Annotated in this window: 90 protein-coding genes and 1 pseudogene (2 of these 91 only partly in view); 33 read left to right on the forward strand and 58 right to left on the reverse strand. The window is 66.5% G+C overall.

Translation table 11 applies throughout. The features are described from left to right. Window positions 1-1,006: the 3' portion of a M23 family metallopeptidase gene (locus tag JL100_RS21755; RefSeq protein WP_228420829.1), read on the forward strand. Its footprint begins 500 nt before the window's first position; the window shows 1,006 of its 1,506 coding nt (coding positions 501-1,506); its start codon lies beyond the left edge, outside the window; it ends in the stop codon at window positions 1,004-1,006. 128 nt (window positions 1,007-1,134) lie between these two features. On the opposite strand, the gene clpB is transcribed toward JL100_RS21755, so the two are convergent. After that, entirely contained in the window at window positions 1,135-3,798 is a 2,664-nt protein-coding gene (gene clpB, locus JL100_RS21760; RefSeq protein ID WP_202682432.1) for an ATP-dependent chaperone ClpB, read from the reverse strand. A gap of 210 nt (window positions 3,799-4,008) precedes the next feature. On the opposite strand from clpB, the gene JL100_RS21765 reads away from it, so the two are divergent. Together JL100_RS21765 and JL100_RS21770 are read left to right on the forward strand one after the other, a co-directional pair. Further along, entirely contained in the window at window positions 4,009-4,488 is a 480-nt protein-coding gene (locus JL100_RS21765) for an NUDIX domain-containing protein (protein ID WP_228420830.1), read from the forward strand. Window positions 4,489-4,746: 258 nt separating this feature from the next. Continuing rightward, window positions 4,747-5,508, forward strand: coding sequence for an MOSC domain-containing protein (locus tag JL100_RS21770; RefSeq protein WP_202682431.1), 762 nt, complete (start codon window positions 4,747-4,749; stop codon window positions 5,506-5,508). Between the two features lie 55 nt (window positions 5,509-5,563). Here JL100_RS21770 and JL100_RS21775 read toward each other — a convergent pair whose 3' ends face one another. From JL100_RS21775 to JL100_RS21815, 9 genes are all read right to left on the reverse strand, one after another. Further along, window positions 5,564-5,908, reverse strand: a complete 345-nt coding sequence (locus JL100_RS21775) for a DUF4167 domain-containing protein (protein ID WP_407696886.1) — start codon at window positions 5,906-5,908, stop codon at window positions 5,564-5,566. Window positions 5,909-6,204: 296 nt separating this feature from the next. Then, window positions 6,205-7,089, reverse strand: a complete 885-nt coding sequence (gene prmC / locus JL100_RS21780) for a peptide chain release factor N(5)-glutamine methyltransferase (RefSeq protein WP_228420831.1) — start codon at window positions 7,087-7,089, stop codon at window positions 6,205-6,207. Continuing rightward, entirely contained in the window at window positions 7,086-8,147 is a 1,062-nt protein-coding gene (gene prfA, locus JL100_RS21785; RefSeq protein WP_202682429.1) for a peptide chain release factor 1, read from the reverse strand. The genes prmC and prfA overlap by 4 nt, the downstream gene beginning before the upstream one ends. Further along, a complete protein-coding gene (hemA, locus tag JL100_RS21790; RefSeq protein ID WP_202682428.1) occupies window positions 8,144-9,496 on the reverse strand; it encodes a glutamyl-tRNA reductase in 1,353 nt (450 codons plus the stop codon). Before hemA ends, prfA begins: the two co-directional genes overlap by 4 nt. Before the next feature lie 42 nt (window positions 9,497-9,538). Next, entirely contained in the window at window positions 9,539-10,684 is a 1,146-nt protein-coding gene (gene ispG / locus JL100_RS21795; protein ID WP_202682427.1) for a flavodoxin-dependent (E)-4-hydroxy-3-methylbut-2-enyl-diphosphate synthase, read from the reverse strand. 143 nt (window positions 10,685-10,827) lie between these two features. Further along, window positions 10,828-12,129 (reverse strand): helix-turn-helix domain-containing protein, encoded by a 1,302-nt coding sequence (locus tag JL100_RS21800; RefSeq protein WP_202682426.1) that lies wholly within the window; start codon window positions 12,127-12,129, stop codon window positions 10,828-10,830. A gap of 115 nt (window positions 12,130-12,244) precedes the next feature. Beyond that, window positions 12,245-14,497, reverse strand: coding sequence for a phosphoenolpyruvate--protein phosphotransferase (gene ptsP / locus JL100_RS21805; protein WP_228421397.1), 2,253 nt, complete (start codon window positions 14,495-14,497; stop codon window positions 12,245-12,247). Between the two features lie 126 nt (window positions 14,498-14,623). Further along, a complete protein-coding gene (locus JL100_RS21810; RefSeq protein WP_228420832.1) occupies window positions 14,624-15,730 on the reverse strand; it encodes an NAD(P)H-dependent flavin oxidoreductase in 1,107 nt (368 codons plus the stop codon). A gap of 99 nt (window positions 15,731-15,829) precedes the next feature. Further along, window positions 15,830-17,065, reverse strand: a complete 1,236-nt coding sequence (locus JL100_RS21815; RefSeq protein ID WP_202682425.1) for an aspartate kinase — start codon at window positions 17,063-17,065, stop codon at window positions 15,830-15,832. Window positions 17,066-17,324: 259 nt separating this feature from the next. On the opposite strand from JL100_RS21815, the gene ubiG reads away from it, so the two are divergent. Beyond that, entirely contained in the window at window positions 17,325-18,134 is an 810-nt protein-coding gene (gene ubiG / locus JL100_RS21820; RefSeq protein ID WP_202682424.1) for a bifunctional 2-polyprenyl-6-hydroxyphenol methylase/3-demethylubiquinol 3-O-methyltransferase UbiG, read from the forward strand. A 317-nt stretch (window positions 18,135-18,451) separates the two neighbouring features. Here the strand turns inward: ubiG and JL100_RS21825 are convergent, their stop codons facing one another. Further along, window positions 18,452-19,573: a sensor histidine kinase gene (locus JL100_RS21825; protein WP_202682422.1), complete on the reverse strand. Its 1,122-nt coding sequence runs from the start codon at window positions 19,571-19,573 to the stop codon at window positions 18,452-18,454. Between the two features lie 147 nt (window positions 19,574-19,720). Beyond that, a complete protein-coding gene (locus JL100_RS21830) occupies window positions 19,721-20,725 on the reverse strand; it encodes a chemotaxis protein CheB (RefSeq protein WP_202682421.1) in 1,005 nt (334 codons plus the stop codon). A 149-nt stretch (window positions 20,726-20,874) separates the two neighbouring features. On the opposite strand from JL100_RS21830, the gene JL100_RS21835 reads away from it, so the two are divergent. Next, window positions 20,875-21,906, forward strand: a complete 1,032-nt coding sequence (locus JL100_RS21835; RefSeq protein WP_202682420.1) for a chemotaxis protein CheB — start codon at window positions 20,875-20,877, stop codon at window positions 21,904-21,906. Window position 21,907: 1 nt separating this feature from the next. Here JL100_RS21835 and JL100_RS21840 read toward each other — a convergent pair whose 3' ends face one another. After that, window positions 21,908-24,175: a CheR family methyltransferase gene (locus JL100_RS21840; RefSeq protein WP_202682419.1), complete on the reverse strand. Its 2,268-nt coding sequence runs from the start codon at window positions 24,173-24,175 to the stop codon at window positions 21,908-21,910. A gap of 187 nt (window positions 24,176-24,362) precedes the next feature. Between JL100_RS21840 and glpK the strand changes: the two genes are divergently transcribed. The 5 genes from glpK (at window position 24,363) to JL100_RS21865 (ending at window position 30,199) form a co-directional block, all read left to right on the forward strand. Beyond that, window positions 24,363-25,862, forward strand: a complete 1,500-nt coding sequence (glpK, locus tag JL100_RS21845; protein ID WP_202682418.1) for a glycerol kinase GlpK — start codon at window positions 24,363-24,365, stop codon at window positions 25,860-25,862. Between the two features lie 125 nt (window positions 25,863-25,987). Continuing rightward, window positions 25,988-27,313 carry a sn-glycerol-3-phosphate ABC transporter substrate-binding protein UgpB gene (ugpB, locus tag JL100_RS21850; RefSeq protein WP_228420833.1) on the forward strand — a complete coding sequence of 442 codons (1,326 nt, stop codon included), beginning with the start codon at window positions 25,988-25,990 and terminating at the stop codon, window positions 27,311-27,313. Between the two features lie 73 nt (window positions 27,314-27,386). Continuing rightward, complete coding sequence (gene ugpA, locus JL100_RS21855; protein ID WP_202682417.1) at window positions 27,387-28,271, forward strand: sn-glycerol-3-phosphate ABC transporter permease UgpA; 885 nt, start codon at window positions 27,387-27,389, stop codon at window positions 28,269-28,271. Next, window positions 28,268-29,113: a sn-glycerol-3-phosphate ABC transporter permease UgpE gene (ugpE, locus tag JL100_RS21860; RefSeq protein WP_202682416.1), complete on the forward strand. Its 846-nt coding sequence runs from the start codon at window positions 28,268-28,270 to the stop codon at window positions 29,111-29,113. The genes ugpA and ugpE overlap by 4 nt, the downstream gene beginning before the upstream one ends. A gap of 6 nt (window positions 29,114-29,119) precedes the next feature. Next, complete coding sequence (locus tag JL100_RS21865) at window positions 29,120-30,199, forward strand: sn-glycerol-3-phosphate import ATP-binding protein UgpC (protein WP_202682415.1); 1,080 nt, start codon at window positions 29,120-29,122, stop codon at window positions 30,197-30,199. Between the two features lie 57 nt (window positions 30,200-30,256). On the opposite strand, the gene JL100_RS21870 is transcribed toward JL100_RS21865, so the two are convergent. The 8 genes from JL100_RS21870 to JL100_RS21905 all read right to left on the reverse strand — a co-directional run bounded on the left by JL100_RS21870 (window position 30,257) and on the right by JL100_RS21905 (window position 35,847). Further along, window positions 30,257-31,522 (reverse strand): polyhydroxyalkanoate depolymerase, encoded by a 1,266-nt coding sequence (locus JL100_RS21870; RefSeq protein WP_202682439.1) that lies wholly within the window; start codon window positions 31,520-31,522, stop codon window positions 30,257-30,259. Between the two features lie 359 nt (window positions 31,523-31,881). Beyond that, entirely contained in the window at window positions 31,882-32,661 is a 780-nt protein-coding gene (locus JL100_RS21875) for a sulfite exporter TauE/SafE family protein (RefSeq protein ID WP_202682414.1), read from the reverse strand. Window positions 32,662-32,735: 74 nt separating this feature from the next. Beyond that, entirely contained in the window at window positions 32,736-33,386 is a 651-nt protein-coding gene (locus JL100_RS21880; protein WP_202682413.1) for a rhomboid family intramembrane serine protease, read from the reverse strand. Further along, on the reverse strand, window positions 33,383-33,637 hold the full coding sequence (locus tag JL100_RS21885; protein ID WP_202682412.1) for a hypothetical protein: 255 nt from the start codon (window positions 33,635-33,637) through the stop codon (window positions 33,383-33,385). Before JL100_RS21885 ends, JL100_RS21880 begins: the two co-directional genes overlap by 4 nt. A 15-nt stretch (window positions 33,638-33,652) precedes the next feature. Further along, on the reverse strand, window positions 33,653-34,336 hold the full coding sequence (locus JL100_RS21890) for a peroxiredoxin (protein ID WP_228420834.1): 684 nt from the start codon (window positions 34,334-34,336) through the stop codon (window positions 33,653-33,655). 102 nt (window positions 34,337-34,438) lie between these two features. Then, window positions 34,439-35,071, reverse strand: coding sequence for a hypothetical protein (locus tag JL100_RS21895; protein WP_202682411.1), 633 nt, complete (start codon window positions 35,069-35,071; stop codon window positions 34,439-34,441). Between the two features lie 83 nt (window positions 35,072-35,154). Beyond that, a complete protein-coding gene (locus tag JL100_RS21900; RefSeq protein ID WP_202682410.1) occupies window positions 35,155-35,316 on the reverse strand; it encodes a hypothetical protein in 162 nt (53 codons plus the stop codon). Window positions 35,317-35,370: 54 nt separating this feature from the next. Then, on the reverse strand, window positions 35,371-35,847 hold the full coding sequence (locus tag JL100_RS21905; RefSeq protein ID WP_202682409.1) for an MgtC/SapB family protein: 477 nt from the start codon (window positions 35,845-35,847) through the stop codon (window positions 35,371-35,373). Window positions 35,848-35,930: 83 nt separating this feature from the next. Between JL100_RS21905 and JL100_RS21910 the strand changes: the two genes are divergently transcribed. Further along, window positions 35,931-37,562: a sulfatase-like hydrolase/transferase gene (locus tag JL100_RS21910; protein WP_202682408.1), complete on the forward strand. Its 1,632-nt coding sequence runs from the start codon at window positions 35,931-35,933 to the stop codon at window positions 37,560-37,562. Window positions 37,563-37,617: 55 nt separating this feature from the next. Next, on the forward strand, window positions 37,618-38,799 hold the full coding sequence (locus tag JL100_RS21915) for a GNAT family N-acetyltransferase (protein ID WP_202682407.1): 1,182 nt from the start codon (window positions 37,618-37,620) through the stop codon (window positions 38,797-38,799). 81 nt (window positions 38,800-38,880) lie between these two features. On the opposite strand, the gene JL100_RS21920 is transcribed toward JL100_RS21915, so the two are convergent. The 4 genes from JL100_RS21920 to JL100_RS21935 form a co-directional block, all read right to left on the reverse strand. Then, window positions 38,881-39,960: a patatin-like phospholipase family protein gene (locus tag JL100_RS21920; RefSeq protein ID WP_202682406.1), complete on the reverse strand. Its 1,080-nt coding sequence runs from the start codon at window positions 39,958-39,960 to the stop codon at window positions 38,881-38,883. 28 nt (window positions 39,961-39,988) lie between these two features. Then, window positions 39,989-40,795, reverse strand: a complete 807-nt coding sequence (locus JL100_RS21925) for an SIR2 family protein (RefSeq protein ID WP_202682405.1) — start codon at window positions 40,793-40,795, stop codon at window positions 39,989-39,991. Window positions 40,796-40,945: 150 nt separating this feature from the next. Next, window positions 40,946-43,165, reverse strand: coding sequence for a PAS domain S-box protein (locus JL100_RS21930; RefSeq protein ID WP_202682404.1), 2,220 nt, complete (start codon window positions 43,163-43,165; stop codon window positions 40,946-40,948). A gap of 151 nt (window positions 43,166-43,316) precedes the next feature. Then, the gene (locus tag JL100_RS21935; protein WP_202682403.1) at window positions 43,317-44,432 is read right to left on the reverse strand and encodes an ArsO family NAD(P)H-dependent flavin-containing monooxygenase; all 1,116 of its coding nucleotides are present in this window, start codon (window positions 44,430-44,432) and stop codon (window positions 43,317-43,319) included. Window positions 44,433-44,796: 364 nt separating this feature from the next. Here JL100_RS21935 and JL100_RS21940 point away from each other — a divergent pair, with 364 nt between their 5' ends. The 3 genes from JL100_RS21940 (at window position 44,797) to JL100_RS21950 (ending at window position 47,977) form a co-directional block, all read left to right on the forward strand. Beyond that, complete coding sequence (locus JL100_RS21940; RefSeq protein ID WP_202682402.1) at window positions 44,797-46,158, forward strand: ferritin-like domain-containing protein; 1,362 nt, start codon at window positions 44,797-44,799, stop codon at window positions 46,156-46,158. A gap of 53 nt (window positions 46,159-46,211) precedes the next feature. Further along, window positions 46,212-47,333, forward strand: a complete 1,122-nt coding sequence (locus JL100_RS21945; protein WP_202682401.1) for a patatin-like phospholipase family protein — start codon at window positions 46,212-46,214, stop codon at window positions 47,331-47,333. A 68-nt stretch (window positions 47,334-47,401) separates the two neighbouring features. Further along, window positions 47,402-47,977, forward strand: a complete 576-nt coding sequence (locus tag JL100_RS21950; protein ID WP_202682400.1) for a TspO/MBR family protein — start codon at window positions 47,402-47,404, stop codon at window positions 47,975-47,977. A gap of 240 nt (window positions 47,978-48,217) precedes the next feature. Here JL100_RS21950 and JL100_RS21955 read toward each other — a convergent pair whose 3' ends face one another. Both JL100_RS21955 and JL100_RS21960 read right to left on the reverse strand, forming a co-directional pair. Further along, window positions 48,218-51,307: an ATP-binding protein gene (locus JL100_RS21955; protein WP_202682399.1), complete on the reverse strand. Its 3,090-nt coding sequence runs from the start codon at window positions 51,305-51,307 to the stop codon at window positions 48,218-48,220. A gap of 299 nt (window positions 51,308-51,606) precedes the next feature. After that, the gene (locus JL100_RS21960) at window positions 51,607-51,816 is read right to left on the reverse strand and encodes a hypothetical protein (RefSeq protein ID WP_202682398.1); all 210 of its coding nucleotides are present in this window, start codon (window positions 51,814-51,816) and stop codon (window positions 51,607-51,609) included. On the opposite strand from JL100_RS21960, the gene JL100_RS21965 reads away from it, so the two are divergent. The 5 genes from JL100_RS21965 to JL100_RS21985 all read left to right on the forward strand — a co-directional run bounded on the left by JL100_RS21965 (window position 51,815) and on the right by JL100_RS21985 (window position 59,291). Further along, window positions 51,815-52,837 (forward strand): gluconate 2-dehydrogenase subunit 3 family protein, encoded by a 1,023-nt coding sequence (locus JL100_RS21965; RefSeq protein ID WP_202682397.1) that lies wholly within the window; start codon window positions 51,815-51,817, stop codon window positions 52,835-52,837. The genes JL100_RS21960 and JL100_RS21965 overlap by 2 nt on opposite strands. Before the next feature lie 12 nt (window positions 52,838-52,849). Continuing rightward, window positions 52,850-54,718 carry a GMC oxidoreductase gene (locus tag JL100_RS21970; RefSeq protein ID WP_202682396.1) on the forward strand — a complete coding sequence of 623 codons (1,869 nt, stop codon included), beginning with the start codon at window positions 52,850-52,852 and terminating at the stop codon, window positions 54,716-54,718. A gap of 23 nt (window positions 54,719-54,741) precedes the next feature. Further along, window positions 54,742-55,920, forward strand: coding sequence for a cupin domain-containing protein (locus JL100_RS21975; RefSeq protein ID WP_202682395.1), 1,179 nt, complete (start codon window positions 54,742-54,744; stop codon window positions 55,918-55,920). A gap of 61 nt (window positions 55,921-55,981) precedes the next feature. Then, complete coding sequence (locus tag JL100_RS21980; protein WP_202682394.1) at window positions 55,982-57,352, forward strand: cupin domain-containing protein; 1,371 nt, start codon at window positions 55,982-55,984, stop codon at window positions 57,350-57,352. A gap of 4 nt (window positions 57,353-57,356) precedes the next feature. Beyond that, entirely contained in the window at window positions 57,357-59,291 is a 1,935-nt protein-coding gene (locus tag JL100_RS21985; RefSeq protein WP_202682393.1) for an alpha-amylase family glycosyl hydrolase, read from the forward strand. 239 nt (window positions 59,292-59,530) lie between these two features. Here JL100_RS21985 and JL100_RS21990 read toward each other — a convergent pair whose 3' ends face one another. Together JL100_RS21990 and JL100_RS21995 are read right to left on the reverse strand one after the other, a co-directional pair. Then, on the reverse strand, window positions 59,531-60,520 hold the full coding sequence (locus JL100_RS21990; protein WP_202682392.1) for an Rpn family recombination-promoting nuclease/putative transposase: 990 nt from the start codon (window positions 60,518-60,520) through the stop codon (window positions 59,531-59,533). 1,136 nt (window positions 60,521-61,656) lie between these two features. Next, entirely contained in the window at window positions 61,657-61,893 is a 237-nt protein-coding gene (locus JL100_RS21995) for a hypothetical protein (protein ID WP_202682391.1), read from the reverse strand. Window positions 61,894-63,343: 1,450 nt separating this feature from the next. Here JL100_RS21995 and JL100_RS22000 point away from each other — a divergent pair. Both JL100_RS22000 and JL100_RS22005 read left to right on the forward strand, forming a co-directional pair. Then, window positions 63,344-63,991 (forward strand): terminase small subunit, encoded by a 648-nt coding sequence (locus JL100_RS22000; RefSeq protein ID WP_202682390.1) that lies wholly within the window; start codon window positions 63,344-63,346, stop codon window positions 63,989-63,991. A gap of 131 nt (window positions 63,992-64,122) precedes the next feature. Continuing rightward, complete coding sequence (locus JL100_RS22005) at window positions 64,123-64,566, forward strand: hypothetical protein (RefSeq protein WP_202682389.1); 444 nt, start codon at window positions 64,123-64,125, stop codon at window positions 64,564-64,566. A gap of 40 nt (window positions 64,567-64,606) precedes the next feature. Here the strand turns inward: JL100_RS22005 and JL100_RS22010 are convergent, their stop codons facing one another. Then, the gene (locus tag JL100_RS22010) at window positions 64,607-64,792 is read right to left on the reverse strand and encodes a hypothetical protein (protein WP_202682388.1); all 186 of its coding nucleotides are present in this window, start codon (window positions 64,790-64,792) and stop codon (window positions 64,607-64,609) included. Between the two features lie 130 nt (window positions 64,793-64,922). Between JL100_RS22010 and JL100_RS22015 the strand changes: the two genes are divergently transcribed. After that, window positions 64,923-66,368, forward strand: coding sequence for an FAD-binding oxidoreductase (locus JL100_RS22015; protein WP_202682387.1), 1,446 nt, complete (start codon window positions 64,923-64,925; stop codon window positions 66,366-66,368). Here the strand turns inward: JL100_RS22015 and JL100_RS22020 are convergent. The 6 genes from JL100_RS22020 to JL100_RS22045 form a co-directional block, all read right to left on the reverse strand. After that, window positions 66,363-67,991: an MFS transporter gene (locus JL100_RS22020; RefSeq protein WP_202682386.1), complete on the reverse strand. Its 1,629-nt coding sequence runs from the start codon at window positions 67,989-67,991 to the stop codon at window positions 66,363-66,365. The genes JL100_RS22015 and JL100_RS22020 overlap by 6 nt on opposite strands. Before the next feature lie 13 nt (window positions 67,992-68,004). After that, window positions 68,005-69,990 (reverse strand): amidohydrolase, encoded by a 1,986-nt coding sequence (locus tag JL100_RS22025; protein WP_228420836.1) that lies wholly within the window; start codon window positions 69,988-69,990, stop codon window positions 68,005-68,007. 49 nt (window positions 69,991-70,039) lie between these two features. Continuing rightward, complete coding sequence (locus JL100_RS22030) at window positions 70,040-70,726, reverse strand: hydrolase (protein ID WP_202682384.1); 687 nt, start codon at window positions 70,724-70,726, stop codon at window positions 70,040-70,042. A 52-nt stretch (window positions 70,727-70,778) separates the two neighbouring features. Further along, a complete protein-coding gene (locus JL100_RS22035; RefSeq protein WP_202682383.1) occupies window positions 70,779-71,165 on the reverse strand; it encodes a response regulator transcription factor in 387 nt (128 codons plus the stop codon). A gap of 103 nt (window positions 71,166-71,268) precedes the next feature. Further along, window positions 71,269-71,895: a response regulator transcription factor gene (locus tag JL100_RS22040; RefSeq protein ID WP_202682382.1), complete on the reverse strand. Its 627-nt coding sequence runs from the start codon at window positions 71,893-71,895 to the stop codon at window positions 71,269-71,271. Then, entirely contained in the window at window positions 71,892-73,511 is a 1,620-nt protein-coding gene (locus tag JL100_RS22045) for an MASE4 domain-containing protein (protein ID WP_202682381.1), read from the reverse strand. Before JL100_RS22045 ends, JL100_RS22040 begins: the two co-directional genes overlap by 4 nt. 226 nt (window positions 73,512-73,737) lie before the next feature. On the opposite strand from JL100_RS22045, the gene JL100_RS22050 reads away from it, so the two are divergent. Both JL100_RS22050 and JL100_RS22055 read left to right on the forward strand, forming a co-directional pair. Beyond that, on the forward strand, window positions 73,738-74,526 hold the full coding sequence (locus JL100_RS22050) for an SDR family NAD(P)-dependent oxidoreductase (protein WP_202682380.1): 789 nt from the start codon (window positions 73,738-73,740) through the stop codon (window positions 74,524-74,526). Window positions 74,527-74,666: 140 nt separating this feature from the next. Continuing rightward, window positions 74,667-76,115: a sensor histidine kinase gene (locus JL100_RS22055; RefSeq protein WP_202682379.1), complete on the forward strand. Its 1,449-nt coding sequence runs from the start codon at window positions 74,667-74,669 to the stop codon at window positions 76,113-76,115. Between the two features lie 100 nt (window positions 76,116-76,215). On the opposite strand, the gene JL100_RS22060 is transcribed toward JL100_RS22055, so the two are convergent. The 10 genes from JL100_RS22060 to JL100_RS22105 all read right to left on the reverse strand — a co-directional run bounded on the left by JL100_RS22060 (window position 76,216) and on the right by JL100_RS22105 (window position 86,295). Further along, the gene (locus tag JL100_RS22060; RefSeq protein WP_202682378.1) at window positions 76,216-77,226 is read right to left on the reverse strand and encodes an ABC transporter permease; all 1,011 of its coding nucleotides are present in this window, start codon (window positions 77,224-77,226) and stop codon (window positions 76,216-76,218) included. Further along, a complete protein-coding gene (locus JL100_RS22065; protein ID WP_202682377.1) occupies window positions 77,219-78,745 on the reverse strand; it encodes a sugar ABC transporter ATP-binding protein in 1,527 nt (508 codons plus the stop codon). The genes JL100_RS22060 and JL100_RS22065 overlap by 8 nt, the downstream gene beginning before the upstream one ends. A gap of 101 nt (window positions 78,746-78,846) precedes the next feature. Further along, window positions 78,847-79,809 (reverse strand): sugar-binding protein, encoded by a 963-nt coding sequence (locus tag JL100_RS22070; protein ID WP_202682376.1) that lies wholly within the window; start codon window positions 79,807-79,809, stop codon window positions 78,847-78,849. Between the two features lie 479 nt (window positions 79,810-80,288). Further along, a complete protein-coding gene (locus tag JL100_RS22075; RefSeq protein WP_228420837.1) occupies window positions 80,289-81,038 on the reverse strand; it encodes a hypothetical protein in 750 nt (249 codons plus the stop codon). Between the two features lie 143 nt (window positions 81,039-81,181). After that, window positions 81,182-83,098, reverse strand: coding sequence for an esterase/lipase family protein (locus tag JL100_RS22080; protein ID WP_202682374.1), 1,917 nt, complete (start codon window positions 83,096-83,098; stop codon window positions 81,182-81,184). A gap of 42 nt (window positions 83,099-83,140) precedes the next feature. Then, complete coding sequence (locus JL100_RS22085; protein ID WP_202682373.1) at window positions 83,141-83,926, reverse strand: hypothetical protein; 786 nt, start codon at window positions 83,924-83,926, stop codon at window positions 83,141-83,143. After that, window positions 83,923-84,837, reverse strand: coding sequence for a DUF2092 domain-containing protein (locus tag JL100_RS22090; RefSeq protein ID WP_202682372.1), 915 nt, complete (start codon window positions 84,835-84,837; stop codon window positions 83,923-83,925). Before JL100_RS22090 ends, JL100_RS22085 begins: the two co-directional genes overlap by 4 nt. Beyond that, window positions 84,834-85,124, reverse strand: coding sequence for a glycine zipper family protein (locus JL100_RS22095; RefSeq protein ID WP_202682371.1), 291 nt, complete (start codon window positions 85,122-85,124; stop codon window positions 84,834-84,836). The genes JL100_RS22090 and JL100_RS22095 overlap by 4 nt, the downstream gene beginning before the upstream one ends. A gap of 29 nt (window positions 85,125-85,153) precedes the next feature. After that, window positions 85,154-85,558, reverse strand: coding sequence for a Rap1a/Tai family immunity protein (locus JL100_RS22100; RefSeq protein ID WP_202682370.1), 405 nt, complete (start codon window positions 85,556-85,558; stop codon window positions 85,154-85,156). A 44-nt stretch (window positions 85,559-85,602) separates the two neighbouring features. Then, window positions 85,603-86,295, reverse strand: a complete 693-nt coding sequence (locus JL100_RS22105) for a DUF3313 domain-containing protein (RefSeq protein ID WP_202682369.1) — start codon at window positions 86,293-86,295, stop codon at window positions 85,603-85,605. Window positions 86,296-86,510: 215 nt separating this feature from the next. On the opposite strand from JL100_RS22105, the gene JL100_RS22110 reads away from it, so the two are divergent. After that, window positions 86,511-87,437 carry a transporter gene (locus JL100_RS22110; RefSeq protein ID WP_202682368.1) on the forward strand — a complete coding sequence of 309 codons (927 nt, stop codon included), beginning with the start codon at window positions 86,511-86,513 and terminating at the stop codon, window positions 87,435-87,437. 23 nt (window positions 87,438-87,460) lie between these two features. Here the strand turns inward: JL100_RS22110 and JL100_RS22115 are convergent, their stop codons facing one another. Continuing rightward, window positions 87,461-89,338 (reverse strand): tetratricopeptide repeat protein, encoded by a 1,878-nt coding sequence (locus JL100_RS22115; RefSeq protein WP_202682367.1) that lies wholly within the window; start codon window positions 89,336-89,338, stop codon window positions 87,461-87,463. A gap of 638 nt (window positions 89,339-89,976) precedes the next feature. On the opposite strand from JL100_RS22115, the gene JL100_RS22120 reads away from it, so the two are divergent. Next, window positions 89,977-90,240 (forward strand): hypothetical protein, encoded by a 264-nt coding sequence (locus tag JL100_RS22120; RefSeq protein ID WP_202682366.1) that lies wholly within the window; start codon window positions 89,977-89,979, stop codon window positions 90,238-90,240. 95 nt (window positions 90,241-90,335) lie between these two features. After that, the gene (locus JL100_RS22125; RefSeq protein WP_202682365.1) at window positions 90,336-90,923 is read left to right on the forward strand and encodes a hypothetical protein; all 588 of its coding nucleotides are present in this window, start codon (window positions 90,336-90,338) and stop codon (window positions 90,921-90,923) included. Window positions 90,924-90,934: 11 nt separating this feature from the next. Here the strand turns inward: JL100_RS22125 and JL100_RS22130 are convergent, their stop codons facing one another. After that, window positions 90,935-92,080 (reverse strand): AI-2E family transporter, encoded by a 1,146-nt coding sequence (locus tag JL100_RS22130; RefSeq protein ID WP_202682364.1) that lies wholly within the window; start codon window positions 92,078-92,080, stop codon window positions 90,935-90,937. A 362-nt stretch (window positions 92,081-92,442) separates the two neighbouring features. On the opposite strand from JL100_RS22130, the gene fabI reads away from it, so the two are divergent. The 4 genes from fabI to JL100_RS22150 all read left to right on the forward strand — a co-directional run bounded on the left by fabI (window position 92,443) and on the right by JL100_RS22150 (window position 97,341). Beyond that, the gene (gene fabI, locus JL100_RS22135) at window positions 92,443-93,213 is read left to right on the forward strand and encodes an enoyl-ACP reductase FabI (protein ID WP_202682363.1); all 771 of its coding nucleotides are present in this window, start codon (window positions 92,443-92,445) and stop codon (window positions 93,211-93,213) included. 76 nt (window positions 93,214-93,289) lie between these two features. Continuing rightward, window positions 93,290-95,368, forward strand: coding sequence for a mechanosensitive ion channel family protein (locus tag JL100_RS22140; protein WP_202682362.1), 2,079 nt, complete (start codon window positions 93,290-93,292; stop codon window positions 95,366-95,368). A gap of 78 nt (window positions 95,369-95,446) precedes the next feature. After that, a complete protein-coding gene (gene ppk2, locus JL100_RS22145) occupies window positions 95,447-96,283 on the forward strand; it encodes a polyphosphate kinase 2 (protein WP_202682361.1) in 837 nt (278 codons plus the stop codon). Between the two features lie 131 nt (window positions 96,284-96,414). Next, window positions 96,415-97,341, forward strand: a complete 927-nt coding sequence (locus JL100_RS22150) for a 1-phosphofructokinase family hexose kinase (protein WP_202682360.1) — start codon at window positions 96,415-96,417, stop codon at window positions 97,339-97,341. 192 nt (window positions 97,342-97,533) lie between these two features. Here the strand turns inward: JL100_RS22150 and glgX are convergent, their stop codons facing one another. The 9 genes and pseudogenes from glgX to JL100_RS22195 form a co-directional block, all read right to left on the reverse strand. Next, window positions 97,534-99,648, reverse strand: coding sequence for a glycogen debranching protein GlgX (glgX, locus tag JL100_RS22155; RefSeq protein ID WP_202682359.1), 2,115 nt, complete (start codon window positions 99,646-99,648; stop codon window positions 97,534-97,536). Window positions 99,649-99,684: 36 nt separating this feature from the next. After that, entirely contained in the window at window positions 99,685-102,210 is a 2,526-nt protein-coding gene (locus tag JL100_RS22160) for a glycogen/starch/alpha-glucan phosphorylase (RefSeq protein ID WP_202682358.1), read from the reverse strand. A gap of 39 nt (window positions 102,211-102,249) precedes the next feature. After that, entirely contained in the window at window positions 102,250-105,372 is a 3,123-nt protein-coding gene (locus JL100_RS22165) for an efflux RND transporter permease subunit (RefSeq protein ID WP_202682357.1), read from the reverse strand. Next, window positions 105,369-106,499 carry an efflux RND transporter periplasmic adaptor subunit gene (locus tag JL100_RS22170; protein WP_202682356.1) on the reverse strand — a complete coding sequence of 377 codons (1,131 nt, stop codon included), beginning with the start codon at window positions 106,497-106,499 and terminating at the stop codon, window positions 105,369-105,371. The genes JL100_RS22165 and JL100_RS22170 overlap by 4 nt, the downstream gene beginning before the upstream one ends. After that, entirely contained in the window at window positions 106,496-107,596 is a 1,101-nt protein-coding gene (locus JL100_RS22175) for an efflux RND transporter periplasmic adaptor subunit (protein ID WP_202682355.1), read from the reverse strand. Before JL100_RS22175 ends, JL100_RS22170 begins: the two co-directional genes overlap by 4 nt. Before the next feature lie 35 nt (window positions 107,597-107,631). Then, window positions 107,632-108,831 (reverse strand): acetate/propionate family kinase, encoded by a 1,200-nt coding sequence (locus JL100_RS22180; RefSeq protein ID WP_202682354.1) that lies wholly within the window; start codon window positions 108,829-108,831, stop codon window positions 107,632-107,634. Window positions 108,832-108,835: 4 nt separating this feature from the next. Next, window positions 108,836-109,765, reverse strand: a pseudogene (locus JL100_RS22185) (bifunctional enoyl-CoA hydratase/phosphate acetyltransferase); the annotation flags it as partial. Window positions 109,766-109,903: 138 nt separating this feature from the next. Continuing rightward, window positions 109,904-110,371, reverse strand: a complete 468-nt coding sequence (locus tag JL100_RS22190) for a hypothetical protein (protein WP_202682352.1) — start codon at window positions 110,369-110,371, stop codon at window positions 109,904-109,906. A gap of 24 nt (window positions 110,372-110,395) precedes the next feature. Next, entirely contained in the window at window positions 110,396-112,558 is a 2,163-nt protein-coding gene (locus tag JL100_RS22195) for a DUF3141 domain-containing protein (RefSeq protein WP_228420838.1), read from the reverse strand. Between the two features lie 1,078 nt (window positions 112,559-113,636). Here JL100_RS22195 and JL100_RS22200 point away from each other — a divergent pair. Next, window positions 113,637-114,263, forward strand: a complete 627-nt coding sequence (locus JL100_RS22200; protein WP_202682350.1) for a GIY-YIG nuclease family protein — start codon at window positions 113,637-113,639, stop codon at window positions 114,261-114,263. 631 nt (window positions 114,264-114,894) lie between these two features. Here the strand turns inward: JL100_RS22200 and JL100_RS22205 are convergent. Continuing rightward, window positions 114,895-115,343, reverse strand: partial view of an endonuclease/exonuclease/phosphatase family protein gene (locus JL100_RS22205; protein ID WP_202682349.1) — the final stretch only. 481 nt of this gene lie beyond the right edge of the window; only the last 449 of its 930 coding nucleotides appear in the window; the start codon falls outside the window, past its right edge; the stop codon is at window positions 114,895-114,897.

The following is a 115,343-nucleotide window of genomic DNA, read 5'->3' on the forward strand; positions in this document are numbered from 1 at the left end:
GGAGGCGGGTTCGGACCGCCGGTTCGTCGGGCTGGAACTGGAGCCTGACGTGGAGCGCGCCGTTTCCGTCGCGCGTCTCGACGGCGACGCCTACGAGGCGGTCTCCGTCGACAAGGAGCTTCAGCGACGCAAGGCCGCCGCCGCGGCGGTGATCGACTCCAGCCTGTTCGAAGCGGGCGCCAGCGTCGGCGTGCCGATCCCGGTGATGGCGGCGATGATCCGGGCCTATTCCTACGACGTCGACTTCCAGCGCGACATCCAGCCCGGCGACGAGTTCCAGGTGATGTACGAGCGCTACTACACCGACAGCGGGGCCGCCGCCCGCGACGGCGATATCCTGTACGCCGCCCTGACGCTCGGCGGCAGGCGGATGGAGCTCTACCGCTACAAGACGCGCGCCGGTGTCGTCGACTACTTCAACCGGCAGGGCGAAAGCATCCGCAAGGCGCTGCTGCGCACGCCGATCGACGGCGCCCGCGTCTCCTCCAAGTTCGGCATGCGCAAGCATCCGGTCCTGGGCTTCAGCAAGATGCACGCGGGCATGGACTTCGCGGCTCCGAACGGAACCCCGATCTACGCGGCCGGCGACGGCGTCGTGGAGGAGATCGGCGGCAAGGGTTCCTACGGCAACTACATCCGCATCAAGCACAACCAGCAGATGGCGACCGCCTACGCGCATCTCTCGAAGTTCGGACCGGGCATGCGCCGGGGAGGACGGGTGAAGCAGGGCGACATCATCGGTTATGTCGGCAACACCGGCCGCTCCACCGGCCCCCATCTCCATTACGAAGTCCTGCGCGGCGGCAGGCAGGTGAACCCCATGAGCGTCGATCTGCCGACCGGCATCGCGTTGCAGGGCACCGAGTTGGCCGCCTTCAAGCGGCATGTGGAAGAGTCGGACCGGCAGTTCGTCGCAAACCTGCAGAGCGCGGCGCAAGTCGCCCAGACGGCCGGGATGATCGGCGACGACCATCCGCAGTCCTGCCGAGGCGAGCGCAGCTGCTGACGGGATTGCGATGACGGAAGCCATGACCTGTTTCGGCCACGGCTTCCGTCATCGCTGGTGATCCCGCCTCTGCGATCATGAAAAAGCCCCCTCCCGACGACACGGGAGGGGGCTTGCCGGAAGTCAGGTCAGTGGACCGTCGGCCGGTTGCTCCAGCCGGAGCGGCCGGTTGCCGCACCCGGGGAAACGGCGCCGGCCGTCGCCTGGGTGTCGGCCGGAACGCCGTCGATCGTCAAGCCGTGCTCGCCGGCGCTGACCTCGACCGTCTGCCCGTCGGCGATGCGGCCTTCCAGCAGCATCGTGGCGAGCGGGTTCTGGAGCGCCCGCTGGATCACCCGCTTCAGCGGCCGGGCACCGTAAACCGGGTCGTAGCCCGCATCGGCCAGCCAGGCGAGCGCCTTGTCGTCGATCGCCAGCTCGATGTCGCGGTCGGCCAGCATCCGCCGCAGACGGCCGAGCTGGATCGTGACGACGCCGCCCATGTGGCTGCGGCTCAGCCGATGGAACAGCAGGATCTCATCGAGCCGGTTCAGGAACTCCGGCCGGAACGACGCCCGGACGATCTCCATCACTTCGTCGCGCACGGCCGAGCTGTCCTGCCCCTCTGGCTGGTTCGCCAGGATCTCCGAACCGAGGTTCGACGTCATGACGATCAGCGTGTTGCGGAAGTCCACCGTACGCCCCTGCCCGTCGGTCAGGCGCCCGTCGTCCAGAACCTGGAGCAGCACGTTGAAGACGTCGGGGTGCGCCTTCTCGACCTCGTCGAACAGGATGACCTGATAGGGCCGGCGCCGGACCGCCTCCGTCAGGGCCCCGCCCTCCTCATAACCGACATAGCCCGGAGGCGCGCCGATCATGCGGGCGACCGCGTGCTTCTCCATGTATTCCGACATGTCGAGCCGGATCATGGCGGTCTCGTCGTCGAACAGGAACTCGGCCAGCGCCTTGGTCAGCTCGGTCTTGCCGACGCCGGTCGGACCGAGGAACAGGAAGGAGCCGATCGGCCGGTTCGGGTCCTGAAGACCGGCGCGGGCACGCCGGACCGCATTGGAGACCGCGACGATCGCCTCGTCCTGGCCGATCACGCGGGTTCCCAGGCGGCCTTCCATCGCCAGCAGCTTCTCGCGCTCGCCCGTCAGCATCTTGTCCACCGGGATGCCGGTCCAGCGGCTGACGATGCCGGCGATGTCGCTCTCGCGCACCTCCTCGTTCAGCATGCGGTTCCCGGCGACTTCCTCGGCGGCCTTCAGCTTCCGTTCCAGTTCCGGAATGGCGCCGTAGGCGAGCTGGCCGGCCTTGGCCCAGTCCGCATTGCGCTGGGCCTGCTCCAGCTCGACGCGGGCGTGGTCCAGTTGCTCCTTCAGCTTCTGGGCTCCGGTCAGCTGCTCCTTCTCGGCCATCCAGCGCGAGGTCATGTCGGCCGATTTCCGTTCCAGCTCGTCCAGTTCGGCGCCCAGCTTCTCCAGCCGGTCGCGCGACGCCTGGTCGCTCTCCCGCTTCAGGGCCTCGCGCTCGATCTTGAGCTGGATGATCCGGCGATCAAGCTCGTCGATCTCTTCCGGCTTCGAATCGACCTCCATGCGCAGCCGCGACGCGGCCTCGTCGATCAGGTCGATCGCCTTGTCCGGCAGGAACCGGTCGGTGATGTAGCGGTGCGACAGGGTGGCCGCCGAGACGATCGCGCTGTCGGTGATCCGCACGCCGTGATGCAGCTCGTACTTCTCCTTCAGGCCGCGCAGGATCGAGATGGTGTCCTCGACCGTCGGCTCGGAGACGAAGACCGGCTGGAACCGCCGCGCCAGCGCCGGGTCCTTCTCCACATGCTTGCGGTACTCGTCCAGCGTCGTGGCGCCCACGCAATGCAACTCGCCGCGCGCCAGCGCGGGCTTCAGCATGTTGGAGGCGTCCATCGCGCCATCGGCCTTGCCGGCCCCGACCAGGGTATGCATCTCGTCGATGAACACGATGATCTCGCCGGCCGCCGCGGTGATCTCCTGCAGGACCGCCTTCAGCCGCTCCTCGAACTCGCCGCGGTACTTGGCGCCCGCCACCATGGCGCCCAGGTCGAGCGCCATCAGGCGCTTGTCGCGCAGGCCTTCGGGCACGTCACCCTTGACGATGCGCTGGGCCAGCCCTTCGACGATGGCGGTCTTGCCGACGCCGGGCTCGCCGATCAGGACCGGGTTGTTCTTGGTGCGCCGGGCCAGGACCTGGATGGTGCGACGGATCTCCTCGTCACGGCCGATGACCGGGTCGAGTTTCCCCTCGCGCGCCGCCTCCGTCAGGTCGCGGGCGTATTTCTTGAGCGCGTCGTAGCCCTGTTCGGCCGACGCGCTGTCGGCGGTGCGGCCCTTGCGGATCGAGTTGATCGCCTGGTTGAGCGACTGGGCGGTGACGCCGGCATCCTTCAGGATGCGGGACGAAGGGCTGCCCTCGGCCATGGTCAATGCCAGCAGCAGGCGCTCGGCGGTGACGAAGCTGTCGCCGGCCTTGGTCGCCAGCTCCTCCGCGGTCTGGAAGAGGCGCGCCAGCTCGGGCGCCAGATAGATCTGCCCGGCGCCGGCGCCCTCGACCTTGGGCTGCTTGTTCAGCTCGGCCTCGACCGCGGAAAGCGCCCGCACCGGATCGCCGCCGGCCGAGCGGATCAGGTTGGCCGCCAGGCCTTCCTTGTCTTCCAGCAAGGTGCAAAGCAGGTGTTCGGCCGTGAGCCGCTGGTGGCCGCGCCGCAGCGCCAGCCCCTGGGCTGCCTGCACGAAGCCGCGGGACCGTTCGGTGTATTTCTCGAAGTCCATGAATACGCTCCTTGTCTACCGGTCGCCCGCGAGGCAGCACGACCGCATTCCGACCCACTGATGTGCGATCCAGGAGGATGCTGAACCCTATATGGCGAGGGGTTATTCGGCGCACAAGCCGGCGGGAGTGGGCATTTCGCGATCCGATGCCTATGTTGCCGGAACGTCACCCAGCATTGCATCACCCCGCTTTTCCAGGAGATCCGCCGCGTGAAGAAGCTGTTGGCCAAGTCCGGTCTGCTCCGCACCGCCCATCTGGCGCGCGTGGGCTGGCTGACCGTGGCGAGGCCGCTGACCATGGGTGTACGCGCGATCATCAGGGACGCGGACGGCGCGGTCCTGATGATCCGCCACAGCTATGTCGATGGCTGGCACCTCCCCGGCGGCGGCGTCGATCGGAACGAGACCGTCCATCAGGCGATGGCCCGGGAAGTGCGGGAAGAGGTCGGCGTCGAGGTAATCGGCACCGCGCGCATGCTGGGCCTCTATGCCCGGTTCCGCCACCGCTCCAGCGACCATGTCAGCGTCTTCGTGGTCGATGAGTGGCGGGGAGGCCCGGAAGTCGACGGGCTGGAGATCGTGGAGTGCCGCTTCTTCGGGCTGGACGCCCTGCCCCACGACACCACGCCGGCGACGCGCCGGCGGCTTGCGGAACTGACGGGAGACGCCGCCCCGTCCGATCTCTGGTGACCGGCCAGAAAAATGCCCCCGCCGAATTCAGGGCGGGGGCGGCCGGACCAGTCTGCGAGGTTTCGGATCACGGAACAGGAGAGAGTGTGTGACCGGCTGGCCTCGGTTATAACCGATTCCGACCGCGCTGCAAATGCAAATCGTTCTCATTCTCATAGAAAGCTGGAGATTCCCGCATCCGGCCTCATCCGCCTCCCATGAGGCGGACATCCCATCGTGGGATTGACGCACCCCTGCCCCGCCTGCATAACATCAGGCATGAATACCGCAGTTGCGAAGATATATCGTTATCCGGTCAAGGGACTGAGCGCCCAGCGTCTCGACGAGGTCACCCTCACGCCCGGGGAAGGCCTTCCGGACGACCGCCGGTTCGCCATCAGCCACGGCGCGTCGACCTTCGACCCGACGGCTCCGGAGTGGCGTCCCAAGAAGGACTTCCTGATGCTGGCCAAGAACGAGCGGCTGGCGGCGCTGGAGACCGACTACGTCTCCGCAACGGGGATCCTGACGGTCCGACGCAACGGCAGGCAGGTGGCTCGCGGGCAGATCACCAGCACCATGGGACGGCTGTTGATCAACCAGTTCTTCGCGGCCTACATGAAGGGGGAGGCGCCGGGAACGCCGAGCCTGGTCGAGGCGCCCGGCGTGATGTTCAGCGATACGCCGGAGAAGTACGTCTCGATCCTGAACCTGGGCAGCGTCCAGGACATCGAACGGGTCGTCCAGGCCCCCGTCGATCCCATCCGGTTTCGGGCGAACCTGCTGCTCGACGGGCTGGAGCCCTGGGCCGAGGCCAAATGGGTTGGTCGTTCCGTCGCGATCGGCGACGTGGTGCTCGAAGTGACCGAGCAGACCGGCCGCTGCGCCGCGACGGAGGTCAATCCCGCCACGGCGATGCGGGACATCAACATCCCTCTCCAGCTTCAGCGGGGCTATAGCCACCGCAACTGCGGCGTCTACGCGCGGGTCACCCAGGGCGGGCGGATCGCGCCCGGCGATCCGGTCCGCCTGATCGACTGAAAACGCTGGCAGCCCCGGCCCCCGGGAAAGCCGGCCGGAGGAGGACAGGCCGGTGTCAGGCGTTCATTTGAGCGCGTTCGTCTTCCGCATCGGCGTCTTCATCGTCGTCCTGATCATCGCCGAACTGGTCCTGGCCGTTGCCATTGGCGTCGCCGTGCCCGTTCGGTGCGCCGTTGCCATTACGGCCGTCACGACCGCGCTGGTTTTCGCCACTCTGTTCGTTGATCAGGCCGATGATACGGAAATAATGCTCGGCGTGCTGAAAGTAACTCTCTGCCGCGATACGGTCTCCGGCAGTTTGGGCATCACGCGCTAGCGCCAGATACTTTTCATATACCTGGAAAGCATTGCCTCGGATGCGGACATCGGGACCGTTGCTGTCGAAAGTCTGATGGCGCAAAGGAACATTGTTCTGACGACGGCCACCATTGTTGCTGCCCCGGCCGCGAGAACGCCTGGTGTTTGGTCCTTGTCTCATTCGGCTATTACGAGCCCCACTTTGAGATTTGCGCGCCCCGACCCAGCTTGGCGGCGATCATACGGGCTACCAAGCACCCGCGGAGCAATGCTGCGCGGTGGAATATCGGGGGTTCTTATCACGCAGGCCGCGCCGAACATGCTGCGGTCCTTCGTAGTAAATGACCCTAGCCGGGAAACGACTGCAATCCAACCCCTTTCTTGTGTGCAAGCGCGGAATCACGCGCCCAAATGGCCAAAAACCACGCGCTCCACGCCTCCGAGATCCTTGCGCGCGCCGACTCGCCCGAATCCGGCAGTCCCCAGCAGTGCCGACACGTCGGTCGATTGGCCGAATCCAACCTCGAGGATGACCCGGCCGCCGGGTTTCAGCACCCCGGGCAACTGCGCGACGATGGCGCGGTAAGCGTCGAGCCCGTCGGGGCCGCCGGCCAGCGCCGCCGCCGGGTCGAACCGGGTGACTTCCGGCGCCAGCGCGTCGATATCGCCGTCGGGAATATAGGGCGGGTTGGAGATCACGAGGTCGAAACGTTCCTCGATTCCCAACGCCCAGTCCCCCGCGGCGAATCGCGCGCGCCGGCCCAGCCCGAGCCGCCGGGCATTGGCCGCGGCCGTCTCCACCGCCTCCTCCGAGCGGTCGATGCCGAGCCCCGCCGCCTGGGGCAGCTCGCTGAGGATGGCCAGCAGCAGGCATCCGGTACCGGTCCCCAGGTCCAGCACCGACAGGGGAGCCTGCCGGTCCGCGACGCCGGCCAGGGCCTCCTCGACCACCGTCTCGGAATCGGGCCTCGGATCGAGGGTGGCGGGAGAGAGCGTGAAATCCAGGCTCCAGAATTCGCGCCGGCCCAGGATGCGGGAGACCGGCTCGCGCGCCACCCGCCGGGCGACGAAGCCGAGGACGCGCCCGACCTGCGGCTGGTTCAGCCGCGCGGTGGCGTGGATCAGCATATGCTCTCGCGTCATGCCCAGCGCGGCGCCCGTCAACAGGCGGGCGTCCAGATCCGGCGTGTCGATGCCGGCCTCGCGGAGCAGGCCCTCCGCGTGGCGCATCACCTCGCGGAGCATCGGCGTCCCGGACAGCCCCGGCGCGGCCGGACCGGTCATTGCAGTTCGGCGAGGCGCTCCGCCTCGTCCGCCGCGATCAGGGGGTCGATCACCTCGTCCAGGGCCTCGCCGTTCATCACCTTGTCGATCTTGTAGAGCGTCAGGTTGATCCGGTGGTCGGTCACGCGGCCCTGGGGGAAGTTATAGGTCCGGATGCGTTCCGACCGGTCGCCGCTGCCGACTTGGCTCTTGCGGTTGGCGGCGCGCTCGGCGTCCAGGGCGCTGCGCTGGGCGTCGTAGAGGCGGGAGCGGAGCACCCGCATGGCCTTGGCCTTGTTCTTGTGCTGCGACTTCTCGTCCTGCTGGGAAACGACGATGCCGGTCGGCAGGTGGGTGATGCGCACGGCGCTGTCGGTGGTGTTGACCGACTGGCCGCCCGGCCCGCTGGAGCGGAACACGTCGATGCGCAGGTCCTTCTCGTCGATCTGGATATCCACCTCCTCCGCCTCCGGCAGGACCGCCACGGTGGCGGCGGAGGTGTGGATGCGGCCGCCGGCCTCGGTCGCCGGGACCCGCTGGACCCGGTGGACGCCGCTCTCGTATTTCAGCCGGGCGAACACGCTGCGCCCGGTGATCGAGGCGGTCGCCTCCTTGTAGCCGCCGATGCCGGTCTCCGACACGTCCATGGTCTCGAACCGCCAGCCGCGCAGCGCCGCGTAGCGCTGGTACATCTGGAACAGCTCGGCGGCGAACAGGGCCGCCTCCTCCCCGCCGGTCCCGGCGCGGACTTCCAGGATGGCGTTCTTGGCGTCGGCCTCGTCCTTGGGCAGCAGCAGCACCTGGATGCCGCGCTCCAGCTCCGGCAGCCGGCGGTCGAGCGCCTGGATCTCAGCCTCGGCGAGGTCCTTCATCTCGGGGTCGGCCAGCATGCCGGCCAGATCCTGGCGCTCGGCCCTGGCCTTGCGCAGGTCGGCGATCGCTTCGGCGATCGGGGTCAGCTCAGCGTATTCCTTCGACATCCGGGCGAAGGCCTGGGCATCCACCTGACCGCCGGCCAGGGCGTCGCGCAGCTCGTCGTGGCGCGCGGCGACGCGGTTGAACATATCCTCGAAACTCACCGTACCTCACCCTCACTGGACCCCGGAACGGGGCCCGCAGTCGAAAATTCCGTCATGGCCGAGCCGCTCTCCGCCCCATCTTCCGACCGGTCCAGGCGGAACAGCCGGCGCAGCAGCCGTTCGGCCTCCACCTGCTCCATGTCGTGCGACGCCGCCATGGCCCGCAGCACCTGCGACGGGTCGTGAAGCAGCCGGTTGACCAGCAGGCGGGTCGCCTCGGCCGGATCGGCGCCGGCATGATCCGCCAGCAAGCGGCTCCTTACGGCCTCGAAATGACCGCGCAGGGCCGCCACCGCAGGAACCGCCGCCCGCTCCGCCCGCCCCCGGGCGAAAGCCGCGACCGCTTGGTCGACGATCGCCCAGGCGGCCGCGGCCGCGGCCTCCCGGGTGGCGCGGCCCTCCAGGGCTACCCGCTCCAGGTCGGCCAGGTCATAGACGAAAACGCCCTCCAGGCCGCCGACGGCCGGATCGACGTCCCCGGGGATCGCCGTGTCGATCACGAAGACCGGGCGGCGGCGGCGTTTCTTCAGCACCGCCTCCATCCGGTCGGCAGACAGGATATAGCGCCCGAGCCCTGCCGCCGTCACCACGATATCGGCGGATACCAGCGCCGTGTCGAGATCGTCGATCGGCGCATGGTGGCAGCCCAGCCGCCGGGCCGCCGCCTCCGCCCGGCGATCGACCCGCGCCGCGACGGTCAGGCGGGGCAGGCCCGCCTCGCGGAGCGCATCCACCATCAGCTCGCCCATGTCGCCCAGCCCGATCAGCAGGGCGGCGGAACGGTCCAGGTCGCCGTGGATGTCGCGCGCGGTCTGCACCGCGGCGGCGGCGATCGACACGGGACGTTCCGCGATGGCGGTCTCGGTGCGGACCCGCTTGGCCGCGGCGTAGGCCGCCTGGAGCACCGCCTCCAGTTCCGGCCCGGTCGCATGGGCCGCGACCGAGGCCCGGTGGGCCGCCTTGACCTGCCCCAGCACGTGCGGCTCCCCGACGACCTGACTGTCGAGCGAGCAGGCGACGGCGAACAGGTGGCGGACGGCGTCGCCGCCGGTCAGGGTGTAAAGCTCGGGCGCCAGCGCCTGGGCGGTCATGCCCGCGCGTTCTGCCAGCGCCGACGCAGCGACGGAGGCGACGCCGGCCGGATCGCAGGATGCGGTCAGCACCTCTACCCGGTCGCAGGTGGACAGCCACAGCATCTCGGTCAGGCCGGCCGCCCGGAGGCGGGCGAGCACGCCGGGAACCTCGGTCTCCTCGGTGCAGATCAGGTCGCGCACCGCCCCGGAGCTGGAGCGGTGGTTGGCGCCGACCAGCACCAGTTCGGATGACGCATGGCCCCCGGATGCGGGCATGGCGGGGGCGTCAGGGGAGATCTGGGCGGCGCCGGCCCGCCGTCACTCGGCCGCCTCCGCCGCGGCGGCTTCGGCCCGGGCGGCCTCGGCCTTCTCGGCCTCGATCTGCGCCGCCTTCTTCTCGACCAGGCCGACCAGATGACCGACGATGTCCTCGTCCTTCAGGCGGTGGTCGGGCTGGCCGGCGATATAGACCTGGTGGGTATTGCTGCCGCCGCCGGTGAACCCGATGTCGGTTTCGCGCGCCTCGCCCGGCCCGTTGACCACGCAGCCGATCACCGAGACGGTCATCGGCGTGGTGATGTGGGCCAGCCGCTGCTCCAGCACCTCGACGGTCTTGATCACGTTGAACTGCTGGCGGGCGCAGCTGGGGCAGGAGATCACGGTGACGCCGCGCCGCCGCAGGTTCAGCGACTTCAGCATCTCGTAGGCGACCTGCACCTCCTCGACCGGGTCGGCCGACAGGGAGACGCGGATGGTGTCGCCGATGCCGGACCACAGCAGCATGCCCAGGCCGATCGACGACTTGACCGTGCCAGCCCGCAATCCGCCGGCCTCGGTGATGCCGATATGCAAGGGATAGTCGCAGGCTTCCGCCAACCCCTGGTAGGCCGCGACCGCCAGGAACACGTCGGACGCCTTGACGCTGATCTTGAAGTCGAAGAAGTCGTGGTCTTCCAGGATGCGGGCATGGTCCATGGCGCTCTCGACCATCGCCTCCGGGCAAGGCTCGCCGTACTTCTCCAGCAGGTCCTTCTCCAGCGAACCGGCGTTGACGCCGATGCGGATCGAGCAGCCATGGTCCTTGGCCGCCTTGATCACGTCGCGCACCCGGTCGGCCGAGCCGATATTGCCGGGATTGATGCGCAGGCAGGCGGCACCGTTCTCCGCCGCCTCGATCGCGCGCTTGTAGTGGAAATGGATGTCGGCGACGACCGGGATCGTGATCTCGCGCGTGATCTGCTTCAGGGCCAGGGCCGATTCCTGGTCGGGGCACGAGACGCGGACGATGTCGGCGCCGGCCTGCTCGATCCGCTGGATCTGCTCGACCGTGGCCTTGACGTCGGTGGTCAGCGTGTTGGTCATCGTCTGCACCGAGATCGGCGCATCCCCGCCCACGGGAACCTTGCCGACATGGATCAGGCGGCTCTTGCGGCGCTCGATGTGGCGGTAGGGTCGGACGGTCATGGACTGGCTTTCGACAATGTGTATGGGCGACGCATAGGGGCGATCATCGGCGCGGACGCTCGGGTGGGCGCAGCAACGCCTGACGCTAAAGTGCGGGCGCGCATGCCCCCGGTCAAGGGCACGTCCGGGGCAAGCCCCTCCGGTCAGCGCGCTCCGGCGGCCAACCGTTGCGGATCGAGCTGGACGTCGCGCATCACCTGACCCTGCCCGCCCAGGGCGCTGCCCTGCCCGCCGTCAACCGAAACCATCAGGCCGCCCGCGTTGCCGGTGACCATCCGCAGGCCCGGCTGGTCGGGCACGCGATAGACGTCGCCGGGGCGGAGGACACGGGTCATCAGCAGGTCGCCGGTCCCGTCCCGCACCTGGATCCAGCTGTCCTGGGTGGCCCGGATCTGGATCCGCGACTGCCCGTTGATGGCGCCGTAGATCCTGGCATCCCCCTGACCCGCTTCCGGAGCGGCCGGAGGCGCCGGCGGCATCGGCAGCGCGGCCACCTGGCCGGGCGCCGTCGGGGGAGCGGGGATGGCGGGCGGAGGCGCGGCGGGCGCGGCACCCTGCTGCGACGCCTGGGCGGCGCGCGGGTCGCTGTTCGGCGCCGTGATGGGCGTCGACTCGACGATCGGGCTCTCCTCCTCCTCGGCCTCCTCGGCGGCGGTCGCCGCGGTGGAGGGGGGCGCCGACGAGGGGGCGGGAGCCGGCATCGCCGCCGCGGCAGGCGGCGGTGCCTGTGGCAGTGGGACCTCTGGCAGCGGGGCTTGCGGCGTCGCGGCGGAGGGCGACGGCTGGGCCGCCGGGACAGCGGCGGGAGGCGGAACCGCGACGGCCGCGGGCGGCGCTTCGGCCGTCCGGGCCTCGGGTGCCGCCGGACCGGGTTCCGACGGGGTGACCGGAACGACCAGCCCGGGAGGGGGCGCGGCCGGCGTCACGTTGAGCGCGCTGGCGATGCGGTCGGGCAGTTCGGGCACCAGATCGACCAGGTCGCGTCCGGTGGAATTGACATAGTACCAGCCGCCATAGGCGGCGCCGGCCAGCAGGACCGCGACCAGCAGCAGCGCTCCGCCGGGGATGCGGCCTTCCGGGACCGGCTTGGGCAGGTAAAGCTCCGGCTTGGCGGTCAGGGCGCCGGAGGATTCCTCCTTGAAGCGGCGCAGCACCATCTGCGGGTCGAGCCCGAGATGCTCCGCATAGGTCCGCAGGAAACCGGACACATAGGTGGCGCCGGGAAGGTCGCTGAACCGCCCCTCCTCGATCGCCTCCAGATAGGCGAACCGGATGCGCAGGGCCACCGCGACCTCCTGGAGGTCGTAGCCAAGCGCCAGCCGGCGGCTGCGCAGAACGTCGCCCACTCCGGGTTCGTTGGAACCCGGGACCATGCGGGGTGCGGGTCCCTGCCCGCTCCGGCCTTCCTCGACGATGTGGAGTTTCCTGAGTCTGGTGTCGCCCATACCGTCAGCCGTCTTCCCGCACTGAGTCTATGAACAGGCGGCGGGCGAAGTCACGCAAGCCGCCCCGCCACTGTCGCCGAAGTTGTAACAAACTTTCCAAGCGAAATGCAATGAATTAGATCATGACCCCATGATCTATCGCAAATGAACGCAGCTTTTCCCGCAGGCTGTGATCGCGAACCGGATACAGGGTTTCTATATACTGGCGTAATTGCGACACGTTCAGGCTGCGCAGCATGGTCTTGACCGGGCCGACCGCCGGGGGCGACATGGACAGGCTGCGGAAGCCGACGCCGAGCAGGGCCATGGCGTCGAGCGGCCGGCCGGCCATTTCGCCGCACACGCTGATCGGAACGCCGGCGCCTTCGCACAGGCCGACGAGATGGCGGAGCATGGTGAGCATCGGCGGCGACAGCGGGTCGTACCGGGTATTGATCCGCGGATTGCCGCGGTCGGCCGCGAACATGTACTGCATCAGGTCGTTCGACCCGACGGAGATGAAGTCCAGCCTCGGCAGCAGCGCCGGCAGATGCCAGATCAGGGCCGGCACCTCCAGCATCGCCCCGACCAGCACGCGGGCCGGCGGAACGCCGCCGCGCCTGGCCAGCCTGTCCAACTCCAGGTCCAGCACGGCGCGGGCGTCCTCGAACTCGGCGCATTCGCTGATCATCGGGAACATGACCCGCACGTCCCGCCCGCCCGAGGCGCGCAGCAGCGCCCGAAGCTGCTGGCGCAGCATGGCGGGACGGTCCAGCCCGATGCGGATCGCGCGCCAGCCCAGCGCCGGGTTCTCCTGCTCCTGGTCGGCGAAGTAGGGAAGGCTCTTGTCGCCGCCGACGTCGAGCGTGCGGAACACGATCGGCCGGTCGCCGGTCAGCTCCAGGACCCGCCCGTACAGTTCGGTCTGGGCTTCCACGCCGGGATATTCCGACCGGATCATGAAGGGGATCTCGGTCCGGTAGAGCCCGACCCCGTCGGCGCCGGTATCGTCGAGATGCTGCAGGTCGATCAGCAGCCCGCAATTCAGGTTGATCGAGACCTCGACGCCGTCCAGCGATACCGCCGGCTGGTGGATCGTCTCGGCATAGAGGCGCTTGCGCTGGGCGCGCACCGTCATGCTGTTGTGGAAGGCGTCCTGGATGTCCTCGGCCGGACGAACCAGCACCTGGGCGTTGTCGCCGTCGACGATCAGCTGGTCGAGCGGTTCGATCCGGGTCAGCACGTCGATGCATTGCCCGACCACCGGGATGTCGAGCGCCCGGGCGACGATCGCCACGTGGCTCGACGCCGACCCTTCCTCCAGCACCAGGGCCCTGAGCCGGCGCCGGTCGTAATCGAGAAGTTCGGCCGGCCCCATGGAGCGGGCGACCAGGATGACATCGTCCGGCAGGTTGGCCGAGGCCTGCGATTCCTTGCCCGCCAGGTGCTGGAGCAGCCGGTTGGTCAGGTCGTCCAGGTCGAGCAGCCGCTCCCGGAAATAGGGATCGTGCATCTGGCTCATGCGCGCGCGGGTATCGTTCTGCACGCGCTGGACCGCCGCCTCCGCGGTCAGGCCGTTCCGGATCGCCTCGCGGATGCGCGACAGCCAGCCGCGGTCCTCGGCGAACATCCGGTAGGTCTCCAGGATGTCGTGGTGCTCGCCGCCCTCGACGCTGGAGACGCGCAGCAGGTCGTCCAGCGCGGTATGCATCCCCTCCAGCGCCTTGCGGAACCGCTCGATCTCCACGTCCGGGTCCTCGGCGACCATCTGGCGGATGGTCAGCTGCGGCCGGTGCAGCACCGCCAGCCCCATGGCGAGCCCGCGGTTGAGGCTGACGCCGTCGAGCCGGGTCGGCAGCAGGGCGGCATCGGCGACCGCGGAGATCTCCTGCTGGCTGACCAGTTCGCCACCGGCGGTCAGCTCGGCCACCACCATGGCGATGGTCTGGAGGGTCTCGACCTCCTCCTCGAAATAGACGCGCTTGTCCTTGTGCTGGATCACCAGCACGCCGCGTACCCGCCCGCCGCGCAGGATCGGCACGCCCATCAGCGACAGGAACGCCTCCTCTCCCGTCTCGGGGCGGTAGGCGAAGTTGGGATGGGACGGCGCGTTGGCCAGCGCCACCGGCCGGGCATGGGCCGCGATGTCGCCGACCAGCCCCTCCCCGACCCGCAGCCGGGTCTTGTGGACGGCCGACTGGTTCAGGCCGACGGTGGCGAACAGCTCCAGGATGTCGCCGGCGCGCATGACGTAGCAGGAGCAGACGTCAGCCCCCATCTCCGCCCCGATCAGCGTGACGATCTTGTCCAGCCTGTGCTGCGCCGAGCCGGAGCCGGCCATCACGTCGCGCAGCCGCGCCAGCAGGCGCCGAGACGTTATGCCGGGCATGGTCGCTCCCTGTTCCGTCCCGTAGGTTCCGTTGCCCTGGGTTTCCCCGTCCATGGTACCGCCCATGGCATGGCCTGGTCCCGGTGCATCCCGCGCCGGGGTTCCCTGCCCCGGGGCGTCAGTCATCTATTCCGCCGCCCCGGGAATGATCGCGTCGCGCCTCTCCGGTTTCCCGAAGGCACCGGCGCGCGCCTCCAGCGCGCGGACGGCCTGCTCGACCAGTTCCCCCAGGATCTCGGCGGCCGGCTGCTCGCGGGTGACCATGCCGACGCTCTGGCCTGCCATCAGGGAGCCGTTCTCCACGTCGCCCTCGATCACGGCGCGCCGCAGGGCGCCGGCCCAGAAATGCTCGATCTCGAGCTGGGCTTCCTTCTGGCTCACCTCGCCCCGGTTGAACCGCCCGATCACCTCCGCCTGGAAGGTCTGGAAGCGGCGGGTCCCCTCGTTGGTCAGGGCCCGGACGGGGATCACCGGGAAACGCGGGTCGATCTGTACGGATGGCACGGCGTCGCGCGCCGCGGCGTTGATGAAGGCATGCTTGTAGCGCGGATGGGCGATCGATTCCGTGGCGCAGACGAACCGCGTGCCGAGCTGGACCCCGGCCGCTCCCATCTCCAGGTAGGACAGGATTGCCTCCCCCCGGCCGATGCCGCCCGCGACGAACACCGGCACGTCGCTGACCACGGGCAGGATCTCCTGCGCCAGCACCGAGGTGGATACCGGCCCGATATGGCCGCCCGCCTCCATCCCCTCGATCATGATCGCGTCGGCGCCGCTCTTGACCAGCTTGCGGGCGATCGAGGCGGCGGGCGCGAAGCACACCACCTTGGCGCCCCGCTCCTTGATCCGCCGGATCGAGGCCGAGGGCGGCAGCCCGCCGGCCAGCACCACATGCCCGACCCGATGGTCGGCGCAGACGTCGATCAACTCGTCCAGGCGCGGGTGCAGGGTGATCAGGTTGACGCCGAACGGCCGGTCGGTCAGCGCCCTGGTGCCCAGGATCTCGGCCGCCAGCTGCTCCGGCGCCATGGAGCCCGACGCGATCACGCCGAAGGCGCCGCCGTTGGAGATGGCGGCCACCAGCTGCCGTTCCGAGACCCACGTCATGGCGCCGCCCATCACCGCGAGATCGGTGCCCAGGAAGGCCCGCCCCCGGCTCCACAGGCGGTCGAGCCGGGCGCGGGCGGCGCGCGTCGTGTCTTCGGCCGGCATCGGGGCGGGAGCTTGGGTCATGGCAGGGCCTTCATCGGGCTCACCCTCTCACGGTCGGCGGCACAGGTTGGCAGCTCGGGTCGGCGGGACCAGGTCGGGGGCCAAGGCCGGACGCGCGGGTCAGGTGGCGTCCAGCCCGTAGGCGGTGTGAAGGGCGCGGAGCGCCAGTTCGGTGTACTCCTCCGCGATCAGCACGCTGACCTTGATCTCCGAGGTCGAGATGACCTGGATGTTGATCCCCTTCTCCGCCAGCGACTTGAACATCCGCTGGGCGACGCCGGCGTGGCTGCGCATGCCGACGCCGATCACCGACACCTTGACGACGTTGCTGTCGGCCAGCAGGCGGCGGTACTGAAGCTCGTCCCTGGCGGCCTCCAGCACGTTGCGCGCCCGCTCCAGGTCGGCTTTCGACACCGTGAAGGTGATGTCGGTGCTGGCGCCGTCCTCCGACACGTTCTGCACGATCATGTCGACGTTGACCGACGAGTCGGCCAACGGACCGAACAGGCCGGCGGCGACGCCGGGCCGGTCGGCCACGCCGATCAGGGTGATCTTCGCTTCGTCGCGGCTGTAGGCGATGCCGCTGACCAGTTCCTGTTCCACGATTTCGTCCTCGTCCACAACCAGAGTACCGGGTAGCTCGCTGCCGGCTGCCTTTTCGAAGCTGGAAAGCACCTGCACCCGCACGCCGTGCTTCATGGCCATCTCGACCGAGCGGGTCTGGAGCACCTTGGCGCCGAGCGACGCCATCTCCAGCATTTCCTCGTAGGTGATCTTGGACAGCTTGCGGGCCTTCGACACGATGCGGGGGTCCGTCGTGTAGACGCCGTCCACGTCGGTGTAGATGTCGCAGCGATCGGCCTTCAGCGCGGCGGCCAGCGCCACCGCCGAGGTGTCGGATCCGCCGCGGCCGAGCGTCGCGATCCGGCCGTTCGGCGAGACGCCCTGGAAGCCGGCGACCACGGCGACCTCGCCCGAGGACAGCCTGCGCTCCAGCTCTTCCGTCTCGATCGAGCAGATGCGCGCCTTGGCATGCACGTCGTCGGTCCGGATCGGGATCTGCCAGCCCTGCCACGAGCGCGCGGGTATGCCCAGTTCCTGGAGAGCCAGGGCGGTCAGCCCGCTGGTCACCTGCTCGCCCGAGGCGACGACGGCGTCGTATTCCCGCGCGTCGTGCAGCGGGCTGATGCCGGCGCAGTATTCCACCAGCTTGTTGGTGACGCCCGACATGGCCGAGACGACGACGGCGACCTGATGGCCGGCGTCGACTTCCGCCTTAACCTTGCGCGCCACATTCTTGATGCGGTCGATGTCGCCGACCGATGTGCCGCCGAATTTCAAAACGATCCGCGCCATTGCCTTGAAGCCCCACCACCTGACCAGTCTGCCCGCTGCCCGGCGGCCCTGCCCCAGTTCAAAACGGATCTGATGATCACGCATCCGGACCGATCAGCCCGGACCGATCAGGGACCGGCTAGATCGGGCACCGGCGAACAGGCGGTTCCATTGCCGCAGCAAGGCGGGGTATCCATACTATCTCGGGGGAAGCGAAGCAAGCTTGCCCCGACTGACTTCCAGTCGCATCCGGCAGCAACCGGCACCCAGGAACATACCCATGTCTGCCACAAGCACCGCCTCAGCAACTTCCCGCGCTTCAGCAGCCGCCGCGTCGCCATCGGGCGGCACGGTCGATGCCGGGGAGATCGCCCGTTTCAGCGCCATCGCGGCGCAGTGGTGGGACCCGCGCGGCAAGTTCAAGCCGCTGCACAAGTACAATCCCGTCCGAATCGGCTATATCCGCGACGCGGTGTGCGCCCGGTTCGGCCGCGACCCCACCGCCCCGCAGCCCCTCGCGGGACTGCGTTTCGTCGATATCGGCTGCGGCGGCGGCCTTCTGGCCGAACCGCTGGCCCGGCTGGGAGCCGAGGTCGTCGGCATCGACGCGGCCGAGCGGAACGTGAAGGTCGCGGCGCAGCACGCGGAGGAATCAGGCGTGACCGTCGATTACCGCCACACCACGGCGGAAGATCTGGCCGAGGCCGGAGAACGGTTCGACGTGGTGCTGGCGCTGGAGGTGGTCGAGCACGTGGCCGACGTGCCGCTGTTCCTGCGCTCCCTCTGCACCCTGATGAAGCCGGACGGGGATCCGGGGAGCATGCTGTTCCTTGCGACCATCAATCGCACGCCGAAGTCGTTCGCGCTGGCGATCGTGGGAGCCGAATACGTGCTCCGCTGGCTGCCCCGCGGCACCCACGACTGGCGCAAGTTCCTGAAGCCCTCGGAACTGGCGGCCGGGCTGCGTCCCCATGGCGTGACGGTGCGCGACATCACCGGCGTGGTCTACAACCCGCTGCGCGACGAGTTTTCGCTCAGCCGGCGCGACCTGGACACCAACTACATGCTGTGGGCCGGCGCCGCGGCCTGAAGCCCCGAACCCCATAATGCGACCCCGGTAAAGCAGCCCCGACAAAGCAAAGGCCTCGGAAAATCCGAGGCCTTGCTACATGCCGGTGCTTCGCCAGGAACTATCCAAGGGCAACCCTCCGCTCAAGTTTACGACTCTGAAGCGACTGCATACCCTTCAGTTCCTCGAGACGTTCGAGGAGCTTGGTGTTCGCCGGGCGTTCGCCGGCAGGATTCGGGTGATTCTGAAACAGCGCCGTAATTCGCTGCCCACTTGCCACCATCTCTTCACGAGTCAGCATCCCACCTCTCTCGAAACTGGGTACGGCGCAACGATGATCAGACCCTATGCGCCGCTGCAAGAGCTTCTGACGTGTCGTTCGCGCCCACCCCATCCCAATTGTCCGGCATCTCCAGGATAAAGCGGGTGCCGTCCCGCCGGGCGATGTCGAGCCGGGCGCCGATCTGCTCGGCCATCGCCTTGACCACCTGCAATCCCAGGCCATCGCCTTGGGACCAGTCGAATTCCGGGGGCAGCCCGCGGCCGTCGTCGGCGACCATGAGTTCCAGACGGTTTCCCGCGGCGCGGCGGAAGCATACCCGGACTCTGCCGGGCCCATCGCCGAAGGCGTGGCGGAAGGCGTTGGTGACCAGTTCGGCGGTAACCAGGGCCAGCGGGATCGCCAGGTCGGTCGAGACTTCTACGGCATCGGCATCGACCGTCAGCTTCCACCGGCGACCGTCCACGCCCAGCGTCTCGCCGAGGAAAGCGCAGATCTCCCTCAGATACTCATGGAAGGCGACGCCCTCTCCGGCATTTCGGGCATAAAGCATGCTGTGGACCTGGGCGATCGCCTGGATACGCGTCACGGCGGCCTGGATGGCGTGCCGGGTAGCGGCATCGGTGGCCTTCCGCGCCTGGATCCGAAGCAAGCCCATGACCATCTGCAGGCTGTTCTTGACCCGGTGGTCCACTTCGCGGATCAGCAAGTCCTTCCGGGCAAGCAAGGCATCGCGCTCGGTAACGGCAAGGTTCAGGTTGGCGGTTCGGTCCGCCACTTGGCTTTCGAGCGTCTGGTTGGCTTCCCGAAGGGCGGCATTGGCGGTTTCAAGCTCCTCCGCGGTGACCTGAAGCTCCTCCAGGGAAACCTGCAATTCCTCATGCAGGATCGATATGTCGCCTTCCAGGCCCGTCCGCGCGCGAGGAGCGTTCCGCCCGGCCGATACCCGGGCCTCCAGGAAGCGGGCGTGGCTCCGGGCCAGCAGATGGCGTAAATGGGCGTTCTCGGCGGCCACCGCCGTCCGCTCCGCCTGCAGGCCCGAATTCTCCTGGGCAAGCGCGTCGATACGCCTTGCCATATCTTCGAGCGCGGTCTGGAGTTGCTCGTTCTCCTGATCGGCGGTCGCTTGGCGAAGGCGGAGTTCCATAATCTCTTCAGGGTGCTGCTGAAGTGTCTTCATGATCTACCCCAAATACGATCCGGCTTCACAGTTAAGACTTATCCTCATTCATTGCAACAGGAATAGATTACAAGTACAGCGGCAAAGCAATTTTCGAGTAAATATGATGACTTTTCCTATAAGTTTTGCTTGTGCCCTCCCTATTCTTCACCAAGCGTCTTCCGCACTCGGTTGGCTGATCCAATCATGTTCAAGAAAGCGCTTCAGCACATTTGCCTTTTCCTCGGCTTCCGCCCGCGCATCATCCCAGCGTTGGGAGGAAAGGGTATGCCCATTGCTCAGTGCCATTTCAGCCATGCGCCGGCACAACCCGGCACGCTCGTTCAAGGTGCGCAAGGCGATCTCGAACGACTCCTCAAGCTTCTCGACCTGGCCGGCATCCATGTCGGCGATCGCGAAACGATGACCGATATGACAGGTATAATAGGGCGACTGCCCGACCATGGTTTCCTTCAACGAACCGCCGCAACTGGGACATGTCAATGCAACCGGCTGGTTCATTTCATATTTTCCTGTCACCTCATCATCCTTTTCTGGTTCCCGGAGCCTTTCGGAATGTTCCTTGGCACCTTTCGAGGTTTCCGCCGGACAACCGCCCGACAACCGGACGACGAGGTCGGGGATTGCCGCGACCGGAAGGCAATGGTCGGCGCCGACATAGCGCAGCGCGTTCCGTGGCATGCCGGGATACTCGGCCTCGTCCGGGTCCTGCACCACGGTAACGCCGCCGCACCGCCTGATCGCGCTGAAGCCGGCGGTGCCATCGCTCAAGGTTCCGGACATGATGATGCCGACGACCCTTGATCCGTACGCCTCCGCCGCCGTTCGGAACAACGGATCGACCGCCGGGCGGGTTCGGTTCTCCCGTGGCCCGCGCGTCAGCCGCATGCAGCCCGGTTCGAGCAGCAGATGGTAGTCGGGCGGCGCCACATGTATATGCCCGTTGCGGATCTCCCCGCCATCGACCGCCTTGGCAACCGGCAGCGGGCCGGATGAATTCAGGATCGCCGACGCGGCGCTGCGCCGCGCACCGATATGCAATACGACGAAAACGGCCGCGGCGAGATCGTGCGGCAGTCCCCCGATGAAAGTCTGGAGCGCTCCGAGGCCGCCGGCGGAGGCTCCCACGACGATGATGTCACGACGCTTCATGGTACGAGACAACAGGCGACGCCGCCATTCATGGCGACGCGGCGCGAAGAATATGGGATTATGCAAGTGGCCTGACAGCCCCAGCCCGCAGGAAACGGCCTGTTCAGCCCGCGGCGTGCCGCGAAGCACCCGCACTAAGGTGAAATCATATGCGAAAGACCCACTGTCGGGACGTGGTCGTGATCGCCGCATCGGCCGGCGGCGTGAGCGCCCTGCAGACCCTGTGCGCCGGCCTGCCGGACGATCTCGGGGCCGCCATCTTCATCGTCCAGCATGTCAGTCCCAGCGCCAGGAGCATGCTGCCGGCGATCCTGGGTCGCACCGCGTCCCTGCCGGTGCTTCATCCGGCGGATGGAGAGGCGATCCGCCCCGGCCACATCTATGTCGCCCCGCCCGACCGGCATCTCCTGGTCAAGCGCGGCCACATGCTCGTCCGGAAGGGGCCGAAGGAGAACCGGACGCGACCGGCGGCCGATCCGCTGTTCCGCTCGGCGGCGGTGGCCTATGGTTCGCGGGTCGTGGGATTGGTGCTGACCGGCACGCTGGACGACGGCACGGCTGGGCTGCTCGCCGTCAAGCGTTGCGGGGGCATCGCCGCCGTCCAGGACCCGGACGATGCAGCCTGGCCGGACATGCCGCGCCACGCCATGCAGAAGGTCGCGGTCGACCACTGCCTTCCCCTGGACCGGCTTGCGGATCTCGTCACCCGGCTGACCCTGGAACCCGCGGGACCGCAGCCGCCCATACCGGCCGACATAGAACTGGAAGCTCGCATCGCCGAGCAGGAAATGATCTCCATGACCGAGGAAACCAGTGACAATTCCATATCGGGCCGTCCCGCCCTGATCACCTGCCCCGACTGCGGCGGGGCGATGATGGAAGTGAGGGACGGCCCCCTGCTGCGGTTCCGCTGCCATATCGGCCACGCGTACAGTCCGGCGACGCTGGCCGAGGCGCAGGGCGAAGCCTTCGAACAGGCCCTCGGAATGGCGCTCCGCACCCATCACGAACGGGTCAAACTCTTCGAGCGCATGGCGGAGAACGCCATGGCGCATGGCCAGCACCATGCGGCCGCGAAGTGGACGGCAGCCGCCGGGGAAGCCCAAAGCCATGCAGATCTGCTGCGGGCCGTCCTGTCCAACCAGTCGCCCGCCGCCGCGATCGCGCCCGAAGCGGACTAGGTCACGCCATTCCGCCCTGCTCCCGGCCACCGTCGGCCAGTTCGAGCTGCTGGCGCTCCGTCGTGTCATGGACGATGGCTATCAGGACGGGCGGCTCCTCCCCGTGCAGGTACTGCATGCAGATCTCGACCGGATAGGGACCGCGGTCCCGCGCCTCGAGAACGGTTTCGAACACGATCTCCTCCCGCTCCTTCGAGACCAAGGGAGCCAGCAACTCGCGCAGTTTCCGGGCGGATACCTCGGGCATCAGCTCCGGCAGGGCCATCTGCTTGAGCTGGTCCAGCGGATAGCCCAGTTTCTGCCCGGCACCCTTGTTGACCAGTTGGAAGTGGAGGGTATCGGGTGACAGGATATAGACCTCGTTCAGCGACTCGCCGACGAGACGGCCGAGATAGGCGTTGAAGTCCTGCACGCGGCGCAGTTCGGTGATGTCGTCGATCAGCAGGACGATTCCACGGAGATCGTTGGAATCGTACATCAAAGGCAGCACACGGACCCGGCACTCCAGCGTGCGGCCGCGCCGGTCGATCGCCTTGAACTCGATCGGTTCCGCCGACGCTTCCTGGCTCATGACCCGCTGCATCTCGGCATTCACCTTGAACAGGGGCACCCCGATGTCCAGGCTGCTCAGGCGCTGGCCGATGACCTCCTCGTTCCGCAGGCCCCAGGTATTCTCGTTCCAGCGGTTCCACGACTTCACCCTCAGGTCCTGGTCGAGAACGATGATCCCGTTGTCCATGCTGCGCAGGATCGCATCGGCATAGAGCCGATACTCGGAGGTCTCCTCGGATTGGCGGCGCATCTCCTCGTTGGTGGTCTCCAACTCCTCGTTGGTCGAGCGCAGCTCCTCGTTGGTGGTCTCCAGCTCCTCGTTGGTCGACTGAAGTTCCTCGTTGGTGGTCTCCAGCTCCTCGTTGGTCGACTGAAGTTCCTCGTTGGTGGTCTCCAGCTCCTCGTTTGCCGACTGAAGCTCCTCGACGGTGGTCTCCAGCGTTTCCTGGGTCACCTGCAACTCGCGCTGGAGCAAATGGGACCGCGTGGTGTCGTTGAACCCGAGCAGGGTGGCCATGAGCTGGCCGTCATCGCCATGGATCGGCAGGATGTCGATGGTCAGCCAGATCGGGTCGTCCGGCGGGCGGTGATAATTCTGATTGTCCAGGCGCAGGGGCCGGCTCGTGGTCTGCACCTCGTCGATGCGGCTGCGCAGTTCGGTCGGACGGTACGACACGGCCAAGTCCTGGAAAGGCTTGCCGATGTCGCCGGGCCCGATCTCCAGCAGGCGCCGGGCCATGGTGTTGGCGAGCATGACATGGCCCTGCGGGCTGATCGCCACATAAGCCGTGGCGCTGCCCTCCACGATCGCCTCCAGCAGACGGTTCTGGTTGACCTTGCGGACCGGGTTGTTCTCCGTCGCGATGCTCAGGCTGCCCCCCAGGCTGCGCTGCCACTCCTGGCCGACCTTCTTGAAGATACGGCTCTTCAGGTTGACCGATTCGAACAGCTTGGATCGGGCGAGCTGGGTTTCCGCCTTGCCGAGGAACAGGAACCCGCCGGTATTCAGCGCGTAATGCAGCCGCGGCAGGACCGCGGCCTGGGTGCTGGTATCCAGATAGATCAGCAGGTTGCGGCAGATCAGCAGGTCGATACGGGAGATCGGGGCGTCCTGCACGATGTTGTGACGCCCGAAAATCACGCATTTCCGCAGTTCGCGATGGAAAACATAGTGGTTGGCGGTCCGCTCGAAATACTTCTCCAGCAGGTGCTGCGGCACGCCCTCGATTTCGCGCGGGTCATACGTGGCGAGCCGCGCCACCCTCAGCGCATCCTCGTCGAGATCGTTGGCATAGATCTTCACGGACCGGCAGAAATTCTCGATGCCCAGGGCCTCGGCGAACAGCATGGCGGCGGAATAGGGCTCCGGCCCGGAGGCGCAGCCCACGCTCCAGATCCGGATCGGACCCTTGTCCTTCTTGCGCTCGATGATCTGCGGGATCACCTCCTCGCGCAGCACCTTCCAGGCGTCCGCGTCGCGGAAGAAGGACGTCACGTTGATCAGCACCGTGTTGAGGAGGTTCGCGACCTCCTTGGGATCGCTGTCGATCAGCGCACGGTAGGTCACGAAATCCGGACATTCGACCTCCTCCATCCGCTGCCGGATGCGACGCTGAAGGCTGGTCCGCTTGTATCCGCGGAAATCGACCTGTCGCATCTCCTGCAGGTGACGGATCAGGTCTTCCAGTTCAGGATTCGAAAGCTTCTCGTCAACCATCAGGGCCTCGGCAGTGGGGACGTAGATACTAGCGCACGGAGGTCCCATCACCTAATCCGCAGGCGGCTGCGGGACCCGCTCGGTGCATCGCGCGCCATTGACACTCCGAAGCGCGCTCATCCACAGTCGGCTTCAGGGAGGCTGAAGAACCGGCCACCGATAACGACAATCCAGGGGGAAGACCAGGATGGCGCAAAAGGCGGTGCATGTGCTTGCCATCGACCAGGGAACGACTTCGACCAGGGCGATCGTGTTCGACAGTTCGGGCCTGCCGGTCGCCACGGCGCAGCGCGAGCTTCGCCAGTTCTATCCCCACGACGGCTGGGTCGAGCACGACCTGGAGGATATCTGGCGCGACACCACGGTGGTCTGCCGCGCGGCGCTGGAGGAGGCGGGCCTGACCGCGGCCGGCATCTCGGCGATCGGGATCACCAACCAGCGCGAGACGACCGCCCTGTGGGACCGGGCGACCGGGGAGGGCCTGCACAACGCGATCGTCTGGCAGGACCGCCGCACGGCGGAGACCTGCCGCAGGCTCCACGCCGATGGCGCCGAGGCGCTGGTGGCGGAGCGCACCGGCCTGCTGATCGATCCCTATTTCTCCGCGACCAAGCTGGGCTGGCTGCTCGACCACGTGCCCGGCGCCCGCGCGCGGGCCGAGCGGGGCGAGCTGTGCTTCGGCACCATCGACAGTTTCCTGCTGTTCCGCCTGACCGGCGGCGCCGTCCACGCGACGGACGCCAGCAACGCCTCGCGCACCCTGCTGTTCGACATCCGCACCCAGGACTGGGACGACGAGTTGCTGCGCCTGTTCGGCATTCCGCGGGCGCTGCTGCCGCGCGTGTTCGACAACAGCGCCGATTTCGGCACGGCCGAGGCCGACTTCATCGGCGGTCCCGTGCCGATCACCGGGATGGCCGGCGACCAGCAGGCGGCCACCGTCGGGCAGGCCTGCTTCGAGCCGGGCATGATCAAGAGCACCTACGGCACCGGCTGCTTCGCGCTGCTGAACGTGGGCGACAAGCCGGTGAGATCGACCAACCGGCTTCTGACCACCACCGCCTACCGGCTGGAAGGCAGACCGACCTACGCGGTGGAGGGCTCCATCTTCGTGGCCGGCGCCGCGGTGCAGTGGCTGCGCGACGGGATCAGGGTGATCGCCGACGCCGCGGCGTCCGAACGGCACGCCAACGACCTGCCCGACACCCAGGGCGTCTACATGGTGCCGGCCTTCACCGGGCTGGGAGCGCCCTACTGGGATCCCGACGCGCGCGGCGCCCTGATCGGGCTGACGCGGGACACCGGCATCAGCCACATCGTGCGGGCGGCGCTGGAGGCGGTCTGCTACCAGACCCGCGACCTGATGGAATGCATGGCGGCCGACGGCGGCACCCAGCCCAGCGCGCTGCGCGTGGACGGCGGCATGGTACGGAACGACTGGCTGATGCAGTTCCTGGCCGACATCCTGGAACTGCCGGTCGAGCGGCCGATCGTGACCGAGACGACGGCTCTGGGGGCGGCCTACCTCGCGGGCCTGCGTACGGGGGTGTACGCCTCCCTCGACAGTGTCGCCGCCGCCTGGCAGCGGGAAAGGCTGTTCGAGCCCGCCATGTCGTCCGCCGACCGCACGCGCCTGTACGACGGATGGCGCCGCGCGGTGCGGCGCGTGCGCAGCGATCTGGCATAACACCAAAAAGAAGAATAGAATGTGCATCAACCGGCGGATGGTCATCGAAGCTTAACCGAACCGTCACTCCGGAGACATGGCGGCGGCCTAAGCATTGGCCACCGTACAATAGGGAGACGAGACAAATGCAGCGCATCCACGCGACGATCGCCGTTTCGGCGTTCGCCCTTTTTGCCATGGCAGCCGCCACCACGGCCCCCGCGCAGGCCCAGACCGAGATCCAGTGGTGGCATGCCATGTCGGGCGCCAACAACGAGACGGTCGAGAACCTCGCGAAGGAATTCAACGCCACGCAGAGCGAGTACAAGGTCGTCCCGGTCTACAAAGGGACATATCCGGAGACCCTGAACGCCGGCATCGCGGCCTTCCGCGCCCGGCAGCCGCCCCACATCATCCAGGTGTTCGATGTCGGCACCGGCGTCATGATGGGCGCGCGCAGCGCGATCAAGCCGGTCGCCGAGGTGATGAAGGAAGGCGGCGAGAGCTTCGACAAGTCCAAGTACCTGGCGGGCATCGTCTCCTACTACAGCGCGGCCGACGGCACCATGCTGTCCTTCCCGTTCAACAGCTCTTCGCCGATCCTGTACTACAACAAGGCCAGCTTCCGGAAGGCCGGCCTCGACCCCGAGGCGCCGCCCAAGACCTGGCCGGAAGTGTTCGAGGCGGCCAAGAAGATCAAGGCTTCGGGCCAGTCCTGCGGCATGACCACGACCTGGCCGACCTGGATCCACCTGGAGAACTTCAGCGCCTGGAACAACCTTCCCTACGCCACCGACCAGAACGGCCTGACCAGCCTGACGCCGGAGCTGAAGATCAACGGCCCGCTCAACATCCGGCACTTCTCGACCCTGGCGGAGCTTCAGAAGGACGGCACCTTCCAGTACGGCGGCCGCACGTCGGAAGCCAAGGCCAAGTTCCTGAACGGCGAATGCGCCATGCTGCCGGAATCGTCGGGCGGCATCGGCGACATGGTCAAGGCCGGCCTGGATTTCGGCACCGGCAACCTGCCCTATTATCCGGAAGCGGCGGGAGCCCCGCAGAACACCGTCCCCGGCGGCGCGTCCCTGTGGGTCTTCGCCGGCAAGCCGGCCGCCGACTACAAGGGCGTCGCCCAGTTCTTCACCTACCTGTCGAAGACGGAGGTCCAGTCCAGGCTGCACCAGGTCTCGGGCTACCTGCCGGCCACCATGGCCGCCTATGAGGCGACCAAGAAGGAGGGGTTCTACGAGAAGAATCCCGGCCGGGAGATCCCGATCCAGCAGATGATGGGCAAGGAGCCGACCGAGAACTCGAAGGGCATCCGCCTCGTCAACATGCCGCAGGTCCGCGACATCCAGAACGAGGAGATCGAGGCCCTCCTGAACGGCAGGCAGGACGCCAAGACCGCGCTGGACAACGCCGTCCGCCGCTCGAACGAGGCGATCAAGGAAGCGGCCAAGGCCTACCAGTAAGCCGAAACCAGCGTCTCCGAAAGCGCCCTCTCCCCTCCGCGGGGGAGGGCGCGCTCTCTTTTCACGGATCTTCATGTCAAGACGCGTCGTCTTTCCCAACCGGCTGCTGCCGTATCTGCTGCTGGCACCCCAGATCGCCATCACGCTGGTGTTCTTCTTCTGGCCGGCCTTCCAGGCGGTCCGCCAATCGCTCTACCGCGACGATCCTTTCGGCTTCAGCAGCCGCTTCGTGGGGTTGGCCAATTTCGAGCTGGTTCTGTCAGATCCCAACTACATCAACTCGCTGAAGGTGACGATCGTCTTCAGCCTGTCGGTCGCCGTCGTGGCGCTGGTGACGGCGCTGCTGCTGGCGGTCATGGCCGACCGGGTGGTCAAGGGCAAGGGCATCTACCAGACCCTGCTGATCTGGCCCTACGCCGTCGCCCCCGCCATCGCCGGCATGCTCTGGCTGTTCCTGTTCAGCCCGGCCATGGGCACGCTGGCGGTGATGCTCCAGCGCGCCGGCGTCGACTGGAACCCGCTGCTGAACGGCAACCAGGCCATGGCGATGGTCGTGGGCGCCGCCGCCTGGAAGCAGATCAGCTATAACTTCCTGTTCTTCCTGGCCGGGCTCCAGGCGATCCCGAAATCCCTGATCGAGGCCGCCGCGATCGACGGCGCCGGGCCCGGACGGCGGTTCTGGACCATCGTGTTCCCGCTGCTGTCGCCCACATCCTTCTTCCTGCTGGTGGTCAACACCGTCTACGCCTTCTTCGACACCTTCGGCATCATCCACGCGGTGACCGGCGGCGGACCGGCACGGGCGACCGAGACCCTGGTCTACAAGGTCTACAACGACGGCTTCGTGAACCTGAACCTCGGGGCCTCCTCCGCCCAGTCGGTGATCCTGATGGTGATCGTCATCGCGCTGACCGTCGTCCAGTTCAAGTATGTCGAGCGCAGGGTGCATTACGCATGATCGAAAGACGTCCGCTGGGCGTTCTGCTCGCCCATTTCATCCTGGTCATCGGCATCCTGATCGTCGCCTTCCCGATCTATTACACCTTCGTCGCCTCGACCCTGACCACGCCGGAGATCATGGCCCCGCCCATGCCGCTGGTTCCGGGTCCGCACTTCCTGGAGAACTACGGCGGCGCCTTCGGGGGCATCGGGACCATCGGCGGCGTCGGCGTCGGCCGGCTGCTGCTGAACACGCTGGTCGTGGCGCTCGCCATCGCGGTGGGCAAGATCATCATCTCGATCCTGTCGGCCTACGCGATCGTGTTCTTCAGCTTTCCCGGCCGGATGCTGTGCTTCTGGATGATCTTCATCACGCTGATGCTGCCGGTCGAGGTGCGGATCCTGCCCACATACCAGGTGATCGTGGACCTGGGTCTGATCGACACCTACACCGGCCTGACGCTGCCGCTGATGGCGTCGGCCACGGCGACCTTCCTGTTCCGGCAGTTCTTCATGACCATACCGGACGAGTTGATCGAAGCCGCGCGCATCGACGGCGCCGGGCCGATGCGGTTCTTCAAGGATATCCTGCTGCCGCTCTCCTACACCAACATCGCGGCGCTGTTCGTCATCCTGTTCATCTATGGCTGGACCCAGTACCTGTGGCCGCTGCTCATCACCAACGACAACGAGATGAACACGATCATCATCGGCTTGCGGAAGATGATCTCGTTCGTCGACGCGGATACGCAGTGGAACCTGATCATGGCGATCACGATCCTCGCCATGCTTCCGCCGATCGCCGTCGTGGTCCTCATGCAGCGCTGGTTCGTCAAGGGCCTGGTCGATTCGGAGAAGTGAAGCAAAATGGCTGAAGTCGGTATCCGCGGCGTGCGGAAGACCTATGCGGGCGGTTTCGAGGCGATCAAGGGGATCGACTGCGCGGTCGGCGACGGCGAGTTCCTGGTGATGCTCGGGCCGTCGGGCTGCGGCAAGTCCACCCTGCTGCGCATGGTCGCCGGGCTGGAGACGATCAGCGCGGGCGAGGTCTCGATCGGCGGCCGGGTGGTCAACGACCTGGAACCCAAGGACCGGGACATCGCCATGGTGTTCCAGAACTACGCGCTCTACCCGCACATGACCGTCTACGACAACATGGCCTACGGACTGAAGATCCGCGGCATGTCCAAGTCGGAGATCGAGGAGCGGGTCCACAAGGCGGCGGACATCCTGGAGCTTCGTCCCTTCCTGGACCGGCGCCCGCGCCAGCTCTCCGGCGGGCAGCGCCAGCGCGTCGCCATGGGCCGCGCGATCGTGCGCGAGCCCAAGGTGTTCCTGTTCGACGAGCCGCTGTCCAACCTGGACGCCAAGCTCCGCACCCAGATGCGGGTGGAGATCAACCGGCTGCAGGACAGGCTGGGGATCACCAGCCTCTACGTCACCCACGACCAGGTGGAGGCGATGACCCTGGCGGACCGCATGATGGTGATGAACGGCGGCGTCGCCGAGCAGATCGGCACGCCGATGGAGGTCTATCACCGGCCGGCCAGCACCTTCGTCGCCGGATTCATCGGGTCGCCGGCGATGAATTTCCTGCCGGCCAGGCTGACGCCTGCCGGGGTCGATCTGAACGGCGGCCACGCCGTGCCGCTGTCGGAGGAAATGGGAATGGCCGGCGCCGCGGGCCGGGAGGTCACCCTGGGCATCAGGCCGGAACACCTGACGCTGGAGAGCGGCCGGGGCATCGGCGACATCGCCGTGCGGGTGGAGTTGGTCGAGGCGCTGGGGGCCGACACCGTGGTCCATGCCCGCCTGACGTCCAGCGGCGATCCGCTGCTGGCCCGCCTGCCCGGCAGTGCCCGCGTGGCGACCGGCGACACGCTGCACTTCGCCATCACGCCGGGGGAAGTACACCTGTTCGACCGCCAGGGCGGCCGCAGGCTGTAAGGCATCGATTCCGAAGGGTCTGCCGGAGGGGCGGCGTGGCGTCGCCCCTCCTCTTTCCTACTCCGCCGCGACCTGATCCGGCGCCGGAGGCGCGAAGCGGCCCGAAGTGTCGTGGGTCAGCATGAAGTCGCGGACCCTCGGCATGATCTGCTCCCGCCACCGGCGGCCGTTGAAGATGCCGTAATGGCCGACGCCCTTCTGCAGGTGGTCGCCACGCTTCTCGGCCGACAGGCCCGAGACGATCTGGTGCGCCGCCCGGGTCTGGCCGGGGGCCGAGATGTCGTCCAGCTCGCCTTCGACGGTCATCATCGCGGTGTGCCGGATCGCCGAGGGATCGACGCGCTGGCCCTGCCACTTCATGGTGCCCTTGGGCAGCGAGTGCTTCTGGAACACGTTCTCGACCGTCTGGAGGTAGAACTCCGCCGGCAGGTCCATCACCGACAGGTATTCGTCATAGAACTTGCGGTGCTGCTCGGCACTGTCGCCGTCGCCCTGGATCAGGTGCTGGTACAGCTTGACATGCTCGCCCACATGGCGGTCCAGGTTCATGGACATGAAGCCGGTAAGCTGGATGAAGCCGGGATAGACCTGGCGCAGGCCGCCGGGATAGTAGGCCGGGACGGTCTGGATCACGTTGCGCTCGAACCAGCTCAGCGGCTTGTTCTCGGCCAGCTCGGTCACGACCGTCGGCGCCGCCGTGGTATCGATCGGGCCACCCATCAGGACCATGCTGGCGGGCTGATTCGGATCGTCGTTCTGGGCCATCAGGGAGACCGCGCACAGCACCGGCACGGTCGGCTGGCAGACCGCCATCACGTGGGTATGCGGACCCAGGTGGCCCATGAACTCGATCAGGTAGCTGATATAGTCGTCCAGGTCGAACTTGCCGCGCGACAGCGGGATCTTGCGCGCGTCGAGCCAGTCCGTGATGTAGACGTCGTGCTCGGGCAGCAGCGCCTGGACCGTGCCGCGCAGCAGCGTGGCATGGTGGCCGGACATCGGCGCCACGACCAGCACGGGGGGATGCACCTTGTCGGTGTCCCGCTCGAAATGGATCAGGTCGCAGAACGGCTTGCGGAGCACGGGGACTTCCCGGACCGCCACCTCGACGCCGTCGACCTTGGTGGTCGGTAGACCGAACTCCGGCTTGCCGAACCGGCGCGTCGTCCGCTCGATCAACTCGGCACCGGCGGCGATGGTGCGCCCCATCCGGGTGTAGGAAGCCGGCATGAACGGATTCTGGAACGCGGTCTGGGTGGCCTCCGCCATGAGGCGTACGGGATACCAGGCCGCGTGCTGGAGATCATAGAGCTGGTAGAGCAAGATTCCCCTCACATACACCGTTTGAGTGACGCCGCGGCGTTCGTTTTATGTTGCGCTGCGATCCTGCGACTTGTTGCCGCTTACCCTTGCGAACAGCTTGATGTAGCAATTGTTTCATAGTCGTAAATAGTAGACTATCGAACCATTGATAGCCGCAGCGCACATAAATGTGACGCAGGGCAGGAAAGTTGCGCGTCACCGGAGTATGGCGCAACAAAAAAGTTCGGCATTTGAGCGGTCTTAATGCCGCATGGTCATGCCGCTATCAATAACCGTAGCACCAATGGGTATGTCGCGGGTGCGAAGCGGTTCACACCCTTTTGCCGTATGCTTTGGATCGGATTGGGTGCCGAAAGGCGTCAGGCGACCGTGCGCCAGGCCATGAAGCCGAGCACGCCGGCGTTCGCCGCCATGATCAGCGGGGCCACCCGGGCGACCACGCCGCGGAAACTCCGCCCGGCCGCGTGCCCGGCCACCCCGACCGCCAGCAGGCTCGGCACCGTGCCGGCGGCGAAGGCCGCCATGCCGAAGGCGCCGGCCGCGGGGCTGCCGCTGGCCGCCGCGGCCGCGACGGCACCATAGAGCAGCCCGCAGGGGATGAAGCCCAGCGCCAGCCCGAGGCCGTAGCCGCGCCAGCCGGTCGGCCGGCCGAACAGCGGTTTGGCAAACCCGCTGACATGATCGGCCCACCAGCGCCGCACCCCGCCGCCGGAGCCCCGGCCGGCTGCCGGCATCCGGCCGAGCAGACCGTCCAGCGCCTGACCCAGGAAGAACAACGCCGCGAAGACCAGCAGCGCCCCGGTGACCCAGCGCAGGCCCGGCACGGCGCCGATGCCGCCGGCCAGCAGCGCCGCCGCCGCGCCGATCCCCGCGTATGTCGTTGCGCGTCCGAAATGGTATGGCAGGACCGCGGCGCCGGTCAGCCGGTGGAACTCGGTCATGCGGCTGGCGGGGACCCCTTCGAGCCGAGCCGCCACCTGGGCCAGAACGAACGGACCGCACATCCCGGCGCAGTGGGACCAGCCGCCGACCAGGCCGGCCATGAACAGGCTGGCGAACAGCCCGCCGTCGCGGCCGAAATCGACCCCGCATTGCTGCAGGCCCGCGTCGATCATGGTCAATACGGTGTGCTGGTCCATCGCCCTGGTTCGTTCCGCCGCGGGATATCCGGCCCCACATCAGCGTATCGGCGCGCCGGGAACAATGACGTACGTCAAGGCCGGGCACCGGACCGCCCGCGAAAACGCCGGAAAGGCAGGATCAGGATCATTCCGGAGACGAAACCGCCCAGATGCGACCACCAGGCGACCAGGGCCTCCAGATTCCCGGCCAGGGCTTCCGCGCCCTGGATGCCGAGCCAGCCGCCGAGCGCCACATAGACCGGCACGGGCAGGCGGATCCGCCTGCCGGGCAGGACCAGGATCAGCCACCCCCGGGGATGGAGCATGAAGGCGGCGGCCAGCAGGCCCGAGATCGCGCCGCTCGCCCCGACCACCGGATCGATCGAGGCAGGGTCATGCAGGATTTCCGCGCCCGCCCCGCCCAGCCCGCACAGCAGGTAGAACAGGCCGTAGCGGACATGGCCCAGGACCAGCTCGATGCGGTCGCCGAACAGCCACAGGAACAGCATGTTCCCGGTCAGATGCCCGACGTCGGCGTGCAGGAACATGGACGACAGCAGGCTGAAGGCCCAGCCCAGCGACGGCACGTCCGGCGGCAGCAGGCGGGCGCCGGTGACGACGGCCGGAATCATCGAGAAACCGAGCACGAAGTCCCAAGCCGCGGGCGCGGCCAGGAATTCCTGGACCATGAACGAGAGGATGCACAGGACGACGATCGAGACCGTCGCGTAGGGCGGCCTCACGCGGGGCCGCTCCCCTCGTCCAGGTCCAGCACCTCCCGCCCCAGGCCGGTCAACCGCCATCCCGCCCCGTCGCCCTCGATCAGCTTCGCCCTGCCGGTCTCCCGCACGGTCGCGCGGACCCGGTGGAGCGGCACCCCGGCCGCCGTCGCGATCTCCTCCGGCGCCGCGAACGCCGCGCCCCGGCGGGCCATGGCCTCCAGCACACGGCGCGCGACCTCCGTCAGGGTGCCGTCGGGGTTGATGCAGGCCATGCGCCCGGCGCCCGCTCAGCCCTTCGGGCCGGGACCGGGCACGGTGGTCTTGCAGAACCACCAGTCCGTGCATTCGTAGCCCAGGCCCTTGCGCGCCTCGGCATCCTCGACGGTGCGCGGCGGCGGGACGATCACGGACTCGCCGGGCCGCCAGTTGGCCGGGGTGGCGACCCTGTGCCGGTCCGTGGTCTGAAGCGCATCGATCAGGCGCAGGATCTCGTCCGTGTTGCGGCCGGTGGTCAGCGGATAATAGATCATGGCGCGCAGCACGCCCTTGTCGTCGATGACGAACAGGCACCGGCTGGTCTCGGTGGAGCTTTCCTCCGGGTTGATCATCCCATAGAGAGACGCGACCTCCCGGTTGCCGTCGGCGATCACCGGGAACGGGATCTCGACGCCGAACTTGTCGCGGATCGCCTGGACCCAGGCGAGATGGCTGTAGATGCTGTCGATGGACAGGCCCAGCAGCTCGGTGTTGCGTTCCTTCAGCGCCGGGGCCATGCGGGCGAACTCGATGAACTCGGTGGTGCAGACCGGCGTGAAATCGGCCGGATGGGAGAACAGGACGACCCAGGTCCCCCGGTAGTCCTCCAGCGCCAGCCGTCCATGGGTGGTCTCTGCCTCGAAGGCGGGCGCCAGGGCGTTCAGGCGCGGCAGGGCGGTCTGGATGTGATAGTCGCCGGTGGTGTTGTGTTCCACTGTGTTCCTCCGCGGGCTCGGGCTGGGCAGGTGCCGTATCGGTACCCGCTTTTACCCGAGCGCGCGGCCGAAAGGTATGCGGTTATCGGGGGTGGCGCCCGATCACGCGGCCGTGCCGGTCGAGGCCGGCGCCGGATCGGCCTTGGCGACCTCGTGGACCTCGACCGGGCGGCTGGCGTGCTTGCCAAGGATGCCGGTCACCTTGGCCTCGTCCGCGGCACCCGGGCCTCCCGGTCCGTCCAGCTTGACCCACATCAGGATACCGCCCTTGTCCAGGTGTTCCTGAAGCCAGTCGTTGCGCTTGTCGCCGATCCATTGCGACATCACCGATCCCAGCGCGCCGCCGCCGACGCCGGCCGCCGCGGCCCCCAGTCCCGCCACCAGGGCGGTGCCGCCGGTCGCGACGATGGCCCCGGCTGCGGCCAGCGCGCCGATATAGGCCGGAGCGGCCATGGCGGCGCCGACCCCGTTGCCGACCTCCTCGGGGGCGACATAGGACTGGCGAGGCGCGTTCGGGTCGTCCTTCGCCTCATCGACGGTCCGGTAGGTACGGCCGAGCCTTTCGATCACCGCCGCGTCGCCGGACATCAGGCTGATGGCCGCGCCGTCGACCCCGGAAAGGGTCAGCTCGTCGACCGCCGCCTGCAGCGACTCGGTGCTGCCGAAGACGGCGATCGCCTCGCGTACCGAGGGCAGGTCGGTGCCGCCGGATGCGGCTGCTTTGGCGTATGTCATTCAAGTTCCTCCGTTTCGGTCCCATAGGACACCTGCGGAGGCAATTGGTTCCCCGAGGCCGGCTTGCAACCCGGCGCCCCGCATCACCCGGCCGGAATGGGGACGGCCGGCATGTCCAAACCCGTACGCGGGAGCACGGGCGACGGCTTGGGGACCGGCCAGAAGACGTACAGCGCCGCCGCGATGATCGCGACCTTGACGACCAGCGCCAGCGCCACCTTGAGGATGAAGGGGTTGTTCGACATGCCGCGATCCTGACGGCGTGGCCGGCTTTCCGCGTTGATCTCCGTCAATCGCCTTCAATCGGGCCGGTTCCGGTGGAACACCCATTTCTCGACGAAATGCAGCCCGGTCAGGATCACCGCGGCGAAGACCGTGACCATCAAGGCCAGGGCGTGGAGCCCCGCCCCCGCGCCGACGCCGACGGCGCTGCACAGCCAGATGTTGACCGCGGTGGTGAGGCCGTGGACGTCCCGCCGGGCCTGGATGATGACGCCGGCGCTGATGAAGCCGATCGCCTGGGCCAGCCCCTGGACGATGCGCAGCGGGTCCATGTCGGTATGGCCCGACGCCTTCAGCATCTCGAAGATCTCCAGGGTGACCAGCGTCGTGCCGGCCGAGCTGAGCGCCACCAGCATATGGGTCCGCAGCCCGGCCGACTTGCCGCGGATCTCGCGGTCGATGCCCAGCAGCATGCCGCAGAAGGATGCCACCAACAGCCGGAACGCCATTTCCGACAGCGGCGTGATGGTCCGGAACTCCTCCGCGAAGTCCATCGCTCAACCCTCGCGTTTGCCGTGGATTTGACTCAATGGCGCGGTCATCTACACTCCTTGGTGACGGTTTGGTGAAAGCGCTGATGGCCCCTGTTTCCAGAGTATCTGTCTCGAGAACATTTATCTCAACCTTCGGGTTCCTGATCGCCTGGGCCTATCTCAGCCTTCTGCTGAACATGCCCAACTGGACCGGCGATCTGTTCGGTCCCAACCATATGAGCCCATCCCTGGAGGTCGCCGCGATCTTCGGCCTGCTGGCGCTGGCATCGGCCGCCGGGGGACGGGCCGGCCGGAGCTTCTGCGTGGGGCTCGCGCTGGCGGCCCTGGTCCTGGCGGCGCTGCGCCTCGCCGACATCTCCAGCCACATGCTGATCGGCCGGCCGGTCGACCTGTCGCTCGACCTGATGCTGCTGCCGGCCATCCTGGAGGTGCTGGCCGGCTCCGCCAGCGTCCCGGAACTGGCGGTCGCCGCCGTGGCGGTGCCGGCCGTCCTGGCCGGGCTGTACTTCCTGAACCTGCTGGCGATCCGGACCGCCGCGAGCTTCCTGGAACGGCGGCCGAACCGCCGGCTGTTCGCCGGGACCCTGGCGGCGCTGGCGGTTCCGACGCTGTTCGGCATGGCGCCCTATGCCCCGCTCGACCAGGGGGCCACCGCGCTGCTGCGGTGGCAGGTCGCACAGGCCGTCCAGGCGTCGGCGTTGCGGGCAGAGCATCTCGATCGCTTCAGGAGCGACCCGTTCGCCGGCCTGTCCGAAGATGCCGTGCTGGCGCATCTGGGGCGGCGGGACGTCTATGTCATGTTCTTCGAATCCTATGGCGAGACGGTACTGGCCGATCCGCGCTACCGTTCCGTGATCGAACCGACCCTGGCGGACTTCGACCGCGCCCTTGCCGGGCAAGGTTTCGGCGTTCGGTCGGGACTGATCGAGTCGCCGATCCGGGGCGGGCAGTCCTGGCTCGCCCACGGCACCTTCCTAAGCGGCGCCCGGCTCGGCGACCAGGGACTCTATAACCTGATGCTGGAGAGCGGCCGGCAGTCGCTGGCCCATTATTTCAGGCGTGCCGGCTACGAGACCATGGCCGTCATGCCGGCCCTGTCGCGGGCCTGGCCGGAAGGCGCGTTCTGGGGCTTCGACCGGATCTGGAGCACCGACGACATGGGCTATGCCGGGCCGCCCTTCGGCTGGGCGGCGATCCCCGACCAGTACACGCTCGACTTCATCCACCGGCAGAAGCTGCGGCAGCGCGACCGGCCCCTGTTCATCGAATATGCCCTGATCAGCAGCCACGGCCCGTGGGAGCCCCTTCCCCCGCTGCTGGAGGATTGGGACGCCATCGGCGACGGCTCGGCCTTCGACGGCATGGCACCGCCGCTCCCGGCCGAACAGCCCGCCTGGAGCGGCATGACCCGCAACTATGCCGACTCGGTCGATTACACCCTGAAGGTGCTGCGCGACTACATAACCAGATACATCTCGGACGATGCGCTGATCATCGTCCTGGGCGACCACCAGCCGGCCCCGCTGATCACCGGCGACGGCGCGTCGCGTTCGGTTCCGGTCCATGTCATCAGCCGGGACCCGGAACTGCTGGCCCCTTTCGAGGAATGGGGCTTCAACCCAGGCATGATTCCGGCATCGGAACGGCAGCCCTTGCCGATGGAGCGGTTCCGGGACCGCTTCCTGGCTGCGTTCAGCGCGCGGGAGACCGGCTGACCGGTCGAACCACCCGCTTGCCCGCGGGAGCGGCACTGGGGTACACCATGACCCCATGTCGAACCCTCCCGTCTACGCCCCCTTCGAGCCGGCCGATCTGGACCGGATGACGATGCTGTTCCGGCACGCCTTCGCCTCCACGGCGGACGGCGTCCGGTTCTACATGTCGATCATCGGCGACCAGAATTTCCGGGTGATGCGGCGGCCTGGCGGCGCCGTGGGCACCCTGGCCCTGCTCGACATGGCCCAGTATTTCGGCGGACGCGCCGTCCCCTGCCGGGGCATCGCCGCGGTCGCGGTGGAGCCGGGCGAGCGCGGGCGCGGCACCGGCGGCCGGATGATGGCGGCCATGCTGGAGGAGGCCCGCGCCGACGGCATGCCGATCTCGACCCTCTATCCCGCGACCCTGCCGCTCTATTCCAAGGCCGGCTACGGCATGGCCGGCGACCGCTTCACCTATCGCATCCCGTTCGGCATCCTGCGCGGCCTCCGCCCCGACCCGGCACCGCAACTGGTCTCCCCGACGGACCGCGCCGTCCTGGCCGGGCTCCAGCGGGAACGGGCGCACCGGACGAACGGGCTGCTGGAACGGTGCGAACTGATGTGGCAGCGGGTGCGCGGAACCGCCGAGAAGCCGCTGGACACCTTCCTGATCCCGGGCGACGACGGCCCCGAGGGGTACCTGACGCTGGGTTCCCGGGCACCCGACCGGACGCTCCATGTGGAGGACTGGGTCGCCCTCACTCCCCGCGCCGGGCGGGCGATCCTTGGCTTCCTCGCGGGTTGGCATTCCCAGGCCAACATCGTCACCTGGGGCGGCGGTCCGGAGGATCTGCTGCTCCACCTGCTCCCCGACGTCGGCGGCGCCGTCGCCTCGTGGGAACAATGGATGGTGCGGGTCACCGACGTGGCCGGCGCCTTGGCCGCCCGCGGCTGGCCCATCGGGGTCAGGGCCGAACTGACCCTCGACGTGGCCGATCCCCTGCTGCCCGGCAATGCCGGCCGCTACCGGCTGGAGATCGCCGACGGGGAAGCCTCGGTCGAGCGGACCGGCGAACCCGGCACCGGGGCTGCTGATATCGAACTCGGCGTCGACGCCCTGGCGACGCTCTATACCGGCCATCTCAGCCCCGGCACCCTGGCCGGCCTCGGCCGCCTCCGGGCCAGCCCCGAGGCCCTCGCCACCGCCACGACCCTGTTCGCGGGTCCGCGGCCCTGGCTGGCGGATATGTTCTGAAGGGTTGACCTTTCCTCACGGCCTGCCGTTCCACGCATCGACCCGCCTGTTCCGGCCGGGTCAAGCTGATCGGATACAGCCCTAACGCCGCTGGGAAGCCTTTTCCACCGGGTCGGGCGCCACCGCGAAATAGCTGAACCGTCCCTCCGGTTCCGGCCGGCGGGCGAGAATGTCCAGAGCCCGGGCCATCTGGCGGCGGCCCGCCGCCCAGCGGTCGCGGATCGATCCCGGCGAGAAGTCGAACAGCTTGCCGGCAAGCTCCAGTTCCGGTGCATCGTAGATCACGTGGACCAGGGTCACCTTCGAGCCGCGGGGCTCGTACCGCTCCCGCAGCGCGTACTCGCGCCGGAGCCCCGCGATGTTCCGCCTCCCCTGGCCGGAGAACACCAAGTCCTCCGTGCGCTGGAACGCGGCGTTCAGGCGCTTCGGGCGGTGGCCGCGCATGCTGTGAAGGTCGGATGCGAAACAAACCATGTCCTGTTCCGGCGGGACCTCCAACACACGGTCGACCGGCAGGTTGTTTCCCAGACCGGCATCGCACAGAAGCCGTCCGTCGACTTCGATGGGCTGGAACGCGGGCATCAGCGCCACGGCAGCCAGCAGATGCCGGGCATGGATGCGGTCCCGGGAAGTGTCGAACAGCACCTCCTCCCCCGTTTCCACGTCGATGCAAACGAAAGAGAACCGCGTCTCGGCCCGGTTCAGCAGGTCGAAGTCGATCAGGCGCTCCAGGGTCCTGCGCAGCGGGGTCTGGTCATAGAAGGCAACGTCGTTGGGCAGCCAGGGCAGTGCGGACAAGGCTCCTGGAAATCGGTGCCGATAGATGCCGGGCCGTCCGAACGCCAGCGCGTTGGCGATATGGGCGGCGCTGTAGAACTCGCGCAGCCAAGCGTCATCCTTCGGAATCGGCCAGAAACTGGCCTGCGCCGCCTCCTCCCAATACTGGCGAAGCCGCTCCAGGCGGTGCTCGGGACGGTTTCCCGCCAGAATCGCCGCCGTGATGGCGCCGACTGAGGTTCCGGCCACCCAGTCGGGCCGGATGCCGCGCGCCTCCATCTCCTCATGGACGCCGCCGTGATAGGCGCCCAGCGCGTTGCCGCCGCTCAGCACGAGCGCCGTCCCGGCCGGTTTGCCGATTCCCGATGTGATCGATGATGTCATGAGGTGCCTTTTGCTCCGCCGCGAAAACCTAGACGGCCCGGGCCTCTTCAAGGCCGTCCTTCAGCTTGGTCAGGAACGACACCAGCGCCTGATCCGCCGTTTCCGCCTCCTCTGTCAGGACGCGGATGCCCCACTGGTTCAGGACCGCCTCCTCGACCGGGTTCCGGTCGATCATGAAGACGAAGGATTGCGGGCGGTCCTTCTCGTAGCCGGACTGCTTCCATGTCTGCCAGAGGCGGTGCAGCAGCAAGCGGATGTTCATGTCATGCATGCTGTACATGCTGTACCCGATGAACAGGATCGTCTTGCCGAACGAATCGGACCGGAACTTGATGTCCAGAGGCGAATCGAAAGATAGCCGCCTGAAATAGTCGCTCTCGGTTATGACCAGCGACTGGTCGTCGTCGAAGTCGCCATGGAACTTGATGATCTGAGTGACGCCCTGGACGGTCTTCGCCATGTCACGGGCATTTATGACTTTGATGAAATCCCGGTCGTAAAGCGTATAGGCGACTTCCAGGTTGCGGTCGTAATTGGTCGTATAGATGATCGGGAAATCGAGCTGCACGATCAATTCATGGACCTTCGATTCCCGGATCCTTTGCTCCGACACGCACCAGTTGCGATCCATCCAGCTCCTCAGCGGCCCGATGCTGCCCTGGCGCAGACGATAATACTCGGCCAGGACCGGATAATCGACGCCCAGGCCGTAGCGCAGTCCCTCGTCGAACCCGAACTCCCTGCCCATGCGGGTGATCAGCTCCCGCCACGGCGGCAGGCCCGCGTTGATCGATACGCCCGCCCCCGCGAACAAGATCGCACGGCGGTCTACCAAGGCATGTACCAGCTCCTGGACGGGGGACATCGATACGGCAGCGGCTCCGGCGATGGTTTGCGACATGGGTTCACCTTTCAGCCGGAGAACAGGCTTATCCCGAGTTGCGTTCCTCGCGACAGGACGCCGGGCGGGCAGTGCCCGGATGCGCTACATGATCGCCCCATAGGCTGCCGGCATCGCATGCTCGGGGCCGAACCCGGCGGTACCGGACCGGGAAGACCGTTCAGGACAGCCGTCGCCCGCACCTTCCTGCATCGCGGCCAGGATCTTCCGGTTCAGCTCGGCGCCGGAATAGGGCTTGGCGATCATGGCGTAGCCCCGGTTGGTGCCGTCCTCGTCGGCGACCGCATGGCCGGCGAACCCGGAGGTGAGCAGGATCGCCAAGCCGGGACGCAGGCGTTGCGCCAGGCGGGCCAGCTCGGCCCCGTTCATGCCGGGAGGCATGACGATGTCGCTGAACAGCAGGTCGAGGGGCTCCTTCCCCCGCAGGATCACCAGCGCCTCGTTGGCGTTGGCGGCGCCCCTCACCCGGTGCCCCTGATCCTCCAGGGTGGAGATGGCGGCGACGCGGATCAGGGCATCGTCTTCGACCACCAGTATGTCCAGCGGCTCGACGGCGCCGGACCGAACGGGCTGCCTGGATGCTCGGCGCATGACCCGATCCCGCGGAAAGCGGACGGTCGCGGTGGTTCCCCTGCCCACCACGCTGCTGAGCTGGATGACGCCGCCGTGCAGCTCGACCAGACGGCGGGTCAGCGGCAGGCCCAGCCCGGTCCCCTCGACATCACGGGCTCCCGCGTCGTCGGCGCGCCAGAAGGACTCGAACATGCGGATCAGGTTGTCCTCGGCGACGCCGATGCCGGTGTCCATGACCGACAGGACCAATCCTCCGAAAGCGTCCAGGTCGGCCACGACGTCGACCTGCCCGCCGCTCGGCGTGTATTTGACAGCGTTCGAGATCAGGTTGAGCAGGATCTGGCGCAGCCGCTTCTCGTCCGCCCGGACAAAGCGCGCCTCGGCCGCTACCTTGGACGACAGGGACAGGCCGGCCCGCTTGGCCCGCGGCTCCAGCATCCGGGTGCAGAAATCGACGGCCTTGACCAGGTCGACGTCATCCTCCTGAAGGGTCAGCTTGCCGGCCTCGGCCTTCGCGTGGTCGAGGATCTCGTTGATCAGCTCAAGCAGGTGCTGGCCACTGTCGCAGATATCGTTCGCCCATTCCCGGTAGCTGGGATCGCCGAGCGGCCCCGAAACCTCGTTCCGGGTCATGTCGGCGAAACCGATGATGGCGTTGAGCGGGCTTCGCAGCTCGTGGCTCAAACCGGCAAGGAACTCGCTCTTGGCCTGGCTGGCGGCTTCGGCGGCGTCCTTGGCCCGCTGCAGCTCCGCGGCCGTGCGCTTGCGCTCCGAAATGTCCCGCATGATCCCGGTGAAGTGACGTTGCCCGTCGCCGCTCTCCCATTCGGCGATCGAGAGGTCGAGCGGAAAGACACCGCCGTCCCGGCGCCGGCCCTGCACTTCGCGCCCGACGCCGATGATCCGTCGCTCTCCCGTCTTCCAGTAGCGGGCGAGATGGGCGTCATGGGCCGAGCGGTCCGGCTCGGGGATCAGGATGCCGACGTTCTGCCCGATCACGTCGGCCGCGGCATAGCCGAACATGCGCTCTGCGGCCGGGTTGAACGCGACGAGTCTGCCCTCGTGATCGATGATGGTGATCGCATCTACGGCGGTGTCGAAGATGGCCCGGTGCCGGGCCTCGCTCGTCCGCAGCGCGTGGATGCTGTCGATCCGCTCCCGCTCGCGGGAGAGCATGGTGCCGAACAGCAGGATCCCGACGATCGTCATGATCGCCAGCGGCAACCCGGCGGCCGAGACCGTGTGGACCGCATCGCCCCAGGACGGCAGCAGGAAGGCGCTCAGGACCTGGGATGACGCCATGGTCCCGAGGATCAGGAAGTGCCCCGTCCTGAGCCGGCCGAGGGACTTTCGGAACATCAGGACGAAGGCGATGCCGGCCAGGGAGCACAGCATGATGCCGGCGGTCCCGGCGACCGCCCCGACTCCCCCGTTCCAGACATAACGGTAAGCCCCGGCGATCGTCCCGGCCAGGACCGCGGCGGGGATACCGCCGAAGGGAGCAGCCAGGCTGAGCATGATGCTCCGCGCATCGATGAAGACTCCGGGAATGATCTGGATCGGCGCCAACATCGAAAGCACGGCGCCGCCGCCGAACAGCAGACCGCAGGTCAGGGTCCGCAATCGCGGCCGCTTGTCGACCCGCCTCAAGGCGTTCGTATAGGCGGTCAGTATCAGACCGAGCAGGCCGGCGCTCTCGGCGAGTGAAAATAGGACACCCAAAAAGGACATTGAACTACTCGCGGAAAAATCTCCGGCGAGTTTGCAACCCAGGTCTTGAAGATTCGATAACGCCGGGCAAGCCGGGCCGGTGATCCTGTTCCAGGCAAGTAAATAAAATCACCTCGATGCGAACATATATTGTTATGAATTTCCAACTATTTTACCTGGAATCGATAGATCCTTCAGTCGCATGCCGCCCCAGCGCGGCCTCGATCTGCTTCGCCGTTTCGCGGGCAGTCCGCATGACGCCGATCAGCGTCGCCGAGGCGGTCCCGGTCCACTCGCCATAGCCGACCAGCCAAAGACGCGATTCGGCAGTGGACCGTGTGCCGTCGACCCGGACCCTGCCGTCCGCCTCGACGACGCCGAGCCCCTTCAGCGGATCCAATGCCGGTGCGAAACCCGTGCACCAGATCACCGCATCCACCCGTGTCTCGGTGCCGTCGCGCCATGCCACGCCGGTTTCGGTGAACCGCACGAAGGGCCGCACCGACGTCAGGACGCCGCGGCTCCGCGCCTCGCGCACCGGCGGCACCATGACGATATCGCCCAGGCCGCCCCGGGGGGCCTCCACCGTCCTTCCCTCCTGCCCGGCCCGCCAGCGTTCGGTGGCGCGATCGAACAGGACCCGCCCGTCCACATCGTCGGGCAGGAACGACGGCGGCTCGATCGTCACCCAGAGGGTCCGCGCCACCTTCGAGACTTCCGCCAGGATCTGCGCGCCCGAATTGCCGCCGCCCACGATCAGGACTGTCAGGCCGGCGAAATCGTCCGGGCGGCGGTACTGCGCCGAATGCACCTGCCGGCCCTTGAACTCACGCCGTCCGGGATAGTCCGGAACGAACGGCCGGCGCCAGGTTCCGGTGGCGCCCACCACCGCGCGCGTCCGCCAATCGCCGCGGTCGGTACGGACCAGAAGCCCCTCGCCGACCCGGACCACGGTCTCGACCGTCACGGGGCGGACGATGGGAAAGCCGTAGCGGGCCTCGTAGCGCGTCAGGTAATCGATCACGTGGTCGCGGCGCGGATATTCCTCCCCCGCCGGGGGCATCGGCCATCCGGGCAGCGAACTCCACTGCGCGGGAGAGAACAGGCGCAGCGACTCCCAGCCATGCCGCCAGGCGCCGCCCGCACCGTCCTCCCCGTCGAGGATGACGAAGGACAATCCCGTCCGGCGCAGGAAATATCCGACGGCCAGCCCGGACTGTCCGCCGCCGATCACCACGACGTCGCATTCCCGGCCCTGCGGTTCGGCCCCGATCGGCTCGCCGTCCATCCCTCGCCCTCCTCCACGGAACTTCCGGCCCCGTGGCGGGGCCTCGCGGGCAGTTCACTCCCGGCGGTTTCCGTACCTTAGGGCAGCGCGTGCGGATCGATCAACCCTCCGGCGCCTGAGAGTTCGCAAGACCGCTCCACAGGGATGGATACTCAAACTTCGCAGTAATACGATGCATAAACAAACCTTCCCAATACAACAATAACAAGGATTTCTCTTTCGGTGCTGCACCAATACGCCGGCAATGCATGGGAATCATGTGAACCGGGTCACTGTGAAGCAGGTCTCATCTTCATAATCTCGGCCATCACATCGGATCGCCGGGGTCCTTCCCGACCCGGCCATCTCTCGATAGGAGCCGACCATGCTCGATCACGGCAAGAACGCGCGCCCGAAGGCGGGCGCGGTCCGATCCATCGACGGCCTGTCCAACACCACCAGACGCACGTTCCTGCGAACGGTCGCGGTCCAGGCGGTTGCCCTGCCGGCGGCTTCCGTCCTGGTCGCCCGCAGCGGCCCTCTCGCCGCGGCCACCTTGAGTCCCGGCACCGCCCTGTCCGTGCCCCGTCCCGGAGACGCCGATATCCGGCCGATCGTCCGGGAGTTCGCCGATCCGTGGCTGGAACTCGTCCGGCTCCTGCGCGAAGCCGCCGAAGTCGAGCATGCCCTGATGGTCCAGTACCTGTACGCCGCCTTCTCGCTCAAGCCGGCCTATGCCGCCATCGCCGGATACGGCGCTCCCGGCGCCGACGACCTGCTCGGCGTCGCCGTCCAGGAAATGCAGCACCTGGGCGCGGTCAACCGGTTCCTGGTCGCGATCGGCTCCTGCCCCCACCTGGAGCGGCAGGATTTCCCCTACGAGCCGGCGATATATCCCTTCGCCTTCCATCTGGAGCCGCTCAGCCGGCACAGCCTGGCGAAGTATGTCTATACCGAGGCGCCCCCCGACGCCCTCGACAGGACCAAGGCCGGCCCGGAGGATGCCCGGTTCATCGACGAGGTGTTCGCGGCGCTCGGCGGCGAGAGGCGTCCCAACCATGTCGGCAGCCTGTACGAGCAGATCCTGGCCTTGATGGCAGAACTGAAGCAGTCCGGCTCCGCCCCGAAGCACGTCGACATCGACGGCTGGACCGCCGCCTTCGAAGCGATCAAGGACGAGGGGGAAATCGACCATTATCTTTTCTTCCGCAAGCTCTTCACCGGCCGGCACGAGGGGTTGGCCTCGGTCGCGGGCGGGACCGCGAATGTCTGGGATTTGCCCGGGAACGATCCGCGCTACCCAGCCTTCGACGTCGCGGTCGATCCGACCGCGTTCATCGGGCATCCCGGTCAGATCATGGACGAGACGGCGCTGCGCATCGCCTGGCTGGGAAACCTGGAATATTGGACGGTCCTGTGCCTGCTGGACAACCATTATCGCGACGGCGGCGACTGGGCGGTCGAGCGGGCCCGGGCGCACATGGTCGGGGCCATGCTGCCGATCGCCCGGAACCTGGGTTCCAGGGGAGCCGCCCTGCCCTTCGATTCGCTGAGCATGGGCTATGCGCCCGGCACCGACGGGGCCATGTCGCGGCTCGCGATCCTTCGGCTGGTCCGGGAGGCGCAGGCCGTCGCGCGCTCCCTCGGGCCGGAGCTGCCGGGCGATTTCCCGTGGGACGTCCACGCGGACACCATCGCCGCGATCGGGGGCGACGTCGTCCTCGCCGGCTTCGGCACGCGGCGTTGACTTGCCTTTTGGCGGCGCAGCATAGGATTATCCCGGCGCAAGGGGAGATCCGCATGAAACCCGAAGGACACGGCACCAAGACGATCAACCTGGCACTTCAGGGCGGAGGCAGCCACGGCGCCTTCACCTGGGGCGTGCTCGACCGCCTGCTGGACGAAAAGCGCCTGATCATCGACGGGGTCAGCGGGACCAGCGCCGGCGCCATGAACGCGGCGGCCCTGGCCCAGGGCTGGACGCGGGGCGGACGGGAGGGGGCCAGGGCGACCCTCGACCGGTTCTGGCGCAGGACGTCCGAGCTGTCGCACTTCAACCCGATCCGGCGCAGCCTCGTGGACCGCCTGCTCGGCCGGTGGAACCTGGACCACTCGCCGTCCACCAAGGTGCTGACATGGTTCCAGCACCTGCTGTCCCCGTACCAGAGCAATCCGCTGGGCCTCAATCCGCTGCGCACCGTGCTGAGCGAACTGATCGACGAGCGGGACGTCCAGAACTGCTCGAGCATCAGGCTGTTCATCGCGGCGACCAACGTGGAGACCGGCCGGGCGCGCGTCTTCTGGCGGCACGAGGTCACGCTGGACGTGCTGCTCGCCTCGGCCTGCCTGCCCTTCACCTTCCAGGCGATCGAGATCGACGGCGTGCCCTATTGGGACGGCGGCTACATGGGCAACCCGGTGATCTGGCCGCTCATATATCACTGCGACAGCCGCGACGTCGCGGTCGTCCAGATCAATCCGCTGGTGCGCAAGGGCACCCCCCGCACGAGCATCGAGATCATGAACCGGGTCAACGAGATCAGCTTCAACGCGTCGCTCATGGCGGAGATGCGGGCCATCGCCTTTGTCCAGCGGCTGATCGAGGAAGACGTGGAAGGTGGATCGAGCAGCCGGCTGAAGCGGATGAACATCCACATGATCGGCGACGAGGAACGCATGCGCGCGCTGGGCGCCACCAGCAAGATGAACGCCGAACTGGATTTCCTGCTCCACCTCAAGTCGCTCGGCCAGAACGCGGCCGATGCCTGGCTGACCGAGAACTGGGGCCATATCGGCCAACGGTCGAGCATCGACCTGCGCCGCATCTTCATGGCGCCGACGCCCCCCGGGAGTCCGTCGCCGTCCGCCGGGCCCGGCGGCCCCGATCCGGCGCTGCCCCAGCAGGTTTCCGGACAGGCATAGCGCCGGCCGGAACCAAACCCGCAGGGGTCCTGTTGCCCTCGCCAGACCACGACCTTCGGAGTCCCGGCATGAGCACGCGACCCACATTGTCACCCGGAATGGCGGCTCTCGCCGTTGGCGGCGCGCTGGCGCTGAGCGGGCTGTTCAGCCGGCGTTACAGTCCCGACCCGACCCATCCGGAAATCCGGGACTGGTACGACAGCCTGGAGAAGCCCGCGTACAAGCCGCCCGACCCGGTGTTCGGGGCGGCATGGCCCGTGCTGAGCACCCTGCTGGGCGTCGGCGCGTACAGGCTCATGCGGTCGGCGCCCAGCCCCGAGCGCGACGCCGCGCTGGCACTATGGGCGTTCGACATCGCCGTCATGAGCGGATGGACCAAGGTCTTTTTCGGCGAACGCAGCCTCACCGCCGCCGCCGTCGACAGCGCCGTGCTGGTCGCCGGAGCCGCCGCCTACGTGGAGCGGGCATCGCGGGTGGACGGGGTCGCCGCCGCCCTGGGCGTGCCCTTCGCGGCCTGGAGCGTTTTCGGCGGCGTCATGACCGAGGATCTGCGCGAGCGGAACCGGGATCTGGACGGCCGCGGCACGGGCCGGCGTCCGCCAGGGCGGCGGACGCCGGCCCGGTCGGCGCAGGCTCAGCGATGAGCCGTTTCAGCCTTCTCCGATCTCATCATATCCAGAAACGCGACCACGGTCGGAACACCAATAAGGACGAGCGCGAACAGCAATCCCATGATGACACCTCTTCAATCAGCCGGACACGACCGGTAATCCGCATAGCATAACCGCACCGATGCCGTCCGGTCTCGCCCGAGGTGAGGTGATACCCCGTTTGCCGCTGCCCCCGATCGAATTCGAGCCCGCGCAGGCCGGCATGGGGCGCCATTACGTCCAGGACAGGACCGCCCGGGCGTTCTTCAGGTCGCGGGTATCCATCCCTTCCCGGAACCATGAATAGACCGGCTCCAGCAGTTCCCGCGCGTCCCGATGCCGACCCCTTCGCAGCCAAAGGCGGGCGAGGCTGGTGGCGGCCCGGAGTTCGCGCATCCGGGCGTTCTGCCCGCGCGCGATGTCCAGTCCCCGGCGCAGGGCCGCTTCCGCCGCCGCGACCTGATCGACCGCGATCAGCAGCTCGCCCCGGCGCCATTGCAGCTCCGCCTGCGACCCGAGTTCCCAGCGCTCCGCCCGCTCGATCGCCTCGTCGATCAGCGCCAACCCTTCGGACGCCCGCCCCGCCTTGCTCAAGGCTTCGGCGGACAGGGCGAGATGGAACGGAATGCCGAGTTCGCCGCGGGTCGCCCGGTACGCGGCCATGCCCTCCCGCATGATCGGCATGCCTTCGGCGATCCGGCCCAGATGGACCAGCGCCCACCCCCGGAGGATCCTTCCCGCGGCCAGCGCCGAGGCGAAGCCGCAGTCGGACGCCAGTTCGATCAGCTCCCCGGTCAGGTCGGCCACCTGTTCCGGGGCTCCCGCATAGGCGGAGAAGTCGCTGGCCTGTTCGAGCGCGAAAGCCAGGGTGGCCGGGTGCGACAGGAGCCTGGCCCGCGTGAGGGCCTCCCGCTGCCGTTCGGCGGCCTTGTCGGGATACCCTTGGCTGAACAGGTTCCAGGACAGGAAGCCGAGGCATTTGATGCGGTGGTTGAAGGGCTGCACCAGGGGCAGATCCCGGCTCTGCGGCAGGTCGTGGAGTGCCGCCGCCTGCTCCAGATGTTCACCCGCGGCCTCGAGCTGGCCGAGATAGAAGGAGATGACGCCGACGGCGCTGTGGCCTGTCAGCCGGGCCGGCGTTTCCCGCTGCTGCTCGGCCTCGGCCAGCAGTTCCTTGGCGATGGCGAGCGCATGCCTCAGCTCGGCGCGGCCGAGATGAAACTCGGTCTGTCCGTAGAGCGCCGTGAGGAGCTGGGTCCTTTCGCCGATCTGTTCGCACAGCCGGCGCGCCCGGGCATAGGCGCCGCCCACTTCCGGGGCCGCCGGACCCTTCGTGGCGGCAAGCGCCGCCCCCAGCGTGACCCGAAGCGGGATCTCGAGCCGATCCCGTCCGATCCCCTCGGACAGCCTGGCGAGAAGGCGCAGCCCTTCGTTCACCTGCTCGGCGGCTTCCAGGCTGCCCGACTGGGCCAGCGCCCTTTGTCCGGCGATCAGCCGGTACTGGGCGGCTTCCCGGAACTGCCCGGCCTCCTCGTAATGACGGGCGACCAGTTCGGGCCTGTTCCGGACGGTATCCGGGAAGCGCTCGACGAGGGTCCGGACGATGCGGCCGTGAAGCTGTTGCCGCTTGCCGCGCAGCAGCGCCTGGTAGGCGGTCTCCTGGATCAGGGCGTGCTTGAAGCTGTATGTCGCCCTGGGCGGAGTCCCGTGTGACAGCAGGAGCCCTCCTCCGACGAGCTGGTCCAGCGCGTCGCCCAGGGCGCGGTCGTCCAGGTCGGACACCGCCGCCAGCAGGTCGTGGGAGAACTCCCGCCCGATCACGGCACCGATCTGCGCCACCTCCTTGCCCGGCGTCAGCCGGTCGAGGCGGGCCATCAGCAGGTCCTGCAAGGTGGCGGGAATCGTCGTCGCCGGCAGGCCGGACGGCCCGCCCCAGCCGCTTTCGGAGACGCTGGATTCCAGCACCGCCTTCGTCAGTTCCTCGATGAAGAGGGGAACGCCGTCGGCCCGGCCGATGATCCGGCCGATCGCCCCGTCGGGGAGCGCGCCCTGCTGCGCGACGCTGCTCACCAGCTTCGCCGACTGCTCCGGCGTGAACCGCTTCAGCACGACGCTGGTGAGGTGGGACCGGGCGTCCGCAATCCAGGGCGGGCTGAAGTCCAGCCGGAACGTGACGATCACCATCAGCCGCAGCGTCCGGGCGCGACCCATGATCAGCTTCAGCAGTTCCAGGGTGCTCGGGTCGGCGGCGTGCGCGTCCTCGACCTGCAGCAGCATGGGCCGGCGGGAAGCCAGTCCGCCGACATGGGCCGCCAGGGCATCGAGCATCAGCTCCCTGCGCTGGCCGGAATCATGGATGACCGGCCGGCCGCGGTCGTCGAACGGGATCGACAGCAGGGATGCGATCGGCTGGAGCACCTCGTCCGCGAGGCAGCCCGACCGGGCGAGCATGGCCCTCAGCTTGTCGAGCCTGCGCTCCGGCGGGTCGTCCGCCGCGAACCCCGCCTCCCGCTCCAAGGCCTCGATCACCGGATAGAAGGCGGTGTGCCGGAACTGCGGGCTGCAGGAGAAGTCGAGCCGGCCATCGGGCGGGATGGCGAGATCGCGAGAGAGCTCGTGGAGCATGCGCGACTTGCCGATGCCGGGCTCCCCGCCGAGCAGCACCACCTGGCCGTCGCCCCCCGCCGACCGGCGCCAGCGGTCCGCCAGCAGCCCAAGCTCCTCCTCGCGGCCGATCATCGGAGTCGATTCCGTGTCGTGCAGGGCGGCGAAGCGGCTTGGCACGTTCCTTTCGCCGTCCACCCGCCAGACGCGGACGGGTTTGGCGAAGCCCCTCAGCTCCTGGTCGCCCAGGTCGGTGCAGTCGAACAGCCCGCCGATCAGCCGGCGCGTCGTCTCCGCGATCACCACCGAATTCGGCTCGGCCAGCGCTTGCAGACGGGCCGCCAGGTTGAGCGGGCCGCCGATGACCATCCGCTCCTCCAGAACGGACCGGTCGGCCAGATCGTCCACGACCACCAGGCCCGTCGCGATCCCGACGCGGACGCGCAGGCCGGGCCGTGACGGCAGGGCAAGTCCGCCGACGGCCCGGACCAGGGCCAGGCCGCTCCGGACCGCCCGCTCCGCGTCGTCCTCCTGAACCGCCGGATAGCCGAAATAGATCAGGATGCCGTCACCCAAATGCCGGGCGATCCAGCCGTCGAACCGCTCGACGACGTCGGTGCCGACGTCACGATACGCCCGGATGACGTTGACCATATCCTCCGGATCCAGCTCCTCCGACAGCGCGGTCGATCCGACGATGTCGCAGAACAGGGCCGTCATCTGCCGGCGCTGCCCTTGCGGCCGCAACGCCTCCCCGTCCCGGCTCCGGGCTCTCAGGGCCGTCCCGCAATGCCGACAATAGAAATCCCCGCATTGGTCTTTATGGCCGCAGGCAGGGCATTTCATCACGAAATCTCTCTTGCTGCACCGAATACTCAAGGGAAGCGACGCGCCGTGGTCGCCCGCAGGGTACCGCACGGCCTGACCGGCATCCTATTCCGCTTTCGACGTGTCACCAATGAGCATGTGGCCGGCGAGGACGGTCAGGCGGGATACTCGTCCATTTGCAAATAGGCTTCTCAACTTTGGTATGTACGACCAAATCCACCGCTGCCGGAAACGCCTGAAATGGTAATAATATTAAGCATGATTTCTCGCGCCCCGAGAAACACAAACAAATAACACTTCACTTCTGGTAGAAAGCGGCGACGCTCGGCCTTTGGATTTACCGCATCCCGCATCGCGTTTTTACTTGATGCCGTATCGTCTTTCCATCCCGGAGGGATCATGACGCTTGCCACCATCGTCGAACCGACCGACGACGATCATGTCCTTGATCTGTGCGCTAAGCACTTGGCGCGGCTCAACGACAACCTCCGGCACTCCTACAACGGCCATTTGGCCGGCGATCCGCGCGGACGCTTCAGCGAGGGCTGGCGCTTTCCGGCCATAGAGTCCGACCGGGAGCCGGGGTTCAACCAGGTCACCCTGGTCTGGCGCCGGGAAATGGAGGAGGCCCGTCCGGACTCCGTCGGACTGATCGGAACCTTCAGGGCCCTTTACGAACGCATTCCCCTGCGTGAGATCCCGGACTCCCTGTACTGGTACGTGACGCTCAGGGTTCCCAAGCGAACCTGCCACAGATACCTGTTCCAGGTCGGCGGCGCCTACCACCAGGATCGCGTCAACCCGCAGACCGAGAAGGACGGCGACGGGCGGACCTGGTCGCGTTTCTTCACCGAGGAAACGACCAGGCCGCTCGTCCTGCAGACCCATGAGCGCCGGATCCTGAGCCGGTTCGTGCAGCATATCCTGCCGTTCCGCACCCCGGCCGCCGAAGAGTTCCTGCGCTCCCCGGGCAACCCGCTGCCCAGGGATGTCTACGAACTGGACCAGGCCGTGGGCGTCGTCAACTTCATCGACAAGGTGCTGGCCCGGGAGGAACGGCACAACCGGATCGATTATGCGATCTGCCTGCGGGAGATCGAGAAGGTCCTGCGCATGCGGGAGCCCTATTCCGAGCCGGAGAAAGTGAGCAAGGAAGCCTTCACCAGGCTCTACGGGGAAATGTGGGGCCAGGTGCCGGGCTGGGACCGATCGCTCTACGACAATCCCTCGCATTTCCTGCGCATGGTCCGCCGGCACACGTTCCTCGGCGCCTTTTCCCATCCGAAATACGGCGGCAACGCGATGGCGGTGGGCTGGCGTTTCCTGGAGGAACGCTTCCGCGATCCGGCGGGCGGCACCGCCTTCGACTGGCGCAAGGCGATCGAAAAGCCGCTCGGGACCAACAACGAGTATGTGGGCTAGGAGGGCCGGGTCGTGGCTGAGGAATACGATATCGTCATCATCGGCAGCGGCGCCGGCGGGGCGCCGATCGCGTCGGAACTCGCCGCATTGCAGAATCGGTCATTGCGCATCCTGGTCCTGGAGAAAGGCCCGAAGCTGAGGACCCAGGAGGACAACCCGGCCGGCGGCTTCAGCGACTTCAAGCGGGACGAGATGCTGAACGCGGGGCCGGAAAAGCGGATCAACCAGGACGGCGTCGGCAACACCAACCGGCCCTTCTACTCCAGCCACATCGAACCCGACCTGAACGACGAGCCGCACCTGTGGTCGGGTCATGACGAACAGAATCCCCGCGTCACGGTAGAGGGCTACACCGCCCAGGTCGTCGGCGGCGGAACCCAGCTGTACGGTGCCGTTTCCCTTCGTTTCCCGGAGCGGGACTTCATGCTGGCGTCGGCCGACCGCCCCGCCGGGCTGCCGAACGATCCCTACGCCGATCCCGACGTCGATATCCGGGACTGGCCCATCGGCTACGACGACCTGCTGCCCTACTATGAAAAGGCGGAGACGCTGGTCGGCATCAACGGCACCGTCGACGACGTACAGACCGGGGCGCCCGCCCAGGAGAAGAAGTTCCCGAAGAACTGCTACCAGGCGCCGCTGTCCCCGAACCCGATCAGCCAGTTCGCCCTGAACGGGATGAAGAGCATAGGCGCCCAGGTCTATCGCACGCCGCTGGCCGTCATCACCGAAGCCCATGCCCCCAGCGGGCGGCCGGCGCCGGGATGGGTCAAGACGGGCTACGTCAACCGCTACGGCGACCCGCTGGGCTACAAGTCCAACACCTGGGTTTCGCTGCTTCGACCCGCGATGCGGACCCATCCCGGCCGGATCGACCTGCGGGCCAACTGCACCGTCACCCACCTGGAGGCCAGCGGCAAGCGCATCTCCAAGGTGCATTACCGCGACGCCAGCGGTTTCCCGAAAAGCGTCGGGGGAAAGATCGTGGTGGTCGCCTGCTCGGCGATCGAATCCGTTCGGCTGCTGATGCTGTCGGCGGAGGAGGACCCCACCGGCCTGGGCAAGCTCCTGCGCCACGAGGAGGACGGCACCCCCCTCGGCCGGTATTTCCTGACCCACTGCTTCGGCGGCGCGGAAGTCAGCATCCCCGACGGCCGGCGCTTCGACAAGACGCAGTCGCTGGACAGCGACTACGCGACGGACTGGACCAGCCGGTTCGACTTCCTGCGGGACAACAATCTGTGGGCCGGCGCCGCCATCTACAACAACACGTCCGACCAGTCCCTGCCCGTCACCCTGGCGCGGACGGACGGTGCCAACGACCTCGATACCTGGTGGCAGGGCTTCGACAACGACCCCGCCAAGACCGGCGAGGGCATGCTCGGCTGGATGGATGCCGATTTCGGCACGCGGCTGAGCGTCAGCTTCATGGCCAACCAGGTTCCCTGGCGCAAGAACCGCATCCGGCTGAGCGACGTGCGCGACAAGTGGAACCGCAAGAGCGCCTGGATCGTCAAGGACTGGCATCCCCATGACGGCCACGTGATGAACACCCTGGCCCGCGTGTGCGAGGACATCCTGCTGGCGGGAATTCCCGGAACCATGCGGGAAGGCACGGGCATCCCGTGGAACAGGGGCGTCATCGGCGAAGGCAGCGTCTACGGCCAGGGCGTCCGCATCGCGAACCACATCCTGGGCGGGGCGCGCTTCGGCACCGACCGCGCGACGTCGGTTCTGGATCCCGACTGCCGCGTCTGGGACATCGACAATCTCTACGTCACCGACGGCTGCTTCATGCCGACATCGGGCGGCGCCAACCCGACGCTGACGATCCAGGCGAATTCGTTCCGCGTCGCGGACATTCTCAAGCAGGTGGTTTAACCAGGGCGGAACGAGGAACAGCCATGGATTTCCGGTTCCAGGACATCTTCAACACTGTGGACGCGAGCGTCTTCCAGGTCGTGTTCTTTCCCGACCGCATCTATCACGACCAGTACCTAAACGCGACCCGGTCCGAACGCTACCGTTACAATGTGCAGGAGGTCCGCACCAAGGCGGAGATCACCGTCCTGAAGGGCGAGGTCTACAAGGATTCGGTGCGCTACACCAACTTCCTGCGGGTCGAGTACCGCTCGGCCCGGCTGGTCGAGGCGATGCGGGTGAAGGGGCGGCTGGGCGGTTCGGCGGTCCGGGCGCGCATCCGCCTGTGGCTCGATCCCGAGCAGCGCGACCTGAGCCAGGCCCAGTTCCTGAACCAGGACGATCCGATCATCCGGCTCTACTATTGCCCCTGGGTGGACGCCTATCAGGTCGAACTGTGGAACACGCTGGAACCCGGCGAGGGCGACCATCACGACATCGAGGTGCTGACCCAGATGGGCCGCAACGGCGCCATCACCAAGATCCCCAAGCTGTCGGCGAAGATGGCGGACATGAAGCTGATCCGAGAGGTCGACCTGGAGTTCCTGGAGGACGACGTCACCGAGACCTCCGGCTACTTCCTGCCGGACGCCGAGGTGGCGAAGGACAATTTCTATTTCCGCAACCTTCAGGTCCCGAACACGAACGACCCCAGCAGCGACAGGAACACGATCCAGAAAGGGACCTACACCCTGGACTTCCGCCGGGGCTTCTTCATCCCGGACATAAAGAAGGTGGCGCCGGTCCGCTACCGCAACGCCATGATGTCCGCCGGCAACCCGGACGCAAGGGACGCCAACATCCTGGAGATGCGGTGGCTGCTCCAGGACGAGTTCTCCTCCTCCATGGTCTTCTTCCACGAGGTGGCGGTGCCGCCCGGCGTGGTGGAAGGCACGCACCAGCATATCGGCAGCGAGGAGCTCTACTTCGTCTACGAGGGCGAAGGCATCGCCTACATGGGCGCCGCCGACCATCCCCAGCTTCCGAATGTCCACCCGGTCGAGGACCGCCATGTGTTCGGGCTCGATCCCAAGCCGGTGCGGCCGCTCGACGTCAGGGCCGGCTCGGTGATCTTCACCAAGAGCGGCGGCATCCACGGCATCAAGAACACCCACCCGACCGATACCTTGCGGTTCGTCGCATTCCTCTACCAGAGCGCCTGAACAAGAGCCCCCGAACAAGAGCCCCCGAACAAGAGCACAGCCCCGGCACAGGATGACTTCCATGCAGATTATCGAAGCCGAGATCGTGAACAACATCGCGGTGCCTCCGGAACGGGGTCCCGACTACCAGGACCGGAACCCGATCCTGAGGATGATGGACACTTGGGCGAAGGCGGAGCTTGCGGCCGACCGCGAGCATTACGATGCCGGCAGCCTCGACTTCCTGTTCCCGTTCAAGGACCTGGCGCTCTACGGCCCGAGGCCGCCGAACTCGACCCTGCTCGACCCGCGGAGGCAAGACGAGAAGCAGGACTTCCAGAAACAGAACGTCGCCGATTTCAATCTGGAGGATTGCTGGCTCGCCCGCGGCTATGCCAGCGCCGATCCGTGGGAGGGAAGCTTCCTCAAGCTCTCCTACTCCGCCAGCCCCTTCACGCGGCTGGCCGTGAAGGCGGCCGAGGCGGGCTCGCCGCTCAAATCCAACATCCGCGCCTGGATCAAGGTCGGCGGCAATGCCACGCCGGTTCCCGTCATGCTGCCCTACAACCCGCGTACCGACCGATACGAGGTCGAGATCTGGGCCTATACCGGCCGCGACCTGCGAGACCGCCTGGGCGACAAAGGCCGCGCCGCGTTCGATCTCGGGGCGATCATCGCCGACGCCACCATCGTCCGCGGCGAGCGCTCGGCCTTCCACGGGCCGGCCGTCAGCGGGGAGCGCGACCAGGCGAACCGGGCGATCGCCCAGACCAACGATCCCTCCCCGGTCGACATGATCCAGCGCGCGACCGACCACACCCTGCATCCGGTGCTTCCGGTGACGGTCGAGGTCGCCTGGGCGAACGACTCCCTTCAGGTCTGGGACAACAACGGCGGCAACAATTACACCTACAAGTTCAACATGCTGTTCCGCGGGTGGCGGAACTACCTCCAGGTCGGGCAGAGCCGGCATCCCCACGGCGGCGTCGGCTTCCTGGAATACCGCAATCTGCTGTCCAACTATTTCTCCCTGGAGGACCGGCGCAGATCGGTTCTCGGCAACCGCTGGGAGCCGGAACTGGGCCGCGAGCTGAACTCCTGGAACTTCGGCGCCGACGCCTGGGACGGCCGGCAGGCGGCGGGACCCAAGCCCGCCGGCCCGAAGCTGGAGCGCTTCATGGCCGTCGACTACATGGACCTGCACCTGCTCAACAGCCGGTGCGGCATCGGCATCCACCGTCACCGCGACAATCAGGAAGTGTTCCTTCTGATGGAAGGCAGCGCGCTGATGCTGGTGGGCGACTGGTGCAAGTTCCCCGACCGGGAACGGGCGTTCGAGCTGCGCCAGATGGAGGCGGGCGACCTCACCATCTGCAAGACCGGCCAGTTGCACGCCCTGTACAACCATACGGACGAGCAGATCAAGCTGTTCATGTTCGGGGGGTACGACTGATCCGATGCCCGCATCCCAGCAGCACATCACGCCGGCGACGCCCATGGGGGCGAACCTGGTCCAGGACGGCGCCACGTTCCGCGTCTGGGCGCCGCGCGCGAGGCAGGTCCATATCTGCGGCGACTTCAACGGCTGGGCCCGGGACGAGTCATCGCTCCTGGTGAGGCACGGCGACGGCCGCTGGACCGGGTTCGTGCCGAACGCGCGGGAGGGCGACAAGTACAAATTCTACGTCACCGGCGACGGCACCGAAGGTTTCAAGCGCGATCCCTACGCCCGCGAGTTGACGGTCGCCTGGCCCAACCCCGACTGCATCCTCCGCTCGGCCGGCAGCTTCCCCTGGCAGGACTGGAGCTGGCGCACGCCGGATTTCCGCGACCTGATCATCTACCAGCTCCATATCGGGACCTGGTACGGACCGGACCGCCCGAACCGCGTCGCGAAGTTCCTCGACGTCCTGGACCGGGTGGAATATCTCGCGGACCTGGGCATCAACGCGATCGAGCCGCTGCCGATCGTCGAATACAGCACCTCCCGCAGCATGGGCTACAACGGCTCCGACCTGTTCTCGCCGGAAATGGACTACCAAGTCCCGGACGGCGAACTCGACCGCTATCTTGCCCTGGCGAACCGGCTCCTTGCCCAGAAGGGCAAGGCGCCGCTGACCCGCGCCGTGCTCGCCGTCGGGATCAACCAGTTCAAGGCGCTGGTGGATATCTGCCACCACTACGGCATCGCGGTCCTGCTCGACGTGGTCTACAACCATGCGTCCGGCGATGTCAGGTCCCAGCCGGAATCGATCTATTTCTTCGACCGCGCCGCCGGCACGGACCCCAATGACAGCCTCTATTTCACGGAGCAGGACCATACCGGCCCGGTCTTCGCCTTCTGGAAAGGCGACGTGCGCCAGTTCCTGATCGACAATGCCCGGTTCTTCCTCGACGAATACCATGTGGACGGTTTCCGCTACGACCAGGTGACCGTGATCGACCGGCAGAATGCCGGCTCCGGCTGGCTGTTCTGCCAGCACCTGAACGAAACGCTCACCCATCAGGACCCTTCCGCCATCAACATCGCGGAATATTGGGGGCCGGACCCCGCGGTCGTCCGCCCGCAGGACCAGGGCGGCGCCGGCTTCCATGCCAACTGGCACGACGGGCTGCGCACCGCGATCCGCGGCGTCATCCAGCAGGCGGCCGGCGGCCGGGATGCCTTCGTGGACTGGCAGCCGGTCGTGGACCAGCTCCGCGCGCCCGGTTTCCGGGACGCCTGGCGCGCCGTCCAGTACGTCGAGAGCCACGACGAGGTCTACCGCGACCGCAACGCCCGCATCCCCTCCCTCGCCGTCGGCGGCGGCCGGCAGACCCGCACCTGGTACGCGACCAGCCGGTCGCGGGTGGCGACCGGCCTCGTCCTGACCGCCCCCGGCATCCCCATGCTCTTCATGGGCCAGGAGTTCTACGAGGACAAGCGCTGGGCCGACGACCCGCCGAACCACCGCGACGCGCTCCTCTTCTGGGACGGCCTGGGCAACGACAGGACCATGATCGACTTCCACCGGTTCACCCGCGAACTGGCATGGCTGCGCCGGAAACACCCCGCCCTGCGGGGCGAAGGGGTCCGCACCGTCTCCATGGAGAACGGCCCCCGCGTGCTGGTCTTCCAGCGATGGGTGGAGGGCGTCGGCCGCGACGTGATGGTGGTGGCGAGCCTGAACGAGTCGACCCAGTACGGCTACAGGATCCCGATGCCGGCCCCCGCCCGGTGGTTCGAGGTCTTCAACAGCGACCTCTACGAGGCCTGGGTGAACCCGAACGCCGCCGGCAACGGCGGTTCCGTCCTGGCCGACGGCCCCGGCCTGAACGGCCTGCCCTGCTCGGCCGCCATCACGGTCCCGGCCAACGCCATCCTCGTGTTCGCCCGCGACCTGGGAGATTGAGCGGAGAAAGCTCCCGTTTCGACAGGACGGACTTGGAAGTACAAAGCACGGGTAGCAACACCCCTTTTCTTCATGACCGGGCTTGACCCGGTCATCCACGCGCGAACTACATTGCGCCGTCTTGCACCTGGATGTGTTCCTGTTCCGGCCTTGACATCTGGTTCCAGGCGTTGGGCCAAGGTCCAACGCATCGCAGGACATGAGGTGGGGAAATCGTCCGTTCCGGCCGGAGAACCGGGTCACTCGCCGGGGCGGAGGAGGCCGGGGAAGACGTCGCTCGGCGCTTGGGCGTCCATCAGTCGATCCATGTAAGCGTCGTGTTGTTCCGGCGTTGCGGTATCGATCAACCGTTCCACATCTGCCGGCAGGGCGCCGAAGCGGCGGGTGAACTGGCGCTTGAGCAGGGCGGCCCTGCCCTTGGCCTCGCCCCTGGCTTCGCCCTTGGCTTCGCCCTTGGCGATGAGTTCCTGTTCCCACTTCTTGATGCGTTCCGCCAGCATGCCCTGAACCTCCTCGATATCCATCGGCACCGTTGCGGCCTGCGGGCCGCCGACCAGCCCCGCGACCGCGTGCGCCACTACATCGCCGAACGCCAGCCGCAGCGTCGCGTGGCCCGGATGCTCGGCGAACCAAGCCACCGCCTGCCGAACCAGGCCGGGCAGGTCCTCGGGCCGGTCGCAGATCTCGATCCGGAACAGCAGCGCCACCAGGCTGTCGTGCCGGGCCAGATCCTCGGCGCGCAGCCGTCCCTCGTCGATCAGATGATAGCGGACCTGCGGCTGCCAAGGCCAGAGCGGCGAGTCCTCCGGCAGGGCCACGAGGTCAGTCGTGTCGGTGGGGCAGTTCCAGCGGGCCTCGCCGGCATAGAGCACGATCGGCAGCAGCGGAGGCAGCCGGCCGCCCGGGGCCAGGGCGCGCCCGTCGATGATCTGCTGCCAGAGCAGGCCGGAATAGACCTGCACCCGCACCGGCATGAACCGCTCCGGGGTCGATTGGAACTCCAGCATCAGGTAGATGTGGACCATCTCGCCGGCCAGCGTCGGCACGCGCCAGATCACGTCGCCCTCGCGCCGGTCGCCCCAGGCGGCGTGGAACTTGGCGTTGACCCGTTCCAGCCGGGAGAAGTCCAGCAGGGCGGCGATCCCGGCGGGCAGGAAGCCGCGCACGAGCTGCTCGATCATCACCGGGTCGGAGAACAGGCGGTGGTACAGGGAGTCGGAGGCTTGCATGGTCGCGGGCGCCGGTCGGGTGATGGTCGCGCGAACAGCAGCATACTCCCGCAACCATCGGCAAGCCCCGGCAGGTCGCTGCGACCTTCTGACCCGATCAATTCGTCCCACGGCGCGGTGTGGGAGCACCGGCCCCGAAACAACCGGCATCGGAGCGGCACAGCAATCGATCCAAACCTGAAAGTATAAGGCACGGTCAAAAACACCCCTTCTCATCATGACTGGGCTTGACCCACGGCTGTCCGGCCCGTTGTTTGCGTACTCCGCAAAAGGATTGGTCTCGGGAAGAATTGCTCCGTTTTCGTCATGGCCGGACTTGATCCGGCCATCGTCCGCGGGAAGCATCGATGCCTCCGTGCCTTGCGATCCGCGGGTCAAGCCCGCGGATGACGAACCGAAGGAGAGAATGATCGCCTAGAATGTCCTCAATGGTTGATTAGCAAATGCCGTGCCGGACAGCCGTGGGCTTGACCCGGTCATCCACGCGCGAACTACATCGCGTCGCCTTGCGCATGAAAGTACCGATCAAATAGCGGCACCGGACATGATCCGATGCCTGAGCATTTCTCCCCGCCAAAAATGCCCCGGCCCCCTCCGGCCCCTCAGCGGCGCTGCACCCTCACCGGCGGGGCAAGGGCCAGCAGGATCATGCAACAGCGTTCCGGCATCCCCGCCCCAGGTTCCGGCGACAGCGGAACCGTCAAAGCCGGCACGGGAAAGTCCATGCGCCCCGGGCGGGGAATGCGCGACCGCGCCGGGCATTGCCCCCGGGCGGTGCGGCACACCAGCATGCCCAACGCGCGCCCGGGAGGCGTCCGGCCAACCGGAGCCGTGGAACCCCGGCGGAAGGTCGAGCAGCGCCGCCGCCCCGGGCGTGATGGCCCGGCACAGCGGCGGGCGCAGGCCGGGGCGGTGGAGGATCAGGGCCAGCCCGGCGCGCAATGGCGTCCGGAGATGATCGGTCAGTTCGGACCAGCGCGCCGGGCGGGACTCCTCTCGGTTCCAGGTCCGGCGCCATAGGTCCAGGATCTCGTCCAGGTCGGGGTTCCCCGCCGTCCAGGGATGGCCGGGGCGATGCCACGCCACCGGGAGCATGCCGTCCGCCCGCGTTCCGCCCGCCTCCCCCACGGAGGCGGTCATTGCACCCGGCGGGCCGGGTTCCCGCCGGCCAGCAGCATCGCCTTGAAGACGGCGCGGACCTGCTCGGCCCCGGCGCCGGAGGCGGCCATGCCGGCGGCGACCATCGTGTCGGTCGGCTCGATCTCGGTCAGGGTGATGCGGTGTTCGCGCAGCGTATCGATGATGTCGAGGGCGAAGTTCATCCGCTCCGAGGGGGCGGTCGCCTCCCTCGTCGGGTTGTCGTCTTCAGGCATGGCGGTGCGTCCTTCACGGCGTCGCGTGGAACCCGGGCGCGGCGGTACAGCCAGCCCCGGGGACTATGGAAAATCGGGCGAGGTCCGGGCGGAAGCGCCGCTCAGCCGCCCGGGCCGTGGAAGGTGCCGGAAACGGCAACGGGTGTTCCCGCCGCCGCGAGCGCCGAAGCGCCCGCGGCGGCGGAGAACAAAGATTGGCGCAGCCGTGCGCCGGTTGTGGTAACTCTTGTCCCAGCCATCGATTCTTCCCTTAACGCTTGGATCGGTGGTCAGGTCGGGCAGTGGAGCTCCAACTCCAGGCCCGGCCGCCCTGCGGGTGCAAAGGCGCGGCGAGTCTGCGCTTAATATGCATAGCTTGTCAATCACGGCGAAAAATCTTCACGTATTCAGGGCAACGCAACCCCGGCACGGTCTGGGGTCGCGTCTGTTCGCCGAAAATCGCCGCTCCCCGACCAACCCGCCTCGTCCCCGGCCCGGCGGCGGACGGTTCTGGTTGCCGGGCAGCGCCGCCAGCAACCCCCGACCGCCGCCTTGCACGAGGTTTGCGGAGTCGGCGGGAGAAAGCGTCCAAAGGCCCCCCTCGAAAAGGACCGCGGAGGATCGCCGGCATTGATGGAGCCCTCTCGGCAGCGGAACATCGCCAAGAAGCCCCGGCCAGCCGCCGCGGCTGGCGATCACCCTACTTCGGGAGCTTCCTGGAGACCGCTCAATTTTTTTGACAAATCCTCAGTTGCGGTGCTAACTGCCGATACGCTTTCGAGCGGTTCGGTACGGCCAAAAACCCCGGACCCGCTCGCAGCAGAGCAAACAGTTGATTTACAACGGAATCTTTGAAACTGTGAATGGTTAATTCGGCTTGGAGAACCCGCGATGCGAGCCTCCGCGAGACCCGCTCGAATCCGATCCGAATTTCCGTTGAAAATCAACGACCTCCAAGGTAGGGGGTCTTCCCGGGCAGAAATGCCCGGGCCTCATTGAAACGACAAGCACCCCATTGCCAAGCGGCACGAAATGCCGTTGTCTTCCCGGGCAGAAATGCCCGGGCCTCTACGGCTGTCCAGCACGGTACTTGCTCATCAACTACTGAGAACATTCCTGGCGACTGTTTTCTCCTTCGGTTCGTCATCCGCGGGCTTGACCCGCGGATCTCAAGACACGGAGGCTTCGACGCTTCCCGCGAAAGATGGCCGGATCTAGTCCGACCATGACGAAAGCGGAGTGCTTCCGCCCTCGATCAACCCTTTCGCAGAATGGCCAAACAACGTTCCGGACAGCCGTGCCGGGCCTCCCTACAACCTGGCGCCCCGCCAAAAATCTTGCATTCGCGCCTAACCCCGGATAATGTTCCCCAAATGTTCCCATCCGGCCAAGGCGCTCCAGCCATGCTCGACCACAGCTCCCCGGCACCCACGCACCCTCCCCGCCCGCGATCCACCCCACGACCGCGCCCGTGATCCTCCTGTCACCGCGCCACGAGGCGTTCTGCAAGGCCATGGCCTGCGGCGTCGGCACGGCGGAGGCGGCGCGGCGGGCGGGCTATTCGCCTTACGGGGCGAAGCAGCGCGGCGCGGTCCTGACCGCCCGGCCGGACATCCGCGTCCGCATCGACCAGCTCCGGACCGACCGGCAATCCTGCCACCAGGACGCCCTGGACCGCGCCGCCGCCCTGGTCGAGACGATCGCGGCCGAGGCGCTGGAGCGCAAGAGCCTCGGGCTGGCGCTGCGCGCGATCGAGCTGGGCCTCAAGCTTCGCGGCGTGGTCCAGGACAGGCGCATCCCGCACCACTATCTCGGCGACAGGCCGCACCCCGACGCCGACCTGGAGATCATGTATTGCGACCCGGAGGAGGAAGACGACCACGCCATCGTCGGCGGGGCGCCCAGACCGGGTCCGGACCAGACCCCCGGCACGCCGCCGGAGTCCCCGCCGGTCGAAGCCGTCGAGGCGCCGGCCCCGGTGCCCGCCGCAAAGCCCGCCGCGGCGCCGGATAGTGACCTTTCGGCCGTTTCGATAGTGACCCGCCCCGCCAAGCCCGCCTCCGCGCCGTCCAAGCCCTCCGCGCCGGTGCCGCCCGCCCGGGTGCCGGCCGCCGCCTGACGGTGACCATGCCGAAAAGCCCGGCGTGGCGATGGACATGACGCTGGAATCCCCCGCCCAGGTCGGCGATACTCATCCAGGGTCAAGGCATACCGGGAAAATCCATCGACACTGTCCGGCGGAGACGGGTGATGCGCGGGTCCTTTGCCTTCTTGGCGGCACTGCTGTTGGGGCCGGCCACGGGTCTGGCCGACTGGGAATTCACCCGGTGGGGAATGACCGTGGACGAGGTTCAGCGGGCGTCCCGCTACGACGCCATCCTCAACGGCCAGGGGTTCGGCTGCCTGCTGGAGATGCCCGGTCCCATCCGGTTCCAGGGCAGCCGTTTCGACAAGGTGCTGTTCTGCTTCGACGACGACACGCTGCTGAGGCGGGTGGAACTGGTCGCCGACGCGACCGCCTATGCGGCCCTCGAAAGGAGCCTCCAGCAGGCTTACGGCGCTCCCAGGCTCCGGCGCAGCCTCGACATGCCCGAGCGCTACTGGAGCCACCCCGAAAGCGGCGACATGGTCCAGCTGTCGCTGGAGGAAAACGCCGTCGTCACCTACCGCGAAGCCCCGGCGGGATCGAACTGACGGATAGGCTGGCGGATGAGCTGACGGATAAGCCGGCGGGTCAGCTGTCGCCCGGCTTGGCCGGCTTGAGGTTGGGATCGGCCTCGCCCTTCGCGGCCTGCGCCGCGCCCTTCCCGGCCGCCGTCGTCGTGTCCTGCTTGCCGGACTCGCCGCCGCCCTGCGGGATCGCGGTGTCGCCCTTCAGGCGCTGCCGGTCATTGGCCGCGGCTTCGGTCTCGCTGGTCATCGTCAGTCTCTCCACCGGTATGGGATGCTCGACGGGAACAACAGTCCGGCCGGCTGTTATGTCCCGAAGACCGGCCGCTTGACACGGCCCCGCCCCGCGGCTTGAACATCCAGGAAAAACCGGAGGAAACATGCCGACGCCGTCCGACGCCGCCTTCGTCCCCCTTGCGGATGCCCTCGTGGGCGCCCTCGGCCCCGCCGTGGTCTCGACCGACCCGGCCGACCGGGAGCGGCACGCCAGCGACTGGAGCGGCCTTCAGGGAAGCCTGCCCCGCGCCGTCCTCCGCCCCCGCACGACCGAACAGGTCTCGGCGGCACTCCGGCTCTGCTCCGCCGCCGGGCAGCCGGTGGTGGTCCAGGGCGGGTTGACCGGCCTCGCCGGGGGAGCTTCGACCCAGGAAGGCGAAGTGGCGCTGTCGCTGGACCGGATGGCCGGCGTCGAGGCGATCGACCAAGCCGCCATGACCATGACGGTGAAGGCTGGAACCACGCTCGCCGCGGTCCAGGCCGCCGCCGAGGAAGCCGGCCTGTTCTACGCCGTCGATATCGGCGCCCGCGGCTCCTGCACGATCGGCGGCACCATCGCGACCAATGCCGGCGGCATCCGGGTCGTGCGCTACGGCATGACCCGTCTTCAAGTGCTGGGCCTCGAAGCCGTCCTGGCCGACGGGACGGTGCTCAGCGACATGGGCGGGATGCTGAAGAACAACACCGGCTTCGACCTGAAACAGCTCTTCATCGGCGCCGAAGGGGCGCTGGGCGTCGTCACGCGGGCGGTTCTCCGCCTGCAACCGGCGCCCAGGGCCCGGGCGACGGCGTGGCTGGCCGTCGCCGACGACTCATCCCTGATCACGGCCCTGTCGGCGGCGCGCCAGAAGCTCGGTTCGAGCCTCGCCGCCTTCGAGGCGATGTGGCCCGGCTACCTGTCGGCGATCACCGCGCGGGGGCCGCACTACCGCTCGCCCTTTGCCGAGAGCGCCACGCCCGCCGTCCTGATCGACGTCTTCGGCGACGACCCCTCCGTCACCGATGCCGACCTGCGGGAGCGCCTGGAGGGCTTCCTGGCCGACGCACTGGAGCAGGGCTGGCTGAACGACGCGGTGATCGCCGAAAGCATCGACCAGTCCCGCCGCCTGTGGGCGATCCGCGACGAAGCCCCGGCCGAATACTCGACCCTCTTCCGGAGCTCCAAGGGTTACGACGTGTCGATCCCGATCGGCCGCATGATCGACGCGGTCCGGGTCCTGGAAACAGGCCTGTCCGGCGCGGTGCCCGACGCCGCCGTCCTGATCTACGGCCACCTCGGCGACGCCAACATCCATGTGGTCATAGGATTCGACACCCCGGTGGAGAAGGCCGTCTACGGGCGCGTCGACGACCTGCTCTACGGTACGGTGCGGGACTTCTCCGGCTCGGTGTCGGCCGAGCACGGGATCGGCGTCCTGAAGCGCCAATGGCTCGGCTTCACCCGGTCGGAGGCGGAGATCGCGACCATGGAGCGGCTGAAGGCGGCGCTCGACCCGTCCGGCATCCTCAACCCGGGCCGGGTGGTCGCCGCTCCCCGGCGGACCTCATGACGCCCCGCCCGCCGCCGGCGCCAGGAGATGGGAGACCCGCGGCGGCTCGGCGCCGCGGTGGAACGCCCTCGCCCGCTCCTGGAGGGCTTGGTCGGTCCGGCTGACCCGCTCATGCTGGCGCAGATGGTCGAGCCAGGAGTGCAGGATGAAATACTCCAGGTACCGCCCCGGCGCGGCGGCGTCCTCGAACACCCCCCAGGACAGGGCGCCGGACCGCCGCCGCGCCCGCCCCAGCTCCGCCATGGCGGCGGCGAAGGCGGCGGCGTCGGCCGGATCGATCCGGTACTCCACGGTGACCATGACCGGCCCGCGGTCCGGCTCGGGGTCATGCTCGACCATCGGCGCCGGCCAGTGCATCGAGGGCGCCAGATCGAGGCCCGCGCCGCCGGCCAGCGAAAAGCGCAGCGCCGCCGCCGAACCCAGCACGAGGCCGGCCGCCGCCAGCGCCAGCGCCGTCGGCGTGCCGGCCAGCGTCGCGACCTGCCCCCAGACGGCGCTGCCACCGGCCATGGATCCGAAAAAGACCACGAGGAAGACCGACAGCGCCCGCGCCTTCACCCAGCCTGCCGTCGCCTGCTGCGCCCCGACATTCAGGCTGGACAGCATCGCGATCCAGGAGAACCCGGCGACCAGCATGGCGACGGCCACCAGCTCGAAGGTCCTGACGAAGGCCAGCGCCAGCGTCGCCGTAGCGAACGCCCAGGTGGCCAGCACCGTCAGCCGGTCCGCCGACAGCCTGGCGCGGAAGCGGGGCAGCAGCAGCGCGCCGGCCACGGCGCCGACGCCGATGCAGGCGAGAAGGATGCCGTAGCCTCCCGGCCCCTCCCCCAGCTCGTTGCGGGTGACGATCGGCAGGAGCGCCCAGGCGGCGCTGCCGAAGGCGAAGAAGGCGACGGCGCGGACCAGGACGGCGCGCAGGGCCGGCGCCTCGCGGACATAGCGCAGGCCGGCGCGCACCGCCGGGAAGAAATGTTCCGGCGGCAGGCGGTTCGGCGTCGGCTCCCGCTTCCAGGCCAGCAGCACGGTCAGCACGCCGAGGAAGGACAGCGCATTCAGCAGGAACACGACGGCAGGGCCGGCGAAGGACAGGATCGCGCCGGCCAGCGCCGGGCCGATCGCCCGGCTGACATTGATGCCCATGCTGTTCAGCGCCACCGCCGAGGACAGCTCCTCCTTCGGCACCAGTTCGGGCACGATCGCCTGGAAGGCCGGCGCGTTCATGGCGGCGCCGGCGCCGAGCGCGAAGGTCGCGGCGAGCAGGATGCCGGGGCCGACCAGCCCGAGCAGCGCCAGGATGCCGAGGGTCAGGGCCGCGGCGAGGCCCCAGAGCTGGGCGGCGATCAGGAAGCGGCGGCGGTCCACGATGTCGGCGAGGACTCCCGACGGCAGCGCGAACAGGAACATCGGCAGCGTGGTTGCGGCCTGGACCAGCGCCACCATGAAGGGGCTGGGCGACAGCGAGGTCATGAACCAGCCCGCGCCGACATCGTGCATCCAGGTGCCGATGTTGGACGCGACGGTCGCGATCCACAGCGCCCGGAAGGTCCCGCGCCGGAACGGGCTCCAGGCCCCGCCGGCGGAGGAGGAGGTAGGCGCCGGGGTTCGTTCGACGGCGGCCGTCATGGGAAGTCCTCCCTCAGAAAGCGAAGCAGTTGCAGCCCAGGGCGCCCCAGAACCGGCTCTTGTCGGAGACCGGCAGCGGGGTGGACCAGGCGATGTGGTGGGCATGGCCGTGGACCCCGCACTGGTCGGCGCAGCCGCACGCCGAGGACAGCGCCATGGCGTTGATGGCGCTCGCCGGCCTTCCCTCCGCCCGGCGCCAGTGCCCGCCGAAGGTCCGGGCCGGCGACCAGTCCGGCGACGGCGGCGGGGGCACCGGGTCGCGGTCGCGGAACTCCGCCGCGGCATAGACGATCCTGCCGCCCAGCACGGTCATCACGGACTCGATGTCCTTGATGGCCTCGCCGGAAACCGAGAAATAGTCGTCGGACAGCACGGTGATGTCGGCATATTCGCCGGGCGCCAGCGCGCCCTTGACGCCGGCCTCGCCGGAGAACCAGGCGCTCCCCTTGGTCCACAGCCGCAGCGCCGTTTCCCGGTCCAGCCGGTTCCGTTCGGGGGTCAGCGTCAACCCGCCCAGCGTCTTGCCCTGGGTCAGCCAATAGAGCGCCACCCACGGATTGTACGACGATACGCGAGTCGCGTCGGTGCCGGCGCCGACCGGAACGCCCGCTTCCAGCATGCGGGTGATCGGCGGCGTCGCCTCGGCGGCATCGGCGCCGTACCGGTCGACATAGTATTCGCCCTGGAAGGCCATGCGGTGCTGGACCGCGATGCCGCCGCCCAGCGCCGCGATACGGTCGATGTTCTTCTGTGTGACCGTCTCCGCATGGTCGATGATGAAGCGCAGCCCGTCGAAGGGAACGTCCCGGTCCACCCGCTCGAAGACGGTGAGGAAACGGTCGATCGACTCGTCGTAAGTCGCGTGGATGCGGAACGGCCAGCGGTTCTCGGCCAGCAGCCGGACGACACTTTCCAGCTCCGCTTCCATCACCGGCGCCAGGTCCGGGCGGGGCTCCAGGAAGTTCTCGAAGTCGGCGGCCGACCAGGCGAGGTTCTCGCCGCCGCCGTTCATGCGCAGGAACGCGTCGCCCTCGCCCGGCTTGACCATGCCGGTCCAGCGCCGATAGTCCGCCAGCTCCTCGCCGGCCTTCTGGGCGAACAGATTGTAGGCGACCCGGACCGTCATCTGCCCGTCGCGGTGGAGCGCCTGTATGGTTTGGTAATCGTCGGGATAGTTCTGCCCGCCCCCGCCGGCGTCGATCACCGACGTGATGCCCAGTCGGTTCAGCTCGCGCATGAAGTGCCGGGTCGAATTGGCCTGGTCCTCGGGATCGAGCTTCGGCCCCTTCGCCAGCGTGGAATAGAGGATCAGCGCCGACGGCTTCGCCACGAGCAGCCCGGTCGGCTCCCCGGCCGCGTCGTGCTCGATCACGCCGCCCGGCGGGTTCGGCGTGTCGCGGGTGAAGCCGATCGCGCGCAGGGCCGCGCGGTTCAGCAGCGCCCGGCCGTAGAGGTGAAGGATAAACACCGGCGTGTCGGGGGCGGCGGCGTTGATCTCGTCCAGCGTCGGCATGCGGCGCTCGGCGAACTGGAACTCCGACCAGCCTCCGACCACCCGAACCCATTGCGGCGACGGCGTGCGCCGGGCCTGCTCCCGAAGCATGCGCAGGGCATCGGCCAGGCTCGGCACCCCTTCCCAGCGAAGCTCCAGGTTATAGTAGAGCCCGCCGCGGATCAGGTGGGTATGGCTGTCGTTGAGCCCCGGGATCGCGCGGCGCCCTTTCAGGTCGATCACCTCCGTCCCGGCTCCGGCCAGGGGCATGATCTCGTCGGCGCGTCCGGCGGCGAGGATGCGGCCGTCCTTGATCGCGACCGCTTCCGCGTCCGGCCTGGCGCGGTCCAGCGTCGTGATCCGGCCGTTGGTCAGGATCAGGTCGGGTGAGGTCATCGTCGCTCCCTCGGCATGGCGGATGCCCGCGCCCAGAAGGGCGGCGGCGCCAACGGATTTCAGCACGGTGCGGCGGGTCGGGGTCATAAGCTCCGGCCTCCTGTCAGTCATGTCCCGGTCCGGGCCGCGCACGGCGAGGCGCGCGGCCCGGCAGGCCCGATTACTCGGCGGCGATCGGCGCCAGGGCCTCGTTCGGCTCCCTGGTGCGCTGCGGCGCCTTGTGGACCATGGTGTAGGCATAATCGACGCCCATGCCGTAGGCGCCGGAATGCTCGCGAACCAGGGCCATGACGGCGTCGTAGGTGTCCCGGCGCGCCCAGTCGCGCTGCCATTCCAGCAGCACCTGCTGCCAGGTCACCGGAACCACGCCGACCTGGATCATGCGCTGCATGGAGTAGTCGTGCGCCTCCTTCGAGGTGCCGCCGGACGCGTCGGCCACCATGTAGATCTCGTATCCGCCCTCCAGCATGGCCGACAGGGCGAAGGAGTTGTTGCACACCTCCGTCCAGAGGCCGGAGACGACGACCTTCTTCTGTCCGTTCGAAGCCAGGGCGTCGCGCACCTTCTGGTCGTCCCAGGAGTTCATGGAGGTCCGCTCCAGCAGCTTCTTGCCGGGGAACACGTCCAGCAGTTCGGGATAGGTGAAGCCGGAGAAGCTTTCGGTCTCCACCGTGGTGATCGTGGTCGGGATGTTGAAGATCTTCGCGGCCTTGGCCAGCGCCACGGTGTTGCTCTTCAGGACCTGGCGGTCGATCGACTGCACGCCGAACGCCATCTGCGGCTGGTGGTCGATGAAGATCAGCTGGCAATTGTGGGGCGTCAGCAGGTGAAGCTTCGTGTCGGTCATCTCTCTGTCTCCCGTGTATGATCTGTTTCTTGAAGATCGCCCGCGGTCGGGCTCAGCCCGGCTCCCCTGCGCCCCGGGCGAAGCCCGAGCGGATGCAGCCGAGCAGTTCGTCCGGCTCGAACGGTTTGGCCAGATAGTTTCCGACCCCCGCCCTCATTGCGCGGGCGCGGGTCGTCTCATCGGGAAAGGCGGTGACCAGGACGGTCGGGATCGGCGTGCCCGACGCGACGAGATGGCGGTGCAGGTCGAGCCCGCCCATGCCGGGCATCCTCACGTCCGCGATCAGGCAGGCGGTCCGCGCCGCTTCCCCGGAACCCAGGAACTCGGCGGCGCTCCGGAATCCCGATGCCGCGAACCCCATCGCCCTGACGAGGCTGACCGCGGCCTCCCGGGCCGAATCGTCATCGTCGACGACCGCAATCAGCAGGTTCGCGGACATCCCGTCGCTTTCCCCGTTCTTCCCCGACGCAGGCGTTCCCGCGTCGGGACGAACCATGGAGAAGGCCGCGGGATGGGAGCAATTATACTCTGGTATCGACGGACTACGGCTTTGCGGTACCGGCGCCCAGCTTGTCCGCGATGCGCACCAGATCCGGCAGGGACTTCGCCTGCATCTTGCGCATGACCTGGGCACGGTGGACCTTCACCGTGACCTCGCTGAGCTGAAGCTCGCCGGCGATCTGCTTGTTCATCTGGCCGGCGGCGACCAGCGCCATGATCTCCTGCTCGCGCGGCGTCAGCGTCGCGAAGCGTTCCCGCAACTCCGCGAGCATGGCCAGTTCATCCCGGCGGCCGCGGTCCAGTTCGATGCCCCGGTGGACCGCGTCGAGCAGGTCCTGATCCCGGAAGGGCTTGGTCAGGAACTCGAGCGCGCCCGCCTTCATCGCGGCCACCGACATCGGGATGTCGCCGTGCCCGGTTATGAAGACGATCGGAATGCTGATGCCCGATCCGGCCAGGGCGCGCTGGAACTCCAGCCCGCTGGAGCCGGGCAGCCTGACATCCAGGATCAGGCAGCCGGGCGCGTCGATCCTCTCCGCGAGCATGAAGGCCTGCGTCGTGTCGAACACCTGGACCGAGTGGCCGACCGAGCGCAGCAGGCTGCGGATCGACTCGCGGACCGAGGGATCGTCATCGACGACGAAGACGACGGAAGACGGCAGGCTCATCGGGCTTGTTCCCCGACCGGCCAGACGCCGTCGTCGCTGCCCGGCAGCGTGAACCGGAAGACCGCGCCGTGCGGGACATTGCCGTCCGCCCAGAGCCGTCCGCCGCCGGACTCGATGATCAATCTGCAAAACATCAGTCCCATGCCCATTCCGTCGGGTTTCGTCGTGAAGAACGGCTCGAAGATCCTGCCTCTCAGCTCCGGACCGACGCCGGGTCCGGAGTCCTCGACGGAGACCATGACCTCGCCGGGAGCCTGCGATCGGGACGTGACCCGCAGCACGCGCGCCCTGCCCGTCACGGAGCACATGGCGTCGATCGCGTTCGAGACCAGGTTGGACAAGACCTGCTGAAGCTGGATCGGGTTGCCGGTGACGGTCGGCAATCCCGGCTCCAGCGCCGTTTCGACGGTCACGCGGCCCAGCCGGACGTCGTCGCGGCAGCGTGCCAGGACCTCCTCGATCAATCGGTTCACGTCCAGCGGCACGCGATCCCGGGCTTCCTTCTTGAACATCGCCCTGATGCTCTCGATCACCCTGCCGGCGCGATGGCCGTCATTCACGATCCGTCTCAGGGCCGCCTGCGCCTCGGCGGGATCGGGGTTTTCCTTTTCGAGCCAGCGGAGACCCGCGTCCGCATTCGTGACCATGCTGGCCAAGGGCTGGTTGATCTCGTGGGCGATCAGGGCCGACAGGGCCTCCATCGCCGTAAGCCGCGTTTCGCGGGCGCGGCGCTCGGCGGAAACCGACCGGGCGACCCGGGCATAAAGGGTCGTCGATTCCGACAGCAGGACGAGCAGCACCATGCTGGCGGAGGCCAGCCCGTAGGAGCGCCCTCCCCACCACCCGACGCTCAGGCGGATGCCGGCGCTGACGTAGGAGAGCAGGATGATCTCGATGAGCAGCGTGCAGAGCACGACCATCAGCCAGAGGTCGAGCACCGACCGTCGCCGGGCGAACAGGACGGCGAGCGCCGTCAGGTAGAGGAATATCGCCATGGCCGGAATGTACGACCACAAGCCGGTGACGTTCCTCGCGTTCCTCATGAAGTTCGGCAGCGAATCGTCGTTCGCGAGGATAAACCAGGTCAGCATGCCGGCGGCGGCGAACGCGCCGGCGACGCTTCCGACGATCGCCAGCGGAACCGATCCGTGGAACCTCGGCTCCGAAGCCGGACCATCCTTCAACAACGCGTAGGCGAGCACGAACAGGGGGAACCCCAGGCGGCGCAGGGCGGCGATCGAGGCGGTGACCTGCAACCCCGCGTCCAGGCCCAGCGCCTCGAACACGCCGGGAAACGTGAGCATCCACGGCACCACCATCAGGCCCGAGAAGAGGTAGCCGATCGCCAGGACGAGGACGGCACGCGAGTGCTGGACCGAGAACAGCGCCAGCAGCAGGGCCGACGTGATCAACTCGATCAGCAGTATCGCGGCCCCGTAGGCCGGCAGCAGGATCTCGGTGCCGGGCAGCGGGATGCGCGCGAACGGTGCCGTGACCAGCAGTTCGGCGACCAGGACCGCGAGCACGCAGACGGCAAGCCGCTCCTGGTTCCGGGTCGGCGGCGATGTCGAAAGCAGGAAAGGATGATCGCCCTGCACACGCCTCGGTGGTCTCACGCACGTCTCCCAATCTGCCGCCCTGCGGACCGTTCGTTGCCTTCCGGACCTGGGCCGGAGGCTTCCCCATCACCGATCGGCCGCGATCCGTCCAAGCGGGGATGCAAGGCCCGTCACTCTTCGCTTGGGTTGCCATCCCGTCCCGGACAGACTAAGGCAGTCGGAAACGGACCGTCCTTCGGAATCGAAGCCGGAACCCGGGTCTTTTCGGGAGTTGGATGCGGACATGGCTGATGAAGCGCGGAAGGTGGCACTGGTGACAGGTGCGGCCCGGGGTATCGGTCTCGCCGCGGCGAGACGCTTTCTGGCCGATGGCTGGCGGGTCGCACTCCTCGACATCGACGGCGAGACGCTTCGGGAAGCGATCTCCGAAACCGGCGCTCCCGACGCGACGCTGGCGCTCGTCGCTGACGTCGCCGACCCGGACGCGGTGAGCCGCGCCTTGGAGGACCTCCGCAGGCGGTTCGGCCGGCTCGACGCCCTGGTGAACAATGCCGGCACCGCGGTCTTCAAACCGATCCTCGAGACGTCCTTCGAAGAGTGGTCGCGCGTCCTGGCGGTGAATCTGAGCGGTCCCTTCCTTTGCACACAGAAGGCCGCGCCGCTGATGGCCGAGACCGGCGGAGGCGCGGTCGTGAACATCACGTCGATCTCCGGAATGCGGGCCTCGACCCTCCGCGTCGCCTACGGCACCAGCAAAGCCGGGCTCGCTCACCTGACGAAGCAGCAGGCGGTCGAGCTTGCAAGCCTCGGAATCCGCGTCAACGCCGTGGCACCCGGCCCGGTCGACACGGCCATGGCCAAGGCGGTGCACAGCCCCGCGATCCGGGCGGACTATCGCGACGCCATCCCGCTCGGACGCTACGGGCTCGAGGAGGAGCTTGCCGAAGCGATCTTCTTCCTGTGCAGCGATCGCGCCAGCTACATCACCGGGCAGACGCTCGGCGTGGACGGAGGTTTCGGCGCCACGGGCATCGGGTTGCCGACGCTTCGCGGGGAAGCCCGCGGCGATTGACGGCGTCGTCCGGGCTCCACGGGCGATCAGGGCCGTCTTCATGTTGTTTTAAGGGGCCGTGAAGCATAATCCCTTGGGTTCGCGCATTTCTGACGGGCATGATGCATCCTGTGCTGATCCGCAGGCATGGGAAGTGGCTCATGGATCTGGGCAAGATCATTTGGATGGTGTCAATCGTGCTGGTGTCGTGCAGCACGCCGATGCTGATCCCCGACCTGATCGGGATCCAGCGGTCGGTCGAGATCGCCAGCGGAGCGGACCTCTGGTATGACGGCGAGCTTTCGGCCGACCTGCTGCGCCTCCAGGTGGCTATCCGTGGCCTGGAGCCGGGGAGCCGGCCGGAGGTGGCCGAGGAGGTGATGCTCCGCCTCGACAACGTGTTCAACCGTCTCAACGCGCTCCCGGAGGCGGGGAGCGCCGAATGGCACACCTGGGCTGCCGGGCGTGAGGACGGCGTGGCGGAGGTCCGGCGGATCGTCGACCGCATCGACCGTGACCTACCCCTGCTCCGGACCGATCCGGCCGCATTCCGGACGCTGGCGGACCGCAATGTCGAAGAGGCGGTGATCGTCCACAGGCGATTGCTGTTCGCCGGATCGGACCACCAGAACGTGCTGGTCGGGCAGATACAGCGCCAGGTCAGCGTTTTCCAGATGAAGCTGCTGGCTTACGGCGCCGGCTTCATCGTGCTGGTGCTGGCGTTGGTCTGGCTGATGCGGCGCCATGTCGGCGCCGAGAGGGAGCTCAGGACGAACAACCGGCATCTCCGGGATGTGACGGAGCGCCTCGTCGTCGCACGTGACGCGGCCATACGGTCCAACGAGGCCAAGACCAACTTCCTGGCCAATGTCAGCCATGAGCTGCGCACGCCGCTGAACGCGATCCTCGGCTTCTCGGAAGCGCTGATGAGCGGAATCTTCGGCCGCCTGACCGGCCGTCAGGAGGAGTATGTCGGCGACATCCACCAGTCCGGCCAGCGCCTGCTGGCCCTGATCAACGACATTCTCGACCTGGCCAAACTCGACGCCGGCAAGCTGGAACTCCGGGAGGAAGCGGTCGCCCTGGACAGGCTGGCGGCCGAAGCGATCCGGGATCTGCGCGTCGCTTCCCGCGCCGCCGGAGTCACGGTCGACCTGACGCCGGCCATCGGGAATGTCAGGGTCCTTGGCGATCCGCTGCGGCTTCGTCAGGTCCTGGACAACCTGCTCTCCAACGCGATCAAGTTCACGCCCTGGGGTGGTCGGATCGAGATCGCCTTGAAGCGGCTCGCCGATGGACGCACCGTCGTCATGGTCTCCGATACCGGGGTCGGCGTTCCCGCCGAGGATCTGGCGCGCGTCTTCCTGCCTTTCGAGCAGATCGACAGTCGGCGGGCGCGTCAGGTCAAGGGAACCGGATTGGGATTGCCGCTGGTCCGCCAGCTGGTGGAACGTCATGGCGGCACGGTCAGGATGTCGAGCGAACTCGGCTCAGGCACCCAGGTATGGGTCGAGTTGCCGCCCGAACGCGCGCTCCCGGCAGAGGACGCCTCGGGGTCGGTCGCACCGGGGACCTCCGTCGCAGACCACCGCCCCCGCAACATGGCGTGAGGGTGGACCGGAAACGACGGAGGGATGAGCCCGCGCTGATGAAGCCGCCGTTACGCCGCGTCCCCCTCACCTTCGCAACGCCTCTCGACTGCGGTGCCGCTCATACCGCCGCTCCGGCGGCACCTTTCTTGGCCAGTTCGCGCGCCTCGGCGCTTGCCATCGCAAGCCGGCGCTGGCGGCGGAGCTGGAGTTGCTGGTCGGCCAGGACGCCCAGCAGGATCACGGCGCCCATGACGGCGAAGTTCAGCGAACTCGGGATGCCCAGGATGTTCACGAGGTTCTGAAGGACCTGTAGGAGAACGGTACCGAGCAGGATCCCGAGGATCGAGCCCTCGCCGCCACGGAGAGAGCATCCGCCCAGGACGGCGGCAGCGATCGCATAGAGTTCATAGAAATTGCCGTGCGCGGATGGCGAAACCGACTGCGTGTAGAAGACGAAGAAGACGGATGAAGTGCCGGCCAGCGTTCCTCCGATCACGTAGGCTGCGGTGATCACCGTAGTCGTGGGAATACCGGAGAACCGGGCCGCCTCCTCGCTCTTGCCGACGGCGAACAGGTAGCGGCCATAGACGGAACGGTGCAGCACCACGCCCATCACGGCCGCGACGATCAACAGGAAGATGAAGGTATGGGGAATGTTGTAGGTCCGGCCGGACATCAACCATTCCAGGGTTTCATAGCCGTAGCCATAGCCGAAGCCGCGGGTGGAGTCGGCCGTGTACCAGCGCGCGATGCCCCGGTACAGCAGAAGGCCGCACAAGGTCACGACGAAAGGCTGCATCTTGAGCCGGGTCACCAGAAGCCCGTGGATAAGCCCGAGCACCGATCCGCCGGCGACCGTCAGGAGCAGCGCCACGGGCCACGCCAACTCGTAGTTCACGAGCAGATCGAGAAAGACGATTCCCAGGAGCGCGAACATCGATCCGACGGACAGATCCACCCCGCCGGAGATGATGACCAGGCCGGCACCGATCGAGATCAGGCCGAACAGGCCGATCTGATTGGCGAGGTTCATGAGGTTGATCTGGGAGATGAACTGCGGGTTGATCGCAGCCGTGATGGAGCCGATCACCAATATCAGGATCAGCAGGCCGAGTTCTTTCTTAAGCATGGGTGACCAGCTCCTCCCTGCCCACGTTTCCTACGGCAAGCGACAGGACGTTGTGTTCCGAAAACTGGGACCTGTCGAGCAACCCGCTGATGCGGCCCTCGTGCATCACCGCGATGCGGTCGCTGACCCCGATGACCTCCTCCATGTCGCTGGAGATCATCAGGGTCGCCACACCGGCATCGGCTAGGCCGCGCATCAGGGCGTAGATCTCGCTTTTGGCTCCGACGTCGATGCCCCGCGTCGGCTCGTCGAAAATGATGAATTGCGGACGCATCGAGATCCATTTGGCCAGGACGACCTTCTGCTGGTTCCCGCCGGACAGGGTAACGGCGTCGGTGTCGATGGAGGGCGCCTTGATCGCGAGGGAGCGGCACTGTTCCCTGGCCAGGCTCGCCTCGCGCGATACGTCGACGAGCATGGCTCTGGCGATGCTCCTGAGGTCGGGAAGCGAGATGTTCTCGGCTATGGTCATGTTGAGCAGCAGTCCCGATTTTTTCCTGTCCTCCGGGACGAGGTAGATGCCGTAGGCGATCGCGTCCCCCGGTACCCTGATCGAGAGTGGCTGCCCATCCAGGAGGATGCGGCCCCCTTTGGGTGCATGGATGCCGAAGATGGTCTGGGCGAGCGACGTCCGGCCCGCCCCGACAAGGCCGGCCAGACCGAGGATCTCACCGCGATTTACGGTCAGCGAGACCTCCCGCCCCGGGAAGGCCGATGTGACGAGGTTCTGGAGTTCAAGCCCGCCGGTCCTGCTCCCCGCCTTCGGTGGGATATAGAGGGACTTCAACTCCCGCCCGATCATGAGACGGACCATCGCCGCGCTCTTGATCTGCGACTTCGGCAGTTCGCCGACCCTGCGGCCATCGCGCAGGACCACGACCCTGTCGGCGCATTGCTCCACCTCGCCGAGCCGATGGGAGATGTAGATGATGCTGACTCCCGAGGCCTTGAGGTCGGCGATGACGTTCAGCAGGTTTTCGGTTTCGGTCAGCGTCAGGCTGGAGGTGGGTTCGTCCATGATGATGAGGCGTGCGTCCATGGACAGCGCCTTGGCAATCTCCACCATCTGACGCTGAGCGATGGACAGGGCATCCACAGGGTCTTCAGGTCCGAAATCCACTCCGAGGCGCTTCAACAGCGGCTTCACGCGCTGGTGCAGGGCGGTATTGTCGATGAGGTTGAGAAAACCGCCCTTCCGGGGTTCCCGCCCGATGAAGATGTTGGCCGCCACATCGAGGTTTTCGAACAGGTGAAGTTCCTGATGGACGAACGCGATCCCGGCGCGAGCGGCATCCTTGACGGTCAGCGTGGACCTCGGGATGCCGTCGATGACGATCGAGCCCGTCGAGGGGGAGACGACGCCTCCCAGAATCTTCATCAATGTGGACTTGCCGGCGCCATTCTCGCCGATGAGGCCCACGACCTCACCGTGCCCGACCGAGAAATCGACACCGGCAAGGGCCTTCACCCCTGGGTACGTCTTCGTGATCGAACGGAGTTCCAATAGGGTATTCGACATACGCGAACCTCGTTCGCACGCAAGGAACGGCATTCCCTGCGATGGCCACTATCCGAAGGACGGCAAAGGGTCCGGCATCACGATGCCGGACCCTCCGGCAATTACCTTTTCAGCAGATCCCTGATCTTGGCAGCGAAATCCTTGACGTTGGACTTGTCGATCACCTGGGTCGGAATGATCCTCTGCTTGTTCTCGGGAATGAAGGACCGATCGCCCTCGATGTACTTGGCGAGGTAGATCATGGACTGGTAGCCGAACTCGTAGGGCTGCTGAACGACGGTGGCATCGATCACGCCCTCGGAGATGCCCTTGAGGGTCTGCTGGTCCTCGTCGAAGCCGACGATCTTGAGCGTGCCTTCCTTGCCGGCCGCCTTCACGGCGTTGTAGATCTGCGGCGTGTTATAGGCCCACAGACCGACCAGGAGGTCGATGTCAGGGTACTTCGTCAGCGTGTCCTCGACGTTCGCCTTGGCCTTGGCCTGGTCGCCGCCATCGGTGCGCACGTCGATGATCTCGATCTTGGATCCGGCTATCGCTTCCTTGATACCCTGCAACCGCTCGCGCGCGTTGGCCGCGTCGAGCGTGCCGACGAAGACCATCGCCTTGCCGCCGTCCGGAAGGGCCTTCATCATCTGCTCGCCGGCCTGCCGGCCGGCGGCCACGTTGTCCGTCCCGATATACAGCGCCCGATTCGACTGGGGCGCATCCGCGTCCTGGGTGAACAGGACCGCTTTCGAGGCGACCTGGTTCAGGATCTCCGTAGAGTTGTCGGGATTGACGGGGCTGATCGAAACCCCGGCCACGCCTTTGGCCAGCAGATCCTCCAGGATGCGCTTCTGGGCCGCGGCGGACATCTCACCGGGGATGTAGAACTCGATATTGTAATTCGGAAGTTCGTTCTGGGCCTTCTCAGTGCCACGGCGGGCGATCTGCCAGAAATCAGCGGGCACGTTGACCACGAAGGCCAGGGTTTTCTTTTCCTGGGCAAAGGATGGCTGGGCCGTCACCGCCCCGGCCAGAACGGCGACGGCCATTCCTGCCAGGACGTTCTTGATCTTGAACATGGCGTTTCCTCTAGGTTGCTTGTTGTTTTATTTTGCTTACACTAACCTAACGCTTCGCCAAACTCCTGGAATGCGCGTTTGCCGCGTCGATCCGGAGCTTGTTCCTTCTCAGTCGCCAATTTCACGATGCGAGCCTGCCTCCCGTCAATGATTAATTAGACCCTCAGTATAAAGAGCCGGCGATCTTGTCCCGGACTGGCAGGCACCGTCGTCAGGCTGTCGGTCCCGGCCCCGGTGACAGGCATGGAACGGGTGTCCACGATCGAGTTCCTGAATCCAGGCGTCCAGGCTTTCGCGCTCACCTCCGGCTGAGAACCAACTTGGGCGTCATGCTGCTCATCAGCCTCTTCGAGGATCGAATCCCCTGGCATATGGTTGACATCAGGCTATCTGAGGCAGCCCGAACCATATGTGGGAGGATTCAATGACTGGTGGTAATGTAGCTTATTTGATACTCGTAGTCGGATCTTTCCTGGCTTTCAGCGGAGCCCTGTACTACGGCAGCACGCGGACCCTGGAAGCCGAAACCGACCCGAAGATGCCGACGGGCAAAACCAATCCGGATACCATGCACGACCACGACCAGATGTGAGCCTTCCGCACGGGGCATGATGCGGCAGGCTATTGGCAGTGTGTTCCGGCAGCTTGCCGGCTTCGGCTCTTGTTGGAAGTGCGGTCCCGCCTGCCGGATGGTGGCGGGACCGCACCGCGCCCCAGGCACGCACGATGTTGCCGGCGAGTCGCGTCACCTCCAGCGCTTCAGCGCCACGGTAGCGATGAGCGACCCTGCCCATCACCCAGGCCTGATCCCGCGTGACACTCGGACGGAACACGGCTTCCCCGTCGATCCCGAAATAGAACGACAGATCGGCATTGACCACGGGGCCGCGCACGATGAACTCGTGTCGCGAATGGCTGACCGGGACCAGCAGGGTCCGGACCGTCCCGGGAACAGGAAGCCCAGTGTCGATCCAGAACGGCGTGAGGACATCATGGCCGTGATGGATCAGGTCGCCGAAATTGGCGAAATACCGGGAATCCCTGACCTCCAGGTCATGGCCGGGCATCGTCATCGCTTCCAGCACGGCGTTCGGCGTCTCCACCAGCCGTCTGCCCTCGACGGCCATCCGATACCGTGCCCCGCCATTCGGTGAGTTCAAGGAGAGGCGGTTCAGCAGTTCCGAAAGCCTCAGACTGTTGGCATAACGTTCGGCCAGCACCGCTTCCACGAAGTCCGGGTTTCGGGACAACTCTGATATCGCCTTCGACAAAGGCAGCGAAGGCGCCCCGTCCGCCAGCAGCGGGCCGCGGCACATCAGCATGCCGGCCAGGAAGAGAGCCTAAATGGAAAACGTGTGCTTCGGGCCGGTATTCATGGCAACTCGTTTGCCACGAGTGCGGGACGATCAGGCGCCTGTCCGCAATTCCCGCGCTTAGTGCAGGACTCCGCCAAGTGGAGGAGAAGGATACGACGCACCTCCTCGATCGTGTGGGGATCGGCTTGCGTCGAATGGCCGGATCGGACGATGTATTCGGACTCGACACCCTCGATATGGGCGCTCCGGTATTCGACGACGCCGTCGTCGCCGACCTCGACAGGGCCGTCTCCGCGCACGGCGATGATGGAGTGGGCCTTGACCCCTTCGGTGATGGGTGTACGCGCCAGCGTCTGGACCAGCACGCTGCCAGGCGTCATGCCGTAGACGCTGCCGAACCCCGTCTGGGCCGTCAGCGTGGTGGTCTCCCCGTCGCTCTGCGCAAGGACTTCCGAGGTCGCCCTCAGGATGTTTCCAGGCAGACGCACCAGACTCGCGATGTAGTGGCTGATCCGGTTTCCGGCGACATAGCTGCCGCCATGGGGGGTCGCGATGAAGACGAGGCGCTTGACCGACGGAACCGGCTTCACGAACAGGGCGCGCTTCAGCAGGTCGCGGCTCTCCGGGCTCATCCGCAGTTCGTCGGGCGGCTTGCGGAATGCCGCGTTCCAGAACCTGTCACCCGACTCGACCGCCGTCAGTTTCGTCAGCAGGCCGCCCTGGCTGTGGCCGATGACGACCATCTCGCGCAGTGCCGGATCGCTTTCCGACGGGTCCAGGGCGGAAATCGCCTCTTGCAGGGATTCCCGCAGCAGCAGTGCCGAGTAGGGGACCGGATTGCCGGTTTCGTAGCCGAAGAACCAGAATTGGAAGTGATCGCGGATGCGCGGGTCGCTCCTCAGGTCGTTCAGCATCTCGGCCCAGCGTGCCGGGCTCGACGCCGTTCCGTGGACGAAGACGACGGGAAAGCGGCCGGGTTTATAGGGTTCCAAGGCGCCTAGGCGGGTCGGATTCTCGGCCAGCAGGCTGCCGCGCAGGAAGCCGGCGAGTTCCCAGTCCCAGACCGCCGACCCGCTCAGCATGTAGGCGAGCGTCGACGTGTACTCGATCTCCAGGGGAACCTGCCGACGATCGATCAGAACCGCCTGGGTGTCGGAGGAAGCATGAAGTTCAAGCTGGGCCCGCACCGATCCACGCGCAAGCTGGCGCCGGGGATCATCGACTCGCAGCAGGGCGGTCACCGGCACCTTCACGCGTTGGCCGACCTGGAAGCCCTTGGTGACATTGGCCTGGGTCGTGCCCGCCGCCAAGGGTGCGCCGATACCGGATTGGCGGTAGCGGTTGTCCAGGCCGCGGATCTCCAGCTCGGCGACGGGGAAGAAGCTTGTCAGCTCGCGTCCGCCCCATTCAAGGTCCCGCGGATCGAAGTCCACATCGAGCCGACCGAACGGCAGCGGATAGCTCGCCGACTGGATGGCGATCCTCTCGCCGTCGTCGGCGATCAATCCCGATGTCAGGCCGCGATTGTACAGGTCGCTCGCGAGCCTCAATCGCGGGTCGTAGGGATCGGGCGGCTGGCCGGCATTTCCGGGAAACAGAAAGGCATAGGCATAAAGGGCGGATGCCAGATAGTAGGGGCGTCCGCCGCGCTCCTCGGCGTGCAGGAACGACATCTCCGCAAGGGCGAAGATGTCGTTCGCTTCGCCGCGCCCTTCGGCGACGGCGGCATGGAGTTCGGCGATGGCGTATTCGGGCCTCTCCCGGAAGCGGTCCGTCAGATACCGTTGCCGCAGCACGTTCCTGGTCGGATCACTGAGCGTATGCGCCGACAGGACGTTGCGGGTGAGTTGCTGATGGACCGTGGCATGGTCCAGGTGTTCGACGCTGATCGGCGTGGCGCAGCCGCCGGCGAAGAGAACTCCGGCCAGCAAGATCAGGCTGGCGCAGCGGTTGGTGCAGGTTGGCCACATCATTCGGAAGACATCCTTGCCGGTCAACCCGATGAACCAAGGGGCCTAGTGACCAGGAGGCGGGTTGACCGTGACGTACGTGACGCTTCCGTTCACATAAGCCTGGTTGTACCAGGACCCGCCGCACCCGTAATAGCTTGTGCCGCCCGCCGACACGATGGTCGGCGAGCAGGGAAGCACCGTCACATAGGTCGGGCCGGCGACCACCGGGGCCGCCGTCGCGGCGCCGGCGACATAGCCGAGGGTCGCGCCGACCGCGGCGCCCGCCAGGGCGTATCCCCACTCATCGTCATCATCATCATAGTAATGATAATGGTTATCCCAACTGTTGTTGGCGTTGATGTTCTGCGCCGCCTGGGTGCGGGCCTCCGTACGCTCGGTCTGGCCTTGCTGGCGGACCTCGGTACGCTCGGTCTGGCCTTGCTGGCGGCTGTCGGTGCGATCGGCGGAAGCCGTTTGCCGCTGCCCCTCCCGCTCGGTCCGCTCCTGCTGGCCCGATATGCGCGTGTCGCTGCGAGACTGGGTGCGGGTCTGCTGCGTTTCCGCGCGCTGACCCGAACGCTGGGACGCCCCTGCCTGGCGCGACGCGGTCTGTGCGGAAGCGTTGCGCTGACCCGACCGCTGGGTGGCTCCGGCCTGCCGTGCCCCTGTCCCTCCGGCGGGTCTCTGCGCCGAGAAGCTGCCGCCTGCCGCGGCGCCCGAACGGGAGTAACCTCCCCCACCGCTACGTCCGCCGCGTGCGCCGGCGGCGTTGGCTTCCGCCACCAGCGTCGCCGCCAGGATCAGGGACGAAGCGACCGAGACGGCGGTCCTGACATGTCGGGTGTTCATTTCGGTAAACCTTCCATGCTGCCGGACGCTGCCGGCATTCCGTCGGCTGGTGCTTCACCGGTCATGGACGGCTGATCCGTCCCGGACCGGCGAACCCGGACCACGAACGGGATGGCTTCGGCACCCTCCGGCGGGCGGAAAGCGAGGTCCACCTTCGAGAGGTCCGGATCCAACTTCCAGTCCGAGAACTCGGCCCGGTACTGCGGCGCACCCTCTTCGTTCTTGTAGGTGATCGACACCCGTTGCGGCAGGGGCGTATCGCCGGCGGCAACCCAGAGTTCGAAGTCCACATCGGCGCTCCGGCCCGCCAGATGGTCGGTCGGCACCCGGGTGAGCGTGTTGCGCTCCACGTAGTCTATCGACTCAAGCCGCTGCTCAAACTCGTCCGGCAGCGTGGTGACCAGCAGCAGTGCCAGCGGCAGCCGCATGCCCAGATCCTGGATCACGTAGCGCACCGCGTCGTCCACGGTGCCCGCCTTCTCGATCTGTCCGTAGACGTTCTCACCGGGACTGAACACGGTTATCGCCTTGCCATCGAAGAACACCAGGGCCTGCGTCCCGTCGCTCTCCTCAACCTCGACCCGCAGCCGGTCGGGACGGCTCAGTGCGACCTTGCGCCGTTCGCCGAACTCGATCTTTTGGCCCGTGTCCTGGATGACGTCGTAGCCGGCCTGGATGGTCACGCTGAAGCCCTGAGCCTGAGCCAAGGTCTCGGCCATGAGATCGAGAATGCCCAACGCCCGGGCGTCCATCGGCGCGTCATCGGATGACGTCTCGTCGAGTAGCTGTTCGTCGAGTGACTGTTCTTTGGCTGCCGGTTCATCGACCGGCGGTTCCTCGGCGGCCACGACAGGACCGAACATCAAGGAGATGCAGAGCACGGCCCATGCCGGCCACCTCGCGATTCTCATCGCTGCCCCTCCTGAACGCCACGCTGGTAGGCCCGCTCCTCGGTCTTCTTGTGGTAGTCGTAGAGCATGCCGCCGGCCAGGCCGACGCCCGCGCCGATGGCCGCTCCCATGCCGGCGTTGCCGGCGATGGCCCCGATCACCGCCCCGCCGGCCGCACCCCCCGCCGTACCGCTGAGCGTACGCTGCTGTGTCTGGGACATGTCGCTGCACGCGGCGAGGGTAAGTGCGACGGCCGCGATGCGGATCAGCCGTGCAACGGTCCGGGACAGGTTCGTATCCGTGCCCATGGTTGTTCCTTTCGATCGGAAAGCGGTCATCATCCGTGGCAGGGATAGCGTTGGGCCAGGTAGCGGAAGATCCCTTCGACCGGCGGCGTCTCCATCGCCCGGGGGTTCTGTCGCGCCCAGGCGACGAATCCGGTGATGGCCTCGTTGCGCGACGGTCGCGGGGTCGGCTCGCAGAACAGCGGCGGCTTGTCCGTGGCCGCGATCTGATGGTACTGGTAGGCTCCGACCGCGAAACCGTGGCAGAAGTGCAGTGCCGCGATCCCGGTGGGATCGGTCGGTTCAGCCTCGCACAGCCGGACGAGATCGCCCGTGGTCTTGACCAGGAAAGCCGTTTCGGAGGGGCTCGATCCCGTCTGCGCACGTACGGGAGCAACCGTCAGGGCAGCCAGGGCCGCAATGGCGGCTGCGAGAGCGGGCATGGATTGGTGGTTCATCGTTTGCTCCCAGTTTTCCGACATCGGCAGCCTAGGCGCCGTGCTCAGCGGGCCTCCCGGCCCTGGACTCGGTCGACGCCTTTCCGCAGGTCCTCGGCCGCCTGCCGGGCGGCGGAGCGGGCGGTGTCCATGGTCGACAGGGTCGCTTCGAGATCGAAGACCGGCGGATTGTATTTGCGGACCGCGGCGACGAGCAGCTCGGACGTTTGGCTGTCATAGACCTCGGCGGCCAGGATGACCGCGCCGGTGAAGGATCCGCTGCCGCCGGAGGCACCCTGGACGGCATTGGCGACGGCGCCGATCGGCAAGATCCGGGACACCGTGGCGGCTCCGGGGACCGTCTGCTCCACGCCGACAAGCTTCGTCACGATGCGCGCCGTATTGGGGCCGGGCTGCGACGTGACCGCGTAGCCGCCGTTGCTCAGTTCTCGGCGCATTGCGCTGGTGAGATACTGGGCGATCTCGGTGATCTGGGAGCTGGTCATGCTTCCGAAGCTCGCCTCGGCGCCGCGGTAGATTTCCGTTGGCTCGACGATGAACCGGGTGTACTGCCGGAGGTCGGCGTTCGATGTCCGGTAGACCCAGGCGCCCGGTCTCTCCGGATCCTGGCTCATGGACGCGGCGGACGCCATGCCGGTGGGCCGCTGCGTGGAATCGGTGGACGAGCACCCCGCCAAACCGACGACGATGGTCAGGGTCCCGGCCAGGGTCCCCAGGGGACCGAACGAGCGCTTCATGTTGATGTCCTTGGCACTTTTGTTCCGAAGACTATTGAGCCGCGCCCGGGGTCCGATTTAGAAGTATCATCCGCCCCAATTTTTGCGATGCAACGGTAACCTGCCGCCATGTTACCGTAACCTATCGCCATGTCGGGAAGGTACAGGCGCGCCCGCCGGACAGAAGTGTAGAATGCTGCGGGTCTATGATCTTCCCATCAAGGCGAGAAGTAACAGTGAACCGCCTTTTGAGGATTTCACGAATTACTTGGGCTGGGGCAGGCGCACTGCTCATTGCTGCCGCACCAAGCAGTGCGCCTGCCCAGGAACTCGAACCACGCGCCTACTCGCCCTCTCCATTGGGAGTGAACTTCCTGGGTCTCAGTTACCTCCGGTCCACCGGCGGCGTCGCCGTCGATCCCTCCCTGCCGTTGGACAACATCGAGGCGGAGGTCAACACGGCTTCTCTGATCTATGCGCGCACGTTCGGTCTGTTCGGACGCTCGGCCAGCATTGGTTTCGTCCTACCTTATTCCCAGGCCGACGTCAGTGGCGACGTGTTCAAGCAGCAGCGGGCAGTCACCCGTTCCGGTTTGGCCGACCCACGCTTGCGCCTGGCGGTGAACATATTCGGCGGACCGGCGCTCGATCGGAAGGAGTTCGCCGCCCGCGAACCCACCACCACATTGGGTGCCAGCATCGTGGTCGTGGCGCCGTTCGGTGATTACGACCCCAACCGGCTGATCAATCTGGGCTCGAACCGCTGGGCGTTCAAACCTGAAATCGGGGTGTACCAACCCCTCGGTCCCTGGTCCCTGGAACTCTATACGGGCGCGTGGTTCTACACGGATAATGACGAATTCCTAGGCGGCTTCCGACGGGAACAGGAGCCTATCGCCACCCTCCAAGCCCATGTCGGCTACACGTTCCGCCCGAAACTGTGGCTGGCGGCCGATGCGACATACTACGCCGGCGGGCGAAGCACGGTGAATGGCGTCCAGAACGACGACCGCCAGGAAAACACCCGGTTCGGACTTACCCTCTCCCTTCCCGTAGCACAGGGCCATTCGCTGAAGCTGAACTGGTCGGAAGGCGTCACGGAGCGGATCGGAACCAGCTTCACCACCTTTGGCGTCACCTGGCAGTACACTTGGTTCGATTGAATCCGCGGCCGCCGGACAGGCGCTCAGTCTCTCTCGTCGGCGGCTTCCCAGTACGGGGCGACGTCCAGCCCGGCTTTCCTCAGCCCGTCGATCATCCTGGCGATGATGGCCGGATCGATGTTCCGCCGCTCGAACTCGAACAGGGCCTTGTCTCCGAAATTCGGGTAGAGCCTGAGGATCTCATCGACTTCGTGGGTCGCGTCGTCCTTGCTGCCGGTCTGGCCATGGATCATCGCGAGCACGACATGGGTGTAGACGAGGTTCGGAGTCCCGATCCTCCGAGCCTCCGCCAGGGCCTCGTCGTACCGGCCATGCATATAGTGGAACAAGGCGATGAAGAGGCGATACCAGCTGGGTTGAGCCGGGTTGCGTTCGAACGCCTCCCTTATGAGGGGAATACCCCTGTCCCAGTCACCGGTGAGACTGTAGGCCCTCCCGAGATCGGCGAGGATGTCGCTGTCGTGCGGGTTGAGAGCAAGCGCCCGCTCGTACGACGCGATGCTGAGAGGCACCTCGCGCCGCAGCCAGTGGGCAATCCCGAGTGCCTGGAGCGGCAGCGGATTGTCCGGCGCCAAGGCCACGGCGTGACGCGCCACCTGGAGGGCCGTGCCGACCGGATCGGGACGCTCGGTGCTCGGGTTGAAATCGACCCGGAGCTCGTCCGTGTAGATGAAGGCGAGGGCCGCCCAGGCATCGGCGTAGTTGGGATCGGTCTCGACCGCCCGTTCCAGGCAAGCCCGAACCTGTTTGTGCATCTCCGCGTCCGGCTGCCGCCAATACTCACGGGTCCGCAGGACACATTCGTAGGACGACAACGAGTCGGAGGGGCGCCCGGCGGTGCTTTGCAGCTCCACCTTTTCTATGACGCCGTGCGGCTGCACCAGCACGCGGGCGGCCTTCGCGGCGATGTCGTGCCGCAGGTCGATCATGGTACCGGGATTGAATTCCCGCCGGAAGCTGTCGGACCAGAGATACCGGTTGTCCGAAGCCCGCAGCAGGGCCGCGTTGACCTGGATCTCGCCCGCCACCCGGGTGATGCTGCCCTTCAGCACATAGTCTATGTGAGCGTCCGGGACCGCGTCGCGCAGAGCGGACCCGGTGCGGAATCGGAAGCTGGTGTCTGCATCGTAGACGAGGACGTTCCTGAAGCGTAGCAGGGCGTTGATCACTTCCTCCGTGATACCCTTGGCGAAGATTTCCTGCGCTGGGTCGTCACCGTCATTCTCGAACGGCACCACCATGATCGAGGGAACCCGCCCGGTGATTTTCCGCTCTTCTTCCGAAACCCGGGTCTGGAGAAAAAGGCCCTCTCCCCAGAGGATCGTGATCAGTACGGCCGACAGGGACAGGATGCCCACCAGAAGGCAAGTCCGCTTCGGCAAGGACCAGCGGGACGGCGCCAAGGGCGGACTCGAAGGCACCGCCTCCCCAGCGACCTGATCAGCAGCCGCGGGAGCCGGATTGATCTCGACCAGCCGTCCCGCAGCCAACCGTCCCTCGGCTGGCTGTTCATCATCTTCCAGGGGGGCGGGAACGGAGGCTGCGACCTCATCCCTCACGATGAACCGAGGCACGTAGCCACCCTTCGGGATCGTGATCCGGACCCGGTCCGCAATTCCCTCGGTCAGGTAATAGTGCTCCAGGCAGCGGCGAAGCCGGCCGGCCTCGATCCGGACCACCGGATCGCTTACGGGGTCGAAGCTCGGATCCCGGTCGAAGGCGTCGATCGCGATGGTGTAGGCTTTGATCCGATCGGCTTGTCCCGCAAGCGTTTCCTCCACGATGAATTTCAGGAAACGCCGCTTCCTTTCAGAATTGATGAACTCCCGGCTGTTGATGACGCGCTGGAGCGTTTCCTGGATGAGCTGGGGCGGGATCACTTCATCGGCATCATGAGACATGGGACTGCCTGACCGTTTGTCGCACTCGAATTGAGGTAGATACGTCGGCGCTCTGAGAGTTTCGACTTTGCACAGCGGTTGGAAACGATTGGCAAAGCTCTTGGAGGCTTCATTGATCGACACCAAGGATAGCTTATGGGGCTGGCTGTTTGTCGGCAATACTGAACTGCTTCAGTATATATTAATTAACTCTCATGCACGCGTTGGAAGATAAGGAATCCTGACTGCTCTGCAGTGGGGGCAATCATCCAGATTCTTGGATTTCAATTCATAGCCATTGGTTTATATTGATATTAATTAATGGCCACTGAAAAGGTAGGGTCAACGTTTTTTCTGAAACCGTTGATCCGCAGTGATGGATAGCCTTCAAGAAGACTATCGGATTGCGCGTGATCATTCAGGCCGCGAAAGTGATATGTTCCAATACCCCGCGATACCACCTTGGAATTCCGCTTGCACGCGGGACTCGCGTGAGCGGCCTGTTACCGTATCAAGTTTACGGTTGCAGGCTTTACAGGTACGGGCGAGCCGATCAGCCTTCTGGCTGGTTTCTTTGACCGCTCGACCCATCAGCCGCGGACTCAGCTTCCGCCTTCTCAAGCATCGAAGGCTTTACTCCAAAACCGGTGAGAGCGTCCATGTCGGAGAGGGTTCGGTATATCGTCGAACGGTTTCCAGACTTGGCGTCGGCTGTCAAGCAGTACAGTTCGGACAATCGCTTTTTCCGCGGACTATGCGAGGACTACGGAGAGGCGGTCGAAGCCTTGCTGCAATGTGAAAGTTCGAACAATCCCACGGATTTCGAACGTGCCGACGCCTGCCGCGAACTCATTATGGATCTTGAACGTGAAGTCCTGATCGAGCTGCATCGGTGGAACGATGACCACGGAGATTCCGCCTGAACCGCATCGGAGCCCCGGAAACGGGTCCGGGCCTGATGCAGGTTACCGTAGCATACTCCCGCCGACCCGCGCCCGGTCCCATTCTGCAGCCCTTGATGCATGAAATTGCCCAGAGGGCAAAACCACGGGAGAAAACAATGGGCAATAGAGCCGAGAGCTGCACCTGGTCATCCCCGCTCATCACCGCCGGCATCGTCGTCAGCCTGTTTCTCGGCGGTTTCGCCCTGTCCCCCACCATCGCGGCCCCCCGGACCGCCGAGACCGAGAAGACGGCCGACAAGAAGAACGCCGAGCAATATATCGAGCTGGTGCGCCGGGATCTGCGTCAGGACAGGCGCGAAATAATCGGGGAGGCGCTGGCCCTCAATCCGACAGAAGCCGAAGCGTTCTGGCCGGTCTACGAGCGCTACGAAGCGGAACTGAACCGTCTCGGTGACGAGAAGCTCGCCTTGATCAATGATTACGCGGATAACTACAAAACCATGACCGAGGCCAAGGCCGGCGAACTGACCCGCAAGGCCATAGACCTGGACATCCTGCGGACGAGCCTGCTGCAGCAATACCTGCCGCAATTCCAAAAGGTGCTGACCAACAGGCGCGCCGCGCAGTTCTATCAGATCGAGATGCCCCTGCTGAAGATCGTCGATCTTCAGATCGCCGCCCAGTTGCCGATGATGCCCTGATCGGCCGGCGCTCACGCCTCGCTGTGGGCGGCAGGCTTGCCACTCCGCCTCTCTTTCTCCATCCCGATCCATTCCATGACCAGCGTATAGCCGAGGGCGATAAGGCACGGTCCAAGAAACAGCCCGATGAAGCCGAAGGTGAGCAGGCCGCCGAACAGTCCGAGAAGTATCATCATCATGGGAAGATCGCTGCCCCGGCTCACCAGGAAAGTTCGCAGCAGCGCCTCGATCACGCTGAACACCATGACGCTCCAGACGATCAGGAAGATGGCCCACCCGGTCTCCCCGATGGTGAACAGCCAGATCGTCGCGGGCAGCCAGATCAGTATCGGCCCGACCGGGACCAGCGTCAGGAAGAAGCATAGGAACCCGAGCAGGATGGCGCCGGGGACACCGGCGATCCAAAAGCCGATCGCCGCCAGAACGGCCTCCGTAAGGTTGGTTCCGATGATGCCGTAGACGACACTCTTCAAGGTGCCGGCCGCGACATCCAGCAGATGGGGGCCTCGCCGTCCGGCCAGCCGCTCCAGCACGGAGCTGAGGGCCACGGCGGCGCGCTGGCCATCACGGTACAGGAACAAGGCGATCAGCAGGCTGATGAAGATTTGCAGTACGCCTGAGCCGATCAATGCGCCGAAGCCAAGGATCCAGGCGCGCGCGTGCTGGACATAGGGTTCCAGCGTGGCGGCCGCTTCGACGCTGCCAGCTGCCAGGTCGGACCAGAACGCGTGGAACCGGGATCCCAGCAGCGGCACCGTCTCCACCCAGGGCGGCGGGTACGGAACACCGCTGTTCCGCCATTCCTGAAGCTTAGCGGCAATCTGCGCGACATTCTCCGCCAGATTGTGGCCGAGCAGCACCAGCGGGATCAGGAAGACGGTGAAAGCCGCCAGGGTCAGGAGGGCAGCCGACGCGCCCGTACGCCCGCCCAGCGCCCGCGTCAGCCTGACGTGCATCGGCCAGGTCGAAATGGTGAGGATGATGCCCCACAGCAGCGCCGACAGGAACGGCTTCATCACCAGATAGCACCCGATCGCCAGGATCAGCAGGCAGGCCAGGGCTACCACCCGCTCGACCAGATGGTCGCCGTCATTTCTTCGAAGGCGGCTGCCCAGGCCGGTGGTTTGGGCAGCACTTCCCAAATGCCTGTCGATCATGGTCGGCGCCCCTCTCACAAGTATGGCCAACGCGTTCCAATAGCTCCCGTCGGCAAAGCGGAAGACACGGAAATCGGCGTCAGCAAACGCATCGCGCGCGATCGATGCCGACATGACGCCAAGTCAATGAAGTCAGTATCGGCGTCCTCGCATGGCGTCGGCAGTAGCTTACGGTAGCAAGCCGTGGTGAGGGGGCACCGTCGCCGGATCACCGGCTTCCGTTACCGTTGCAGACCGCCTGTTACCGTTGCACGGTTGCGGCACGCTCCCGCCTGGAGGATCGTCACAGACTGGCCGGATCACCGGCCCCGAAATTCGCCAGCCGAGCGGGTTTGCTGGCATCCATTCTTCGGAGGCTTTCCATGGCACTGCCAACTCTCCAGGGGAAACGCGGCCTCGTGGTGGGTATCGCCAACGCGAACAGCATCGCTTTCGGCTGCGCCAAGGCATTCCGCGAAATGGGAGCGGACCTCGCGGTCACCTACCTCAACGAAAAGGCGGAGCCCCATGTGCGGCCGCTGGCGGAAGGCCTTGGCTCGGACATGATCATGTCCTGTGATCTGAGGCAACCGGGCGAGCTCGAGGCGGTCTTCGGCACCATACGCGAACGCTGGGGCCGGCTCGATTTCCTTCTCCATTCCGTCGCCTTCGCGCCACGCGAGGACCTTCATGCCCGGGTCGTCGATTGTTCGGCGGAAGGGTTCGCGCTCGCCATGGATGTTTCCTGCCACTCGTTCATCCGCATGGCGAAGCTGGCGGAGCCGCTGATGACCGAGGGCGGCTGCCTGATGACCGTCACCTTCTTCGGGGCGGAGAAGGTGGTCGAGCACTACAACATGATGGGGCCGGTGAAGGCCGCCCTGGAAAGCTCCGTCCGCTACATGGCGGCCGAACTCGGCGGCAAGGGCATCCGCGTGCACGCCCTGTCCCCCGGAGCCATGGCGACGCGCGCGGCCTCCGGGATCGACCGCTTCGACGAGTTGCTCGCGCGCACGGCGGAACGCGCACCCACCCACCACCTCGTCACCGTCGAGGACATCGGGCCGTCCGCCGCTTTCCTGGCCAGCGACGCCGCGAGGCAGCTGACCGGGCTTACGCTCTATATCGATGGTGGCTACCATATCGTGGGATAAGGGCTGCCCGGGTCGGCCCCTCGCCATCGCCTTTGCCATTCTTGTCCAGCTGCTTCCGCCGGTGTTGCCATCCGCCATGGCGCAGCCGGTGGAGGGTGCGCCCGCCAACCAGGTCGATACCCTGCTGCGGGTATTCCCTGATGGGCTGACGCCGGAGCAGGCGGACGCCGTGCTCGCAGTGATGGGCGAGGCGGAACTGCGTAGCGCGCTTCGGCCGCGGCTTCTGGCCGGCCCGGAAGGGGGCAAGCCCCCTGCCGCGGAAGCCGCGCCCTTGGCGGCCTATGCGAACCGGATCGATGCCGTGGCCGCTGCGTTTCCGCGGGTGCCCGGGGCGATCGCGGAAGCCTTTGCCCGGCCGAACGGGCGGGATGCCGCCGTGAGCCCTGCGAGACTTGGCCTGTCGATCCTGTTCCTGTTCGCCGTCGGGACTGCGGCTCTGCTGGCCGCTCGGCGGCTATTGCCGGAATCCGGCCCGGAAGCCGGCGGCAATGCCCTGTCCCGCGCGGCCCGCGGCCTCGGCATTCAGGCGGTGCGGATCACGGCGTTCCTGGTGGGCCTGCTGCTGGGATACGCGATCCTGCGCCCCTCTCACCCCGCGGCCCCGGCAGTCCTGATCGCGGTGCTGCAAGCGGCGGTCACCGTGTCCATCGCCGACCTGGTGACCCGGTTCCTGTGCGCGCCGGACCATCCTGAAAGACGGCTGCTGCCGGTGGGCGACGGGGGTGCCCGACCCATACATCGGACTGCGGTCACCGCCGCCGTGCTCACCGCGACGACGCTGGGCCTGGCGGACCTGCTCGGCGCCCTGGGTATGGCCTACGACCCGTTGATCGCCCTGGTTCTTCCGATCAGCACGGCACCGTTCGTCTACTTGCTGTACAGGATGTGGAGCAGCCGACCTGCGATGATCCATGCGCTTCGCGACCATCTCGGGCTGGAGGCCCAGGAAGTTCCAACCCTCGCCTTGGGCCTGGCCCTGGCGACCCTATACCTGGTCGGCCTTTGGCTTACCGCCGCCGCCGCCGCACTGCGGCTGGAAACCGGAATAGGCCTGCGCCTGCTGCTGAGCCTATTCCTGTCGGCAGCCGTGCCATTGCTCGCATTGATGCTCAGGCGTCCTGTCGTCCGGTTCTACCGGACGCCCGGCGAGCAGACCGACAGCAGGGCGGCCCTCCGGCTGATGCGCGCGGTATGGGTCGCCCTGCTGGTGCTGGGCGTGGTGGCGACGGCCTTCATCTGGGGCTTCGACCCGGCTGCCCATGTCGGGCTGGGCGGCATCGTCGTGCGCCTGCTGTTCGACCTGGGCGTCGTCCTGCTGCTCGGTTATGTCGGGTGGGAACTGCTCGCCCGGTCGTTTGACCGCGTGATGACCGCGAACACCGTCGGGGACCAGCGCACCGCCCAGCGCGTGGCGACCTTGATGCCGCTGGTCCGCAAGTTCCTCCAGGTGGTGCTGGTCGCCATCGTCGTGATGATCGTCCTGTCTTCCATGGGTATTGCGATCGGCCCGTTGCTGGCGGGAGCCGGCGTGGTCGGCATCGCGGTCGGGCTGGGGGCGCAATCGACCATCGCTGACGTGCTGTCCGGGGTCTTCTTCCTGCTGGAGGACGCGTTCCATATCGGCGACTATGTGGAGGTCGGCAATCTTCGCGGCACTGTCGAGGGGATCTCGCTGCGCTCGCTCAAGCTGCGCCATCACCGGGGCGCGGTGCATACCCTGCCGTTCGGCCAGATCAAGGCGCTGACCAACCTGACGCGCGATTGGTCCCTGATGCGGCTGGAGTTCCGCGTTGCGCCGGATACCGACCTCGCCATGGTCAAGCGGATCATCAAGGACATCAGCAAGGAACTGCAAGCCGATCCGGAGATGGGCCCCAGCTTCATCGAGCCCCTGAAATCCCAGGGCGTGCGCCGCGTGGAGGATGACGCCGTGATCATCGGCATCAAGTACGTCACCAAGCCGGGCGAGCAGTTCGTCATCCGGCGGGAAGCCTATCAGCGCATCCTCAAGGCCTTCAAGGCGAACGGGATCGACCTGGTTGGCCGTGGCGTGGTCGTCCGGGTGGACGATCCCCATGCCGGCGAACATGCGGTCGGATTCGCCGCGGCGCAGGCGATCCGCGATACGCGGCAAGACAAAGCCAGTGCTGACTGAGGTTCGAGTTTCTTGATCGGCCGATTGCAGCGCTGGGGTGCCGCCCCGTCGGACTGGCAATAGGGGAGAGTGATGAACATGGCGAAGAAAATGAAGGTTATCGAGAGGGAGCGGCATTCGCCGCCGGATGGAAAACTCAGGGCGCGGGACTATGACGACGAACTTGCCAGACTGCATGTCGAGTTGGTCAAGCTGCAGCAGTGGGTCGTCCGCAAAGGCGTGAAGATCTGCGTCGTCTTTGAAGGACGCGACGGCGCCGGCAAGGGCGGGACGATCAAGGCGATCACGGAGCGTGTAAGCCCGCGCGTGTTTCGCGTCGTTGCCCTGTCGGCTCCGACCGAGCGCGAGAAGTCCCAAATGTACCTTCAGCGCTATATCCCATACCTCCCCGCAGCCGGAGAAGTCGTGATATTCGATCGGAGCTGGTACAACCGCGCCGGCGTCGAGCGGGTGATGGGCTTCTGTACGGAAGAACAGACCAAAAAATTCCTCGCCGCCGTGCCGGCGGTGGAGAAGGCCATCGTCGAGTCAGGAGTGATCCTGCTTAAATACTGGCTTGAAGTGAGTCCCGAAGAGCAGACGCGGCGGCTGGAAGCCCGTATCAATGACGGGCGGAAGATCTGGAAACTGTCGCCGATGGATTTGAAGTCCTATAGCCGCTGGTATGACTACTCCCGTGCCCGGGACGATATGTTCGTCGCGACCGACACCCCGTGGGCGCCGTGGTTCGTCGCGCGGTCAGATGTCAAGAAACGTGCGCGTTTGAACATCATCAGCCATATGCTCAGCAATATTCCCTACGAAGAAGTGCCGGCAGAGAAGGTGAAGCTTCCGAAAAGGCAGGCTGCGGAAGACTACAGGGAGCCTGACTATCCCTTCAAATTCATTCCGGAACTGGCATGGCCCGCGGCGTGAAGCGGCAAGCGTTGGAGAAGCGCCCGATCGGGGAACGAAGCCGACTGATGGGGCGGGCGATGGAATTCATCCTATGTTGTGTCCGGACCGGGTGCGTTGCGTGAAGCGCATTAAGAGGAATTTGCGAGACCATGAAGCCGATCGTGACCTTGACCCTGAACCCCACCATCGACGCCGCGTCGAAGACGGAGACCGTCCGTCCGACCCACAAGGTCCGAACCGTCGACGAGCGCTATGATCCCGGTGGCGGCGGCATCAATGTCGCCCGCGTGGTCAACGAACTGGGGGGTCGATCGCTGGCCGTTTATCTGGCGGGCGGCCTGACCGGCGGCGTTCTCGACAACATGATGAAGAGGGCGGGTGTTCGGCATTGGACGGTGCCGATCGCGGGACTGACCCGGGTCAGCCATGTCGTTCACGAACTTTCCACCGGCATGGAATTCCGCTTCACTCCCGAAGGTCCGGAGATACTGGAGGAGGAATGGCGAACCTGCCTTGAGCAGCTCACCATGCTGGACTTCGACTATCTCGTCGCGAGCGGTAGCCTGCCGCGTGGCGTGCCGGAGGACTTCTACCGGACCGTTGCCGGGATCGCGACGGCGAAACGAGCGAAGTTCGTCCTCGATACCTCCGGCCCGGCGCTGAAGGCCGCTCTCGGACATGGCATCCATCTTGCCAAGCCCAGCCGTGGCGAGCTCGAAGGCCTGACCGGACGGGACCTCAAGGATCCCGATGCCCTTGTTTCGGCGGCTCGGGAACTGGTGGCGTCGGGGGCTGTCGAACACCTCGCGATAACGATGGGGCATGAAGGCGCGCTGCTTGTCTCGGCAGCCGCGGTCAAGCGCCTGCGCGCGCCAGAGGTGGAGGTCAGGAGCGCGGTCGGCGCGGGCGACAGCTTCGTTGCCGCCATGACGCTGGGCTTGGCCCTCGGACGTCCGCTCGACGAGGCTTTCGCGCTCGGGGTCGCGGCGGGGACGGCGACGGTAACCACGATCGGCACGGAACTCTGCCGGCGGGAAGTCGTCGAGGCTCTCTACGAGACATTGATGCGGGAATAGCCGGGGAGGATGGTGCGGAGGCGGCCGGACGACCTCGCCGTCCGCCCGGCCTCTTCGCCGCCCGATGGATGTCTTCCGCCTGGGATTCCGATTTTCATGGTCCGATTTTCATGGCGTGATCCTCACGGCCTGAGACCGAATGAACCGATGATCCACCGGCGCATCCGAGCGAATCCTGCACCGGCATTCCTGTCAGGGAAGCATCGCCCCTCCCGATCCTTCAACCAAGACGACGACGGAGTGCGCCGCCGCCCGATACGTGCAGCCGGGCACCGAGGCTGCCGTCCCCCTCCGGCTGATGTCCCGAGGTGAGGCGAGCGCGGTATCGATCCATCGACGCCATGACCCGGTACCGCCCACCGGCGGCAGCTCGAATTCCAGCGGCTTCCAGTACGCGTTCAGGATCAGGTACATGTGGAGTCCTTCCCGCCGGAGCCGCGCCTCGAAAGCGAAGGCGTGGGAATGCTCACCCCAGTCCGGCTGCCCGACCTTCACGCCGTGCCATGTCTTGTCCGCATGCCGGATCAGCTCGTTCAGGCTCCAGCGCCGGCGCTCGTGCGCCGTGTCGCGCATGCGCCGCCATGCATTGAGCAGGGTCACGAAACGAAGCATGTCCGCATGCTTCTCGACCAGAGCCCAATCGAACCAGCTGATCTCGTTGTCCTGGCAGTAGGCGTTGTTGTTGCCGGACTGGGTGCGCAGCACCTCGTCACCCATCAGGATCATGGGCATGCCGATCGAGAGCAGCGTGACGGTCAGGAAGTTCTTGACCTGGCGGTTCCGCAATGTCTCGACGGCCGGATCGTCGGACGGGCCCTCCACGCCGCAGTTCCAACTGCGGTTGTCGTCAGCGCCGTCGCGGTTGTCCTCCCCATTGGCCTCGTTGTGCTTGTCATTATAGGACACAAGATCGTTGAGGGTGAAACCGTCGTGACAGGTGACGAAGTTGACGCTCTGCTCCGCTTCGCGTTCCTCGTGCCCGTAGATGTTGGGGCTGCCCACCAGCCGGTCCGCCATCAGCGCCGCCGATCCCGGCTCGCCACGGAAGAAGGCCCTGACATCGTCACGGAATCTGCCGTTCCACTCCTTCCAGCTGTCTCCGATGAAGCTGCCGACCTGGTACAGACCCGCCGCGTCCCAGGCTTCGGCGAAAAGCTTGGTGCCCGCGAGCGCCGGGTCCGTGTCGATGTCCCACAGGACCGGCGGGTTCGGGATCGGCTGGCCAGAGGGGTCCCGCGCCAGGATCGACGCGAGATCGAACCGGAAGCCGTCCACGTGCATATCCTTCACCCAGTATCGAAGGCTGTCCACGATCATCCGGCGGACGACCGGGTGGTTGGCGTTGAGGGTGTTGCCGGTGCCGGTGTAGTTGCCGTAGTGCGAGCGGTCCTCCCCCAGGATGTAGTACGCCGTGTTGTCCAGCCCGCGGAAACACAGCGTCGGCCCGTCCCCGCCGCCTTCCGCGGTGTGGTTGAACACGACATCGAGGATGACCTCGATGCCCGCCCGGTGCAGCGCCTTGACCATGTCGCGGAACTCGTCGACCGGGCCGAGCGGCCCCTGTCGTGAGCTGTACGCCTGATGCGGGGCGAAGAACGAGACCGGCGCATAGCCCCAGTAGTTGACCTTTCCTGCCGGGCAATCCTGCGCGTCGAACTGGAACACCGGCAGCAGCTCGACCGCGGTGATCCCCAGCCGCTGGAGATAGGGGATCTTTGCGATCAGGCCGGCGAAGGTGCCGCTGATCCTCTCGCCGACGCCGGAGCTGGGATGGCGGGTGAAGCCCTTCACATGCATTTCGTAGATGATGGTCTGCGCCGATGACCTTCGCAGCGGTTGGTCGCCTTCCCAGTCATAGGCGGACGGCTCGACCACGACGCTTTTCATCGCGGTCGCGCTGTTGTTGCCGGTCCTTTTGGCGGCATCGCGGCTGTAGCGATCCGGAACGGCCACGCCCCGGCCATAGGGGTCGAGAAGGACCTTGGCGGGATCGAAGCGCATGCCTCTCGAAGGATCCCACGGCCCTTCGACACGATAGCCGTAGAGCTGGCTTGCCGTAACGCCGGGGACGAACACGTGCCAATAGTGCCCGGTGCGATTGGATGCGGGGTCGATGCGGATCACGCGGGCGGGCTGCGCGTCGTCGGCATGATCGAAAAGCAGCAGATCGACCCCGGTGGCATGCTTCGAGAACACGCTGAAGTTCGTCCCGTCGCGGCACGGCGTCGCTCCCAGGGGAGAACTGGCTCCTCGCGGGAGGCCATGGGTCAGGTCCGACGGCACCGGCATCGGTTCGATCTCAAGCATCGTCCTCACCGCGCGGTCTGCAAGGTGGATAACGCCTCAGGGCACCGGGCATGGTTTCACGTCCCAGATCTCCGCCGCATATTCCGCGATGGTGCGGTCGCTGGAGAACTTGCCGGAGCCGGCGAGATTCAGGACGACCTTGCGCGCCCACCCCGCAGGGTCTGCATACAGCTCAAGCAGTCGTCGGTCCGCCTCAAGGTACGCCGTGAGATCCGCCAGGTGCATGTAGTGGTCGCCGCCGGTCAGCAAGGTCTGGCGCAGCGGGTCGAAGACGCCCGGCTCGTAGCGGCTGAAGTGCTCGGAGAAGATCAGGTCGAGCGCCGCGCGGGTCTCAGGCTCATTGTCGTAGTGCCATCGCGGATCGTACCAGCTTCGGCTTCCGGCCACCTGCTCCGCCGTCAGGCCGAACATGAAGAAGTTCTCCTCGCCGGCGGCCTCGGCCATCTCGATCGTGGCGCCGTCGCGCGTGCCGATCGTCAGCGCTCCGTTCATCATGAACTTCATGTTGCTCGTGCCGCTCGCCTCGTACCCCGCCGTGGATATCTGGTTGGATACGTCGGTGGCGGGTATCAGCCGTTCAGCCAGGGACACGCAGTACTCGGGCAGGAACACGACCTTTAGGCGACCGCGCACCGCCGGATCGCCATCGATGGTGCCGGCCAGATTGTTGAGGAACTTGATGATGGTCTTGGCCAGATGGTAGGCAGGCGCCGCCTTGCCGGAGAAGAAGAACGTGCGCGGCGCCATCTCCATATCCGGGTTCTCCCGGAGCCGGTTGTAGAGCACCACGACGCGCAAAGCGTTCAGAAGCTGCCGCTTGTACTCGTGTATGCGCTTGACCTGGCTGTCGAAGATCGTGTCGGGGTCCACGACGATGCCGGACGCCGATCTGAGCCAGTCCGCGAACCGCGACTTGGCCTCGCGCTTCGCCCTGATGATGGTGTCGCGGAAGCCCCTGTCATCGGCGAGCGGCTTGAGCTTCTCCAGTTCGGCAAGGTCAGTGATCCAACCATCGCCGATGGCACCGGTGATGCCGCGGGCGAGGGGTGGGTTGGCCAGCAGGAGCCAGCGCCGCGGCGTCACGCCGTTGGTCTTGTTGCTGAAGCGCTCGGGGAACATCTCGGCCAAATCCTTGACCGTCACCGTGCGCAGCAGGTGGGAGTGGATGGCGGCGACGCCGTTGGTGCTGTGCGAGCCGACGATGGCGAGGTTGGCCATCCGGATCCTGCGCTCGGCGCCCTCCTCGATCAGGCTCACGCGCCCGATGCGGCCGCCGTCGTCCGGGAAGCGAGCCCGCACCTCGTCGAGGAAGCGGCGGTTGATCTCCAGGATGATCTCCAGATGACGCGGCAGCAGCAGCGCGAGCCAGGGCAGGGGCCACTTCTCCAACGCCTCCGGCAAGAGCGTGTGGTTCGTGTATGCGAGCGTTCGCCGGGTGAGATCCCAGGCCTGATCCCAGTCGAGCCGCACGTCGTCGAGCAGGATGCGCATCAGTTCAGGCACTGCCAGACCGGGGTGGGTGTCGTTGAGCTGTATGGCGGCCTTGGCCGGCAGCGCGCTCCAATCCGGATCCCCCCGGCCGGAATTGCGCCGGCGGAAGCGCCGCACGAGGTCCGCCAGCGAGCAGGCGACAAGAAAATACTCCTGCACGAAGCGCAGCCCTTGCCCCATGCTCGTGGAATCATCCGGGTAGAGCACCCGCGTCAGGGACTCCGCCGTGAGCCGTTCCGCCAGCGCGCTCACGAACTCGCCGGCGCTGAACGCCTGGAAGTCGAAGTCATCGGGCGCCGCGGCGACCCATAGGCGGAGCGTATTGACGGTCTTGCCGCCATAGCCCACGACCGGTCGGTCGTACGGAACTCCCAGCAGGCTTGACGGCCTGCCGACGACCACGCCCAAGGTCCCGCCGCGCACTTCGAACGAGCAGCCGAGCCTGACCTCCACCATCTCGTCCGGGCGGGCGATCTCCCACGGGTCGGGGCGCCGAAGCCAGTTGTCCGGCCGCTCGTGCTGCCAGCCATCCCGGATCGTCTGCTTGAAGATGCCGTATTCGTATCGGAGACCATAGCCCATGGCCGGAAGCTCCATCGTGGCCATCGAGTCGATGAAGCATGCGGCGAGGCGGCCAAGCCCGCCGTTTCCAAGCCCGGCGTCGGGTTCCTGCTCCAGCACCGCGAGCCAGTCGAGGCCCTTGCCGACGGCGGCTCGCTCCACGACAGGGTCGAGAAGAAGGTTCAGGACGTTGTTGGCAAGGGAGCGCCCGATAAGGAACTCCATGGAGAGGTAGTAGACGCGCTTGGGGTTCTCGCGCTCGTAAGTCTGCTCCGTTCGCACCCACCGTTGCGACAGGACGTCCCGGACGGATCGCGCGACGGCTTCGTAGCGCTCCCGCGGCCCGACCGCGGCGCGATCGGCGACGTTGTCGAACATAAGATGCCGCTCGTAGAGCGCATCGCCCGACCCCGTGAACCGGATCGGACCGCACCCGTACTGCTGGAGAAGCTTGCCCATGTCCGCCGCGCCCGGTGTCGCAGTCCCGGCCGCCGGCCTGTCGCTGTCCATGACCTGATCCTCCCCGCGTTACGGATCGTGCCGCCCCCCTCACTCGCCGCTCACCGTTCCCTCCCGCAGCACATGCCCGTGCGGTCCGACCGGTTCCCGCACCGTCTCCTCCCGGCCGGGCTCCTGGATGCGGAACCAGGTGACGTAGAGGGCCGGCAGGAACAGCAGGGTCAGCGCCGTCGCCACGACCAGGCCGCCGATGATCGCGTAGGCCATGGGTCCCCAGAAGACCTCGGGGGCTATCGGGATCATGCCGAGGCTGGCGGCGGCAGCCGTCAGCAGGATCGGCCGGACGCGGTGCATCGTGGCATTGATCACGGCGTCCCAGGGATGCTCCCCGGCTTCCAGGTGCTCGTCGATCTGCGCGATCATGATGACCGAGTTGCGGACGATCATCCCGATCAGCGCCACCACGCCCAGGATGGCGACGAAACCCAGCGGCGTTCCGGTCGGCGCCAGCGCCGCGACCACGCCGATCAGGCCGAGCGGGGCTACGCTGATCACCAGGAAGAGCTTCTGGAAGCTCTGGAGCTGGATCATCAGGATGGTCAGCATCACGAAGACCATGACCGGCAGGACCGCCACGATGGAGGTCATGCCCTTGGCGCTGTTCTCGACCGTGCCGCCGACCTCGATCGAGAAGCCCGGCGGCAGGCTTTGCCGCAGTTGGTCCACCGCCGGGGCGAGCTGGCCCACGATCGTCGGAGCCTGGAGCGGCGGGACGAGATCGGCCTGGACGGTGATCGTCGGCAGGCGCGCGCGGCGCCAGACCAGCGGTTGCTCGAGGTCGTAGCGCAGGGTCGCCACCTCCCTCAGCGGGACGGTGCGGCCGTCCGGGATGGCGACCTGAAGGTTGCGCAGGGTCTCGATGGAGCTGCGCTCCGCATTGGTGGCCTGGGCCACCACGTCGATCAGGTAGATCCCGTCGCGCACCTGGGTGAAGGCCGTGCCCGACACCGTGGCGTTCAGCGCCTCGTCGAGGGACTTGGAGCTGATCCCAAGCAGGCGGGCCTTGTCCTGGTCGACATCGACCCGCACCACCTTGGCCGGCTCGTTCCAATCGTAGTTGATCAGCAGCGTATAGGGGTTCGTGCCGATCGTATCGGCCAGCCGGTACGCTATCTCCCGCACTTCGCCGACATCGGGGCCGGAAACCCGGTACTGGATCGGCCATCCGACCGGCGGCCCCATCTCCAGCGGGCTGATCCGCGTGCTCAGGTCGGAGAAGTCCTCGTTCAGCACTTTCTCCAGCCGGGCGCGGACGGCGTCGCGGACCTCGTACCCCTTGGTCACCACGACGGCCTGGGCGAAGTAGTCGTTGGCGAGCTGGACATCCAGAGGCAGATAGAACCGGATGGCGCCCTGGCCGATATAGGTGCTCCAGCTGGCGATTTCCGGGTCGGTGGCCAGCACCTTCTCGAACCGGTCCACCGCGTCGCGCGTCGCCTTGATGGAGGATGTCTGGGGCAGCGTCAGGTTGACCAGCAGTTCGGGCCGGTCGGACGCCGGGAAGAACTGCTGCTGGACGAAGCCGAGGCCGAACACCGAAAGGGCGAACAGGGCGACCGTGGCGGCGATGACCAGATACCTCGCCCGCATCGCGAGGCGCAGGCCCTCCCGGAACATGCGCATCAGGCGGCCCGGCTCCCCGTGCCCGGCATGCTGCTTCTTCGGGTCGGGCGCGCGCAGCACCTTCACCCCGATCAGGGGGGCGAACAAGACGGCCACGATCCAGGAGAACAGCAGCGCCATCGCGACGACGGCGAACAGCGAGAAGCAATATTCCGCGGCACCGCCCTGGGCGAAGCCGATCGGGATGAAGCCCGCCACGGTGATCAGGGTGCCGGTCAGCATCGGGAAGGCCGTCGAGGTGTAGGCGAAGGTCGCCGCCTTATCCAGGCTGAAGCCCTCCTCCAGCTTGGTGATCATCATCTCGACCGTGATCATGGCGTCGTCCACCAGCAGGCCCAGCGCGATGATCAGGGCGCCGAGCGAGATCCGCTGGAGTGCTATGCCGAAGAAGTCCATGCCGATGAAGGTCATCGCCAGCACCAGCGGTATCGAGCAGGCGACGACCAGCCCGGCGCGCAATCCCAAGCTGATGAAGCTGACCGCCAGGACGATGATGACCGCTTCCTTCAGCGCCTTGGTGAAACCGGCGACCGACTCCTCGACGACGACCGACTGGTTGGCGACGAGATGGATGTTGATGCCGATCGGCAGGTTCGCTTCGACCCGGCGCATCCGTTCATGGATGCCCTCGCCGAACGCCAGCACGTTTCCGCCCGCCGCCATCGAGATGATCATGCCGATGGCGGGCTCGCCGTTATACCGGAAGATCGGCGACGGCGGATCCGCATAGCCGCGCCTGACCTGCGCCAGGTCGGCCAGCCGGTAGAACTTGCCGTCGGCGCGCAGGTTGATCGCGGCCAAGCTCTCCTCGGAGGTGAACTCGCCGCTCACCCGGACGGTGACCTTCTCGTCTCCGGCCTGGACCACGCCGGCCGGAGCCACCGCGTTCTGCGCCTGGAGTTCGGCGACGACCTGTTCGCGGTCGATTCCCAGCGCCGCGAGCTGCCGGGTCGAGAAGTCCAGGTAGATCTTCTCGTTCTGAATCCCGACGAACTGGATCTTGCCGACATCCGGCACGCGCATCAGCTCGGCCCGCGCGGATTCGGCATAGTCCTTCAGTTCACGGTAGCTGAAACCGTCGGCCGTGAAGGCGTAGACGGTGCCGAACGTATCGCCGAACTCGTCGTTGAAGACCGGTCCCTGGACGCCCTGCGGCAGGGTGGCCTTCATGTCGGCGATCTTCTTGCGCACCTGGTACCACAGGTCGGGGATCTCCCCGGCCGGGGTGAAATCCTTCAGGTTGACATAGACGACCGAGAATCCCGGCTTCGTGTAGCTCTTGACGTAGTCGAGATACGGGACCTCCTCCAGCTTCTTTTCGATCGGGTCGGTCACCAGGTTGATGGTGTCGTCGATGGTGGCGCCGGGCCATGAGGTCTGGACCACCATGGTCTTGATGGCGAAGGCCGGATCCTCCTCCCGGCCGAGCCGCGTGTAGGATATGCCGCCGGCCAGTGTCAGGGCGATGATCAGGTACCAGGTGAAGGAGCGGTGCCGCAGTGCCCACTCGGAAAGATTGAAGCCGCTCATGGTGCCGCCGCTGTTTCTATATGCTTCGCAAGCCGGACCCGCTGGCCTTCCGCAAGGCTGTGCACTCCGGCGGTGACGACGATGTCTCCCTGGCCCAGGCCATCGGTGACGACGGCCGGCCCATCCTCGTGCCCGGACCGGATCGAGACCGCACGACGCCGGACGGTCTGGTCCTTCGGATCAAGGACCCACACGAAATTCCGCTCCCCCTCCCGGCCGATCGCCGTGGCCGGCAGTTCCACCACGGGGGTCGGCGTCCGCTTGAGGCGTCCGGTCACGGTGGCGCCGAGACGGAGCGCGTCGGGCGGGTTCTCCAGCGCGATCCGGACGGTATGGGTCCGGGTGACGGGATCGGCCTGGGGCGAGACCTCCCGGACGTGTCCCAGCGCCTTGATATCGGGCGCGCCGGCCAGGGCCACTTCGATCACCGGGTCCTTCGGGGCCGACCGGACGCCGGCTTCGGCGATGTCGAACACGGCTTCCCGTTCCTCCGGCTGGGCGATCCGCACCACCATCTCGCCGACCTCGACGACTTGGCCGGCATCGGGACCGACCGCCGTCACGACCCCGTTCCTGTCCGCCGCCAATTCGGTGTAGCCGACACGGTCCTTGGCCGATTGCAGGGCCGCCTGGGCGGCCACCACCTTGGCGTCCGCCGTGCGCATCGACAGCAGGGCCGCATCGTAGAGCGCCTGGGTGGTGTTTCCGTTGGCCAGAAGCTCCCGCTTCCGCGCCTCTTCATTGCGTGCCTGCACCTGTTCAGCATTGGCGGCGGCCAGATCCGCCTCGGCCGTCCGAAGCGTGTTCCGCTGGTCCTGATCGTCCAGCCGGGCGAGCACATCGCCGGCCCGCACGGTGGCACCCACATCGACCGTCCGCTCGATCAGCTTGCCGGCGATGCGGAAGCCCAGGTCGGCTTCGGCCCGCGCCTCGATCGTGCCGGTCACGGAATTGGACAGGCTGAAGATCACGGGTTCGACGGTGATGGTGCGGACCGGCCGGATCAACGGGCTCTTTTCCGCTTCATGCTCTTCCTGCTGTTCGCAGCCTGCCATGGCCATGGCCATGGCCAGAAGCGCAGCCGGCAGCAGTCGTGCGGCCGGTCTCGGGTTACGCCCGCGCATCATGCTCCGCTCCCCTGCCTGATGGTTACCTTCTGCCCCGGCCTCAGCTTCTGGGTGCCGCCGATCACGACCGTTTCGCCCGCGTCGAGCCCGCTCGAGACGGTGACCGTCCCGGTATCGTATTGCAGCACGGTCACCGGCCGCAGGCTCACCGTGTCCCGCGGCTGCTCGACGACCCAGACCGCCGGCTCGCCCTCCGCCGTCTGGAAAAGCGCTGATGACGGGAGATTGATGACGGACTGCGCGGGCAATCTGGCCCGCCCGACGACGGCCGACCCCAGCAGGAAGGCCGGAGGCGCATCGCTCAGCGCAACCTTCACCGTGTATGTCCGGGTGACCGGATCGACCCCCGGGGAAATCTCGCGGATGGTTCCTTCGGTGACGAGGTTCGGGTCTCCGACAAGGCGGACTTCCACCGCCGGCATCTCCGCCCCCCCGCTGATCCGGAGGCCGGCTCCCGGGACCTGAAACACGGCCTCCCGCTCGTTCGGGTCGGCCAGCCGGACCACCATCTGGCCGGATGCCACCACCTGTCCCGGCTCAGCTCCCTTGGCCGTGATGATCCCGGCGCGGTCCGCCCGCAACTCAGTATATGACAGCGCGTCCTGGGCGGAACTCAGTTTCGCCTGGGCGGAAGACAGTTCGGCCTGGGCTTGGCTGTACCGCCGCTGCGCGTTGTCGTACTGGGTCCTGGTCGTATAGCCATCGGCGAGGAGTTTGCGCTGGCGCTCCTCCTGCGTCCGGCTCTGCTCAACGAACGCTTGCGCCGCCGCGACATCGGACTGGGCGGATTTCAAGGCGTTCAGCTGGTCCTGGCTGTCCAGCCGGGCGAGCAGATCGCCCTCGGCGACCGTGTTCCCGACGTCCACGAGACGCTCTATGACCTTGCCCCCGACGCGGAACCCCAGATTGCTCTCATGGCGCGCCTGGATCTCGCCGGTCAGGGCGGACGTCCTGTCGAACTGGGAGACTTGCACCGACAGGGCGCGGATGAGCGTCGCCTCCGCCGGTGGGGGCGCCGGTTGTTCGCACCCCAGAAGCATGAAGCTGGCGATGATCGCCGTTCTCGCCGTCAATGGCATGGTATCGAAATCCTTCATGGGACCAACTCGGCGGACCAACCCGGCGGATCAACTCAATGGCGGCGGCGTCTCTTGAGGATTTCCAGGGTATGGTGCGCGATCATGCGTTCCTCGTCGGTCGGGATGACCATCACCCTGACCCGGCTTGTCCCGGCTGAGATCAGGCGGGCGCCCTTCGCGTTGGCCACCTCGTCCAGGTCGATCCCGAGCCAGCGCGCCCTTCGGCAGATCGCGGCGCGGATCGCGGAAGAGTTCTCTCCGATGCCGGCCGTGAAGACGACGACGTCGAGCCCCTCCAGGGATGCCGCCAGCGAGCCGAGGGCGAGGCCGGCCCGGTAGACGAAATAGTCCAGGGCGAGCTTGGCGCGGGGGTCCTCGCTGGCGAGCAGGTCGCGAACGTCGTTGCTGATGCCGGACAGTCCCTTGAGCCCGCAGTCGTGATAGAGCATGTGCTGGACGGCATCGGCGGTCATGCCATTGTTCGTGAGCAGATGGAGGATGACGCCGGCATCGAGCTGCCCGGGGCGCGTTCCCATGGGCAGGCCGTCCAGGGCCGTGAAACCCATCGTGCTGTCGATGCTCCGGCCGCCGCGGATCGCGCACATGCTGGCGCCGCTGCCGAGATGCGCCACCACGATGCGGTCGTCGGCGATCTCGGGCGCCAGGGTGGCCAGGGTCCGCGTGATATACTCGTAGCTCAAGCCGTGGAACCCGTACCGGCGGATACCGTCCCGGTAGAGCCTTTCCGGAATGGCATAGCGGTCGGCCACCTCCGGGTGTCCGCGATGGAAGGCCGTGTCGAAGCACGCGACCTGAAGAACTTCAGGCTGCATCGCGCGGATCGCCCGGATAGGGAGGAGGTTGTTCGGCTGGTGCAGCGGTGCCAGTGGAACAAGGGCTTCCAGCTTCGTGAGCACGTCATCGTCAACCGCCACATGCGTGTCGTAAGCCGGACCGCCATGAACGACGCGGTGGCCGACGGCGGCGGGGAACCCGCCTTCGAGGCGAGCCCGCAGCCAGTGTCCCAATTGGCCGAGGGCCGCCCGCGCATCCGGCAGATCGCCTACGGAAAAGGTCTCGTCGGCGATCCTCCCCCCTTCCGCATCCCTGGCGATCAGGCGGGGACGGGTGCCGATTCCCTCGACCTGTCCCTTGAGGTTCAGGTCAAGGCCGCTGGTCTCGCCGACAATGTCGAAGACCTGGAACTTGATGCTCGACGAGCCGGCATTGGCGACGAGGATGGTATCGGGCATCGCGTCATCCCTTTATCGGAGTCTTCGAGCGCAGGCGGTGGGCGTAGAGTGCCGCCACGGCGCAGGACGCCATGCGCGTCATCACGCTGTCGGCCCTGCTCGTCAGGACGATCGGCACGCGGGCACCCAGGACGACGCCGGCCGCGTCGGCGTTGGCCAGGAACGTCAGGTTCTTCGCCAGCATGTTGCCGGCTTCCAGATCGGGAACGACCAGGATGTCGGCATGACCGGCCACGGGCGAGTCGATGCCCTTGATGCGCGCCGCTTCCGGGCTGATCGCGTTGTCGAGCGCCAATGGCCCTTCCAGCAATCCGCCGGTGATCTGGCGGCGATCAGCCATCTTGCAAAGCGCCGCCGCCTCGATGGTCGATGGGATCTTCGGGTTGACCGTTTCGACGGCAGATAAGATCGCGACCTTGGGTTGGTCGTTGCCGAGCGCCCGGACAAGGTCGACGGCGTTCTGGACGATGTCGCACTTGTCCTCGAGCGTCGGCTGGATGTTGATCGCCGCGTCGGTGATGACGAGCGGCTTGGGATATGTCGGCACATCCATGATGAAGACGTGGCTGACCCGCCGGCCGGTCCTGAGGCCGGTGTCCCGCTTCATGACCTCGCTCATCAACTCGTCGGTATGCAGGCTGCCCTTCATCAGCAGCTCGGCCCGCCCGGACCTTACCAGCCCGACAGCCGCCGCGGCGGCCTCGTGGCTATGGGCCGCCTCGACGATCTCGTAAGGGGCGATGTTCAGTCCGGCCTTTTCCGCCACGGCCCGGATCTTTTCGGCGGGGCCGACCAGTACCGGCACGATGATGCCGGCCTCGGCCGCCTCGACCGCCCCGCGCAGCGAAGACTCGTCGCAAGGATGCGCCACCGCGGTCGGGACCGCCGGATTCTCGCGGGTCAGGGCGATCAGGCGTTCGTACTTGTCATGCCGGCGGGCCGATGAACCGGCCTGGGTGTTCGCGCTGGCCGGCATGTTCACGCTGGCCGGCGATGCGGCGTCCCTCTGTTTCATTCCTCGGGGCCTTCCTTGGCGGTTGGCGGCAGCCGGGGCCGGCTGCCGCCGCCGGCGTCACCAGTACAGGATCATGCCGACGTCGCCGGGCATGCCGTTGGGGTAGTTCAGGATCTGGGCCCTCAGCTTGTAGCCGAGAGGGCGCAGATTTCGATCCCAGGCGTCGTAGGCTTCCCTGGCGAAGCCGGTCAGTGTTTCGGGCCAGTCCGGTTCGAAGTTGTTGATCGCCCGCCCACTGTCCGTGCAGAACTCACTGGAAAAGCTGAGAACCTGGATCTCCTTCTCACCGCGCTCGGCCGCGCGGCGAACTGCCGCGGTTACCCGCGCCTTGGCTTCAGGGTGGATGTGCTGGGTCAGAAAAGCCTGATAAACATCCTTCTGTTCGGATTCGATTTTCTTCTGATGCTCGAGCGCCTGGCGCAGCTCGGCCATTTCCTTGTCTTCCGTGATCTTGCGCAGTTCCTCGGGCCTGATCAGTCCTTCGAACTGCGGTGAACCGGGTTCTTCGGGAACGGGTTGGGTCATGGCTTCACTCCTCGTTCAGTGACATCAGCCGGCTTGGCGGTGGGGAGCATCACCGGGCTCCTTCGCTCGGGCAGCCGGGTCCGGCTCAAGGTCGAGCAGCCGCTTGATCTGGCTGAACCGGGCCAGTTCGTTGGGATGCGCCGTGCCGCGCATGTCCAGAAGCTGTTGAACGGCCTCGACCAGGGTGCGGCGGAGCTGTGTCGTCGGCACCAGCTTAGGCAGGGCCGCCAGCGCGCGCTCACCATCGAGTTCCATCAGGAAGACCTGCTCCTTCAGGATCTCGCGCAACCGGTCCGGGGACACCTGCTCGCCCTCCCGGCGTTCCCTGCCGATCCTGCGAAGCATCTGGAAACCGCGTTCGTCGACCGAACGCCCGCTCTCGCGGACATGGATCATGATGCGGATCAGCGCTTCCAGACTGCCGCCCTCCTCGACCCGCGCCTTGATCTCCTCGATCCGCTTCCGCACCAGCGCTTCATGGGCCTCGTCCCGAACCGGCCTGGGGCGCGCCTCGGCCCCTGGCCTGTGCAGGCCGACAAGCGCCTGCAGCATCGGGGATCCATAGGTGTTCATGAACAATGCCTCGTATGCCGCATCGCGCATGTCGCGCCAGGCATCGAGTGATTGGACGATCTGGTCGGAGACCTGCTTCTGGGCCTTCAGGTAGGGATTGTCGTCCGGCACCGGGCGCCGGTTTTGTCGCACGGTCTCGGCCATCGCCTTGATGACCTGCATGGCCGGATTGAGATCGGACAGCATGTAGTACTTGGCCCGGTGTGAACTCGTGCGCCGCAGCGCCTCGGCACTGGCTTCCGTCGTCATGGCGCGGACCCAGGGCCGCAGGAACATGTCATACAATCCGAGATTGATTTCGGATACCCGTGCCACCGTCGCGAAACGCAGGTCGTCCTCCGGATCGTTGACCCCGAACGCGCGGATGTCGTCGAGCGTACGGCGCTCGAAACGGGTGACGTAGTTGCCGACGATCAAGTCGCCCTCGACGCTGTTCGCAGGCTTGGGCTCGATGATCAGCTCATAGAGGCCGGGCGGCAGCAGATCGACCAGATCGATGTTCTCGACGAACTCGGCCGTTTCCTTCCGAGCAACCTTGCCGGACACGAAAATGCCGAGATGGCCGATATCGTGATGCAGATTATAGATGATGGTCTGCTCGCGGGAGCGGATGTCATCGACGCTGTCGTACAGATCGAGGATCCAGCCGAGCGCCTGCTGGGGCGGCGTGATGTTGTCGCCGAACGAGGCGAATACCAGGATTGGCGAGCGGATGTTGCGCAGGTCGATCCGCTGCCCTTCCTTGGTGACGATCTGGCCGGAGGACAGCTTGTTGCCGACGAAAAGCTCGTCGGTGATGGCCTGGATCTCCTCCCCGTTCAGCAGGAAGAAGCCGCTCCACCATTTCTCGAACTCCAGGTAGCGCTTTTCCTCGGTGTCGATCTTGGAATAGAGATTGTACGATTTGCTCCAGTAGGTGTGGCTGGGATTGAGATTCTCAAAATTAGATACCAGCTGAGAGCCGTCGAAACGGCCATTGCCCAGGTCGTTGGCAAGCGCCGTTAGCCAGGTGCCGCCGAGCAACCCCCCGGAGTAGCGCATCGGGTTCTGACCTTTCACGCCGGCCCAGTACGACAGGGGCGATCCGGCGATGATCATCGGTCCCATCAGCTCTGGATGCATGGCGCCCAGCGCCATCACGGCCCAGCCCGCCTGGCAGTTGGCAATGACGCAGGGCTTGCCCTTGGCGTCCGGATGCAGGGCGTGCACGCGCTCGATGAAGGCCGCTTCGCCGGCGGCGACATCGCCGAGTGTCTGGCCGGGAACCGGCTCGGGCAGGAAGCTGATGAAATAGCAGGGATGGCCCGCCTCCAGGGCGTTGCCGATCTGGCTATCCGGCTTGAAGCCGCCGATACCCGGACCATGCCCGGCCCTGGGGTCGACGATGATGAAGGGGCGTTTCGTCGGATCGACCCGCAGACGGGCATCCGGGCTGGGAATGATCCGCAGCAGCAGGTAGTTGCAGGGCCGCTCGAGCGTCCTGCCATCCATCACGAGTTCATTCCGGAAGGAAAGAACCGGCGGCTTTCCCGCTTCGGCGTGCTCGACCGCCTGATTGCCGCGCTCGCGCATGACATCCCAGAACAGGATCGTACGCTGGAAAGCGTCTGCCATGTAATCGAAAGTACTGCCAAATGGGTTGAAAAGTGCAAGGGGTTCTGGAGCGGGACCCGCTTTTCGATCCGGTCTTGAAGGCTGCGGCGAAGTTGAAGAGCTTGTCAAGCGTGGCGGCATCTAGAACTCCCTGGCGTTAATCTCTGTGCACCGTCTCGGTGCATCGGCGTCGAGCCGAAACCGACGACCTGAACAAAGGGCTGTTTACCATTCCCATTTCGACGGATCGAAAGCTCGGGCCGGACTATTGGCTGGCTTTGCGGTCCGGCCGGCGGCTTGAATCCCGGCAGGCTCTTTCGGATACAAGGTTTCAGGACTGCGCAACTACTTGGCACTCGAATTAGCGTCATTTTTATTGTATTCGCCAGTTTCTGATTTCAGTCTTCCCGGGCTTGATGAGTTCTTATTATTTGCCTTTTTCTCACGATCTGCTTTGCGTCTTCCACCATGTTCGCGGGAACGTTCTTGGTCCACGTCACAGTCGTGCAGGGATAATAGAAGGGGCAAAACGGAGTTTCCAAGCCTGTTACCGTTTCACGGCCGGCATGTTACCTGCCCACGACATGCAGTCTGCCGCAATCCGTACGCGCGCACGGCAGCCTGTCCGGGCCCGTACACTGACCAGCTTACCCGTACCTCCGGTCTCGGAAGTCCCCTTGGTTCGTAAATGGCGCAAAATCAATTCATGGCAAACCTCAGATGATACGGTAACAAGATATCGCCATACTCGTATATGGTTCGGAGTTTTCGCGATATTTCAGAATAAAAAGAACCCGTATCGGCGATTTTTTCTCGCATTTATTATCTTTCCTGTTTTATCTTGATTGGTATGGGGCCGGGGTGAATATCAATGTACCAAATAAATAATGTTGACCTTGAGAAAGCATGAACAGATACGGCTCAACCGCAGCGCTGGCACAGTTCATCTTTGAAGCGCTCCAGGGCGCTGCTATTGTCGTACCGACTATCGCCGCTCAAGAACAAACAGCCAAACCGGACGCGACTATCGATCTTACAGGCGGTTCAGCCGCCGCCGGTATCGGATGCGCCTGGTCAAGGTGGGACACGATCCTTCGAGTTGAATATCTACAAGGGAGACTTTCAGGCAGTGGCCAACAAACTTGCAGGTCAGCGCGCCAAGTTCAGCAGAGGGAGAGCGCTGTTCTACACCGCGGACGACGACAACCAGCGCCTGCGGGCCGTCAGGCTCATGGCGGAGGTGCTGGCGCACGCTCCGAAAGCTGGTTTCTCGGAGGATGAGGTTACCCAAGGCGCGGAAATCCCGAGAGAGGTGCTCAAGCTCAAGCTCGATCCCGTCGCATTCGATCCGGAACCTGAAGCCGGCGAAAGCGACGATCAGGCCGTGGCGTCTCTGGCGAAGAACATCGACGTCACCGATATCGTCGAGATCGGCGAAGACGCGGAGTTTGTCTACGCCTACGGCTATCGCTGCGCACCGGACCGCCTCAAGATCGGGAGCACGGTTTCAGATGTGACCGCGCGCGTCACTGCCCAGATCGGCACCGGCACGCCCGACAGGCCACGCCTGATGCTGACGATCAGGACCCATGATTGCCGGACCCTGGAAAAGGCGTTGCACCAAATCCTCCGCTTCAAAGGCCGACATGTCGCCGGCGCCGGTGCGGAGTGGTTCATTACCACTCGCGATGAGGTCAAAAGCCTGTACGACCGCATCCTTTCCTGAGCAGACATCGCCCCGGGGAGGGACGGCAGAACGGTCGCCGGTGCGCCGATCCAGGAAACCAACCGGTCCTGGTCGCCGGGCTCCTCGCCGACGATGCCACCGTCAGTTTCCCCCGCAGCGACCGGATCCGAAGCCGCTTCAACCTCGTGTTGGTGGCGGTCTCGTCGATGAACGCCAGCCGCTCAGGCTATCGGCACATCCGGGACCGGCGGTCCCGCGCCACGTCACGGCGACCGCCCTCGCTTGCCAGCAGTGCGTTTTGTTGACGGCGAAGCCGCGGGCGGCTTCCAGTCTGGCTGCCGGGTCGGGCATGGTGATGTCGCCCTTCGCCTTTACCCAGCGATCAGGAGGTCTGCAAGGGCGCGAGCCTGCCGCCGACTGGCGGACGCTCTTGCCGCGCAACCTCCGGCGAACCGATTCGAAAAAGCCAATGAAATCGACTGGAAGGTATGGTGGGCGCGACAAGGATTGAACCTGTGCCCCTACGATGTCAAGAAAGAGTTCAGGCAAGGAAAATAAGCAAAATCAAAGCCCTCCCAGATTGAAAGGTGCCCTCCAGGATCTGGCTTTTGCCAAAGACTGGCGAGGACAGTGTACGGATCGGACTCCATCAGTCCAATGGCCAAATTCTTCAACCATGTTCAAGACGGGCGACTACGGGACGGTGATCGGACCCGACGTCCGGTCCCGGCGCGATCTTCCTCAGGCGCACGCCCTGTCCGGCAAGGACATGATCGATCGGAAGACCCGCCCAGCCCAGCCTGGATGGGAAAGTGCCCCGACGCAGCAGGGGCACATCCAGTCCGCTTGCTTCAAGGAAGCGGCGGAATTCGGAAGACCACGGCGTCGTGTTGAAGTCGCCGGCGACGGCAACCGGTCCCTGGGTGTTCCGGATCGCCTCGGCCAAAAGCTCCAGCAAGGCGCGCTGAGGGCGTAGGCCTCGGCGTTCGATCGCGTGATCGGGGTGGACACCGATCAGCGTAAAGGGCAATCCCGGGTGGGCGACATGCACCATCAGCAATCCCTGATCGTCCTGATCGTGGCTGGCCAGCCGGCGTAACGGATGGCGGCTCAGGATCA

This window comes from Skermanella mucosa, assembly GCF_016765655.2.
Lineage (GTDB): Bacteria > Pseudomonadota > Alphaproteobacteria > Azospirillales > Azospirillaceae > Skermanella > Skermanella mucosa.

Bases quoted from the DNA above. Each gene is read 5' to 3' on its own strand.
- JL100_RS21875 (WP_202682414.1), bottom strand. From the start codon at position 32,661: ATGGACCAGCACACCGTATTGACCATGATCGACGCGGGCCTGCAGCAA.
- JL100_RS21930 (WP_202682404.1), bottom strand. From the start codon at position 43,165: ATGTCCTTTTTGGGTGTCCTATTTTCACTCGCCGAGAGCGCCGGCCTG.
- ispG (WP_202682427.1), bottom strand. From the start codon at position 10,684: ATGACCGTCCGACCCTACCGCCACATCGAGCGCCGCAAGAGCCGCCTG.
- JL100_RS21945 (WP_202682401.1), top strand. From the start codon at position 46,212: ATGAAACCCGAAGGACACGGCACCAAGACGATCAACCTGGCACTTCAG.
- JL100_RS21915 (WP_202682407.1), top strand. From the start codon at position 37,618: ATGTCGAACCCTCCCGTCTACGCCCCCTTCGAGCCGGCCGATCTGGAC.
- glgX (WP_202682359.1), bottom strand. From the start codon at position 99,648: ATGCTTGAGATCGAACCGATGCCGGTGCCGTCGGACCTGACCCATGGC.
- JL100_RS21940 (WP_202682402.1), top strand. From the start codon at position 44,797: ATGCTCGATCACGGCAAGAACGCGCGCCCGAAGGCGGGCGCGGTCCGA.
- JL100_RS22160 (WP_202682358.1), bottom strand. From the start codon at position 102,210: ATGGACAGCGACAGGCCGGCGGCCGGGACTGCGACACCGGGCGCGGCG.
- JL100_RS22195 (WP_228420838.1), bottom strand. From the start codon at position 112,558: ATGGCAGACGCTTTCCAGCGTACGATCCTGTTCTGGGATGTCATGCGC.
- glpK (WP_202682418.1), top strand. From the start codon at position 24,363: ATGGCGCAAAAGGCGGTGCATGTGCTTGCCATCGACCAGGGAACGACT.
- JL100_RS22150 (WP_202682360.1), top strand. From the start codon at position 96,415: ATGAAGCCGATCGTGACCTTGACCCTGAACCCCACCATCGACGCCGCG.
- JL100_RS22165 (WP_202682357.1), bottom strand. From the start codon at position 105,372: ATGAGCGGCTTCAATCTTTCCGAGTGGGCACTGCGGCACCGCTCCTTC.
- JL100_RS21810 (WP_228420832.1), bottom strand. From the start codon at position 15,730: ATGACCCAAGCTCCCGCCCCGATGCCGGCCGAAGACACGACGCGCGCC.
- JL100_RS22040 (WP_202682382.1), bottom strand. From the start codon at position 71,895: ATGAGCCTGCCGTCTTCCGTCGTCTTCGTCGTCGATGACGATCCCTCG.
- JL100_RS22140 (WP_202682362.1), top strand. From the start codon at position 93,290: ATGGCGCAGCCGGTGGAGGGTGCGCCCGCCAACCAGGTCGATACCCTG.
- ugpB (WP_228420833.1), top strand. From the start codon at position 25,988: ATGCAGCGCATCCACGCGACGATCGCCGTTTCGGCGTTCGCCCTTTTT.
- prmC (WP_228420831.1), bottom strand. From the start codon at position 7,089: ATGACCGGTCCGGCCGCGCCGGGGCTGTCCGGGACGCCGATGCTCCGC.
- JL100_RS22115 (WP_202682367.1), bottom strand. From the start codon at position 89,338: ATGTCTCATGATGCCGATGAAGTGATCCCGCCCCAGCTCATCCAGGAA.
- ptsP (WP_228421397.1), bottom strand. From the start codon at position 14,497: ATGCCCGGCATAACGTCTCGGCGCCTGCTGGCGCGGCTGCGCGACGTG.
- JL100_RS21960 (WP_202682398.1), bottom strand. From the start codon at position 51,816: ATGATCCCTCCGGGATGGAAAGACGATACGGCATCAAGTAAAAACGCG.
- JL100_RS21955 (WP_202682399.1), bottom strand. From the start codon at position 51,307: ATGACGGCCCTGTTCTGCGACATCGTCGGATCGACCGCGCTGTCGGAG.
- JL100_RS22080 (WP_202682374.1), bottom strand. From the start codon at position 83,098: ATGATGTGGCCAACCTGCACCAACCGCTGCGCCAGCCTGATCTTGCTG.
- ugpE (WP_202682416.1), top strand. From the start codon at position 28,268: ATGATCGAAAGACGTCCGCTGGGCGTTCTGCTCGCCCATTTCATCCTG.
- JL100_RS21950 (WP_202682400.1), top strand. From the start codon at position 47,402: ATGAGCACGCGACCCACATTGTCACCCGGAATGGCGGCTCTCGCCGTT.
- JL100_RS22060 (WP_202682378.1), bottom strand. From the start codon at position 77,226: ATGCTTAAGAAAGAACTCGGCCTGCTGATCCTGATATTGGTGATCGGC.
- JL100_RS21895 (WP_202682411.1), bottom strand. From the start codon at position 35,071: ATGACATACGCCAAAGCAGCCGCATCCGGCGGCACCGACCTGCCCTCG.
- JL100_RS21770 (WP_202682431.1), top strand. From the start codon at position 4,747: ATGAATACCGCAGTTGCGAAGATATATCGTTATCCGGTCAAGGGACTG.
- JL100_RS22085 (WP_202682373.1), bottom strand. From the start codon at position 83,926: ATGAACACCCGACATGTCAGGACCGCCGTCTCGGTCGCTTCGTCCCTG.
- JL100_RS21985 (WP_202682393.1), top strand. From the start codon at position 57,357: ATGCCCGCATCCCAGCAGCACATCACGCCGGCGACGCCCATGGGGGCG.
- JL100_RS22065 (WP_202682377.1), bottom strand. From the start codon at position 78,745: ATGTCGAATACCCTATTGGAACTCCGTTCGATCACGAAGACGTACCCA.
- JL100_RS22015 (WP_202682387.1), top strand. From the start codon at position 64,923: ATGCCGACGCCGTCCGACGCCGCCTTCGTCCCCCTTGCGGATGCCCTC.
- JL100_RS22095 (WP_202682371.1), bottom strand. From the start codon at position 85,124: ATGGGCACGGATACGAACCTGTCCCGGACCGTTGCACGGCTGATCCGC.
- JL100_RS21920 (WP_202682406.1), bottom strand. From the start codon at position 39,960: ATGACATCATCGATCACATCGGGAATCGGCAAACCGGCCGGGACGGCG.
- JL100_RS22190 (WP_202682352.1), bottom strand. From the start codon at position 110,371: ATGACCCAACCCGTTCCCGAAGAACCCGGTTCACCGCAGTTCGAAGGA.
- fabI (WP_202682363.1), top strand. From the start codon at position 92,443: ATGGCACTGCCAACTCTCCAGGGGAAACGCGGCCTCGTGGTGGGTATC.
- JL100_RS22130 (WP_202682364.1), bottom strand. From the start codon at position 92,080: ATGATCGACAGGCATTTGGGAAGTGCTGCCCAAACCACCGGCCTGGGC.
- JL100_RS22010 (WP_202682388.1), bottom strand. From the start codon at position 64,792: ATGACCAGCGAGACCGAAGCCGCGGCCAATGACCGGCAGCGCCTGAAG.
- JL100_RS22090 (WP_202682372.1), bottom strand. From the start codon at position 84,837: ATGAGAATCGCGAGGTGGCCGGCATGGGCCGTGCTCTGCATCTCCTTG.
- JL100_RS21825 (WP_202682422.1), bottom strand. From the start codon at position 19,573: ATGAAGACACTTCAGCAGCACCCTGAAGAGATTATGGAACTCCGCCTT.
- JL100_RS22100 (WP_202682370.1), bottom strand. From the start codon at position 85,558: ATGAACCACCAATCCATGCCCGCTCTCGCAGCCGCCATTGCGGCCCTG.
- JL100_RS21830 (WP_202682421.1), bottom strand. From the start codon at position 20,725: ATGAAGCGTCGTGACATCATCGTCGTGGGAGCCTCCGCCGGCGGCCTC.
- JL100_RS21990 (WP_202682392.1), bottom strand. From the start codon at position 60,520: ATGCAAGCCTCCGACTCCCTGTACCACCGCCTGTTCTCCGACCCGGTG.
- ubiG (WP_202682424.1), top strand. From the start codon at position 17,325: ATGTCTGCCACAAGCACCGCCTCAGCAACTTCCCGCGCTTCAGCAGCC.
- hemA (WP_202682428.1), bottom strand. From the start codon at position 9,496: ATGCCCGCATCCGGGGGCCATGCGTCATCCGAACTGGTGCTGGTCGGC.
- JL100_RS22020 (WP_202682386.1), bottom strand. From the start codon at position 67,991: ATGACGGCCGCCGTCGAACGAACCCCGGCGCCTACCTCCTCCTCCGCC.
- JL100_RS21935 (WP_202682403.1), bottom strand. From the start codon at position 44,432: ATGGACGGCGAGCCGATCGGGGCCGAACCGCAGGGCCGGGAATGCGAC.
- JL100_RS22005 (WP_202682389.1), top strand. From the start codon at position 64,123: ATGCGCGGGTCCTTTGCCTTCTTGGCGGCACTGCTGTTGGGGCCGGCC.
- JL100_RS21975 (WP_202682395.1), top strand. From the start codon at position 54,742: ATGGATTTCCGGTTCCAGGACATCTTCAACACTGTGGACGCGAGCGTC.
- JL100_RS22055 (WP_202682379.1), top strand. From the start codon at position 74,667: ATGGATCTGGGCAAGATCATTTGGATGGTGTCAATCGTGCTGGTGTCG.
- JL100_RS21835 (WP_202682420.1), top strand. From the start codon at position 20,875: ATGCGAAAGACCCACTGTCGGGACGTGGTCGTGATCGCCGCATCGGCC.
- JL100_RS22035 (WP_202682383.1), bottom strand. From the start codon at position 71,165: ATGTCCGCGAACCTGCTGATTGCGGTCGTCGACGATGACGATTCGGCC.
- JL100_RS21865 (WP_202682415.1), top strand. From the start codon at position 29,120: ATGGCTGAAGTCGGTATCCGCGGCGTGCGGAAGACCTATGCGGGCGGT.
- clpB (WP_202682432.1), bottom strand. From the start codon at position 3,798: ATGGACTTCGAGAAATACACCGAACGGTCCCGCGGCTTCGTGCAGGCA.
- ppk2 (WP_202682361.1), top strand. From the start codon at position 95,447: ATGGCGAAGAAAATGAAGGTTATCGAGAGGGAGCGGCATTCGCCGCCG.
- JL100_RS21885 (WP_202682412.1), bottom strand. From the start codon at position 33,637: ATGGCCTGCATCAACCCCGACGGCACCCTGACGGAGGTCGCGCGCCGT.
- JL100_RS21910 (WP_202682408.1), top strand. From the start codon at position 35,931: ATGGCCCCTGTTTCCAGAGTATCTGTCTCGAGAACATTTATCTCAACC.
- JL100_RS22105 (WP_202682369.1), bottom strand. From the start codon at position 86,295: ATGAAGCGCTCGTTCGGTCCCCTGGGGACCCTGGCCGGGACCCTGACC.
- JL100_RS21815 (WP_202682425.1), bottom strand. From the start codon at position 17,065: ATGGCGCGGATCGTTTTGAAATTCGGCGGCACATCGGTCGGCGACATC.
- JL100_RS21900 (WP_202682410.1), bottom strand. From the start codon at position 35,316: ATGTCGAACAACCCCTTCATCCTCAAGGTGGCGCTGGCGCTGGTCGTC.
- JL100_RS21995 (WP_202682391.1), bottom strand. From the start codon at position 61,893: ATGCCTGAAGACGACAACCCGACGAGGGAGGCGACCGCCCCCTCGGAG.
- JL100_RS22070 (WP_202682376.1), bottom strand. From the start codon at position 79,809: ATGTTCAAGATCAAGAACGTCCTGGCAGGAATGGCCGTCGCCGTTCTG.
- JL100_RS22120 (WP_202682366.1), top strand. From the start codon at position 89,977: ATGTCGGAGAGGGTTCGGTATATCGTCGAACGGTTTCCAGACTTGGCG.
- JL100_RS22025 (WP_228420836.1), bottom strand. From the start codon at position 69,990: ATGACTGACAGGAGGCCGGAGCTTATGACCCCGACCCGCCGCACCGTG.
- JL100_RS22170 (WP_202682356.1), bottom strand. From the start codon at position 106,499: ATGATGCGCGGGCGTAACCCGAGACCGGCCGCACGACTGCTGCCGGCT.
- JL100_RS22180 (WP_202682354.1), bottom strand. From the start codon at position 108,831: ATGCCCGATACCATCCTCGTCGCCAATGCCGGCTCGTCGAGCATCAAG.
- JL100_RS21800 (WP_202682426.1), bottom strand. From the start codon at position 12,129: ATGGGCGACACCAGACTCAGGAAACTCCACATCGTCGAGGAAGGCCGG.
- JL100_RS21980 (WP_202682394.1), top strand. From the start codon at position 55,982: ATGCAGATTATCGAAGCCGAGATCGTGAACAACATCGCGGTGCCTCCG.
- JL100_RS21905 (WP_202682409.1), bottom strand. From the start codon at position 35,847: ATGGACTTCGCGGAGGAGTTCCGGACCATCACGCCGCTGTCGGAAATG.
- JL100_RS22030 (WP_202682384.1), bottom strand. From the start codon at position 70,726: ATGACCGACACGAAGCTTCACCTGCTGACGCCCCACAATTGCCAGCTG.
- ugpA (WP_202682417.1), top strand. From the start codon at position 27,387: ATGTCAAGACGCGTCGTCTTTCCCAACCGGCTGCTGCCGTATCTGCTG.
- JL100_RS22125 (WP_202682365.1), top strand. From the start codon at position 90,336: ATGCATGAAATTGCCCAGAGGGCAAAACCACGGGAGAAAACAATGGGC.
- JL100_RS22050 (WP_202682380.1), top strand. From the start codon at position 73,738: ATGGCTGATGAAGCGCGGAAGGTGGCACTGGTGACAGGTGCGGCCCGG.
- JL100_RS22175 (WP_202682355.1), bottom strand. From the start codon at position 107,596: ATGAAGGATTTCGATACCATGCCATTGACGGCGAGAACGGCGATCATC.
- JL100_RS21840 (WP_202682419.1), bottom strand. From the start codon at position 24,175: ATGGTTGACGAGAAGCTTTCGAATCCTGAACTGGAAGACCTGATCCGT.
- JL100_RS21965 (WP_202682397.1), top strand. From the start codon at position 51,815: ATGACGCTTGCCACCATCGTCGAACCGACCGACGACGATCATGTCCTT.